At 36.9% G+C, this 115,343-nt stretch carries 76 protein-coding genes, 1 tRNA gene and 3 pseudogenes (2 of these 80 running past the window's edge); 40 read left to right on the top strand and 40 right to left on the bottom strand.

The window, feature by feature from the left end; translation table 11 throughout:
• From ACFILZ_RS00885 to aroA, 4 genes and pseudogenes are all read right to left on the bottom strand, one after another.
• Positions 1-4,180 (bottom strand): annotated as a pseudogene (locus ACFILZ_RS00885) (GH36-type glycosyl hydrolase domain-containing protein); it reaches 4,390 nt to the left of the window's first position.
• A 225-nt stretch (positions 4,181-4,405) separates the two neighbouring features.
• A complete protein-coding gene (gene rpsA, locus ACFILZ_RS00880; protein ID WP_026500132.1) occupies positions 4,406-6,106 on the bottom strand; it encodes a 30S ribosomal protein S1 in 1,701 nt (566 codons plus the stop codon).
• A 134-nt stretch (positions 6,107-6,240) separates the two neighbouring features.
• Entirely contained in the window at positions 6,241-6,888 is a 648-nt protein-coding gene (gene cmk, locus ACFILZ_RS00875) for a (d)CMP kinase (protein ID WP_375610016.1), read from the bottom strand.
• The gene (gene aroA, locus ACFILZ_RS00870) at positions 6,885-8,213 is read right to left on the bottom strand and encodes a 3-phosphoshikimate 1-carboxyvinyltransferase (RefSeq protein ID WP_375606159.1); all 1,329 of its coding nucleotides are present in this window, start codon (positions 8,211-8,213) and stop codon (positions 6,885-6,887) included. Before aroA ends, cmk begins: the two co-directional genes overlap by 4 nt.
• A 187-nt stretch (positions 8,214-8,400) precedes the next feature.
• Here aroA and ACFILZ_RS00865 point away from each other — a divergent pair, with 187 nt between their 5' ends.
• A complete protein-coding gene (locus ACFILZ_RS00865) occupies positions 8,401-8,784 on the top strand; it encodes a TIGR02300 family protein (protein ID WP_375606158.1) in 384 nt (127 codons plus the stop codon).
• Positions 8,785-8,901: 117 nt separating this feature from the next.
• Positions 8,902-8,977, top strand: a tRNA-Ala gene (locus tag ACFILZ_RS00860).
• A 1,662-nt stretch (positions 8,978-10,639) separates the two neighbouring features.
• On the opposite strand, the gene ACFILZ_RS00855 is transcribed toward ACFILZ_RS00860, so the two are convergent.
• Both ACFILZ_RS00855 and ACFILZ_RS00850 read right to left on the bottom strand, forming a co-directional pair.
• Positions 10,640-11,227 (bottom strand): hypothetical protein, encoded by a 588-nt coding sequence (locus ACFILZ_RS00855; protein ID WP_375606157.1) that lies wholly within the window; start codon positions 11,225-11,227, stop codon positions 10,640-10,642.
• Between the two features lie 112 nt (positions 11,228-11,339).
• Positions 11,340-12,521 carry a DNA recombination protein RmuC gene (locus tag ACFILZ_RS00850; protein WP_375610015.1) on the bottom strand — a complete coding sequence of 394 codons (1,182 nt, stop codon included), beginning with the start codon at positions 12,519-12,521 and terminating at the stop codon, positions 11,340-11,342.
• Positions 12,522-12,611: 90 nt separating this feature from the next.
• Between ACFILZ_RS00850 and def the strand changes: the two genes are divergently transcribed.
• The 3 genes from def to truA are packed head-to-tail and all read left to right on the top strand — an operon-like array spanning position 12,612 to position 14,822.
• Positions 12,612-13,148: a peptide deformylase gene (gene def / locus ACFILZ_RS00845; RefSeq protein WP_375606155.1), complete on the top strand. Its 537-nt coding sequence runs from the start codon at positions 12,612-12,614 to the stop codon at positions 13,146-13,148.
• Positions 13,148-14,077, top strand: coding sequence for a methionyl-tRNA formyltransferase (fmt, locus tag ACFILZ_RS00840; protein WP_375606154.1), 930 nt, complete (start codon positions 13,148-13,150; stop codon positions 14,075-14,077). Before def ends, fmt begins: the two co-directional genes overlap by 1 nt.
• 1 nt (position 14,078) lies before the next feature.
• Positions 14,079-14,822 (top strand): tRNA pseudouridine(38-40) synthase TruA, encoded by a 744-nt coding sequence (gene truA, locus ACFILZ_RS00835; protein WP_375610014.1) that lies wholly within the window; start codon positions 14,079-14,081, stop codon positions 14,820-14,822.
• 32 nt (positions 14,823-14,854) lie between these two features.
• Here the strand turns inward: truA and ACFILZ_RS00830 are convergent, their stop codons facing one another.
• Entirely contained in the window at positions 14,855-15,718 is an 864-nt protein-coding gene (locus ACFILZ_RS00830; protein WP_375606152.1) for an LOG family protein, read from the bottom strand.
• Between the two features lie 106 nt (positions 15,719-15,824).
• Between ACFILZ_RS00830 and dapD the strand changes: the two genes are divergently transcribed.
• Positions 15,825-16,673 carry a 2,3,4,5-tetrahydropyridine-2,6-dicarboxylate N-succinyltransferase gene (gene dapD, locus ACFILZ_RS00825; protein WP_375610013.1) on the top strand — a complete coding sequence of 283 codons (849 nt, stop codon included), beginning with the start codon at positions 15,825-15,827 and terminating at the stop codon, positions 16,671-16,673.
• Positions 16,674-17,250: 577 nt separating this feature from the next.
• On the opposite strand, the gene lepA is transcribed toward dapD, so the two are convergent.
• Positions 17,251-19,056: a translation elongation factor 4 gene (gene lepA / locus ACFILZ_RS00820; RefSeq protein WP_375610054.1), complete on the bottom strand. Its 1,806-nt coding sequence runs from the start codon at positions 19,054-19,056 to the stop codon at positions 17,251-17,253.
• A gap of 447 nt (positions 19,057-19,503) precedes the next feature.
• Between lepA and ACFILZ_RS00815 the strand changes: the two are divergent.
• A pseudogene (locus ACFILZ_RS00815) lies at positions 19,504-19,647 on the top strand (integrase); the annotation flags it as partial.
• 1,014 nt (positions 19,648-20,661) lie between these two features.
• On the opposite strand, the gene ACFILZ_RS00810 reads toward ACFILZ_RS00815, so the two are convergent.
• The 4 genes from ACFILZ_RS00810 to dnaK all read right to left on the bottom strand — a co-directional run bounded on the left by ACFILZ_RS00810 (position 20,662) and on the right by dnaK (position 27,596).
• Positions 20,662-21,576, bottom strand: a complete 915-nt coding sequence (locus tag ACFILZ_RS00810; RefSeq protein WP_375606150.1) for a DMT family transporter — start codon at positions 21,574-21,576, stop codon at positions 20,662-20,664.
• 32 nt (positions 21,577-21,608) lie between these two features.
• Entirely contained in the window at positions 21,609-22,514 is a 906-nt protein-coding gene (argB, locus tag ACFILZ_RS00805; RefSeq protein ID WP_375606149.1) for an acetylglutamate kinase, read from the bottom strand.
• Between the two features lie 1,888 nt (positions 22,515-24,402).
• Positions 24,403-25,545, bottom strand: a complete 1,143-nt coding sequence (gene dnaJ / locus ACFILZ_RS00800) for a molecular chaperone DnaJ (RefSeq protein ID WP_375606148.1) — start codon at positions 25,543-25,545, stop codon at positions 24,403-24,405.
• 158 nt (positions 25,546-25,703) lie between these two features.
• On the bottom strand, positions 25,704-27,596 hold the full coding sequence (dnaK, locus tag ACFILZ_RS00795; protein WP_375610012.1) for a molecular chaperone DnaK: 1,893 nt from the start codon (positions 27,594-27,596) through the stop codon (positions 25,704-25,706).
• Between the two features lie 961 nt (positions 27,597-28,557).
• Here dnaK and ACFILZ_RS00790 point away from each other — a divergent pair.
• Positions 28,558-29,112 (top strand): copper chaperone PCu(A)C, encoded by a 555-nt coding sequence (locus ACFILZ_RS00790; RefSeq protein WP_375606146.1) that lies wholly within the window; start codon positions 28,558-28,560, stop codon positions 29,110-29,112.
• Positions 29,113-29,222: 110 nt separating this feature from the next.
• Here ACFILZ_RS00790 and lysM read toward each other — a convergent pair whose 3' ends face one another.
• Positions 29,223-29,678: a peptidoglycan-binding protein LysM gene (gene lysM, locus ACFILZ_RS00785; protein ID WP_375606145.1), complete on the bottom strand. Its 456-nt coding sequence runs from the start codon at positions 29,676-29,678 to the stop codon at positions 29,223-29,225.
• A gap of 386 nt (positions 29,679-30,064) precedes the next feature.
• Between lysM and ACFILZ_RS00780 the strand changes: the two genes are divergently transcribed.
• The 6 genes from ACFILZ_RS00780 (at position 30,065) to thpR (ending at position 35,109) form a co-directional block, all read left to right on the top strand.
• Complete coding sequence (locus ACFILZ_RS00780) at positions 30,065-30,787, top strand: response regulator transcription factor (protein ID WP_005774392.1); 723 nt, start codon at positions 30,065-30,067, stop codon at positions 30,785-30,787.
• 39 nt (positions 30,788-30,826) lie between these two features.
• Complete coding sequence (locus ACFILZ_RS00775; RefSeq protein ID WP_375606144.1) at positions 30,827-32,611, top strand: stimulus-sensing domain-containing protein; 1,785 nt, start codon at positions 30,827-30,829, stop codon at positions 32,609-32,611.
• 23 nt (positions 32,612-32,634) lie between these two features.
• Entirely contained in the window at positions 32,635-33,099 is a 465-nt protein-coding gene (locus ACFILZ_RS00770) for an HPr kinase/phosphatase C-terminal domain-containing protein (RefSeq protein WP_375606143.1), read from the top strand.
• 136 nt (positions 33,100-33,235) lie between these two features.
• Positions 33,236-33,634, top strand: a complete 399-nt coding sequence (locus ACFILZ_RS00765) for a PTS sugar transporter subunit IIA (RefSeq protein ID WP_375606142.1) — start codon at positions 33,236-33,238, stop codon at positions 33,632-33,634.
• A 17-nt stretch (positions 33,635-33,651) separates the two neighbouring features.
• The gene (locus ACFILZ_RS00760; RefSeq protein ID WP_012754483.1) at positions 33,652-33,945 is read left to right on the top strand and encodes an HPr family phosphocarrier protein; all 294 of its coding nucleotides are present in this window, start codon (positions 33,652-33,654) and stop codon (positions 33,943-33,945) included.
• Positions 33,946-34,569: 624 nt separating this feature from the next.
• Positions 34,570-35,109, top strand: coding sequence for an RNA 2',3'-cyclic phosphodiesterase (thpR, locus tag ACFILZ_RS00755; protein WP_375610011.1), 540 nt, complete (start codon positions 34,570-34,572; stop codon positions 35,107-35,109).
• A gap of 95 nt (positions 35,110-35,204) precedes the next feature.
• On the opposite strand, the gene grpE is transcribed toward thpR, so the two are convergent.
• Positions 35,205-35,867 (bottom strand): nucleotide exchange factor GrpE, encoded by a 663-nt coding sequence (gene grpE / locus ACFILZ_RS00750; protein ID WP_375606140.1) that lies wholly within the window; start codon positions 35,865-35,867, stop codon positions 35,205-35,207.
• Between the two features lie 124 nt (positions 35,868-35,991).
• Complete coding sequence (gene hrcA, locus ACFILZ_RS00745) at positions 35,992-37,062, bottom strand: heat-inducible transcriptional repressor HrcA (protein WP_375610010.1); 1,071 nt, start codon at positions 37,060-37,062, stop codon at positions 35,992-35,994.
• Positions 37,063-37,576: 514 nt separating this feature from the next.
• Here hrcA and rdgB point away from each other — a divergent pair.
• Positions 37,577-38,224: an RdgB/HAM1 family non-canonical purine NTP pyrophosphatase gene (rdgB, locus tag ACFILZ_RS00740; protein ID WP_375610009.1), complete on the top strand. Its 648-nt coding sequence runs from the start codon at positions 37,577-37,579 to the stop codon at positions 38,222-38,224.
• On the top strand, positions 38,221-39,420 hold the full coding sequence (gene hemW, locus ACFILZ_RS00735; protein WP_375607934.1) for a radical SAM family heme chaperone HemW: 1,200 nt from the start codon (positions 38,221-38,223) through the stop codon (positions 39,418-39,420). The genes rdgB and hemW overlap by 4 nt, the downstream gene beginning before the upstream one ends.
• A 1,857-nt stretch (positions 39,421-41,277) precedes the next feature.
• Here the strand turns inward: hemW and dapE are convergent.
• The 3 genes from dapE to ACFILZ_RS00720 form a co-directional block, all read right to left on the bottom strand.
• The gene (gene dapE / locus ACFILZ_RS00730; RefSeq protein WP_375606136.1) at positions 41,278-42,450 is read right to left on the bottom strand and encodes a succinyl-diaminopimelate desuccinylase; all 1,173 of its coding nucleotides are present in this window, start codon (positions 42,448-42,450) and stop codon (positions 41,278-41,280) included.
• Between the two features lie 225 nt (positions 42,451-42,675).
• Entirely contained in the window at positions 42,676-43,422 is a 747-nt protein-coding gene (locus ACFILZ_RS00725) for a M48 family metallopeptidase (protein WP_375610008.1), read from the bottom strand.
• 38 nt (positions 43,423-43,460) lie between these two features.
• Complete coding sequence (locus ACFILZ_RS00720; RefSeq protein WP_375608975.1) at positions 43,461-44,240, bottom strand: alpha/beta hydrolase; 780 nt, start codon at positions 44,238-44,240, stop codon at positions 43,461-43,463.
• A gap of 196 nt (positions 44,241-44,436) precedes the next feature.
• Here ACFILZ_RS00720 and infC point away from each other — a divergent pair, with 196 nt between their 5' ends.
• A complete protein-coding gene (gene infC / locus ACFILZ_RS00715) occupies positions 44,437-44,955 on the top strand; it encodes a translation initiation factor IF-3 (RefSeq protein ID WP_026500140.1) in 519 nt (172 codons plus the stop codon).
• A gap of 600 nt (positions 44,956-45,555) precedes the next feature.
• On the top strand, positions 45,556-47,322 hold the full coding sequence (locus tag ACFILZ_RS00710; protein ID WP_375606133.1) for an ABC transporter ATP-binding protein: 1,767 nt from the start codon (positions 45,556-45,558) through the stop codon (positions 47,320-47,322).
• A gap of 1,529 nt (positions 47,323-48,851) precedes the next feature.
• Here ACFILZ_RS00710 and ACFILZ_RS00705 read toward each other — a convergent pair.
• The 3 genes and pseudogenes from ACFILZ_RS00705 to ACFILZ_RS00695 all read right to left on the bottom strand — a co-directional run.
• Positions 48,852-49,118: pseudogene (locus ACFILZ_RS00705) on the bottom strand (Arm DNA-binding domain-containing protein); the annotation flags it as partial.
• Positions 49,119-49,547: 429 nt separating this feature from the next.
• The gene (locus ACFILZ_RS00700) at positions 49,548-54,206 is read right to left on the bottom strand and encodes a translocation/assembly module TamB domain-containing protein (protein ID WP_375610007.1); all 4,659 of its coding nucleotides are present in this window, start codon (positions 54,204-54,206) and stop codon (positions 49,548-49,550) included.
• Complete coding sequence (locus tag ACFILZ_RS00695; RefSeq protein ID WP_375606131.1) at positions 54,206-56,170, bottom strand: autotransporter assembly complex family protein; 1,965 nt, start codon at positions 56,168-56,170, stop codon at positions 54,206-54,208. The genes ACFILZ_RS00700 and ACFILZ_RS00695 overlap by 1 nt, the downstream gene beginning before the upstream one ends.
• A 408-nt stretch (positions 56,171-56,578) precedes the next feature.
• On the opposite strand from ACFILZ_RS00695, the gene ACFILZ_RS00690 reads away from it, so the two are divergent.
• A complete protein-coding gene (locus ACFILZ_RS00690) occupies positions 56,579-58,111 on the top strand; it encodes a YifB family Mg chelatase-like AAA ATPase (RefSeq protein WP_375610006.1) in 1,533 nt (510 codons plus the stop codon).
• Between the two features lie 11 nt (positions 58,112-58,122).
• On the opposite strand, the gene ACFILZ_RS00685 is transcribed toward ACFILZ_RS00690, so the two are convergent.
• Positions 58,123-59,028 carry a transporter substrate-binding domain-containing protein gene (locus ACFILZ_RS00685; protein WP_375610005.1) on the bottom strand — a complete coding sequence of 302 codons (906 nt, stop codon included), beginning with the start codon at positions 59,026-59,028 and terminating at the stop codon, positions 58,123-58,125.
• Between the two features lie 905 nt (positions 59,029-59,933).
• Between ACFILZ_RS00685 and gyrB the strand changes: the two genes are divergently transcribed.
• From gyrB to tsaE, 11 genes are all read left to right on the top strand, one after another.
• Positions 59,934-62,366 carry a DNA topoisomerase (ATP-hydrolyzing) subunit B gene (gyrB, locus tag ACFILZ_RS00680; protein WP_375610004.1) on the top strand — a complete coding sequence of 811 codons (2,433 nt, stop codon included), beginning with the start codon at positions 59,934-59,936 and terminating at the stop codon, positions 62,364-62,366.
• A 118-nt stretch (positions 62,367-62,484) separates the two neighbouring features.
• On the top strand, positions 62,485-63,267 hold the full coding sequence (gene ubiE, locus ACFILZ_RS00675; protein WP_375610003.1) for a bifunctional demethylmenaquinone methyltransferase/2-methoxy-6-polyprenyl-1,4-benzoquinol methylase UbiE: 783 nt from the start codon (positions 62,485-62,487) through the stop codon (positions 63,265-63,267).
• Between the two features lie 2 nt (positions 63,268-63,269).
• A complete protein-coding gene (gene ubiB / locus ACFILZ_RS00670; protein WP_375610002.1) occupies positions 63,270-64,856 on the top strand; it encodes a 2-polyprenylphenol 6-hydroxylase in 1,587 nt (528 codons plus the stop codon).
• Positions 64,857-64,925: 69 nt separating this feature from the next.
• On the top strand, positions 64,926-66,347 hold the full coding sequence (coaBC, locus tag ACFILZ_RS00665) for a bifunctional phosphopantothenoylcysteine decarboxylase/phosphopantothenate--cysteine ligase CoaBC (protein WP_375610001.1): 1,422 nt from the start codon (positions 64,926-64,928) through the stop codon (positions 66,345-66,347).
• Between the two features lie 1,878 nt (positions 66,348-68,225).
• Positions 68,226-68,945 (top strand): sulfate transporter family protein, encoded by a 720-nt coding sequence (locus tag ACFILZ_RS00660; RefSeq protein WP_375608984.1) that lies wholly within the window; start codon positions 68,226-68,228, stop codon positions 68,943-68,945.
• A 993-nt stretch (positions 68,946-69,938) separates the two neighbouring features.
• Entirely contained in the window at positions 69,939-70,859 is a 921-nt protein-coding gene (gene accD / locus ACFILZ_RS00655) for an acetyl-CoA carboxylase, carboxyltransferase subunit beta (protein WP_375606123.1), read from the top strand.
• Between the two features lie 4 nt (positions 70,860-70,863).
• Positions 70,864-72,183, top strand: coding sequence for a bifunctional folylpolyglutamate synthase/dihydrofolate synthase (locus ACFILZ_RS00650; RefSeq protein ID WP_375610000.1), 1,320 nt, complete (start codon positions 70,864-70,866; stop codon positions 72,181-72,183).
• A 44-nt stretch (positions 72,184-72,227) separates the two neighbouring features.
• Positions 72,228-73,226: a complex I NDUFA9 subunit family protein gene (locus tag ACFILZ_RS00645; protein ID WP_375609999.1), complete on the top strand. Its 999-nt coding sequence runs from the start codon at positions 72,228-72,230 to the stop codon at positions 73,224-73,226.
• A 713-nt stretch (positions 73,227-73,939) separates the two neighbouring features.
• A complete protein-coding gene (gene ahcY, locus ACFILZ_RS00640) occupies positions 73,940-75,337 on the top strand; it encodes an adenosylhomocysteinase (protein ID WP_375609998.1) in 1,398 nt (465 codons plus the stop codon).
• A 34-nt stretch (positions 75,338-75,371) separates the two neighbouring features.
• Positions 75,372-77,837 (top strand): ATP-binding protein, encoded by a 2,466-nt coding sequence (locus ACFILZ_RS00635; protein WP_375609997.1) that lies wholly within the window; start codon positions 75,372-75,374, stop codon positions 77,835-77,837.
• A gap of 51 nt (positions 77,838-77,888) precedes the next feature.
• A complete protein-coding gene (gene tsaE / locus ACFILZ_RS00630; RefSeq protein WP_375607922.1) occupies positions 77,889-78,359 on the top strand; it encodes a tRNA (adenosine(37)-N6)-threonylcarbamoyltransferase complex ATPase subunit type 1 TsaE in 471 nt (156 codons plus the stop codon).
• 669 nt (positions 78,360-79,028) lie between these two features.
• On the opposite strand, the gene trxA is transcribed toward tsaE, so the two are convergent.
• The 6 genes from trxA to ACFILZ_RS00600 all read right to left on the bottom strand — a co-directional run bounded on the left by trxA (position 79,029) and on the right by ACFILZ_RS00600 (position 91,358).
• A complete protein-coding gene (gene trxA, locus ACFILZ_RS00625) occupies positions 79,029-79,352 on the bottom strand; it encodes a thioredoxin (RefSeq protein ID WP_375606117.1) in 324 nt (107 codons plus the stop codon).
• Positions 79,353-79,529: 177 nt separating this feature from the next.
• Entirely contained in the window at positions 79,530-83,006 is a 3,477-nt protein-coding gene (addA, locus tag ACFILZ_RS00620; RefSeq protein WP_375609996.1) for a double-strand break repair helicase AddA, read from the bottom strand.
• Between the two features lie 2 nt (positions 83,007-83,008).
• Positions 83,009-86,128, bottom strand: a complete 3,120-nt coding sequence (gene addB, locus ACFILZ_RS00615; RefSeq protein WP_375609995.1) for a double-strand break repair protein AddB — start codon at positions 86,126-86,128, stop codon at positions 83,009-83,011.
• Positions 86,129-86,513: 385 nt separating this feature from the next.
• Positions 86,514-88,088, bottom strand: coding sequence for a peptide chain release factor 3 (locus tag ACFILZ_RS00610; protein ID WP_375607918.1), 1,575 nt, complete (start codon positions 88,086-88,088; stop codon positions 86,514-86,516).
• Positions 88,088-89,749, bottom strand: a complete 1,662-nt coding sequence (locus ACFILZ_RS00605) for a lysine--tRNA ligase (protein ID WP_375609994.1) — start codon at positions 89,747-89,749, stop codon at positions 88,088-88,090. Before ACFILZ_RS00605 ends, ACFILZ_RS00610 begins: the two co-directional genes overlap by 1 nt.
• Positions 89,750-90,122: 373 nt before the next feature.
• Complete coding sequence (locus ACFILZ_RS00600; protein WP_375609993.1) at positions 90,123-91,358, bottom strand: argininosuccinate synthase; 1,236 nt, start codon at positions 91,356-91,358, stop codon at positions 90,123-90,125.
• Between the two features lie 166 nt (positions 91,359-91,524).
• On the opposite strand from ACFILZ_RS00600, the gene ACFILZ_RS00595 reads away from it, so the two are divergent.
• Positions 91,525-92,166, top strand: a complete 642-nt coding sequence (locus tag ACFILZ_RS00595; protein WP_375606111.1) for a LysE family translocator — start codon at positions 91,525-91,527, stop codon at positions 92,164-92,166.
• Positions 92,167-92,958: 792 nt separating this feature from the next.
• Here ACFILZ_RS00595 and rlmN read toward each other — a convergent pair.
• From rlmN to lptC, 6 genes are all read right to left on the bottom strand, one after another.
• The gene (gene rlmN / locus ACFILZ_RS00590) at positions 92,959-94,185 is read right to left on the bottom strand and encodes a 23S rRNA (adenine(2503)-C(2))-methyltransferase RlmN (protein ID WP_375609992.1); all 1,227 of its coding nucleotides are present in this window, start codon (positions 94,183-94,185) and stop codon (positions 92,959-92,961) included.
• 42 nt (positions 94,186-94,227) lie between these two features.
• On the bottom strand, positions 94,228-94,731 hold the full coding sequence (locus ACFILZ_RS00585; protein WP_375610053.1) for an invasion associated locus B family protein: 504 nt from the start codon (positions 94,729-94,731) through the stop codon (positions 94,228-94,230).
• A gap of 1,886 nt (positions 94,732-96,617) precedes the next feature.
• Complete coding sequence (gene ptsN / locus ACFILZ_RS00580; RefSeq protein ID WP_375606109.1) at positions 96,618-97,082, bottom strand: PTS IIA-like nitrogen regulatory protein PtsN; 465 nt, start codon at positions 97,080-97,082, stop codon at positions 96,618-96,620.
• 910 nt (positions 97,083-97,992) lie between these two features.
• Entirely contained in the window at positions 97,993-98,787 is a 795-nt protein-coding gene (gene lptB / locus ACFILZ_RS00575; protein ID WP_012754448.1) for an LPS export ABC transporter ATP-binding protein, read from the bottom strand.
• A 6-nt stretch (positions 98,788-98,793) separates the two neighbouring features.
• Positions 98,794-99,393 (bottom strand): LptA/OstA family protein, encoded by a 600-nt coding sequence (locus tag ACFILZ_RS00570; protein WP_375606108.1) that lies wholly within the window; start codon positions 99,391-99,393, stop codon positions 98,794-98,796.
• Positions 99,394-99,469: 76 nt separating this feature from the next.
• Complete coding sequence (lptC, locus tag ACFILZ_RS00565) at positions 99,470-100,114, bottom strand: LPS export ABC transporter periplasmic protein LptC (RefSeq protein ID WP_375609991.1); 645 nt, start codon at positions 100,112-100,114, stop codon at positions 99,470-99,472.
• 186 nt (positions 100,115-100,300) lie between these two features.
• Here lptC and ihfB point away from each other — a divergent pair, with 186 nt between their 5' ends.
• The 7 genes from ihfB (at position 100,301) to ACFILZ_RS00530 (ending at position 106,231) form a co-directional block, all read left to right on the top strand.
• A complete protein-coding gene (ihfB, locus tag ACFILZ_RS00560) occupies positions 100,301-100,579 on the top strand; it encodes an integration host factor subunit beta (protein WP_273790186.1) in 279 nt (92 codons plus the stop codon).
• A 7-nt stretch (positions 100,580-100,586) separates the two neighbouring features.
• Positions 100,587-100,883, top strand: coding sequence for a lipopolysaccharide assembly protein LapA domain-containing protein (locus tag ACFILZ_RS00555; RefSeq protein ID WP_375606106.1), 297 nt, complete (start codon positions 100,587-100,589; stop codon positions 100,881-100,883).
• Between the two features lie 172 nt (positions 100,884-101,055).
• The gene (locus tag ACFILZ_RS00550) at positions 101,056-101,988 is read left to right on the top strand and encodes a class I SAM-dependent methyltransferase (protein ID WP_375609990.1); all 933 of its coding nucleotides are present in this window, start codon (positions 101,056-101,058) and stop codon (positions 101,986-101,988) included.
• Positions 101,989-101,990: 2 nt separating this feature from the next.
• On the top strand, positions 101,991-102,845 hold the full coding sequence (locus tag ACFILZ_RS00545; protein ID WP_375609989.1) for a TrmH family RNA methyltransferase: 855 nt from the start codon (positions 101,991-101,993) through the stop codon (positions 102,843-102,845).
• On the top strand, positions 102,835-103,338 hold the full coding sequence (lspA, locus tag ACFILZ_RS00540; RefSeq protein WP_375609988.1) for a signal peptidase II: 504 nt from the start codon (positions 102,835-102,837) through the stop codon (positions 103,336-103,338). Before ACFILZ_RS00545 ends, lspA begins: the two co-directional genes overlap by 11 nt.
• Before the next feature lie 1,125 nt (positions 103,339-104,463).
• A complete protein-coding gene (locus tag ACFILZ_RS00535) occupies positions 104,464-105,237 on the top strand; it encodes a Bax inhibitor-1/YccA family protein (RefSeq protein ID WP_375606102.1) in 774 nt (257 codons plus the stop codon).
• 115 nt (positions 105,238-105,352) lie between these two features.
• Entirely contained in the window at positions 105,353-106,231 is an 879-nt protein-coding gene (locus ACFILZ_RS00530; protein ID WP_375609987.1) for an endonuclease/exonuclease/phosphatase family protein, read from the top strand.
• Here ACFILZ_RS00530 and polA read toward each other — a convergent pair.
• The 6 genes from polA to ACFILZ_RS00500 form a co-directional block, all read right to left on the bottom strand.
• On the bottom strand, positions 106,228-109,134 hold the full coding sequence (gene polA, locus ACFILZ_RS00525; RefSeq protein ID WP_375609986.1) for a DNA polymerase I: 2,907 nt from the start codon (positions 109,132-109,134) through the stop codon (positions 106,228-106,230). The two genes, ACFILZ_RS00530 and polA, sit on opposite strands and share 4 nt — an antisense overlap.
• A 326-nt stretch (positions 109,135-109,460) precedes the next feature.
• On the bottom strand, positions 109,461-110,168 hold the full coding sequence (dnaQ, locus tag ACFILZ_RS00520) for a DNA polymerase III subunit epsilon (RefSeq protein ID WP_375609985.1): 708 nt from the start codon (positions 110,166-110,168) through the stop codon (positions 109,461-109,463).
• Between the two features lie 4 nt (positions 110,169-110,172).
• Positions 110,173-110,760 (bottom strand): dephospho-CoA kinase, encoded by a 588-nt coding sequence (gene coaE / locus ACFILZ_RS00515; protein WP_375606098.1) that lies wholly within the window; start codon positions 110,758-110,760, stop codon positions 110,173-110,175.
• Positions 110,757-111,629, bottom strand: coding sequence for a shikimate dehydrogenase (locus tag ACFILZ_RS00510; RefSeq protein ID WP_375609984.1), 873 nt, complete (start codon positions 111,627-111,629; stop codon positions 110,757-110,759). The genes coaE and ACFILZ_RS00510 overlap by 4 nt, the downstream gene beginning before the upstream one ends.
• Complete coding sequence (locus ACFILZ_RS00505) at positions 111,622-112,218, bottom strand: Maf family nucleotide pyrophosphatase (protein WP_375606096.1); 597 nt, start codon at positions 112,216-112,218, stop codon at positions 111,622-111,624. The genes ACFILZ_RS00510 and ACFILZ_RS00505 overlap by 8 nt, the downstream gene beginning before the upstream one ends.
• 12 nt (positions 112,219-112,230) lie before the next feature.
• The gene (locus tag ACFILZ_RS00500; protein WP_375606095.1) at positions 112,231-113,055 is read right to left on the bottom strand and encodes a pyruvate, water dikinase regulatory protein; all 825 of its coding nucleotides are present in this window, start codon (positions 113,053-113,055) and stop codon (positions 112,231-112,233) included.
• Positions 113,056-113,607: 552 nt separating this feature from the next.
• On the opposite strand from ACFILZ_RS00500, the gene rho reads away from it, so the two are divergent.
• Positions 113,608-114,873 carry a transcription termination factor Rho gene (gene rho / locus ACFILZ_RS00495; protein ID WP_015857121.1) on the top strand — a complete coding sequence of 422 codons (1,266 nt, stop codon included), beginning with the start codon at positions 113,608-113,610 and terminating at the stop codon, positions 114,871-114,873.
• 31 nt (positions 114,874-114,904) lie between these two features.
• A protein-coding gene (gene mnmE / locus ACFILZ_RS00490; RefSeq protein WP_375609983.1) for a tRNA uridine-5-carboxymethylaminomethyl(34) synthesis GTPase MnmE crosses the window boundary here: on the top strand, positions 114,905-115,343 show its 5' end (the start). 869 nt of this gene lie beyond the right edge of the window; 439 of the gene's 1,308 nt are visible here — the first part of the coding sequence; its start codon is at positions 114,905-114,907; its stop codon lies off the right edge, out of view.

Raw genomic sequence — 115,343 nt, 5'->3', positions numbered from 1 at the left:
TTCATTAAATGATCGCGAGCATTAAATGCGGCCTCTGAAATACCCCATGGCAATTCTCGTTTATGGGCATATTGTATTTGACATCGAATAATTAATCGATTTGTTTGATCTAGTAGAGATCCTAACGGTTCATGCATCACAAGAGAGGGCATAAGGTATTCAAACATGGAACCAGACCATGATAGGAGCGCACCTTTCCAACCTATCGGTACAAGGAGTCGACCAAGATGAAACCAATGTTTAAGTTTTATATCTCCCTTTGCGATAGCAAAAAAGCTTGCAAGACGTGCTTCTGAAGCAAGCAGATCATAACAATTTTCATCGAGTTTGTTTTCTTGCACACGATATCCAATGGATAAAAGGTGCCGTTTAGGCTGTTCTAAAAAGTCAAATTCCATCTCAAAGGCTATTTGCCGTGCTGCTATAGCCAACTGGTTTAGTTTTTTACATAATTTTTCAGTATCACAATTATCAGTAGCATCATGATGATGAGCGTTGCAGGTGTCGAGAAGGCATTTAGCCCAAGAGAGCGCACGAGCAGATTCTATCGTTTGAATTTTTTGATCAAATTCACCGACTAAGTGCACAATATCGTGAGCTGCCTGTGAAAGGTTCATAATGTGAGAAGAGATCGTATTTTCTTGTTCTATAAAAGTGAAGACAGAATCATGAAAACGAGTAATGTTTTCTTCGATTTTTTGGCGTAAAGATCGTAAACTGGGTTTATGATCTGGAATTTCTCTGACAGTTTCTTCAAGAATAGCAAGAACATCCGATAAGCCTTCTCGGTCACTTTGAAAAAAAATATGAGGTTTTTCAGCCCATTCACTTAAAGCAGAAGAGAGTGTTACCAAATGACCGGCAAGATTTCCTGAATCAACGGTTGATACATAAGTAGGTAAAAGAGGTCTGAGTGTATCCGTTTCATACCAATTATAGAGATGACCACGAAACTTTTCCATTTTTGCAAGAGAGCGTAATGTACATTCAATACGGGTGATGGTCTCTTCAACACCAATCCAACCAAAATCACGTGCTGCAATAATAGAAAGGAGATAAACCCCGATATTCGTAGGAGATGTACGTTGAGCTATAAGAGGTTCAGGATCTTCTTGAAAATTATCAGGAGGCAAATAGTTGTTTTGTGCATTGACAAAAGTTGCATAATAAAGCCATGTCCGCCGTGCAATAGAACGGAGTTTTTTTTCATCTTTTGAAGAAAGATAAAGGCTATCTTGAAAGGTTGAAGGTTGACTCACAATCCAAGCAATGAAGGGTGAAAAAAACCATGCTATCCCAAAAGGTAAAGCAACCAAGCTTGCAAAACTATCAGAAAAAAGGGGGAGTGCTATAGTAAGAATACCAATAAGCGATGCTGGTGCCATTGTAAAAACATAGAAACGCAAACTATTGGGTATTGATTTTGTTGCGGCAGAAGTTTTCCATTCAAGAAGATGCTGTTTTGAAATCGTCATACGATAGAGTGTACGAATAATCGCATCGGTCATAAAATACGCCGAATGCACAAGAAACGTCGTTTTAAGAAATATATCAGCGCTTGTAAGAGCAATTTTGTTCCAAATTAATTGAAAATGTCCACGCAAAGAATGATCTATATTGGATGAGACAAACGTTTTTAATACACATAGAATGGGTGAAATGAAGGAGCTAAACAACAAGAATAGTTGCCAGACGATTGCACTCTTTAATGGCAAAAGAGTCCAGCCTGAAAATGCTGCGATTAACCACATAAGTGGCATGAGAGAACGACGTAAATTATCCTGCATTTTCCAACGCGTTACAAAGCTTATTTGACGAGGAAAAAAAAGATAAGGTAAAAGTTGCCAATCACCGCGGATCCAGCGATGATACCGCATAACATCAATATTATAAGCTGTCGGATAATCTTCAATAATTTCTACGCTACTTACAAAAGCAGTACGAGCATATCCTCCTTCTAAGAGATCATGACTGAGAACAGTATTTTCTTTAATTTTGCCGTAAAGTGCTCGTTCAAATGCATCAATATTATAAAGCCCTTTACCGATAAAGGTGCCTTCTCCTAAAAGATCTTGATACGTATCAAAAACAGCAAAAACATAAGGATCAATACCACGGTTGGTAGAAAAAACGCGTTGGAGAATTGATGTTTTTTTTTCTGTTGTAAGAGAAGGAATAATGCGTGGTTGTAAAATGCTATAGCCCTTTACAACCTTTCCACTTTGTGGATCAAAAATGGGATGATTGAGTGGATGGTTAAGCTTTCCAACAAGTTGTGTGACGCTCTCTGGAGTAAGACGTGTATCACAATCCAGAGTCATAACAAAACGGCAATCCATAGGAAGACGTGGATTGGGAGGATAAAAGCTCGTGTTTTTATCGCCTCTTAAGAGTCGATTGAGTTCATGAAGTTTTCCTCGCTTTCGTTCCCATCCCATCCAACATTTTTCGCTTGTATTATAAAGGCGTCGGCGATGTAAAAGGAAAAAAAGCGGAAGTTCATCACGATGATAACGACTATTGAGTTTATCAATACTCTTTTGCGCATAGTGTAATAAATCAAGATCATCTTGCGTTTCTCTTAATGGAGCATCCACCCAATCTGTAATGAGTGCAAAATGAATGGCACCTTTAGGATTGGAAAGATAGTGCACTTCAAGATTGCGCACTTGTTCATCAATATCATCGCGTGATGTCATCAAAGTAGGTACAACAACCATTGTCCGCGCATGTTTTGGAATACCTTCTTTATATTCATAACCAATGAGTTGTTTTGATGGGACAAACCAAGAAACAACAGTGTTAAATAAAGCAAAAGCAGCATCGATAGCAGGAAAAAGCGCCAATACAGTAAAGCAAAAAGACATCCATTGTGTCATGCCAGACACTTGTAAAAAAACGTAAATTACAAGCAAAAGAGCAAGCGTTAGAAAAGAGACAGGAACGGCCATGACTCTCAATTTTGAGCAACAGGAAGCGCGTGTCCATTTTATGAGAAAGGGCGGAATATATCCACAAGCCTTTTCAAATATACCACAACCATCATCAACAAGGTACCACCCCACACAAGAATGATGAGGCATATCTTTAGAAGTGGAATTTGCCATTTCTACAACTTTATGTGCAACTTCCAGTTCACTAAGAGGTGAAAAGCGTGAAACTTTTTCAATGACTTGTCGATAAATATTGCGTGAGTGAGCATCAATTTCAGAAAAATCACTATTTTTACGCAAAATAGAATCAACACAACTCACTGTTTCAAACCATGCTGTCCAATCAACATCATCTATAGCTTTAAGAGCACTGATAATATTACCCATGGTCACACCATCTGCTGCTTGTCGGGTGTGTTCATCGGCTGTTGCAATCTCTAAGCTACTGCCTTGGCTTTCCAATTGTTTTTCAAGCCAAGTTAATGCTACGGTTGAATCAATAGATGCACTGCGCAAACGATAAAATAAATGCGCTGAAAAGGTTGGATCAATAGTAAGTGGTTGATACTGCGTAAAAATAGAATGGAGTTTTGGTTTATTTTCTACAAGAGAAATTTTATCAGCCACTTGACTAGCAAGATGACGCATACGCCGCGCTTTTTCAATACGGACTGAAAGACGACGGACATTTTCAATGAGCAGCATCTGCATCACAGAAGGAAGAGCCCACAATTCACCAATCGTGAGCGCACAAACTTCTTGAAATCCATTAATCATAGCAGTCAGTGTTTCTTGTGAAAAACTACTATCAGTATGCGCGATATAAAGCCAAGTTAAAATAAAAATTCGTGGCATTCCTGCTTTTTGTCTAGAAAGAGGAAGTTGCTTTATAAAGGACTTGGGGAGGTTACGGCGTAGCTGTTGTATGGTTTTATCAATGGCGTAATAATTATCAATGAGCCATTGAGCAGACGGTGCGATGGTCTCATCATTTTGGGCAGCAAAATCACTGGTATGAAAGGCATGAAGAATAAGTTTAGCACTTTCATTCAATCTCTTGCGAAAATCTTCTACTCCCTCATATTCAGGGAGTAAAACTTCTTTACCAGAAGCTATATCATGCCCTAAATTATAAAGATCTTCCTGTACTTTATAAATTGCACGAAGAGGAAAATCCGTATTAGTAAAATGATCTTTTCTCTCTGTTTGAGAAAAAAGTATTTTATGAAGGATATTATGCACGCCATGTCCCATTGTTATTTAATTACATCGTTTTTTATTTAAATTGTAAGCATTTTATCTGAATAGTGAACCGTTGATAGACAAAAAACAAACTTTTTGTTTTTATTTGCAAGCATTTGCAATTTTTGACGCAATAATTAAAAAATAAGTAGACAATTTCTTTAGAAAATAAAAAGGTCACTCTTAAAATGAGTGACCTTAATAACAACATCAACTTTAATGATTGATGATTAATCTTGTTCTTGTTTTTTCAAAGCTGCACCCAGAATATCACCAAGAGAAGCACCTGAATCTGTAGAACCATATTGTGCAACAGCTTCTTTTTCCTCTGCAATTTCTAAAGCTTTGATTGATACTGAAATTTTACGTGTTTTTTTATCAAATGCTGTGATGCGAGCATCAACCTTTTGCCCAATTGCGAAACGCTCAGGACGTTGCTCATCACGATCACGCGCAAGATCAGCACGCCGAATAGTTGTCTCAAGGTTGTGGTCAATCAATTTCACACCAATGTCATTGTCGTTAACAGCAATCACTTCGCATGTTACAACTGCACCTTTTCGCAATTCGCCAGAAGCAGCTGCTTCTCCAACTTTATCGCTGGAAAGCTGCTTAATTCCAAGAGAAATGCGCTCTTTTTCAATGTCAACATCAAGAACCACAGCTTTAACGATATCGCCTTTATTGTAAGTATCAATGACTTGTTCACCAGGACGGTTCCAATCAAGATCAGACAGATGAACCATACCGTCAACATCGCCTTCAAGCCCAATAAAGAGACCAAATTCTGTTTTATTTTTAACCTCTCCTTCAATTTGCGAATTGACAGGAAATTTATTGGCAAAAGCTTCCCATGGATTTTCAAATGTTTGTTTTAAGCCAAGAGAAATACGCCGTTTAGAAGGATCAATCTCAAGAACAACCACTTCTACTTCTTGTGATGTAGACAGAATTTTTCCAGGATGAACATTTTTCTTTGTCCAGCTCATTTCAGAAACATGGATCAGCCCTTCGATTCCTGGTTCAATTTCAACAAAACCACCGTAATCAGTAATGTTGGTAACAGCACCCGTAATTTTTTTACCAATCGGATACCGGACACTGATGCTTTCCCAAGGATCACTTTCAAGCTGTTTCATTCCAAGAGAAATACGGTGCGTATCTTGATTAATGCGAATAATCTGCACTTTAATCGTTTGGCCAATTGTGAGCACTTCAGATGGGTGATTAACACGCCGCCATGCCATATCTGTAACGTGCAAGAGACCATCAATCCCACCAAGATCAACAAAGGCACCATAATCTGTAATATTTTTCACCACACCTTCAACGATTTGGTTTTCTTCAAGATTTTGTACGATTTCTGAACGTTGCTCAGCGCGACTTTCTTCTAAAACAGTGCGGCGTGAGACCACAATATTGCCACGACGACGATCCATCTTCAAAATTTCAAAGGACTGTGAATTATGCATGAGAGGTGAAACATCACGAATGGGACGAATATCAACTTGGCTGCGAGGTAAGAAAGCAACGGCACCATCAAGATCGACTGTAAAACCACCTTTTACTTGGCTAAAGATCACTCCATCAACGCGCGCACCAGCATTGAATTTTTCCTCCAAACGGACCCAACTTTCTTCGCGCCTTGCTTTTTCACGCGATAAAACAGCTTCACCCATCGCATTTTCAATGCGTTCAATGTAAACCTCAACTTCATCGCCAACTTGCAAAGAGCCATCTTTTGCTTTAGCTCCAAATTCTTTGAGAGGAATACGTCCTTCGACTTTAAGACCAGCATCAATAATGGCCATGTCTTTTTCGATTGCAATAACACGACCTTTAACAACAGATCCTTCATTAAGATCATTAGTTTGAAAAGATTCTGTTAAAAGGGCTTCAAAATCCGCTGTTGTGGGATTGTATTGTGACATAAGAACTCCTAATATATACCTTGTATTATAAGGTATGAGCGCTAGGTTAGTGTTAACATAAGCAACTTCTTGCCTTTTTCCTTTTAAATACAGGAAAAAAAGTTAGCGCTAGGCCGGAAGTCACCTTGACGAATTTATCCAATTATATGCATTTTTATGATTGGATCAATAAAACTACATGCAATTTCAAATGTTGCTTCTATACTCAATTCTGACGTATCAAGCAAGTGGGCGTTTTTTGCTGGTTTTAGTGGGCTTTGTTTGCGCGTTATATCGCGACTGTCGCGCTGTTCAAGTTGAGCTAGGATTTCATGATAATTTGCTTGAACACCTTTTTTAAAAATCTCTTGGTAGCGGCGTTTGGCGCGTGTTTGAACATTGGCTAGAATATAAAACTTGATATCGGCATCAGGACAAACAATCGTTCCGATATCACGCCCATCAAGCACACAGCCGGGCAAAACTTTAGCAAAGTTGCGTTGTTTTTCGACAAGAATTTTGCGTACAGCAGGGTTAATTGCTATTTTTGAAGCCGCTTCACCAAGTTCATGAGAAGAAAGAAGAGAAGGATTTAAGGTATTAAAATCAAGTTCTTTAGCATAAATAATAGCATTACTTTCATCATGAAGAGATAAATTTTGTTGTAAAAGCGCATAAGCAACACCACGATAAGTGAGACCAGTATCGAGATGATGAAGATGATAATGTGCAGCAATTTTACGTGCTAAGGTTCCTTTGCCTGAGGCTGCAGGTCCATCAATAGCAATAACAAAAGGCTTCAAGCGATTCTCCCCCCAAGTTTTTTTATAAAAGGAATAAACTCTGGAAAGCTCGTAGCGATCATTCGTTTATCATCAATGGTAACAGGTTTTTCTGACACAAGCCCAAAAATGAGAAAACACATAGCAATTCGATGATCAAGATGTGTGGCAACATACCCACCCCCCAAACCTTTGGCAGAACCTTTTCCATAAACAACAAGAAAATCTTGACCTTCTTCACAGTCTACGCCATTAATTTTTAATCCTTGAGCAACAGCAGACAATCGATCTGATTCTTTTACACGCAATTCTTCAATGCCTAGCATAACTGTTTTGCCTTCTGCAAAGGCTGCTGCTACTGCCAAAGCAGGATATTCATCTATCATCGATGGAGCACGTTCTTTGGGCACCGTAACGCCTCTAAGGACCGATGATTTTATCCGTAGATCAGCAACATCCTCTCCACCTGTTTGACGTCGGTTCAAAAATTCAATTTGAGCACCCATTTCCCACAATGTTTCGATAAGTCCTATTCGAGAGTTATTTATCAAAACATTTTCAATGGTGATATCAGAGTCTTCTACAAGAAGGGCTGCGATAATTGGAAAAGCAGCAGAAGAAGGATCACCCGGAATATGAATCGTTTGTCCAGTAAGATGGGGTTGACCATTAAGATGAATCAAACGCGCACCTTCGTTATCTTTTTCTATTTCAAGTTGCGCACCGAATGCTTTTAACATTTTTTCCGTATGATCTCGTGTCAGAACTGGTTCAATAACAGTTGTAGTGCCGGCGGTGTTGAGTCCAGCAAGCAGGATTGCTGATTTAATTTGGGAGGAAGCTATTGGAACACGGTAACGTATCGGATTAGCCATTTTCGGACCATAAAGCGTTAAAGGAAGGTGATCGTCGCGCGTTGCCTCAATTTCAACCCCCATGAGACGCAGTGGATCAAGGATACGTCCCATTGGACGTTTAGAGAGAGAAGAATCACCAATAAAGGTTGTTTTCATATGATACGGACCAACCATTCCCATAACCAAACGAGCACCTGTTCCAGCGTTTCCAAAGTCTAAAGGTTTTTGTGCAGCTAAAAGGCAACCATTCCCTGTTCCTCGTATGATCCAGAAGTCTTCTTTTTTAATAATACAGGCACCCATAGCTTGCATAGCAGCAGCTGTATTGAGTACATCAGCGCTTTCAAGTAATCCATGAATATATGTCTCACCACTTGCTAATCCTCCCAATATAAGAGAGCGATGAGAGATTGATTTATCTCCTGGTATTTGAATTTTTCCAGAGAGACTACTCGATTTATAGGTGGTTATAGGGATTGCTTTTTGCATGGAAATTCTATTTAATTCTATCTAACTTTTATGAAATTGTGCATCCTTTAGCACATGCTTTAAAAGACGTCATGAAAAAATCACTGTGGAACAGTGTATTTATCTTTGACAAAGGTATTATTTTTCGATTAAGCACCATAAAATTTATCTTTTAATGGAATAATAGTTAATCAAAGAGGCACGGCTTATGGCAAAACAAGAACTCGGAACTAAACGTGTTGATCCAGAAACAGGAAAAAAATTTTACGATCTAAATCGCGATCCTATTGTGTCGCCCTATACAGGAATTTCTTATCCGCGTTCTTACTTTGAAGTTGCAGCAGCTGAAGCAAATAATGAAGAAGAAGTTGATACTGAAGAGCTTGATACAGCACTTGAAAAATCTGCTTTTATGCTTCTTGAAGATGATGATGTGGATTCTAAAGATGACGATCTTCCTGATTTAGAAGATAGTGATGTAGATCTTGGTGATGATGATGATGATACATTTTTGTCTCATGATGGTGACGATGAAGATGATGACGTTACTGATATTCTCGGAGGCGGTGTTTCTAATGATGATGATGCTTAAAAGAAGTAAAAGAGGACATCTTTTCCATTAAATGTAAATTCTTCTTGATCTTCAAGTTTGATCGTTCTAGAAAAGCTGGAATTGTATACTGTCCTTTTGGGACAATTTGTTTTTATAGGGGCTATAGCTCAGCTGGGAGAGCGCTTGCATGGCATGCAAGAGGTCAGCGGTTCGATCCCGCTTAGCTCCACCAAAAGGGCTAACTGTTCTATCAAGGGAATTAATTATAATAAAAGATGTGTGCATCAATTTAAAAGGTTTATGTGCTCTGTAACCATTGATCCAGTAGCGCGTTCCTTGCTTTAATGCTATCATTATGCGTTTCTAATCATTTGTTGGATTGTAAAGTTTTACTTTACATAACAATGGAAAGAGATCATTTTTTATGCTTTATATAGAAATAAAAAAGGGGCTATTTAACTGACACCTTATATTTTCAAAGGACAAAATTTGAATCCTTCTTCACCACAAAATCATAATCTGTTAATTATCGATATCCTTTTAAAAGGTAAGAAGTTCCTAAACAAAGATTTGGGAATAGAAGACTAAGATATATTTTCCAATTATTGCGAATCAGGATTTTTGTTGAATATTTTTAGTCTTATCAGATATCCTAGCAATTTAAAAAATTATCCTCTTGAGTAGCATTCACCAACTCAATACTGAAGCATGTTAAATCTTAAATAATGTATTGTTATCATTATAAATTATTTATATTATTAAGTGATAACTCTAAACAAAATAAACTTCTCTCACCATAAGCCATAACGCATTGAATCAATAGGATTCCTTCCTTACACATCACAAACGATGTTGGAGGTGTAGGAGTAAAGCAGTACCATCATTATACTTTTCAATCCCTAATGTTGCAAAAATTCTTATATTTGAGAATGTATGTTCATAAAAAACATTTTTAGTCTTTTCTTTCACAGTTCTTATCCACATGCCCATTGTGCTTGTTATGTACAAGCCAATGGTTTTATTGATTCAACCTCAAGAGATCTGAAACGATAAAACCCTACGCCATTCGAGATTCTTACTTTAATATAAATAACGATATATTATCTTTATAAATCAATATGCTTAAACCATTTAAGAAAAAGAATTAAAATGCTTCTCATAAATATTCTCAAATGCAAAAGCTATCACAACATTGGAGGCTGACTTGTTACTTCATAGGCGCTACAAATCTTTCTCTGAATACTCCCTACCCTGAGTATTCATTGTGTGTAAAGTTGCATATACCTTATCATCCTATAAACGGGAGTGTTTTTACAATACAATAAGATAACTTCTTTCAATTAAGATGGACTGGATGGACGAGTATGTTTTATTTCATACAATACTAAATACACTTAGTTCTTTTGAAGACTGTATTGCCCTCTTTATACAAAATAACGTTTTTTCGTTTAATGCATTTCTCGTTTTTTTATATCGAATATTTTACCCTTTTTATAATGCCCGAATTGCATTTGTTTTAATTGCTATTTTATACGCTTAGCAAAGAAAATATTCATGTAATAATCAGCCAGTAATACGCATAATGAAAATAAAAATGATATTATATTTTAAAATTTTCATAATCTCTGGTACTTAGCCCAATGCGAAATGCCAGCGCTAAATAGAAGATAATTTCCATTGTAAATTTTTTAAACAAAGGAGGTAAAAATGTCGAGAGTATCTTCAAACACATTGTGTATTGCAAAAGCTTTCTGTCGCTTGAGTTTATTCTAAAGAAACAATTTATTTCATTGAACGATCGGAAAAACGACACTATTTTATCATATCATAAGGGTTTTTTCTTTCGAATAATTTCACCACATCAATTCTCTGATTGAGATTTTCAAAATCCTCCCTAACGCCATCCACATCTCTTTAATTGCTGTTCATAGAGTTTCGATATTCTCGCCATGCGCTGTGCTGCCTGTGAAAGTGCAACAGTGACATGCCCGCCACTACGCGCATAAGCACCATGTCCCATATGATAATTTAAATAAAGGCTATATGCATCATCAAACCTCACGCCATTGCGTTGAACACTTTGGCGATGATACCAAGCAACAAAATCAGCAGCATCTGCGAAATTCGTACGCCATGCAAAAGACTTTCCTGTAGAGCGAAGATACATTGCCCATGTACTGTCAAGCGCTTGAGCATAACCATAAGCTGTCGACCGACGCTTCCATGGGATAAAACCAAGTAGTTTTTTGCGTGGAGGACGTGCATTATGACGAAAACTTGATTCCATATTAATGGTTGCAAGAATAATAGGCATAGGAATCCCATAGCGCATTTCTGCCTTTTGAGACGCCTTTCCCCAATTATCAAAAAAACCATTTTTTTGTGCTAAAATAGCGCAAGCATTGTTTGTGTGAGTGGGAGTGGTTGTTGCACAGCCCCCTAGCAGAAACACCAATGCCCCTAAAAACAAAAGGTGTCGCATATTCTCTATTCCTCTCGTTTAAGAAATAAAACAAGATAGAGATACTAAAAAATGATTACCAATCAATAAAGAGCGTGATCTAACTTGTGATATTTAAGAAAATTGTTTTGCGTTATTCCTCATCAACTAAACGCAATGTTTGTGACTGAGCGGATGTTGTCATTTTTGTTGGCTCAGAGTAATTTTCTTTTAATTCGAAAGTTTCAATGCGATTTGCCCGTTTCATAATTTTGGAAGATGATATTAAAATTCCCTCTATATCTTCACCTGCTTTGTAAAAGTGCTTCTGTAGGGCGCGAACACGCATATCCATTCGTCCAAAATCTTCCATCAGTTTTGCCACTTCCGATTGAATTAAATGCGCTTGTTCACGCATCCGCGCATCTTTCATAATGGTTTGTACAACCTGGACAGAGAGCATCAACAAAGATGGTGAAACAATAATCACATGGGCTCTATTGGCTTTTTGTACCAATGCCTCAAAGTCCTCATAAATTGTTGCAAAAATTGATTCCGATGGCACAAAAAGGAAAGCAGTGTCATGGGTTTCTCCAGGAATTAAATATTTCTGCGCAATATCACGGATATGGACTTCCATATCGGTACGAAATTGGCGTTCTGCCTCTTGACGCTCTTGCGTTGATGCGGCTTTACGCATAGCATTCCAAGCCTCTAGAGGGAATTTAGCATCAACAACAAGAGAAGGTGCTTTATTGGGCATATGAATAAGACAATCTGGGCGCTTTCCGTTGGAAAGAGCAGCCTGAAAAGCATAGGCATTTGCTGGTAAGGCATCAGCAATAATTGCTTCCATCCGCCCCTGACCAAAGGTACCACGTGTCTGCTTATTACTTAAAATGGATTGCAACTGAACAACTTGTCCCGTAAGCGATTGAATATTATTTTGTGCCGCATCAATCACTGCTAAACGTTCTTGCAAACGATTCAAATTTTCATAAGTGGATTTAGTCTGTACCTGAAGTGTTTGACCTAAGCTTGTTGTCATTCCATTGAGTTGCTCACTGAGCGATTTATTCAATTCAGCTTGCCGTTGACCAAAAATTTCCGCCATCGTTTGCATTCGCCCTTGCATTTCAGCTTGTGTTTTTAGCAAGGTAGCCATCTGCATTTGTGCTTCACGTGCGCGTTCAGCAATTTCATTTTCCAAAAATGCTTTTTTTCGATGAGAATGTATCAGCATAAAAAATGCCAAACAGACAAGTGTAAATAAAAGTAAAACGATTAATTTAGAAAAAAACTCACCAGTGAGTATAGAAAAAAACGAATCAAACATAAATTGTAATATAACGCTCTTATGGTAAAAAAATGCAAGAATCCGTTATTCAATATTGACCAATAACAAACCTTTGATTAATCTCTTCTTATGCCAATAAGATCTTTAGTTATTTTACCTGATCCGATTTTACGGGAAGAGTCCAAACCCGTTGAGCAGGTCGATTCAGCTCTCCAAAAACTTGCGGATGATATGTTGGAGACCATGTATCATTCTAAAGGTGTTGGTCTTGCTGCTATTCAAATTGGTATACCACTACGTATGTTGGTTATGGATGTCTCTGGAAATTCTGAAGATGAGCAGAAAAAACCGCTTGTTATTATCAACCCTGAGATTTTATGGCTTTCAGATGAGCGCAATATTTATAAAGAAGGTTGTCTTTCTATTCCTGACTATTTTGCGGAAGTTGAACGCCCTAAACGTCTGCGTGTTCGCTATCAGGACCGTGAAGGAAAACAGACAGAAATTGAAGCAGATGATCTCTTGGCGACTTGCTTACAGCATGAAATTGATCATTTAAATGGGCGTCTTTTTATTGATTACATTTCAAAGATCAAACGCGATATGGTGATACGAAAATTTAAAAAACGCGCAAAAGAAAAAAACACACAGGAAGCAGTTTTGTAATGGCATTACGGTTAAGTTTTATGGGAACACCAGATTTTTCTGTTCCCATTTTACATGCTTTATTGAATGCTGGTCATGATGTTGTCGCTGTTTATAGTCAACCCCCTCGTCCAGCAGGACGTCGGGGGCTTAAATTAATCCCCTCAGCTGTTCACACGGTAGCAAAAGAAAAATCTATTCCTATCTTTACGCCTCAAACACTTAAAACAGCCGAACAACAAGAAAAATTTGCAGCACTTTCTGTTGATGCTGCTATTGTCGTGGCTTATGGACTCCTGTTACCCAAAGCTATTCTCGAAGCACCGCGTTTTGGTTGTTTTAATGCCCACGCTTCACTCTTACCACGTTGGCGTGGTGCTGCACCTATTCAACGAGCAATTATGGCCGGTGATAAGGAAACAGGTATCATGATCATGAAAATGGATGAAGGACTTGATACAGGACCTATTGCTCTTTCTCGTTCTCTCCCTATTACTGATAGCGCCACCAGCGCTGAGCTTTCAAATAAACTTTCAAATATAGCCGCAGAACTTATGATAGAAGCTCTATCAACTCTTGAAAAAGGACAACTTAAACTGACCCCACAATCAGAGGAAGGCATCACCTATGCAGCCAAAATTAGGAAAGAAGAAACCCGCATTGATTGGACAAAACCTGCAGAGTTTATTCATAGGCATATTCGCGCGCTCTCTCCCTCTCCTAGTTGCTGGTGCAATATGAATATCGGTGGACGAGAAGAACGCGTAAAAATTATTGAAAGTCGCTTAACAACAGGAGCTTCTTTTGAAATTGGGAGGATAGAACCAAATTCTTTGATTATTCATTGTGGACAAGGACGGATAGAAATAACCTCTCTCCAAAGATCTGGCGGTAAAATTCTTGATAGCGCAACATTCTTGCGAGGCGCTCATATTTCTGCTGTTTTTTAATATGCCACGTTTTAAACTCACTCTTGAATACGATGGTTCAAATTATGCTGGTTGGCAGCGTCAAGTGGAGCTTCACACGATACAAGGAGCTCTTGAACAAGCGATTTTTTACTTCAGTGGACAACAATTGACCATAACAACAGCAGGACGAACGGATGCAGGGGTGCATGCCACGGGACAAGTTGCCCATGTTGATTTTGAAAAAAACTGGCCCCCCCATACTGTGCGTGACGCACTCAATGCTCTTTTACGTAAACAGGGAGAAGCGATTTCAATCCTAAACGTACAAAATGTCCCTGATGACTTTGATGCACGATTTTCCGCTGTAAAGCGCCATTATCTTTTTAAAATTCTCAATCGCCGCTCTCCACCAGCTCTAAATGCCAAACGCGTATGGTGGATACCAAAACCTCTTAATGCTGAAGCTATGCATGAAGCTGCGCAAAAGCTTGTTGGACAACATGATTTTACAACTTTCCGTTCAGCACATTGCCAAGCCAAAAGCCCTATTCGTACCCTTGAACGCCTTGATGTTCAAAGAGAAGGAGAGGAAATCTTCCTTTATGCACAAGCTCGTTCTTTTCTTCATCATCAAATCCGTTCATTCGCAGGAAGCCTCATGGAAGTGGGTATTGGACGTTGGACAACACAAGATCTTGAAGCAGCTCTTCACGCTAAAGATCGCAAACGCTGTGGTGTTGTTGCCCCCCCCTCAGGACTTTATTTAACCAAAGTAGAATATTAATGATCCTTCAAGCGTTAACGCCTCAAAAACTGTTAAGGCAGCATATAAAAAGAACGAATTTCTTCAAACGCTTCTGCTGCTGTATTGACAAATTTCACAAAATTAACATCACTGGGAGAGATCGTACCTTGTGCAGATAGATACTCAAAGTTGATAGCATTGCTCCAAAATTCTTTGCCAAACAATAAAATTGGTACCTGTTTCATACGCCCCGTCTGTACTAAAGTTAACGTCTCAAACAGTTCATCCAGAGTCCCAAATCCTCCAGGAAAAATGGCTAATGCTTTCGCTCGTAATAAAAAATGCATTTTTCGCATCCCTAAATAGTGAAAATTAAAACACAAATGCGGCGAAACATATGAATTAGGCTCTTGCTCATGCGGTAAAATAATATTCAAGCCAATTGTTGGAGCCCCAACATCACAAGCACCACGATTTCCCGCCTCCATGATCCCTGGTCCGCCCCCCGTAACAACCACAAATTCACGATATTCTGTCGTAGCAGAATAAAGTGAGCACAAACGCGCAAACTCTCTTGCTTCATCGTAATAATGTGACATAGCACGCAAATTTTTCTTTTGTGTTTCATTTTTTGCTGCCCACGCAGCTTGCCTAGGTTCAGGAATGCGCGCACCACCAAACAAAACAACTGTCGATTGAATATTATATTCTTTAAGAGTTATTTCCGGCTTTAAAAATTCAAGACCAATACGTTGTGAGCGCAGCTCTGGACGCATCATAAACTCTTGATCGATATAGGCTAAACGATAAGTAGACGAACGCACCTGTGCTGAATTAGAAACTTTATGTATTTGTTGTAGAGCATCCTTCGTATGGAGAAGTGGTGTCCAGTTTTCTTGCTCTGCTTTTCTTTTTTCTTTACAGCCTTTTTTCATGCACCTGTCCTACTTCCTCATCGTTTTATTGACTGAAAACATTTCTTCGCGTAAGTCATAGAGAATAAATCTTGAAGCTTTCAACTTGTTTAACGGAACTATGTTCATGATCAATCTCACACAACTTGAAATCATTATCGAAAAAGCATTTGATGATCGTGATTCTATTGATACTACCACAAAAGGTGAAATTCGTGAGAGTGTCGAACACGCATTGAATCTTCTCGATAAAGGTGCAATTCGCGTCGCAGAACGGCAAAAAAACGGACAATGGCATGTTCATCAATGGTTGAAAAAAGCTGTTTTGCTCTCTTTTCGGCTTAACCCTATGCAAATTATTGCCGGTGGTGTAAATGGAACACATTGGTGGGATAAAGTTCCTTCAAAATTCTCTGGTTGGCAAGAGGCAGATTTTAAAAGTGCTGATTTCCGTTCCGTTCCTGGAGCCATTGTACGTCATTCTGCTTACATTGCACCCAATGTTATATTGATGCCATCCTTTGTCAATCTCGGCGCCTTTATCGATGAAGGAACAATGGTTGATACATGGACCACCGTTGGTTCTTGTGCACAAATTGGTAAACATGTTCATCTTTCTGGCGGTGTTGGTATTGGAGGTGTTTTGGAACCCCTGCAAGCAAATCCAACAATCATTGAAGATCACTGCTTTATCGGTGCACGCTCTGAAATTGTTGAAGGCTGTATTATTCGTGAAGGCGCTGTTTTAGGAATGGGAGTCTTTATTGGAAAATCAACAAAGATTATTGATCGTACAACAGGTGAAATTTTTATTGGTGAAGTACCAGCCTATTCAGTGGTTGTACCGGGTTCTCTCCCTGGAAAACCTTTACCAAATGGTGAAGCAGGCCCAAACCTTTATTGTGCTGTTATTGTAAAACGCGTTGATCAAAAAACACGAGAAAAAACATCCATTAATGATCTTTTACGTTCTTAGACACAAGATTAATGCATAATAATATTTTCTCGTTTTTTAACTTGAATAATAACCTCGAATACAAGGATTCTCTCATTTCAAATCCTTTCATAGTGAATCAATCACTATCATTTCCTTGCTCGTCACAAATGCTGTTGGTGTGTGGGTAAGAAACACTTCAAGAAAAGAGTGAAATACCTTTAATGAATTCTCTCTATCGCCAAGAGCTATCATAATATTTTGAGCTGAAAAAGAGTATGATGGGTGCGCTTTGCACCTTTCTGACGCATAAAGATGTGGCGCCAAATGGGTTTCATGTAATTTACAATGAATTTCACATTATATTTTGTTGCAGCCCCCGTTGTGAAATGAAGTTTGATGTATTGAGAGATGTTTCTTTGAAACAAGTGCAACAAACGTGCAATACAACAAATGTATTTTGTTTAAAGCATTCTGTTTTACATGAGAAAGTGACACCATTCGCAATACACAAAAACATGAAGCACAGTGCGATTCTATTTAAAAGTGTTCTTTAAGCACCTGAACCAATCGACAAAAGCAAAAGCGCAACCAATGAGAGAAAATATTCCTTTTTCCATTATTTATTCATTTTGAGCGCTTGGATAAAGGCCGATTGTGGAATTTCTACTTTTCCAAATTGGCGCATCCGCTTTTTGCCTTCTTTTTGCTTTTCCAAAAGTTTGCGCTTACGCGTAACATCACCCCCATAACATTTCGCTGTTACATCTTTACGCAAAGCACGAATTGTTTCGCGCGCTATAACCTTACCACCAATAGCCGCTTGAACTGGAATCTGAAACATATGCTGAGGAATAAGATCTTTCAGTTTTTCACACATGGAACGCCCGCGCTTTTCTGCAATCGTGCGGTGCACAAGCATAGACAATGCATCTATAGACTCTCCATTTACCAAAATAGACATTTTAACTAAATCACCTTCTGCATAATCTGTCATTTGATAATCAAAAGAAGCATAACCCTTTGAAATCGATTTTAGCCGATCATAAAAATCAAAAACAACTTCATTCAGTGGTAAATCATACGTTACCATAGCACGAGTTCCAACATAGGACAAACCAACCTGTACCCCGCGCCGCTCTTGGCATAGTTCTAAAATTGACCCAAGATAATTATCAGGAGTCATGATTGTCGCCCGAATCCATGGTTCTTCTATGGAAGAAATTTTAACCACATCCGGCATATCTGCTGGATTGTGCAACTCTTTAACAGAACCATCATTCATATTCATGCGATAAACAACCGAAGGTGCTGTCGCAATTAAATCCAAATTAAACTCACGCTCTAACCGCTCTTGAATAATTTCAAGATGCAGAAGCCCCAAAAAGCCACAGCGAAAACCAAAACCCAAAGCCGCGGATGTTTCCATTTCAAAAGAAAAACTCGCATCATTTAAGCGTAATTTGCCCATGGCTGCACGCAAATCATCAAAATCGGCAGCATCAATTGGAAAAAGTCCACAAAAGACAACCGGTTGCGCCGGCTTAAAACCAGGCAAAGCATTTTCACAAGGACGACGCTCTTCAGTAATCGTATCCCCAACCCGTGTATCTGCTACCTCTTTGATAGAAGCAGTGATAAAACCAATCTCACCTGGTCCTAATTCATCAACTTGTACCATTTTAGGTGTAAAAACCCCAACGCGCTCAACTGGATATTTTGCTCCTGTACCCATCATACGAATGGTTTGGCCTTTTTTTAAAATACCATCTATCACCCGTACCAAAACAATGACACCAAGATATGCGTCATACCAGCTATCAACCAACATTGCTTTCAAGGGATTTGCAACATCGCCTGTATGTGGAGGTGGTAATTGTGCAACAATTGCCTCCAAAACATCAGGAACACCCAAACCTGTTTTTGCTGATATTTCTACTGCTTGAGATGTATCAATGCCTATCACATCTTCAATTTGTTCTTTAACTCGCTCAGGTTCTGCTGCTGGAAGATCAACTTTATTGAGAACAACAACCAACTCATGGGAATTATCAATGGCTTGATAAACATTTGCTAACGTCTGCGCCTCTACGCCTTGGCTTGCATCCACCACCAACAGAGAACCTTCACAAGCTGCCAGTGAACGCGAAACCTCATAAGCAAAATCCACATGACCTGGTGTATCCATAAGATTTAAAATATAGGTTTCACCATTCTTTGCCTTATAGTGTAAACGTACCGTTTGTGCTTTAATAGTAATTCCACGTTCACGCTCAATATCCATGGAATCGAGTACTTGTTCTTTCATCTCACGTGTTTCAAGCCCACCTGTTATTTGAATCAAACGATCAGCTAAAGTGGATTTGCCGTGATCAATATGCGCCACGATGGAAAAATTACGAATATAATTACGATCTATTGTCATATAAGGCGATTTAGCAAAGAATAATACAAAACGCAAAGACCAATTATGCTCCGGCTTCTATCAAAAGAATATAAACCTAAAAAGCTTCTCAAAACACAACTTTTCATAGACTAAAAAATGAGGCTTTTGTTTGCTAAATTAAATCCAAGGGTGCTAAAATGATCTTTTCACATCTTGTTTGATAACTCATATGCTGACATTATATAATAAGATATTAATTTATAAATATAATTTAGCATTATTTATATTGAATTAGAACCTTGAGTACCGTAAGATTCTCTCATTTCAAATCTGTATCTCTTGAATCAATTAAAATCACTTGCTTGCACATTACAAGCGGCATAAGTGTGTGGATAAAATTTATATAAGAAAGAACTAAAAATGGCTCTTATGAACCCGTTTTAATGCAAGAGCTGTCGGCAACACCCACGAGCTGGCAAATAGTGTGATGGTGCCGACTTACTTTTTCATAAGCGTAAAGATGGAGGTGCTCAATGGATTTACCGTTATACTATTATAGGCACCGTCGCGAAATGGGAGTTGAGAGCATTAAGAGATGTTTCTTTAAAACAAGCCCGTGAATATGCAACGCAATTATGGATGCGTATATCACTAAGGCTTGCAATAAAATTCGCAAGAAATGCTTTTTTATTTGTACGCAATAATCTGTTTTTTTCAGCAATCTTATAAAATAAAATGGATATTGAGAGAGATAATTTTCTTCTCAATGTTTAAAACTTTAGAAATAGGCTTTATTGAGTAAAGTTTTTATGCCCTTTTATATAACGCCTTTCTTCTTTCATTAAAGATAAAAAAACATCAAATCTCTTCTATTAATTTGTTAGTGCTTTGATTTGTAATGACTATTTATTGTTTTGCAATTTAAATGAAAACCCTGAATATCGCGAGCCTTTTTCATCTTAAGCTTGCTTATAGTAAATTAGTCAAATTTTTTACACATTACAAACAGAAGTGGACAAACAGGACTGGTGTGTGGATAAAGCCGTTTAAGGAATGAGTAAAATACCTCTTAATAAACTCTTTCAAGTACCAAAACTTGTCGTAATGGGAATTGATAAAGAAAATAATGCTATTAACTTTAACTTTTTATTTTAAGTAAAAATGGTGATATTTCATGGCCTTTATACATTTCACATGGACCATCAATGGGTACAACATCCATTGAAAAAATATGTCTTTTAAAAAAGTGCGTTAATGTACACCATTATGGGGGCTGCTTTGAGCGTTTCTATTTTGCATGGGAGTTAAAGAACAAAAGGAATAACGTGCGACAGTGCATAGTTTTCATTATTCAAAAATATTACCGTAGATGTTTTTGAAAGTTGTTAAAGCCGAATTTAAAAATGATCGTAAAGATGCGTATTAATTTTCACTTTTACAACTTAATGCTTAGCTCAATGAAGTTTGTTTTTCCTTTTCAGAGGTTAGAAAACAGATAGAAGCATACTCTTGCTCCAATTTGGCATGCAAAAGCTGGAATAATTTATAGAATTCTTAATCATCTTAATATTAAAAAAACTTTAAAAATGAAAACTCTACAAGCAAAAATCTCGTGCAATAAAATCATAATAAAAAAATGTATAGCTAATCAATTTTTTTAATTGCTTTATTTTTTTTACGCCATTGTGAAGGTTGTAATTCAGCCACAATGATCCCAATAAGAATAAGCAAACCGCCCAATAAAGCTAAGGGAGATAAACGTTCTCCAGCCAAACGCCCAACAATACCAGCCCATACCGGTTCACCTGCGTAAATGAGTGTCGCACGCGTAGGGGAAATAGACTTTTGTGCCCAATTCATAGCTAATTGAATGATGGCACTCATTAATGCCAATCCTATACCAATATTAAACCACACCCACGAAAATTCAGGAATGCTTTCACCCATCAAAGGCATACAAGCAAATGAAAAAAAACCACTAAAAAATAACTGAATAATGGTTACACGCCGACTATCAACCTTGTTCGCAAAAATTCCGATGAGTATGACTTCTCCAGCAATCGCTAATGCACCTAACAAAGTCAAAATTTCACCTTTTGAAAAATCAAAACTTCCAGGCTTTTGTCCTGAAATGAATACAAGCCCAATAAAAGCGAAAACAATACCAATCCAACATGCTAAACGGGGAGGTTTTTTAAACACAATCCATTGCAAGATTGGAACCATCGGTACATAAAGCGCTGTGATAAAAGCCGACTGACTACTAATAATCGTTTGAAGTCCAGCAGCTTGAAAAGCATACCCCAAAAACATGGCTAAACCAATCGCCATCCCAGCAAAAACTTCATAAACAGTTATCCTTTTTATAGAGCGCCAAAAAATTGCCCCACATATAAGAGATGCAACAATAAAACGAAATCCAACAAAAAATAGAGGACCGCTATAGCGTACCGCAATGTGAATGACTAAAAATGTAATGCCCCACAATATTGTCGCAGCAAATAGTGCCAATTCTGGTTTACTTAATAAAGGATATTTAAACTGTTTTATACTTTTCATGAAAAGCCTTCTCCTTCAATTTTCCGCACAATTTATGAAACAATAAGCGTTCCAATTCCCTGTTCGGTAAACAGTTCTAGTAAAACAGGATGAGGGGTTTTACCGTTTAAAATGACAACACCTTCCACACCATTTTGAAGGGCTTTTATACAAGTCTCTACTTTTGGGATCATGCCTCCTGAAATTGTTCCATTTTTGATAAGTTTCTCAGCTTCAGAAACTGTCAATTCTTTTAAAAGTTTACCCTGTTTATCCAAAACACCAGGAACATCAGTGAGAAATAAAAGGCGTTTAGCCTCTAATGCACCAGCAATAGCTCCAGCAAAAATATCAGCATTAATATTGTAAGTTTTACCATCGCGTCCTGGAGCCACAGGAGCAAGAACTGGTATCATTTCAGAACACGCTAAGAGATCTAGCAATGTGCGATCAACTTCAATAGGCTCACCAACAAACCCCAAATCTAAAACACGTTCAATATGAGAATCAGGATCAATGACAGTTTTATAAGCCTTTTCGGCAAAAACCATATTGCCATCCTTGCCGCATAATCCTATTGCCCATTCACCCTCAGCGTTGATGAGAGCAACAATTTCTTTGTTTATGGATCCCGCTAAAACCATTTCAACAACTTCAACAATCCGTTCATCGGTTACCCGTAAACCGTTTTCAAATCGTGATTCAATCCCCATTTTCATTAAAATTTTAGCAATTTGAGGTCCACCACCATGAACAACAATAGGATTAATCCCTGATTGCTTTAATAGAGCAATATCACGCGCAAATGCTCTTCCCAAAGCGGGATCACCCATAGCATGGCCGCCATATTTTACCACGACCGTTTCATTTTCATATTTTTGCATATAAGGTAAAGCAGACGATAAAAATGCTGCTTGTTTTTCCAAAACATCTACATCATCGTTTTTAGCATCATCCATCAATAGAGCCTCCTCATCACTTTTTACCATCTCTTAATGAAACTTAGGAAAAGTGAAAACAATAAAACCAAGCTTTACTCTATCCATCCCCCTGAAAATCGTCAATTTTCTTTTAATTTACGAAGATGAAACACAAAAAATATCCTTTAAAAATTGACCGTAAAAAATTAAACAAAATAGGTGTCAAAAAACGTCATTACTTTATGATCTTATGTATAAAATTGAAAAGCAAAATTTTGAAAATTTTTTAAGCGACGCCCTATATTCAATTCATTAATTTATACCTATGGATACTTAACAATGAATAGAAATATATACAACCATTGATTTTATAAGATAAAAGCAAAATTTTCTTATCATAATAAAATTAACCTATCGCCAAGATAAGAAACCACTCAACCGCTTTAGTAACCTATCTCAATTTTTCTTTAATGAAATTGTCAAACGAAGTTCGACCGGAGACTATAACTTTGGTTTTTAAAATTTGACTTTTTTCAATCATTAAACATGAGAAAATGTCAATTAAATATCCCTTTATGAAGAATTATAATACGTTGATTTATAATAATAATTTTATATATTTATAGCGTAAAACCCTAAATGAGAAGTCTGAATATAAGAATATTTTGTCATTTTAACTCTCACATTTCAAATCAATAAAAACCGTTGGCTTGTACGTTACAAATGAACTTGGTATTATAAATACTATAGAAAGCTTAAAATACCTCTTATTAATGCTCTCAATAGCAAAAGATGCAGCAATGTTTGAAACGAGGAATGATAGTGTCAACTTACGCATACATGAGCGTAAAAAGAGTGGTGTACAATGAAGTTTTATACCCTTTCAAGCACCATCGCATGCAATCGGGGTACATCCATTAGGAAATGTTGCTTCAAAATAAGCGTATAGATTTGTAACACAATGATCTTCTGTATGGGCGTAAGAGATTTACCTCTATTAAAGATCGCGAAAACAAAAGCGTGAGGGACTATGTATTCCATTATTAAATACTACTTTGAATATTTCTGAAAGGCGCAAAGCTAAGTGAAAAAGAGGTGGCAAAGCTTGAATTTTCTACTTTTATGCTTTTATATTCTCCTCAACTTTAGCTATATCCTCGTTGCAAAAATTACTTAAACAGATATATACAATACTCTTGTTTCACTCCGACATAAAAAAAGTTGCAACAGTAAAGAACATACTGAACTGCCTTAATATTTATCCATTTATCTCAAACATAGTGCTCTATGAGATCTGAATTGATTTACAGATAACAGCAAAAGTAAGCGCTTTATTAAAATACAAAACCAAATCCACAATCTAAAAAGACATGATTACTGCTAAAAGCTGAGATAAGGCATGTAAAAGTTATTTTGAATAAGGATAACCCGTATTTTAAGGAAAGCAGTGGTTTAAGGCTATGAAAATGCCAGAAATAAAATCGGTTATAAGAAGTTGATACTTTATTTGAAAAGATGAATTGCCTAACAGCTTATTTAGCGTTTCTTGGCAAGCTGCTAACTATTTTATAGTTTTATTTATAGAGCCTTTAAAAAGAAATTTTGAGTGAAAAAATAAATACAAAAAATACTGAATTCATAAAGACAGCCATCATGACACCGGCAATATTTATTATCAATCACTCAATTGCGTTCTTATATGGATAAGCCCTTTTTAAAATGTCATAGACATTCAAAAATAAGACTTATCCATAAAACTCATGAAATATAAAAACTATCAGCAGCAGGAGTTTATCCTAAATTAGCTGTCTCTCTCTTTTCTTTTTAAAGAAAAAAATGCTTTTCAAAGATAATGAGACAATAGAACACTTAATGAAAATAACTTTCCCACAGTTCTCTCTAATTATTCTGAGAACATTCACATATTTTAACCAGAAATATTTTCAAAAAATTCTTTCATCCGTGAAAAAAAACCATGTGATTGCGGTGAATTTTCATGATTTGAGAGCTTTTCAAATTTTTGCAACAATTCACGTTGTTCTTGCGTTAATTTCTGCGGTGTCTCAATCGTGATATGGATGTAAAGATCACCCCTTGCTTGCTGACGGCGCAACATGGGCATACCTTTGCCTCTAAGGCGGAATTGACGTCCATTTTGTGTTCCTTCTGGGATCTTAACACGTGCTTTAACACCATCAAGGTCGGAAACTTCAAACTCTCCTCCTAAAGCAGCTGTTACCATTGAAATAGGAACGCGACAGTGAAGATCTGCTCCTTCTCGCTGAAAAAACTCATGCGGTTTAATGGAAAGAAAAATATAAAGATCACCATTGGGGCCACCACGAATACCAGCATCACCCTCACCAGAAAGGCGAATACGCGTTCCATCTTCAATACCAGCTGGAACATTTACGCTCAATGAACGTTTTTTCTCTATACGCCGTGTCCCCTGACATTTGGGGCACGGATCGGTAATAGTTTCACCCCGTCCATGACATGTAGGACATGTCCGCTCAATAGAAAAGAAACCTTGCGCAGCACGCACACGTCCAGATCCATGGCATGTTCCACAAACTTGTGGCTTAGAGCCCTTTCTCGCTCCTGATCCTTCACAAACATCACACGTAACGGAACTGGGAATATTAATTTCTGCAGTTTTTCCTGAAAATGCCTCTTCTAAAGTCACTTCCATATTATAACTCAAATCTGCACCACGTTCGCGACTATCACCACGCTTACGGTGGGTCCCTCCCATAATCTCACCAAAAAAGTCTTCGAAAATATCCGCAAATCCACCACCAGCAGCAAAACCACTAAAGGGATTTGCTCCCCCTTGACCACCACTATTTTCAAAGGCCGCATGGCCAAATCGATCATAAGCAGCACGCTTCTGGGGATCTTTAAGAACTTCATAGGCTTCGCCAATTTCTTTGAATTTTCGCTCTGCCTCTTTATCCCCCGCATTGCGATCAGGATGATATTGCATTGCCAACTTACGAAAAGCAGATTTCAACTTTTTATCATCACATTCGCGAGTCACGCCAAGAATTTCATAATAGTCAACCTTCATCATGTATTCCTGATAATTTTTCTGTCATCCAACTTTATGGATAATATTGCTTTTAATTTATATTTTTAGCAACAAAGTTGCAACTTATCTCAAATAATAAAGCCCAGCCTTATATTTCAAAGGCCGGGTTTATAAATTAATCAACACATACGCTGACACTATTTCTTCTTATCATTAACTTCTTCAAAATCAGCATCGACAACATCATCATTCTTTGTTTCTGTTTCAGTATCCGCGCTCGCTGCTTGTGAAGCTTCATACATAGCCTGTCCAAGTTTCATACTGACTTCTGCTAATTTTTGCATCTTTGTTGCTATCTCTTCCGTATCACTGCCTTCAAGCGCAGATTTCAAATCAGAGATTGCTGTTTCAATCTGTCCCTTTTCTTCAGCTGATACTTTATCGCCATATTCATTGAGCGACTTTTCAGTTGAATGAATAAGAGCCTCCGCTTGATTTCTAGCTTCAACACCTTCACGGCGTTTTTTATCCTCAGCCGCGTGCTCTTCTGCATCCTTTACCATTTTTTCAATATCAGCATCACTTAAACCACCTGATGCCTGAATACGAATTTGATGCTCTTTCCCTGTTCCCTTATCCTTGGCCGAAACATTAACAATACCATTCGCATCGATATCAAAAGTAACTTCAATTTGAGGTATACCACGTGGTGCTGGAGGAATACCAACAAGATCAAATTGAGCCAATAACTTATTATCACTTGCCATTTCCCGTTCACCTTGGAAAACACGAATCGTTACAGCACTCTGGTTATCATCAGCTGTCGAAAAAACTTGCGATTTTTTCGTCGGGATAGTGGTATTGCGCTCAATAAGGCGTGTGAAAACCCCACCCAAGGTTTCAATACCCAAAGATAAAGGTGTTACATCTAGCAGCAATACGTCTTTGACATCGCCTTGCAATACACCTCCTTGGATGGCAGCGCCCATTGCAACCACTTCATCAGGGTTAACGCCTTTGTGTGGATCCTTACCAAAGAAGTTCTGCACAACTTGCTGAATCTTAGGCATACGTGTCATACCACCCACTAAAACAACTTCGTCAATCTCACCAGCCTTTAATCCAGCATCTTTCAACGCAGCTTTACAAGGTTCGATGGTACGCTGGACTAAATCGTCAACGAGAGATTCAAATTTTGCCCGAGTCAATTTCATTGTTAAGTGCTTGGGACCTGATTGATCTGCCGTGATAAATGGTAAATTAACTTCTGTTTGCTGTGACGAAGAAAGCTCAATCTTTGCTTTTTCTGCTGCTTCTTTTAAGCGCTGTAAAGCCAGTTTATCATTTTTCAGATCAATTCCTTGCTCTTTTTTGAATTCATCGGCAAAATAACCGACCAAGCGCATGTCAAAGTCTTCACCCCCTAAAAATGTATCCCCATTGGTTGACTTAACCTCAAAAACGCCATCTCCAATTTCAAGGACTGAAATATCAAATGTACCACCACCAAGGTCGTAAACAGCAATTGTTTTTCCGTCCTTTTTGTCCAAACCATAAGCTAAAGCAGCAGCAGTTGGCTCATTAATAATCCGTAAAACTTCAAGTCCAGCAATTTTACCTGCATCTTTCGTGGCTTGACGTTGCGCATCATTAAAATAAGCAGGAACCGTAATAACGGCTTGTTCAACTTTTTCACCAAGATAAGATTCTGCTGTTTCCTTCATCTTTTGCAAAATCATAGCTGAAATTTGTGACGGAGAATATTTCTTTCCCGCCTCTTCAACCCATGCATCACCATTGTCACCTTTAACAATTTTATAAGGAACAAGCGCTTTATCTTTTTCAACCATAGGGTCATCAAAACGGCGCCCTATCAAACGTTTAACTGCAAAAACTGTCCCTTCAGGATTTGTCACCGCCTGCCGTTTAGCAGGTTGCCCAACAAGCCGCTCCCCCCCATCAGTAAAGGCAACAACGGAAGGTGTTGTTCGCGCTCCTTCTGAGTTTTCAATAACTTTTGCATTTTTGCCATCCATAACAGCCACACAAGAGTTCGTTGTCCCCAAATCAATACCAATTACTTTTGCCATATTATAATCTCCATTCAGCAAGCTACCTCAACCTTCATAAAGCATCTTTTTAAGATAGCTCCTCATAACACCTAAAGCCCGTATATTGCTTCAAGCAACATAAATAATAATAAACTGCAAGTCGCAACAAGCCTTGCTGCCTCGTATATAAGAACAGGCTTTTATTGCTACAAGAGAATAATGAGAGAAACATCTCCAAAATAAAAAAATTATTTTAAAATAGGCACTCTAATGACCCATAAATACCATATTTATGAGAGACTTGAGAGCATAATATATTTTTCTTGCAATTCTCAAAAAATATATCTTTCTATAAAAATTAAAAAATAAAAGAATGATTGCACTCTCGCTCTTGATCTTCTCATCATTGATAAAATCGTACTCACGTAAAAGCTTTTTAAAAGGCGAATAATTTATATCACAAATATTATAGATTTTTCTTGGACTAAAATAGTCATCATATCTAATGCTCATATCAGTAAAGGTATTATCTATCAATCTCCTTTCAAAAATTCTCCCTCTAACGGTCTCATTGTTTGCGGCTATTTGAAATCTGTGCTTTAAATTCACCTAAAGCGTTTTTTCTTAACTGTATAATTTTGAACTTTGAAAATATATAAAAATACCTCTGTATAAACGCTTTAAAATGCCAAAAGCTGTCATAATATTAAAAATTGGTAAAGTGGTTAATGATTGTTCTGTATTATATCTTCATTAAGTAAAATAGTAGTGCATCATAGATTTTATACCATTTGCAAATACTATTTATGAGATGAACACGGAAGCGTTAAGAGGTGTGTTGTCATTGTAAATCTTACTGTCTTCTTTTAAATTTCAAGAATTCTATGATTTTTATATTCAAATCAATTTCATTTTAGTATTTCTTTCTTTTATTTTAAATAAAAGCTCTGCTAAAATAAAAAATATTCAAAGTGTGAATCTTATGAAGGAGGGTAAATCAATGATGACATCTATTATTAAGAAAATAACAAATCTCATCTTTAAGAATATAATACATACACAATATCCATATAAAAAGGTTATCATAAATATCGTGTGTACTCTTCTCTTTGCTGGTATAATCCTGCCAGCAGGTGCTCAGCAATATAAACTTGGCGACATAGAAATTCTCAATCCTTGGACACGCGAAACACCTAGAGGTATAAGAGTTGGTAGCGGTTATCTCTACATTATTAATCACAGTAATACCCCAGACCGTTTGGTTTCTATTTCCACAAACGGAGTAAAAACAACAGAGATACACTCTATGGCTGTCGTTAACGATATTATGAAAATGGAAAAAATGCACAATGGCATTGAAATTCCGGGAAATGGCGAAATCACGCTTAAGCCTGGCGGTGATCATATTATGTTCATGGGGCTTTCACAACCATTTAAGTTAGGTGATAAAATTAGCGCAAAATTAACATTTGAGAAAGCAGGAACCATTGATGTTGATTTCTCTGTAAACGCTATGAAAGTACCATCACCTTCTAAATCCTCTCCTGTTCACTAAGCTCCTTTTATTATAAATACACACTTTATAAAATGAAGAAGTGTGAAATTTTTTACGCTTCTTTATTTTTTGTTTAATGCCATCAGTAAAAAATTATCCCCTTTGATGAATTAACTATGGTCAATTTCAGGAATACGTAAAACTTGACCAGGATAAATTTTATCGGGAGATTTTAGCATTGGCTTATTGGCTTCAAAAATAAATGTGTTTTTATTACCTTGCCCTTTTCCATAAACCTCTTCAGCAATTTTCCAAAGATTATCACCAGATTTAACCTCATAAAAGCGAGAAGTTTTTCTAGGCGTTGTATCTATAACCTTTAATTGATCAACATCTACAGAAGAGATACCTTGTGAATTGCCAACAACCAGCAGTGCTTTTTCAAGTGTTTCCCTATCTGGAACTTCACCGCTTAAAATAGCTTTACCGTCTTCAACTTGAATATTGACTTTTTCTGTACCGAGTTGAAAATGATCAAATGCTCTCTTAAAATCCTTTTCTTTTGGTTCATGATCCCCAATACCTAACTTTTCCCCTACAGTTTTAATAAAATTAAAAAATCCCATTACGACCTCATTTCGTGTAGCAGAAACAAATTTTTGTGCATATATTGCCACATTCTTTTCTTTGCTCTTAAAACACATAGGCAGATTTTCTAAACTTCAATAATCAAAACTACATCTGTTCAATTATGAGACAAATACAATAATAAACTTTGTAATAAACCTTGATAAAAAAAGCCTTTATGAAAATTTTCTCTCAAATGAAGGGATCTTAATAGACGTAGAAACATTATAAATTATGAAAGCAAAACAAGATTTTACAGTAATGACAAAAGGTTTTTTACTTTGCTACAATTTGTATCATATTTGTTTTGCAAAAAAAATATGAACTCCCATATAAATAAGTGTGGGTAATTTGCTACCACAGCAATAGAAAGGTCTAAGAAACCATGAAAGATACACCAACAATCACGCAAACGATCGTACTTGTTGATGATGATCGCAATATTTTGACATCTTTATCTTTTGCGCTTGAGACAGAAGGATATCGGGTTGAAAGCTATACAGATGGAGCATCTGCACTCAAGGGTCTCACACTTCACCCTCCACACTTAGCTATTTTTGATATTAAAATGCCCCGAATGGATGGGATGGAACTTTTGCGCCGTTTGCGTCAAAAATCTGATCTTCCAGTTATTTTTCTTACCTCTAAAGATGATGAAATTGATGAATTATTTGGTCTCAAAATGGGAGCTGATGATTTTATTACTAAACCTTTCTCCCAACGTCTTCTTATTGAACGAGTGAAAGCTATTTTACGCCGTTCTAATGCACGTAACCAACCGCTTTCTACAGGAACTTCTTCCACCTCTTCTCTCAAACGTGGAGATCTTGTGATGGATCAAGAACGCCACACCTGTACATGGAAAGATAAACCTGTTATTTTAACCGTTACGGAATTTTTGATTCTGCAAACCTTAGCACAAAGACCAGGAGTTGTAAAAAGTCGTGATGCTTTAATGGATGCTGCTTATAGTGATCAAGTCTACGTAGATGATCGCACCATTGATAGTCACATTAAACGTCTGCGTAAAAAGTTTAAACAAGTGGATGATGATTTTGCAATGATTGAAACACTTTATGGTGTAGGTTATCGTTTCCACGAGGTATAAAACTACTTTGTCGCAAAAATTTGAATGGCAATCAAATCGATGACAGACAATTCTCAACTGGAAACTTTACAAAAAACAACCGTTAATGGTACCTCCTCAACGCCATTTCTTATGTTCGCTGGTTTGCATCTTCGAACACAACGTCTCTTTAGACAATTGCTTTTTTCCAGCCTCACACGTCGCATTGTTATATTAAACATTGCTGCCCTTGCCGTTTTAGTTACAGGCATTTTATACCTTAACCAATTTCGCGATGGTTTAATTGAAGCAAAAATCAAAAGTTTATGTACCCAAGGAAAAATTATTGCTGGGGCTATTGCTGCTTCTGCAACAGTAGATACAAATTCTATCCTCATTGACCCTCAAAAACTCTTAGAGTTACAGACTGGTGAAAGCGTTACACCCGCTCCTCAATCAACCGATTCTTGGGATTTTCCTATTAACCCTGAGCAAGTTGCCCCTCTTTTACGGCGTCTTATTACACCTAAAACGACAAGAGCACGTATCTATGATCGTGATGCTACTCTCCTTCTTGATTCGCGCGTTCTTTATTCTAGTGGAGAAGTTTTTAGTTATGATTTACCCCCACTTAAAACAGAACAAAACATGTGGGATCGCCTTACTTCATGGTATTCAAGCGTATTTTATGGCAAAGGTATTGCTCTTGACAGAGAACAAACAAAAACCAGTGGTATTGCTTATCCAGAAGTGTACCGCGCATTAAACGGATCTCTTGCTACGGCTAAAAGACGCAACAGACAAGGGCAATTAATTGTTTCTGTTGCCGTTCCTGTTCAACGCTATCGCGCAGTGGTTGGTGCTCTTCTTCTTTCAACCACTGGTTCCGATATTGATAACATTGTAAAAGGCGAAAGACTGGTTATCTTTAAAGTTTTTGCCGTTGTAGGTAGCGTACTTTTGGTTCTTTCTCTCTTTTTGGCCCATACGATTGCCCATCCATTAAGTAAATTATCTGCCTCGGCTAATCGAGTGCGTAATGGCAATAATCAGCGTGTGGAAATTCCTGATTTTTCAATGCGTGAAGATGAAATTGGTCACCTTTCAACTTCTATTCGTGATATGACCAATGCCCTTTATATGCGTATTGAAGCCATTGAACGTTTTGCTGCTGATGTAAGTCACGAATTAAAAAATCCTCTCACCTCCCTACGCAGTGCTGTTGAAACGCTCCCTCTGGCTAAAAATGAAGAAGCACAAGAGAAATTGCTTGAAATTATTCAACATGATGTGCGCCGCCTTGATCGGTTGATTACAGATATTTCTGATGCATCGCGGCTCGATGCAGAGCTTGCACGAGAAACTGCAGAGATCGTTGATATGACACCGCTTTTGGAAAGTCTTGTTCATGCTGTTCAGGAAGTGTATCGTAATACGCAAACTATTGATATAAGCCTTAATATTGTCCCACGTCCTCATGGAAAAGCCTATCTTGTATTGGGACACGAACTCCGTTTAGGACAAGTGATTTCAAATCTTCTTGAAAATGCGCGTTCTTTTATTCCTCGGAATCGTGGCAAAATTTGCATTACTATGAAAAGTCATGCTTCAACCCTTATTTTAACCATTGAAGATAATGGCCCAGGTATTCGTTCAGAAAATATTGAACGCATTTTTGAACGTTTTTACACAGATCGACCAAATGAAGATGCTTTTGGACAAAACTCTGGACTTGGCCTTTCTATTAGTCGGCAAATCATCGAAGCTCATAATGGGACAATTACAGCCGAAAATATTATTGATCCTACACTTGGGAAGTGTAAAACTGGTGCACGTTTTACTATTATGCTTCCGCTTGCTAAATAAATCTTTTATCCAAAGTAAAAGACATGAAAACAAAATGTGAAATACTCCACGCAAATTGCCTGCAACTAGGCGGCAAGGGGCTGTTAATTATAGGTCCATCTGGATCAGGAAAATCAACCATCACCCTTTCTTTGCTTGACCGCGCTGAGTGGTCAAAACGTGAAGCGAAGCTTATCAGTGATGATTATACAATGTTGCGTGCGGAAAATGGAAAGCTTCACGGATACACTCCTGATAATTTAGAGGGCGGCATCGAGATTCGTGGCGTTGGTCTTTATATGATAGAATTTGAAAAGCACACAACTATCGATTGTGTTATTTTTCTCGGTCCGAAGTATGAACGTTTTTCCACAAATAAAACTTTTCAATTTGAAAATTTGCACATTCCTCTTTTAAAACTTCCCTCTCTTCGTGAAGCCGATTGTACAGCCATTTGTCAAGCTATTGAAGCATTTTTGTTTAGAAGAATATGGCAAAAATCTGTCTAATTTTTTTCTAAAGATAAAAAAATCACAATTTTTGCCTTTTTTTTGCAAATTTTTCTTGGCAGCAAGATAAAGCCTTGTACAATGTCTTTCCCACCAACTATGGTCGGGTCTTATTAGTTAACAGGAGTTTGCGTAAATGATTGGACTCGTGCTTGTAACGCACGGTGAGCTGGCTGTCGAATTTTTACATGCCGTGGAACATGTTGTTGGAGTACAAGAAAAGTTCGCAACAATATGCGTTTATCCCGATGACGATATAGATCAGCGCCGAGGTGATATTATAGCCGCAGTAACCGATACAGATACGGATCATGGCGTCATCATATTAACAGATGTGTTCGGTGGAACACCATCAAATATAGCTATTCCTGCTATTGAAAAAGGACGCGTTGAAATGATTGCGGGTGTTAATTTGCCCATGCTTATTAAACTGATTTCTATTCGCAAATGTCCTGATATTTCATTATCAGACGCGTTAAGAATAGCACAAGAAGCAGGGCGTAAATATATTAATGTACCAAGTATAATTTTATAGCGGATAATAAAATACCAATGTTTTCCAAAGATACCCTCCCATGTATAAGTCGTCATTTCAATATCTGTAATAAACGTGGGTTGCATGCACGTGCCTCTGCAAAATTTGTACAAACTGTTGACAATTTTAATGTTACTGTTGAAGTTGAAAAGGACGGAAAAATTGTTGGCGGATCATCAATTATGGGACTTATGATGCTAGCGGCTTCATCCGGTTGCAACCTTACCATTCGTGTTTCAGGACCAGAAGCAACAGATGCTCTTAATGCTCTTGAAAAGCTCATCAATAACAACTTTGGAGAGGAAAACTAGTGCTTTTTCATCATAAACAAGGATGATAATTCTTAGAAAATAGGAACTTTCCATCATTATTTTGAATTTTAATTTCTCTTCCCGCTTTTATACCAATATTCATATCCATTATAGATTGGTATAATTATCATAAATGTAAAAGCTTATAGTTATTTTGTTATGCAATAATTTTTTCCTTTTCCTAACATTATTTGGCCCATTTGAATAGTTTTGCGTATTATGGCTATTCCCCAACTTAATCATATAATTAGACCTTTACAGAAAAGAGAACTCTTCACCTTTGTATTAGAATATGCTTTATTTTAGGCTAAAGATAAATGTCAAAATAATTTCGCACATCAAAAATCTATCAACTTTCTTATTTTCTGCTCACTTTGTAGCTTTTATAATACACAAGTAATCTTCCATTGCACATCATTGTGATACAGATCATGAAAATGCAATTCTTATCAATGTCATAACCATTTTCTTAAAACGAATAAGCTTTGTAAGCTCATAATTATAGTAAGAATTCTTTAGACATTCTTTTTCTATACTATTGCCTTGTTTTCTGTGGTACGTGCCCCGCCCTTATTATCTATATTGCGCTTGGGATAACATCTTTCATTATAAGGAGATAATATCATGGATCGTCTATTTAGTGCTCTTCAGATTCCTCAACAAACAACAAAAGCCCTCATATCATTGCAAAATGGCTTACCAAAAGCGCAATGGATCAATCCGCAAAATTTTCATGTAACCTTATCTTTTTTTGGCGAAGTTGAAAGCTCCCTAGAAGATGAAATTATGCATACCTTTAACACTATAGAACTTCCTTCTTTTACGCTACAGATAAAGGGTTTTGAAGTTTTTAGTTCAGAAAATGCTCCCCATTCTCTTGTGGTTCGCATTGAACCTTGTGAAAAGCTTACTCTTTTACATGAAAAGATGCAATATATCCGGAATAAATTAGAGTTAAAGCCTGATGAAAGACTATTTATTCCGCATATCACTCTTGCACGAATATTTGATATTAATCTTAAAGATCTTTCTTCTTATCTATCTTCTCGAGATGATTTTTCGCTCCCTCCTTTTGAGGTTGATCATTTTGTTTTATTGTTATCGGCCTCTCCCTTAAATAAGACTCCCTATATTGTAAAAGGAAGTTGGGCGCTTCAAAGATAAAAGGGTGTTATAAACACCCTTTAAAAAAAGACTTCATATATATGTAATTGCAGGGAATACTGCATTTTATGTTGGAGATTTATTATTGATGTGTTTTAAGCCGAATCAGCTTCAACAGAAGCTTCTTTTGCTCCTCCTTTAGCTACACCCACTATAGCTGGACGTAGCACCCTTTCCCCGATAATATAACCTGCCTGAACCACTTGTTGAACAGTATTATCTGGAACATCAGCATTGGGAATTTCAAACATCGCTTGATGAAAGTGAGGATCAAATTTTTGCCCCTCTGGATGAATTTTTTGCACCCCATGACGTTCTAATGCTGCCATCATGGCACGTTCAGTCATTTCAACGCCTTCTGCTAATGATTTCAAACCAGCATCACTCTCCCGTGCACCTTCTGGAATCGCTTCCAAAGCACGATTGAGATTGTCAGAAACCGATAACATATCCCTTGCAAAATTAGCAATGGAATAAGCCTTTGCATCCGCCACATCTCGCATAGTACGGCGTCGAAGATTTTCCATATCTGCAACAAGACGTAAAAGTTGATCTTTCAATTCTTTATTTTCATCCTGCAAAGACGCTAAAAGATCACTAACCTCATTGCTTTCTGTTTCAACGACTTCGTGTTCCTCTGTTTTATGTGTTTTTAAAAATTCATCGGCTGCCTGTTTAAGTGTATTACGATCAGCTGGATTTTTTAAATCACAATTTTCAAATGAAGCGTCAGTAAATTTGTTTTTTTCATCAGACATAAAAATTTTATTCCTTCATAAGATTCGTTATTCTCGATATCGAAATTCTACAGACAAAAATCAAGGGGTATCGATGTATATAATACAATGAGCTTTTATAGTACAAATACTTACTTGCACCGTTTTAACGCAATAACTGTGACACAAGTTGAGCTGTATAATCAACCATGGGCACGATCCTTGCATAATTAAGCCGTGTAGGACCAATAACACCTAAAGCACCAATGACTCTTTGTTGTGAATCACGATAAGGTGCTACAACTAAAGAAGAACCAGAAAGTGAAAATAACTTATTTTCTGAACCAATAAAAATTCTAACCCCAGAACCTTCATCCGTTAAATCGAGAAGCTGTGCCATACTCTCACGCGTTTCAAGATCATCAAACAAATGGCGCAACCGTTCTAAATCTTCTTCTGCTTTTACATCTTCAAGCAAATTGCTACGCCCGCGAACAATGAGGTGTATTTTATGATCAGCATCTTCTCCTCCCCAAAGAGCTAATCCCGTTTCAACAAGATGATGCGATAAATCATCAAGTGCAGCCCGTGTTTCTGCACATAAGCGGGCAATTTCCCCTTTAGCTTCACTTAGTGTGCGCCCTTGGATATGGGCATTGAGAAAATTCGTTGCTTCCGTCAATTGTGCATGAGTAACCCCTTCTGGTAAATGAACAATACGATTTTCAACTTCACCTTGTTGAGTCACCAAAACGGCAAGAGCGTTCTCCCTATCAAGGCGCACAAATTCAATATGTTTCAATGTTCCTTCTTGTTTCGTTGCTAAAACAAGCCCTGCCCCACGTGATAGATCTGAAAGAACTCGGCTTGCTTGAACAAGAAAATGTTCAACCGATTGTGCATGACCAGCCTCTTTGACTTGCATTTCAATATTTTCTCGCTCTTCGTTTGGCAAATCACCCGCTTCCATAAATGCATCAACAAAAAAGCGTAAACCTGATTGTGTTGGCATTCGACCCGCAGAAACATGTGGTGCATAAATCAAACCGAGATGTTCAAGATCACTCATCACGTTACGAATCGTTGCAGGTGATAATGTCTGTTGCAAAAGCCGCGAAAGATTACGTGACCCTACAGGTTCCCCATCATTAAGATAAGCTTCAACAATATGGCGAAAAATATCACGCGAACGCTCATCAAGATATTTTAGTTCATTATCAATAGTTTTGTGTTTCATCACAATTGTTTCACTATTTTTAAAATCCTCATCTCTTATATAAGTTTTGCCAAGGTTTGGTCAAATAGTCTAAAGTAGTATAAAAACATATTATCCTATTGAGCTGTAAAATGCTACCTTTCAGAGTGATGCTTGATAAATTACGCAGGAAATATTTTTTGTTAGAGTGTATGAGAAATATTTAAGATAAGAGTTGATCTGTAAAGTGGTCTGCTGTAGGGACTTGTCAAAAGAATCTAGATTGATTAAAAACCGCTGTAAGTAGAAAATTTTACCCTTTAGAGCAAGCAGAAAATTGGAAATTTACCATAAAAATGCTATCATAAAAAAGACATGTCTTTCTTATCTTTGCAATATTATCTTCGTACAAGATAAAAATTTTTATTGGAACAAAATATCATTAAACGTGTAAAATAATCATATCATGTAAAATCAAGCAGAATGTGTGTGTATGAGCATTTAAACCGGTTTTTAGCACAAAAATAATTCCCCTTTCATTTTTGGAGAAATCTATATGAGAAGCATAGCAGATAAAAAACTTGTCATTGCTACACATAACACCGGAAAATTGCATGAAATCACTACTTTAATTACGCCTTTCGGTTTAATAATACAATCGGCAAAAGAACTGGGCTTGCCAGAACCAAAAGAAACGGGAAAAACATTTGAAGAAAATGCTTATATTAAAGCTTTTTCAGCAGCAAAAAAAACAGGACTTCCTGCACTCTCTGATGATTCAGGCTTAGAGGTAGATGCATTGGAGGGCGCGCCAGGCGTTTATACCGCTGATTGGGCAATTCAAGCCGATGGTACACGTAATTTTCCAAAAGCTATGAAAAAAATAGAAAATGAACTCCAAAAAGTCGGAGCACGAGAAAAAAACCAACGGAAATGCCGTTTTATATCCGTCATTTGCATTGCATGGCCTGATGCTCATGCAGATTATTTCCGCGGATGCGTTGAAGGAACGTTCATTTGGCCTCCACGGGGAGACAAAGGCTTTGGTTTTGATCCTATTTTTTTACCCGATGGATATGAAAATACCTTTGGAGAAATGTCAACAGAGCAAAAACACAACTGGAAACGTAATGATCTTCCCCCTCTTTCGCATCGCGCACGTGCTTTCAAACTTTTGGCAGAAAACCTTTTAGCATTCTCATGAATGAACCTTTCGGCATTTACATTCATTGGCCCTTTTGTGCAGCTAAATGTCCTTATTGTGACTTTAATTCGCATGTTCGCATCCATGGTGTTGATCAACCACGTTTTGTCACCGCCTTTAAGCGCGAAATAGAAACGCAATACCACAAAATAGGCCCACGCCATATTACAAGTATTTTTATTGGTGGAGGAACCCCTTCTCTTATGGAGCCGCAAACTGTCGATGCCCTATTGCAAGCACTTGCAAAAAAATGGGTAGTCGATGATAAAGTTGAAATTACATTAGAAGCTAATCCATCCAGTGTGGAAGCAGAGCGCTTTCGTGGATACCGTACGGCAGGTGTTAATCGCTTATCTCTAGGAATACAAGCGCTCAATGATAAAGCATTGCGCAAACTTGGCCGACTCCATAATGTGGAACAAGCTCTTTGTGCCATTACTTTAGCGCGACAAATTTTTCCACGTTTATCCTTTGATCTCATTTATGCCCGCCCTGAACAAACTCTTGAAGAATGGAAATCTGAACTTGTACAAGCAATTGATTTAGCAGCAGACCATCTTTCTCTTTATCAATTGACAATCGAAGAAGGAACTGCCTTTAAACGGCTTCATGATGCAGGAAGACTTATCCTTCCCCCATCAGAGCTAGCAGCAGATCTGTACCATCTTACTCAAGAAATAACCGCACTGCATGGACTTCCTGCCTATGAAATCTCAAACCATGCAATGCCCGGTGCCGAATCAGCACACAATCTTCTTTATTGGCGTTATCACCAATATGCAGGCTTTGGTCCAGGAGCACATGGACGTTTCATTGAGCACGCACCGAATCATTCCTCTTTCTGTTCAAAAACATCATTATCACACCTTAAAAACCGTGAACGTTATGTCACAATAAATGAAAAACATCCCGAACAGTGGCTTAATTTGGTAGAAACAACAGGACATGGCTGTATTGAAACGGAACATTTAACCACTGAACAACAGGCAAATGAAATGCTCCTTATGGGATTACGCCTTTGCGAAGGCTTAGAACTTATACGCTATGAAACCTTAAGCCCTAAACGTATCCCAATGGAAAAACTGATCGATTTACAACACCAAGAATTGATAGAAATGGTGGATAACCAACGCTTAAAAGCAACAACCAAAGGACGTATTGTTCTTGATCATATCATCAGCCAACTCGCAAACTAAAGTTTTTATAACAACATACTTATTTTAATCATAATTATCATTTTTCATAGCAAAAGCGAGACTAAAATATTGTAAGATTCCCTTATTTTAAATCTGTTTATAGTCAATTAATTACAACCATTCGCTTACACCTTAAAAATAGGGAATGTGGATAAAAATTATAAAAAAGAGGCAATACCTTTTATGAACACTCTCAAATGAAAGCTATCGCAATATTTTGAGCTGGAAAGTGTATAGTGGTCTAGCTTTTTTCATAAGCGCAAAGATGATGCAATACTATAGACTTTATACACTTCACGGAAAATTCTATATTACATATTCATAAGAACCATTGTAGCATGAATATGATAAAAACTAAGAGATATTTCTTTAAAACAAGCACATGAATATATAACACGATGATTTTTGTTCTTTATGAGATCGTGGCACTATTAAAGAACCAAAGACATAAGCATGAAACAATCTCTATTATTTACTCTAGATCCTTTTGAAAACTGTAAAATCGCATGAAAAAGGATAGTAAAAAGGTACATTTATTTTTACCTTTATGCTTTTATATCCTCCCTCAATGAGACTCTATGTCTGCTTGTGAAGAAGCAAAGCCGAGCACCAGCACATAACTTTGCCAGCTCGTGGGTGTTGCGACGGCCCTTGGCACTTGAGACGGTTCATAAGAGACATTTGTATTCCTTTATTCTATAGTTTTTACCCACACACTCATCCCCGCTTGTTATGTGCAAGCAAATGATTTCTCTTGATTTAAGATAAACAGGTTTGAAATGAGAGAATCCTCGAATATTAGGGCTCTTATCCAACATGCAAAACAATGAATTATTCTTATAAATCAATGTGATGTATCTTAAGAGATTACAAAAACAGATATACATGCAACATTTTATCTCACCCTGACATATAAAAACTGTTGTAACAAAGAAAATTGTGAACCAATATTTGAAACATGCCGTTGTGTGCTGGGTATTGATTTATAAGGTAACAGCAAAATCACGAATTTTATTAAACATACAATGCTATAAAATCACAAATATACTAAATATAAATCGGCATTGCTTCGTTGGCGAGCAAAATGGTATTCGTTGCATATCACCTTACTTGTATGTGTACATGCTTATGGCTATCTATACACGTCCTTTAAGGTTATTTTATAACTAATTGAAAATAATAATATAGGACAATCCTTGGCTAAAAAAGTCAATGTGATGCTACAGAAGAATTTCTATATATCTTTATCATCAAAAATATTAAAGCTGATTGGATAAGCTTACTTTCTATCTCATAATGATTTTTTCTACAATAAAGGTTCTTTGGAGTAACAAAGAGTATGGCAAAATATATGGATAAAATAAACTTGAAGCGTATTTCTATAGGCTTTATTTTAAAAGAAGTTCATTGAAACAAGGAAAGCATTTTATGAACATGCAGAAATCATATTAATACATGTGGTATGAATGAATGCATTTACGTTGTACGAACTTTTTACAATAGCAGCATGTTTTTGTGTGTCTTTATGGCTCCAATCTGTCATCACACACAATGATGATATAATATTCATTGTTTTCCATATATGATTGCGTGTGACTTCCTTTCTACACTTTAAAGAACGAATATTTTCAATCCAATATGGTCTAAACAGTTCTGCTTCTTCAAACAGGTCTCTTTTGGCTTTTCAATTACGTAATTCACTTAACTAAAGACTCTACAGGCAAGAATCCCAACTTAAGAATATTCATCACTTACTCTAAGACTACTTAATATATTAAGTTTTACGAGTCTCGTATCACCACACCTTATCTTATGGCACAACAAGACAAAGGTATTTTTGAACCAACAATTATTTCTTTATGCAAAAAAATCAACAATAAAACGCTCATAAATAGCAGTGAGCGTTTCCACAGCTTCAAGAGATACACACTCATCTACCATATGCATCGTTTGCCCTGGTAAGCCAAACTCAACCACTGGGCAATAGTCCTTAATAAATCGCGCATCTGAAGTACCACCAGAAGTAGAACATTCTGGTATACTCCCTGTTACACATTTAATCGCATTGGATACAGTTTGAATGAGTTTATCATTTTTAGTCAAAAAAACATCCCCTAAACTTGGAATCCATTCAAGCTGATAAGAGGGATATTGATCACTATTGTTTTTTGCTTGCACCAAAGCAAGGCGCTTTTCAATTTCCTCCATCAGTGTTTCTTTTGTCCAAAGATCATTGTAGCGTATATTAAAACGAACCGTTGTCTGCGCTGGAATAACATTGACTGCTAAGTTACCGGTATCGATGGTTGTTAGTTCTAAATTACTCGGTTGAAAATTCTCTGTCCCTTTATCTAAAGCTGTTTGTGTCAATACTTGAATCAGCTTACTTGCCAAAGGCAAGGGATTGGCAGCCCGTTCTGGAAAAGCAACATGGCCTTGGCGACCTTTCACGATAATGATACCAGAAATCGATCCGCGACGACCAATTTTGATAATATCACCAACAGTCTTTACACTTGTTGGTTCTCCCACAAGAGCCGCAGTCCATTTTTCGCCTTTTTTTTCTGCCCATTTGAGAAGTTTTACCGTACCATTAACGGCAGGTCCTTCTTCATCACCTGTAATTAAAAGGCTTACCCTTCCTTTAATGGACTGTTTCTCAAGAACTCGCGCTAGAGCCGCAATAAAACAAGCGATACCACCCTTCATATCAACAGCACCCCGCCCATATAATTTCCCCTGATCTATAACAGCTTCAAAAGGTGGATAAGTCCAATCTTCCAATGCGCCTGGCGGTACGACATCCGTATGACCCGCAAACATAAGATGGGGTCCTTCACTTCCCATTTTTGCATAAAGATTTTCAACATTATCTGTATTTTTATCCGTAAAAATAGGGCGATCGACGTGAAATCCCATTTTTTTCAAAAATTGTTCCAAAGTTGATAAAGCCCCTGCTTCATGAGGTGTAACAGAAGGACAACGAATAAGTGCCTGTAATAGCTGAAGTGGATCTGTAAGAACAGACATAAGGTCCCTTCCCATTTTTTATAAGTCATCGGAACTTAGAGTTATTACGCTGAATTACAAAAAAGATAAAGCAAAAACATTGAAGACACTCAGCAAACCAAGCAGGGGAGAACAATCGTGCTGAGAGCTTCAATGGCTTCCTCATTATGATGCATGAGCAAGCACACACTCAACAAAACACTCAACAAAAAGTTCCGTTAAATATTGCCTTCATTTGAAAGTTTTTTACGCCTCTAATTTATATGAATCAAAATTAATTGCATGCAGTCTAGGAGCATTTTCTTTCAACCAAGCTCGATATGTTTTACTATCAGGACATAGCTCTTCACAAAGAGCCCAAAATCTTGGTCCGTGATTCATTTCAACAAGATGAGCAACTTCATGGGCAACAACATACTCAACAACTTCTTTTGGTGCCATAATAAGGCGCCAAGAAAAAGAAAGACGCTTATCGATTGAACAAGAGCCCCAACGACTTCTCGTATCTTTATAACAAATGGATTTGACTTTACGTTCTACCTGATGAGCATAAAGTGCCACCAAAGGCGTTATAATAAGCGCCGCTTGTTTTTTTAAAACGTCAGCAATGCGTCTTGGAAGATATTCTAATTGACCATAAACAATAATTTCAGGCCCTTGCTCCGCATCTGCTGTAACAATTTCTGTTACTCCACGTCCCTTTCTATGCTTTATGGTATGAGAAACGCCCAATAAAGGTATTGTCGCCCCCTCTTTGAGATAAGCATTTTCAGGAGAGACTTGTACACGAGCAAGACGTGCCTCAATCCAAGACCGATGTTTTTCAATAAAATTTTCAACCGCATAGAGATTTATCGCTGGTGGTGTTGTTACACAAATCTCATGATTTCTGGCATCGATACGTAAAGTAAGACGGCGCGCATACTTATTTTCCCGCACCCGTACAGGTACAGAGCGATCAGAAAAAATAAAATGCTGTTTAGAAATGCTCATATATTTTTATCTTCATCATTAATAAATAAATATACCCTTTATTTTGCATTAATCTGATTAATAAAAGATCTCAATACTGTTTCAAGGCAATCTAAATCTTGTGGACGAGAAAAGCGATGATCTGCATCACGAACGAGTGTCAATGTTACATCATGGAGAGGTAAATGATCAAGTAAAGTCAATGTATGCTGATAGGGAATATCTTCATCTTCCATCCCTTGTAGAATATGGACAGGACACCCAACATCAATGCATCCTTTCATAACACAATTTTCGCGTCCATCTTCAATCAATGTTTTTGTAAAGGGCATTGGCTCTGTATCATCAACTGCAGGTCGTTCAATATAGCCTTTTTCTTCCAAAACCTTCCATTCTTCTGGGCCTAATTTTGGTTCCACCAATGTTTGTGTAAAATCAGGCGCTGGAGCAATCAATATCATGCCAGCAAGCTTCTTATTTTTCTGTGCTAGCATCATAGCAAGCCTTAGCGCAATCCACCCACCCATAGAGGAACCAATCAAAATTTGTGGACCCTCACAATAGGTTTCAAAAATCGCTAAACTTTCCTTAACCCAACGCGAAATTGTTCCTTGAAAAAAATCACCTTCAGATTCTCCATGTCCAGAATAATCAAAACGTAAACAAGACAAATCATTCTTCTGAGCAAACTGATCAACTAACGTTGCCTTACTTCCCAACATATCGGATTGATAGCCAGGAAGCCAAACCAAACCTGGAGATTGGCGCCCCTTGCGATAGCGTACCGCAAGTGCGGTGTTCTCAAACGAAAAAAACTGACAAGGAATATTTTGATCCATGATTCTTTATCCTCCATAAAACAATTTCTTTAAATTAAGAGAAAAACTTTTATAATCTAAATCATTCCAAAAAGTAATAAATCAAATAATGAAAAAGATACGAATTATTGTTGTTTTTAGGTGCATAATTGTATATTAAATTAACTGTAGTTGAATCAAAATTTAAGGAGCATAAACCATTCGTAAACCGTTTAAAATGACACCTACCCAAAAAGACGGACCACGTTCAAATCAGGATATTCGGGTACCTCATGTTCAGCTTATCAATGATGAGGGACAACATCAGGGAGTTGTTGCGATACAAGAAGCTCTTGCTATGGCTGCAGATGCGGGACTTGATTTGGTTGAAATTGTACCAAATGCGGAGCCACCTGTATGTAAAATCATCGATTTGGGAAAATTAAAATATCAAACCCAAAAAAAAGCTGCTGAAACACGTAAAAAGCAAAAAGTCATCGAAATCAAAGAGATTAAGATGCGCCCAAATGTTGATGTCCATGATTATGGAGTCAAACTCAAGGCTGTTCATCGCTTTATTGATCATGGTGATAAAGTAAAGATTACTTTGCGTTTTCGTGGTCGTGAGATGGCTCACCAAGATCTTGGATTAAAGCTTCTTCAGCGTGTGAAAGAAGATACAAGTGAAATTGCCAAAATCGAATTGGAGCCAAAGCTTGAAGGCAGACAAATGATGATGGTGATAGCACCTAAATAGTTTTGCATTGGAATAATATTCGCATGCAACTCATCAAAATGATGTGTATAGTGTTATTTAGAAGCACCACATAGAGTTTTTGTGGTGCTTTTAAGGTTTTATAAATGTGTATAAATCCTTTTAACAGTTTAACAGTGCTTGATTGATTTATAAAAAGAATTCGTTATTTTGCATATTAAATGAAAAAGCTCAAACATCGTAAGGTCTTATTATTTCAAGTTCTTTCTATATGAATCCGACAAAATAATTCTGCTTGCACATCACAAACAGAGATAATGCATACATAAAATTATTAAAAAAAGCAGAAATGCCTTTTGTGAACCATTTGAAGTGCCAAAGGCTATTACAATATGGAAATTAGTAAATAATAATGATGAGACTCGCCCGTACTTTTTATTTAACTAAAGATAGTAATAAACAACAAATTTTCGTTATACTTTTCACAGAAACCTTGCACTATATTCTTCACTCTCACCGTCGTGAAATTGATGGATGAACCTTGAAAGAAAAGGCTATTTTTGTACAAAAGATTTATGGATTTTTTTAATCTAAGAGTGCTTCAATCTTGCATAAAACAACAAGAAAATATAGAAGCACTTTATGGACAAAAAACAAATTTCCTCTTTTGATAAACATCTTATTATCCGTCTTTTGCGAGAAAATTTTCATAAACATGCGCGTTGGTACAGTGCAGCTATTTTCTCAATGATCATCATTTCTGGTACAACTGCAACTAGTGCATGGATGATGCGTGATGTTGTTAATCAGATTATTGATGCGCAAAATTTTCCTATGATCGTTTTGATTTCTAGCATCATTGCTTTTATCTTTATTCTCAAAGGAGTTGCAACTTTTTCCCAAACTTATTTTCTAAACAAAGCAGGCAATAGTATCATTGCTGAACAACAACGCAAAATTTTTGCCCGACTTATGGAACAAGGAGTCTCTTTTTATCATAATAACACTTCATCTGATCTTCTTGTTCGCGTAACCCACAATGCTACAGCTGTACGTAATATCATTGATACTATTATCACAACTTTTGTACGTGATTTGCTTTCCGTTAGTGGTTTGTTGCTTGTCATGTTTATTCAAAACTTTATATTAGTTGCCATTACTTTAATCGTAGGACCACTAGCTTTTTTAGGCGTTCGCATGGCTTTAAAACGCGTTCGCCGCCTTATGGAAAAAGAGCTCCTTTCACTTGGTGAAATTATAAAAATCGTACAGGAAACTGCTGTTGGTATTCGAGTCATTAAGGCTTTTTCACTAGAAGAAGTCATGAAGAAAAGAATGGACAAAGCCATTTGTGATGTTGAAAAACAAACAAATAATATTGCAACACTCGAAGCTATTACCAATCCGATTATGGAAACGCTCACAGGTGTTGCCATTGCTGGTATTATCTGTTTTTCCGGTTACCTTGCAACCCAACGCGCAGGTGTTCAAGGTGAATTTATGTCCTTTATTGTTGCTTTACTTTTAGCTTATGAACCCGCAAAAAGACTAGCAAATGTACGTGTTAAAATTGAATCTGGATTGGTCAATATCCGTACGATGTTTGAAATACTCGACCATCCTCTTACAGTTATAGAACATAAAGAAGCTAAAGATCTGAATAAAACGCAAGGAGCTATTCGCTTCGAACACGTTTCTTTTGCATACACTGAGAACAAAATGGTATTGAAAGACATAAACCTAGAAATAGAAGCTGGAAAAATGACAGCATTGGTGGGACCATCAGGTTCGGGAAAGTCTACCTTTATTAACCTTATTATGCGACTCTATGATCCCACAAAAGGACGCATATTAATTAATGATCAAGACATCCGCTACACAACATTTCGCTCTCTGAGAAACCTGATGGCCTATGTAGGACAGGATACTTTTCTCTTTCAAGGAACTGTTAAATATAATATCGGACTTGGAAAAGAAGGGGCTAGTGATGACGAAATTATCGAAGCAGCAAAAGCAGCAAATGCTCATGACTTTATTATGCGTTTGCCAAATGGTTATGATACACAGATAGGTGATAATGGCTGTAATCTTTCAGGGGGGCAAAAACAACGACTTTCTATCGCTAGAGCAATGATTCACGATAGTGAAATTCTGATTCTTGATGAAGCAACGAGTGCGCTCGATTCACACACCGAAGCGCAAATTAATGAAGCTATTCATCACCTTACCAAAGGACGCACAACGATTATCATTGCTCATCGCCTTTCAACAATTGCCCGTGCTCATAAAATTGTGGTCATACAAAATGGACAACTAATTGAACAAGGTACTCAAAAAGAATTGCTCGCAAAAGAACATGGGTTTTATAAAAAACTTCATAATATCCAGTTCAAAAAACATACCCCCTAATTTCTAGATCCTTAAATAAGATTTGAAATAAAAAATGGATAGAAGGTAATGCTTCATTTATAAAAAAAGACTTGTTATCAAGAAAAAGCATTACTTCAATCAAGAATTGGCAAAGAATTTATGGTTTATTGAAAATAAACTTCTTGGATTTAAATGAAACCTTTACTCGCTATTTTGTTGAATGCAATTGACTTTAACCACGAAACTTCAAAAACCCCTTCCCTTCCTCAAATAAGTGTTGAAACATTCATAAGTGTTGTGAATCCCTGAAAAAGAGAGCATCAAGGTTTGAAAAAATTGTTACGGAGGAGGAATCTGGATTAATACAACCTTTATCCGTGTTTATCCCTGCACTGATAATTTTTTTCTCTACACATTTTAAAGGACAAAGATTCTACCCAATCTGATCTGTAACAATCTAGATTTTTATTGAGTTCATTCCGCTTGATAACAACTTATGTGATTCACTTATACAAGGCTTACCCTAAAATATTTACCACGTGTTTTCAGAATACTGTGTCAAAATTACATATCTTATATCACCTCACCTCAAATGTCGGTCTTTTATAGTACAATAGAATAAGCTAACAATTATAAATTGTGTTGTAAATTATAAATACACTCCGTGTAAGAAAAACATTGAAAAATAAGAGAGGTTTTATTACAAAATTTCTTTACTGTTGTAGCTTGCTTTAAAGCAAGCTTTGCTGTTTTTTCTACATCTAGAAACTAAAATGATATTCCTCTAATACCTTAACTGCTTGAAGAGTTTACAAATGCACAACGTTAATGCTTATATAAGGCTATGATTCAATATGCAAAAAAACAGATGAAAAGCAAAATGACATTCCTCTTTCTTTTAATCGCTAAAATAGAAAAATACGACATATAACTCTGATAAATATTTTTACAAAAATACCTGTCAACATACATCTTAACACTTATTTATAATCATAATTTATTATTTTACATCTCAAATAAAAAATACGATGTAATTTGCTTATTGCAAATCTTCTTTATATTGAGGATGAATCAATCCAAAGCACTTGTTGTGCGCCATAAGAGACATTAGCGTGTTTATAAAAACTCTTAAGATCAGCAATAAAAATACCTCTATGCTTTCAAGTGCAAAGGTTATCGTCAACATGACAAGCTAAAAAATAGATAATAATGCCGGCTTATATCTTTAATAAATACTTATACCTTTATTAATAACGGTAGTATGGATTTTATACCATTCATAAGAGGTATTTTATACCATTTCACAAGCAATCTTATGAAATAGGCTCAAGTGCACACTGAGAAATTTTTCTTTAAAACAAGCACGTGAACTTGCAACACAATAATGTTATATTTTGGAGTATTCTGTTTGGAGGGCTATTTGTTATAAGAAAAGTGATCTCATTCAAAAATACAATAAACAAAAATCTAAAATAATAGGTAATTTTTATTATTAAAAAGTATTGCTTTAAATGCGTTTGACAATAAAATCAATATCTTATGAATTCTCCGCTTGCCTCACGCTTTTATTTATCACGTTCTTTAATGGAATCATGTCCTTCACGTAAAAACAGAATGCCATTGTGTTGCAAATTCACCTGCTTGTTTTAAAGAAACCTCTCTCAAAGTCTTTCCCAAACCCATTTCGCGATAACATCCGTGAATTGTATAATGATAAATCCATTAAGCTCCCCATCTTTACACTTATGGAGTAACAAGCCGGCACCATTTACACTATTTTCCAGCCCCTAATGTTGCGACAGCTCTTAGCTCTCGAGATGATTCATAAGAGGCATTTTTAGTCATTTCTTAATAGTTTTATCCACACAGGATTCCCAGCTTGTAGCATGCAAGCCGAATGATTTTGATTGATTCAACGCGAGAGAAATTCGTATGATATGCATAGTTCTAATTCAAGTTGAATAACGATAAATTATCTTTATAAATCAATATATTGCACACACTACATTCTTTAGGCAACAGCACCACATGGGCTTGAAAATAAGATAAGGTATTTCTCTGAAATAAATATATAGCAGCAAAATAACATACTATCTTTCGTGAAGATTTTGTCCCTTTAGAGAATAAATCGAATATTTCAGATAGTTCTCTTCACGCCTCAACAAAAAGCTTCTTCTTTTATAGTATTTCTAGTCTATGTCTTCTTCCTCAGATTTAGAAATGAGAGACAAAAAACGAAGAAATTATTTTTTTAAATTCAATCTTTAATAATCTCTTTCATAAAAGAGACCTATACTAGAATTTTGTTCATTTCCTATGGCACCTTTAGCTTTGAGATGACGCGAAATATCTAAATTAATTGTCCCTTTCGTTGTTCCATCAGACCCTGCTTCAAAGCCCAAATAAATATTATTGTGTATGTAGCGTCCAATACGTAAGCCTGTATTACCCTTCTCATTAACGATAACATCAAGATCATCAAGTCCAATTTTAGTTCGTAAAGTATTCAACAAAGATGTATTAGAACCACCTGCAAGATCAGCCGCTGCCGCTGCAAGTTGAGCAATCTGAAATGGTGATAATTCATTAAGAGAGCGATTAAAAATCAAACGCGCCAAAATCTCATCCTGAGGCAAATTTGGTTGTGATGAAAAATTAATATCAAGATTATCAACCGTCCCACTTACAGTTACAGTGACGCGAATATCACCACTGTTATTGTTGGTTACAAAATAAACCGTAGGATTAAGATTACCACTAAAACTCGCTTGTCCTTGATCGAAATTAAGACGTTGCGACAGGATATCAAAACGTCCACGAATCATTCTAAATTCACCAACTGGATGCACATCATTCAATGGACCTGCTAGATTAATGCGTCCTCCCAGTTCAGCATCTAAGCCTTTTCCGCGTACAAAAAATTGATTGCGTGCAGTAATACGCATATTTGATAGCACGACAGATGAAGATTCTTGTGTAACTATACGGCTTTTGCTTTTGTTCGTGTTCTTAACATCAGCACGTTCAAGTGTTGTTTGAATCGATTTAGTTAAATTCTTATTTCTAACATCAAGAAACTTGGCACTTTTAAAATGATCAGGAACAAAAACTTCAGCTTTTTCAACGATGATATCACCACCAAGAACAAGATCATTTAAAAAATGACCTGTCATTGTCATCTCACCTGATAATGTTGCCAGAATCATAGAACCATCATTATAATTGGCATTATCAAGATGAAATATCAAATCTGTCTCTAGACCATTAGAAATACGACCTGAAGCAGAAATTCCTCCCCCCTCAAACGAAGAAGCTGAAGCTTTTTCTATAAGGATATGATCACCTTTCAATTTGCCTTCAATTGTTATATTATTCAATCCTACATTTGTTTGTGAATCAAAAAAGCTACCGTCGCCTATAGAAATATTTCCTATCAATTGTGGCTTTGATAATGCCCCATTAAGAGCTGTATCAATTCTTGCTGTACCCGTTATATGTGCACCACGCTTGGCTAATAAGAGATTAACAAAATCAAGAGGCATTATCCCTTTAACGTTTAATTTTGCCTCTGAACCATTAAGAGATACAGGCCCATGGATGGAAAGATCTAATCCTTTATCTCCAGTAGCTATCATATTTTCAATATGAAATGTCGATTTTTTATAAGAACCACGAGCATTTATATTGATTGACATCGGTCCTTTAGGCGTCATAGCGGTTAAATTTTGACTAGAAAGCTCAAAATGAGCAGATGGATCCTTCATTCTTCCACCAATATCAACTTTACCTATCACTGTCCCATCAAGTGCTTGTCCTGCAATAAAACCATTCGCCAAACGCGCAGATAAATTTTGCAAATTAATATGAAAATCAAGCGCATTTTTCTCTAGAGATATATGCCCCTGAGCTTGTGCTTGTACTCCTTCTCCTGTTAAATTTGCATTCAAAGTAAGATTTTGATCTACAGTGTTTCCCGTAGCAGAAAGAGAAAAAGGCATAATTTTTTTATCTTGAAAAGCAACGGTTGTCAGTCCCTCACCTTTTATATCGTAATTTATATCAGGTTTTTTTAAATGACCACGAATCATAACCTGCCCTGTTACACTCCCTGCTGCTCCAAGATCGGATTTCCACAAATTGACTAAAGTAGCAGGAAGGGCATTCATTGTAAGTTGTAAATTCAGGGTATCTTGAATATTCCCTGCTAAGATGATGTTGCCCCCATTTATTGCAATTCCTAATTCATTGATTGTCATTCCATCTTTATCAAAAGCAATTATGGATGGCTTCAGCAATGTTGCATGAAAAGTATGTTGTTTTAAGTCCACAGTTTCAATTTGCACTTCTCGTTTTATACTTTCTGGAAGTTCCTCAACCATTAAACGACCAGAAAGCCGTGCATTGAGAGTATCATGCAACATCGCCTGAACAGTAAAAACCGTTTGTCCATTATTCCTATCAGCGTGAGCATTTAAACGATTGACCATTACCAAAGGTGTTTGAATATGTTCTGCATTGAGAACTCCTTCAAACTGAGTCATGCCAAAAGGATCGAATATATCAGCATCTATTGCCAATTTTTTTATTTTATTCTTGGAAAAATTCAAATGGTTAACATGCGCCTTCACATTGGTTTTTTGTCTGCCATTTTGTTCATCAAAAATAAAATCTCCTTTTACTTTTCCACTACCATCCTGCAAAAATAACGCTGAAAGTACGGAAATATCATCGGCATCAATATGCAGCGCTCCTTTCAAAAAACCTCCAAGTTGTTGAGAAAGACCACCGGTTATTTTTGCATTTCCCCCTCTAATATCGATATTTTCAAGTTTTCGAATTTTATGAGAATCTTCAAAAGAGGCCGATAAATGCAAAGGTTTCTTAGCAAAAGTTCCTTCACCTTTTACAACTCCTGTTAAAGAAGTAATCGGTGCTGTATTATCCATAAGTGCCTCTATGTTAAACGTTGTGTTTTGAAGTTTCTTCCCCACAAAGAGTGCTTCAGCCACATGAGCACGTGTATTTAGTTTTATATGGCTATTGCTCCCTCTCGCCGTACTTTGAATTGTAAGTGCACCACTTATCTTTGGGTCTAATTTGGACAAATCAGATATTTGAGCAGATAAGTCCATTTTAGCGCTTTCATCTGAAAAATAACCATTAGCCTTTATGTTTGTATATTGATTTTTCAAATTCCAATGACGTAAAATGAAGCCCTTTGTATTTCGAGCAACTCCACCTGAAAGACTAGTATTTCCTTTGAATAAACGATCAAAAGACTGCATGCCTATTTTCATATCGTCAGCCATTCCTGATAATTGGAGATCAAAAATGCCACTCAATAAACTGATCGTTCCTTTGGCTTTAATATCTGCATTACCAGAAAGTGATTGTTTACTGAACACTTCCAAAGGAGTTAATGTTTGAGCTTTTAAACCGAGATCGCCTTTAAAAACAAAATTCTCCATTGTCCCTTTTAACCAAGAAGAAAAACCCTGAGCCGTAACACTCAGATCATGAATCAAAATTGGTTTGTTCGAAACAATATCCGTATCTAAATGCACATGAACCGCTTGGCTTAAATTTTCTACTAACGCTCCCTTAATCTTTTTAACCCCTTGAAGCGTCCCTTTAACCTGAACACCAACATGACGAGAAGCTGCATTATCAAGATTTTCGCTTACTCCTCCCATATCAAAAATTGCATCGCGAATATAAATATTTTTATTGCTTAAATGATTTACAACCAACCGCCCATTCCAAGATTGTTGCCCTTCGCGACCATAGTCAATGTTCAAAGCAAGAGTATTCGCAGGTTTTGGCACTTCTGATATAGGTAAATGAATAGACTCCTTTTCGTTATCAAGAGCCATTTTGCCATCAACAAAAAGCCGTCGCAAGAATCCATCGGCGGTTATTTCAGCATTGGCTATAACATTCATTGCTTTGTTCTGAATAACCATCTGATCAAGGTGTGTCACACCTTCTTTTGTTCTTCTTGCCTTTGCTTTTAATGTTATATCAGATTCGAAGAGACTACGATATTGAACAGGTATTAAAGGGCTCAGTGTTCCCTCTAATTTCGTAGAAAAACTCTGTCCTTCTGGAACACTTGCAAGAATAACATTACCATCTAAAATAGAATGATGATCGGACTCTAAAGAAAGTTTGATAACCAAATCATCAAAAGTACCATCACCTTTCATGACGAGATTTAATGCCGGACGTTGTTCAATGTTAAAAATATTCGCCAAAATACCATTTTGTGGTTCGTTAGCAGAAATATCAATTTGAGCTGTACGATTACTATCAGATATCTTGGTGAGAACAGAAAAAGAACCCGGTGCATCTAAACGATGAGCTGCTATATCGACATCAAAATTACCACTAGCCAAGGTGAAATTGCCTTTTAAGGATATATCAGCAGAAAAACCAAAAAGATTCTGTTCAAATGTCACATGTTGGGCTGTAAGTGTATTGATAGAAAGAGCAAGCGGCAATTTTGGTAAAGAGAACTTACCTGTCTCAAGGGAAGAAACAAAAGAAGAATTGCCTTGCGGTTTGCGTAAAAATGTAACCTGTTCTGCCGAAAGCTGGTTAATATCCATCCGCCCTCTCAGCAACGCTAGACGATTCCAATCCATTTTAGCATTGGTAATTTTAAGCCAAACCCCTTTTTTATCACTGACAGTAATAGTATCAATTGATGTTTGAGAAGACAGTGTCCCTTGCATATTGTGTAAACGAACTTGACGATTAGGCGCTGAAAGCTTTCGTTCAATTAAAGAAACAAACCATGAGCGATCATCTGTTTTCATTTCGCTAGAGGGAAGAATGTCTCCTCTTTGCGCAAAAACAAAACCACCCACCCCAAAAAACAAAAATACAAAGAAGAAAGCTGATAAACGTACACCTTTTTTCATTAAAATGCTTGCCCTATACCCACATAAAAACCAATGCGAGGGTCACCCTTCTCTCTCTTTAAAGGAAAGGCTAAATCAACGCGTAAAGGACCAAGACCCGTCATATAACGACCTCCTATACCGGCTCCCCATTTAATTTTTTGAGAAAAATCAAAATTCGCCTTTTCCCCGACTAAACCTCCATCAAGAAAACTGACAAACCCTATTTTATCATTTAAAGAAACACGCAATTCTGCTGACCCCTCAATAAGCGCCCGTCCACCAACAACCCCATCATTTTCTGTTTTGATACCAATATTACGGTAAGCATAACCACGAACAGAGCCTCCACCACCAGCAAAAAAAAGCGTATTTGCGGGTACTTGTGCTGTATCATTCCCAAGAATTGTACCAAGCTTTGCCCGCGCAGCAACAACAAAACGATCCCCTTCATCCAACGCCCAATAAGAGCGACCTTCTGCTGTTACTTTTGCAACAAAGTTGCTAAAACGCATCTCATAAAAAGGCTCAATGAAAACTTCACCATATAAACCTTTTGTTGCATTAAACTTATTATTACGACTATCGTAAATCAAGCCGCTAGGGAAACCGATTGTTGTAAAATTACGGCTCCCAAAATAGACATCACGTGAATAACCATTTGAAACTTCTACAGCAGCCTGTCCCGATAGATTACCATTAAAAATATGCGTAATACCTAATTTTCCTTTGATGGCTTTTGTCGTATAATTTTCTAAAACATCTTGTTGTATTTTTAATTCTGACCTGAAATCTGTATCTGGCGTGAGTACACCGGGCTTTACAAATGTGCCTCCGAAAAGATAATCAAAATTTTTAAAATTATATGATTGCTTTTTATTGCTACCAACACCAGTTATTTTTGTTTCAATTTTAAGAGTCTCTGCATGACCAAAAAGATTGTTATGCATCCAATAAGTCTCAAAACCGGCACCGTCTAAAGTTGAATAGCTACCGCCTACACCAAAACGACGCGGTTTATGTTCTTGTACAACAAGTGCAAGCGGTAAACGTCCATCTAGATTAATAGTATCAGCCTCACGTATATTGATAGCACGAAAAACACCAAGGCGCGCAAGACGTTCATTTCCCTTAGCTAACGCATCGGAATCGTATATCTGCCCTGGTTTCAATCCGGTCATCCACGCGATATAAGCTGAATCTACACGTGGTTTCTTACTTATATTACGCACACTTAAAGGACCATAATAAGCCTTTTGTCCAGGAGCAACAACAATCCGTCCTTCAACACGCAACGCAGCATGGTCAGCCACGACCTCACTCTTCATAATTTTAGCTTTAGCATAACCTTGTTGCCGCCATCCTTCTATCGCCCATTTTTCTGCTTTCAAAATGGTTTCAGATTTAGCAATAGCCCCAACTTTATAGCCCAATTCTTCAATTGTGGGCATTTTATGCGCTTTACGTTTTTCAAACGGAGCTACTTTATCAATATTTGCAATACTAAAAACATATTGTGGACCAGCATTAATTGTAATAACAATATTGGACCGTGCTGGAAGTTGAGTTACCGGACTTAAATCAGCGACTTCTAAGCCATTAATTTTAATACTAATAATACCACCATAGCGTCCATCAGCATAAAGAGCAGAAAGAATTGCTCGATAATCTGAACGCGCCTTGGCGAGCAAACCAGAAGAACTGGCGGATGCTTTCTCTTTATCAGCAACAAGAGAAGAAACAGATTTAACTATTTTTATACCTTCTAATGGTGCACCTGGCGGTGCAACAACATCAACTTTATAAAATTTCTCTGTACTTTTAGCATAATGTGAAGAAGAATTTGTTTTCTTTTGACCAAAAAGAGGGATGCCGAAAAAATCAAATGCAGCAAGTGGCTGTGGAAAAGAAAAAGTAAAACACAAGCCTATAAATACACAGCGCATAGTCCCTGATTTTAACAAAATTCTTGTCTGGTATACCATAAAATCAGATACCTTATAATACACTTTGCATCTACTACGCTTTAAATAATATAAAAATAAGAAAGGTAAATATAATTACTTTGCACATTTTACACGTTTTATCACATCAAATAACACTCTGCGATACATAACGTTATCCTCCCCTTATATTTTCATAAAATTCTGCACTGTTGTATAACACGAACAGCCTCATTCTTTTTTTCTTAACATATTTATTTAGCTTATTATAAATGTTTTATTGCGTCCCATATCATCATGGTTAAATTTGTACAAATGACTTTCCATGGGAATGCTAAAAAACTGCCCACGTATATAGTTCTCTCTATAAAAAAAGCTATAGAGATGCTTCTTGATTTTTATAAATAGATATGATTGTCTCTACCAAGTCTAAAGGGGGAAAATAAATAAATGATCGCACGTATTACAACTGTTGCTTTTCGCGGTCTAGAAGCAGTCCCTGTCGATGTACAGGTTATGATTTCATCCGGTAAAATAGGAATGGCTATTGTTGGATTAGCTGATAAGGCAGTTGCAGAAAGCCGTGAACGTGTACAAGCAGCCCTCCACGCTTGTGGACTTTCTATGCCTACTAAACGAATTACGATTAATCTTGCACCAGCTGATTTACCTAAAGAGGGATCACATTATGATTTGCCAATTGCCGTAGGCTTAATGCTTGCTATGGGAATCCTCCCTCCTGAAGTAGCACAAGACTATGTCATTTTAGGAGAATTATCATTAGATGGTTCACTTACCGCTGTTCATGGTGTGTTACCAGCCGCCATGACAGCTTTATCACTTGATAAAGGACTGATTTGTCCTTTTCAATGTGGACCTGAGGCAGCATGGGCAAATGCAGAAATAAATATTCTTGCCCCAGAGACTCTGCTCACTATAGTCAACCATTTCAAAGGAACCCAAATTCAAAAACGTCCACAACCGCGCCAATATACTATCGAAACTGAGCTTCCAGATCTTTGCGAAATCAAAGGACAAAAAACAGCCAAACGTGCCTTAGAAGTTTGTGCTGCTGGACGCCATAACCTTTTGTTTGTAGGTCCCCCTGGTGCTGGAAAATCTATGCTAGCGCAACGCTTACCTTCCATTTTGCCACCTCTTGATAGCCGTGAGCTTTTAGATGTCTCTCTGATTGCTTCTATTACAGGAGAAACGGTTCATAATACCATTTCACTTCATTGCCCCTTTCGTTCCCCACATCATTCTGCGTCCATGGCCGCAATGATTGGTGGAGGGCTTAAAGGACGACCGGGAGAGGTCTCCCTTGCTCATAATGGTGTGTTATTCCTTGATGAATTGCCTGAATTTTCTCCACAGGTTCTTGATTCTCTTCGTCAACCTTTAGAAAGTGGGGAGTCAGTTATCGCCCGCGCTAATCACCATATTAGCTATCCTGCTCGATTCCAACTTATTGCCGCAATGAATCCTTGCCGTTGTGGTATGGCAGGCGAAAAAGACCATGTTTGCCCTAAAGGGATACGCTGTCAAATCGATTATCAGTCCCGTATTTCTGGTCCTCTGCTTGACCGAATTGATTTACGGATTGATGTCCCTGCTTTGACAGCTATGGACCTTATGCAACCAGAACAATCAGAAAAAAGCTGCGACGTTGCCAAACGCGTCGTACGGTGCCGTACCATTCAAGCTAAACGTTTTTCAACAATGGGGTTTGATCATATTCGTACCAATGGCGATTGCCCTGCCAAAATTATAGAACAGATTGCCATTCCTGATAAAAGTGCGACCATACTCTTACGAGATGTGAGTGAAAAAATGCACCTCTCTGCACGCGCTTATCATCGCATTCTCAAAGTTGCACGCACAATTGCTGATCTTGACGGATCAGATACTCTTTCACGTTATCATCTCGCAGAAGCTATTTCCTATCGACTAGGCGCAGAAAGATTAACAGCCCTTAACTAAAAAACTACTCATCAATAAAAACTTATTGGAAAATAACGCAAATAAAGTTCTGTAAGTTTACCATCCTCTTCTAAAGATTTCAGCGCATAATTGAGTATATCAACCAATTTTTCATTCTTTTTTGCAACAGCAAGCTGCATTCCTTGCCCCAATAACTGTGGCGCCATATATGCCCCCCCAATAAAATGACAGCAATTCGCGGTTTTTGAATCGTTTAGCCATAAAGATAAAGCAAATCCATCATCAAAAATAAGATCAATTTTACGCTCCTGTAACGCTTTATAGAGCTCCGCCCTGCCTTTAAATTCTTGTCCTTTGGCTTCAGGAAAATAGTGATGAAAGAGCTTTTCGTGAACACTTTTAGATAAAACACCACTGGTTAAATGTACCAATTGATCATTTATTAGCTCATCGAGATTTAAACGTCGAGTAGCAACAAATCGCGCTGGAAAACGCAAATATGGCTTTGTAAAAACAAGATCTTGCTGGGTTTTATTTGTTTCTTTTAAACCTGCAATAATAACTTCTGCACCACCATTGTTAACATGTTCTACAAGCTCTTTCCAAGGAACAACTTCTACTTCACAAAACTTCTCTAATTCTAATTTTGAGCAAATAGCACGCAATAAATCGATATTATAACCTGCAAGATGCCCCGTTTGATCAAGAAAATTAAAAGGAGGAAAATCAAAAGTTGTTACAAAACGCAAACGAAAGATATCCGTTGTATCAGGTTGTACCAAATGTTCATGCGAATCAAAAAAAGAAGGCAGCCTTTCAGCTTCTGCGTAAGAGGAAAATAGAACCCCCCCTGCTACAAATAAAATACGAATAAAAATATTGTATGGATTATTGAATAAAAGATACCGTAAACGCAATTGAAGATGTTTTACATATATAGATTTTTTTATTTTCAAAATCTCTCCCCCATTTTCAAAACTAAGATGCAACTCTCCTTAATTATTATCTAACGCACTTCACCAAAATATCTGGCGTTTAATAAATAAAATTCTTGCTATTTTTTAAAACTGTTAAAAAATTTAATAGTTTTCATATATTTTTTTTGAAACCATTGAAAATACTTCTTAAAAAATTGCGTGAATAAGCCGCACAATAGCGTTTTATTTTGAATAAGAAAAGTAACCTCCATGGACAGGAATAATACAAACAAATATACACAATATTCTCACCTCAATTTAACATACAAAAAGTTAAAAAACTTAGAGAACGCGTAATATTAACTTCATTAAGATTGGAGATTGATTTATAGGTAAGAAAGTAAAAGTCTCGTTAGTGTAACATAAAGATGCACAACTAATTTTGAAATATTATGCATATGCAAAAATAAACAATAATACTACTCTTTACATAATTTTAAAATTTACGTTTAAAGTTTACGTAAAGCATAATTGGCCTCGTCCTCAAATTTTAAAGGAAAAGGATTCGTACCAACGTTGTTCTGTAAACAGTCAGCTTCTCTCGATAAATTACGCTTTTAATTTCTTTAGTCTTCTCATTGTGATTCACTTAACTAAAGGCGTTCAAGCCCTGCCCTGAATATTCACCACGCACTGTAAAAATACTTAAATATACCAAAGAGGTGCTTACTTGTCTTATATTATCACCCTAAATGACGGTATTTTACTGTATAATTGTGTCATATCATTTCATCATTCTTTCCATTATATATCGACAGATATTGAATCTAGATCTGATATACGGTAAATGTTTAATGTGGTTATTCCATAAATAACTTATCAGAACATTGAGCTTTAAAAAAGCGGATAAAATATTGAAATTGAACACAGGAATGGACTAACTTATGAGTGATGAAATAACCTCACCGGCACAAAGCCATGACTATGATGCGGCTTCTATCAAAGTTCTCAAAGGTCTTGATGCTGTACGCAAACGTCCTGGGATGTATATCGGTGACACTGATGATGGATCGGGGTTACATCATATGGTTTATGAAGTTGTAGACAATGCTATCGATGAGGCTTTAGCCGGTCATGCAACTCTTGTAAACGTCACACTCCATGCTGATGGTTCTTGTTCTGTTCGTGATAATGGACGTGGAATTCCGACAGATATCCATCCAACAGAAGGTATTTCTGCAGCTGAAGTTATTATGACACAGCTTCATGCCGGCGGAAAGTTTGATCAAAACTCTTATAAAGTTTCAGGCGGATTACACGGTGTTGGCGTCTCTGTTGTGAATGCACTCTCTGTTTGGCTTAAATTGCAAATCAAACGCAATGGTAAAATTCATGAAATATCATTTACCCACGGGGTAGCTGATGCTCCATTAAAAGTTGTTGGCGATTGCGATCAAGAAAGTGGAACAGAAATTAGATTTTTACCAAGCTCTGAAACCTTTACTATGGTTGAGTTTGATTTTGAAACTTTAGAGCGTCGTTTACGGGAATTAGCCTTTCTAAATTCTGGGGTTTATATTCTTCTTGTTGACGAGCGTCATGCTGATATTAAATCCGTTGAATTGCATTATGAAGGTGGATTAATAGAGTTTGTGAAATATATTGATCAATCAAAAAAAGCGCTGCTTGATACTCCTATTTATATTACAAGTGAAAAGGATGGTATGAGCGTTGATGTTGCCCTATGGTGGAATGATTCCTATCATGAGAAGGTCTTGTGTTTTACCAATAATATCCCTCAGCGTGACGGTGGAACTCATTTGATAGGTTTCAGAAGTGCCCTTACACGCCAAATTAATGGCTATGCTGAATCTTCAGGTATTGCTAAAAAAGAAAAAGTGAACTTAACCGGTGATGACTGCCGTGAAGGATTAACAGCTATTCTTTCTGTCAAAGTTCCTGATCCAAAATTTTCTTCACAAACAAAGGATAAGTTAGTCTCTTCTGAAGTGCGCCCTATTGTTGAAAGTTTGGTCAATGAAGGTCTTTCAATATGGCTGGAAGAACATCCTCATGAAGCAAAACTTCTCATTAGTAAAGTGGTAGAAGCTGCAACAGCACGTGAAGCAGCACGCAAAGCACGTGAACTCACAAGACGAAAAGGGGCGCTTGATATCACTTCTCTACCAGGAAAGCTTGCCGATTGCCAAGAACGAGATCCCGCAAAATCAGAAATCTTTATTGTCGAGGGGGATTCGGCTGGCGGTTCAGCAAAAAGTGGGCGCTCACGTCAAAATCAAGCAATTTTACCCCTTCGTGGTAAAATCCTCAATGTTGAACGAGCACGTTTCGACCGCATGCTCTCATCTGATATGATTGGAACACTTATTACAGCTCTTGGAACGTCTATCGGTAAGGATGAATTTTCACCCGATAAATTACGTTATCATAAGATTATTATCATGACAGATGCGGACGTTGATGGAGCCCATATTCGTACGCTGCTGCTCACTTTCTTTTTTAGACAAATGCCCGAGTTGATTGAACGTGGACATCTTTATATTGCTCAGCCTCCTCTTTATAAAGTATCGCGTGGAAAATCTTCCCAATATATTAAAAATGAAGCAGCGTTTGAAGAATTCTTGATCGATACTGGATTAGAAGAAACAACGCTTGAGCTTTCAACGGGAGAAGTTCGTGCAGGAGCTGATTTATATCAACTCGCTAAAGATGCTCGTATATTACGTCAACTTTTAAATGGTCTTCATACCCGTTATGACCGCATCATTGTTGAGCAAGCAGCAATTGTTGGTGCTTTTAATCTCGAAGCTCTTGCAACACAAGAAAAAGCGCAAAAAATAGCAGATACTGTAGCACACCGCCTTAATCTGATTGCTGATGATATGGAACAAGGTTGGAGTGGACAATATACAGCAGATGGAAGCTTATGTTTTGAGCGTATTTTACGTGGTGTTAAAGATGTTGTTACGCTTGATGTGGGACTTATAAATTCAACTGACGCACGCCAAATTGATCGCATTTCCCAAAATTTTATCGACATATATCATCCTCCTGTTCTTTTACGTCGCAAAGATAAAACAGAGCGTATTTTTGGTCCTATGAGCCTTTTAGAGAGCATTTTTACAAACGGTAAAAAAGGTGTTACTCTTCAACGTTATAAAGGTCTTGGGGAAATGAATGCTGAACAACTTTGGGAAACAACGCTTGATCCCAATGCACGTTCTCTTTTACAAGTAAAAATTAATGATGCAACCGATGCAGATTCACTCTTTTCTCGTCTCATGGGTGATGAAGTTGAACCTAGACGTATTTTTATTCAAGACAATGCCTTAAGCGTTGCCAATCTTGATATCTAAAGATACTCTTCTGTTTTTGGCTGTGTAAACGTCGTAGTTTTATACGTTGTTTTTTCGTAGTTGAACATTCCCTCTCTATTTCATTTACGATAAAAGAAAAATAAGGTAGATCATATACATGGCAATTGAAACAGAACGTGTAGGAACCAAGGGTGGCATGGAGCACTCTTTTGGTTTTACAAGAGTAGATGAAACACAAAAACAATCCATGGTGGATGGTGTGTTTCATTCTGTCGCTGAAAATTATGACAAGATGAATGATATCCTATCATTGGGACTACATCGTGTGTGGAAAAATTCCATGATTGCATGGCTTTCCCCACCAGCACTTTCCCATTGGAAAGTTCTTGATGTTGCTGGCGGTACAGGTGATATTGCTTTTCGTATTCTTAATGCTTCACGCCAAAAAGCCCATGCTACAGTGCTTGATATTAATGGCTCAATGCTCAGCGTTGGTAAAAAACGCGCACAAAAAAATGGTCTTGCCCCTCTAATTGATTTTGTTGAAGCCAATGCAGAAAATCTACCTTTTGAAGATCAAAGCTTTGACGCTTACACGATTGCTTTTGGAATTCGCAATGTTCCTCATATTGATCAAGCCCTTAGAGAAGCTTTTCGTGTCTTAAAGCCCGGTGGACGTTTCTTATGTTTAGAATTTTCAAATGTCGAGATGCCTCTGTTGGATAAAATTTATGATCTTTGGTCTTTCCATGCTATCCCTAAGCTGGGTCAATTTATCGCAAATGATGGCGATGCTTATCGTTATTTGGTTGAATCTATCCGCAAATTTCCTAAGCAAGATGATTTTGCCCATATGATCAAGCATGCGGGGTTTTCGCGGGTATCGTACCGCAATCTCACCGGTGCGATTGCAGCGCTGCATTCAGGTTGGAAAATTTAAAAATGGTGCAAATTTCCCCTTACTTTCAATTGATGCGTGCAGGATGGGTTTTAACACGTGAAGGTGTTTTAAGTGCTCTCCCTCATGATGATCTTCAAGGATTTCCAGCGCTATGTCATCGTATAGCGCGTGCATTAGCACGACGCAAAACAAAAAAGAAACAACGATCTGAAAATATTTCATATGCCATTAATAAGCTTGGACCCTCTTACATAAAACTTGGTCAATTTCTTGCCACAAGACCTGATATTGTTGGGCGTGATATTGCGGAAGATTTGTCACAGCTACAAGATCGCGTCCAAACATTTTCTTGCACTGCCGCTATTGCTCAAATTGAAAGTTCTCTTGGTCGCTCTATTGATGATTTATTCGTAAATTTTTATCCCCCCATTGCCGCCGCGTCTATTGCTCAAGTTCATCCAGCTGAATATAGTGATGAAACTGGCCATAAGAAAAAATGTGCTGTAAAAGTTATTCGTCCCAATATCAGAGCACGTTTTTCTAAAGATCTTAGAGGATTCTATCTCATTGCTCATTTACAAGAGCGCTATATCCCTGCCTCTCGAAGGCTTCGTCCTGTTTGTGTGGTGGATACTTTAGCACAAACAACACGACTTGAAATGGATTTACGCTTAGAAGCAGCAGCTATATCTGAAATGGCTGAAAATATTCAACATGATACAGGCTTTCGGGTTCCACGTATTGACTGGGAACGGACAGGACGTAATGTTCTTACAATGGAATGGATTGATGGTATAAGAATATCCGAAACTTCCAAACTCAAAGAAGCAGGTTTTGATTTGAAGGCGCTTGCTATTACGCTTATTCAATCTTTTCTTCGTCATACACTGCGTGATGGTTTTTTTCACGCCGATATGCATCCTGGTAATTTATTTGTAGATGAAAAAGGATGTATTGTTGCTGTTGATCTAGGCATTACAGGAAGGCTTGGCAAAAAAGAAAAGCATTTCCTTGCTGAAATTCTTTACGGCTTTATTACCCGCGATTACCATCGAGTTGCACGTGCCCATTTTGAGGCCGGCTATGTTCCTTCACACCATAATATCGAAAGCTTTGCGCAAGCCAACCGCGCTATTGGCGAACCAATTCACGGACAATCAGCACAAAGCATTTCCATGGCTAAATTGCTCACTTTATTATTTGAAGTCACTGAATTATTTGACATGCAAACGCGACCTGAACTTTTATTGCTGCAAAAAACAATGGTTGTCGTGGAAGGTGTTGCCCGTACATTAGACCCCACTTTTAATATGTGGAAAGCTTCTGAACCCGTTGTCAAAGAATGGATTAGTAAAAATTTAGGACCCGTAGGCGTTGCAAAAGACTTTAGTGAAGGAGCACAAGCTCTCCTTTCGCTGGCACGCAAAACACCACAATTGGTTCAAAATTTCCAACGAATAGAAGAAGATTTCAATCAAATGAGAAAAACAGGTTTTAATCTTTCTCCTGCTACCCTCAAACAACTTGCTGTGGAACAAAGTCACAGAAACCGTTATGGTCGTTATAGTCTTTTCATCATTGCACTTTGTTGCGCTTGTCTTACTTTTTACTTTTTTCATCTTTTCTAATCTCCTTAATATGCTAAAAATATCAACAATGAAATCATTGAAATCATTTTTATTTCTTGGAGGTATTTTATGGCCAGTATTACTATTCGTAACCTGTCTCTTGAAACCAAAGAAGCTTTGCGCATACGCGCCGCGCAAAATGGTATTTCTATGGAAGAAGAAGCCCGCCGTCTTTTAAGCAATCCCCCTACTCACACCACACTCCCCTCTCATGACAGTGCTGTTGAAGTGCAATCATTGAAATCAAAATCTCTCCTTCTTATTATTGGTGGAAGTATTGCATCCTATAAAGCCCTTGATTTGATTCGCCGTTTACAAGAACGTGGAGCACATTTAAAAGTTGTGATGACAAAAGCAGCGCAAAAATTTATTACGCCTTTAGCCGCTGAAGCTTTAAGCGGTGGTACTGTATATACTGATTTATTTTCACGTGAAGAAGAATATGATATCGGACATATCCGATTAGCACGTGATGCTGACCTGATTATTTTAGCTCCTGCTACAGCCAACCGCATTGCAAAAATAGTCAATGGCATAGGAGATGATCTGGCTGATTGTGTCCTTTTAGCAGCACGCTGTCCACTCTTGATTGCACCCGCCATGAATCCAGCCATGTGGGTGCATCCAGCAACTATTCGTAATGTTGCACAATTGCACGCAGATGGCGTTCATATCATCGGACCAGAAATCGGAAAGATGGCTGAACGTGACGAGATTGGATATGGACGTATGAGCGAACCTTTAACTATTGTCGCTGCTATAGAGAATCTTTTGAATGTGCATGAAAAACCTCTCTTTGGCCGCCATTTCATCGTTACCTCTGGCCCTACCCATGAACCAATTGATCCAGTACGTTATCTTGCTAATCGGTCCTCAGGTAAACAAGGTCATGCCATTGCAACCGCTCTTGCACATTTGGGTGCAAAAGTAACACTTATTTGTGGACCTGTTCATCTTGCAGACCCACAAGAAGTAAAAACAATTCATGTTGAAACAGCACAACAGATGTTAAAAGCCGTTCAAACCGCATTGCCTGCTGATGGTGCCATCTTTGTTGCCGCTGTTTGTGACTGGCGTAGTCAAACCCAATCTTTACACAAAATTAAAAAGGATGCTCATAAAACACCACCATCCCTTCAAATGGTTGAAAATCCTGACATTTTAGCAACGATTGGACACGCTCCAAAACGCCCCTCATTGGTCATTGGTTTTGCTGCTGAAACATGCGATATTATTGCTAATGCGCAAAAGAAATGCGTTGAAAAAGGAGCTGATTTCATTCTTGCTAATGATATTTCTCTTCAAGTAGATGGTACAAGTGTCATGGGTTCTGATACAAATCAAGTTTATCTTGTGAGTAGAGAAAAAGTTGAACAATGGCCTCATATGAGTAAACAACACGTAGCGCAAAAATTAGCAAACGTGATTGTATCGTTTTTTGCCCCCCAAACATCTACTCCTCATGAGAAAAATATATCCCTTTGCAAATAAGAACTCTTCAAACGCGTTGATATTAAAACACCTTATAAAATAGAACTGATAATAGGTGTCTATCCATCTCAATTAGTATATAATATTTTTGATTTATAATGATAACCTAGCATTGTTCATATTAAATTAGAATCCCAGACATCGTAAGATTCTCTCATTTCCAATTTCTCTCATATTGAATCAATAAAAATCATTTTCTTGCACGTTTTAAACAAGGATAACTGTATGAATACAAAACGTTTAAGAAAGAACTAAAAGCGCTTATAATGGACCGTCTCAAGAACCAAGAGCTTGTCTCGGACAACACTAAGGATGATGGCACCAACGTACTCTTTTTATTAAGAGTATAGTGATGCCCTATAAGTTTTATATTATTCACGAGAGCTTTACCCATAGACCATTCACAAGCGCTGTTGCGAAATGGGTGTGACAAGCGTTAAAAAATGTTTTTTTTAAAAATCACATCTCACTCTAGCCTTCATAAAAGTAGGATCTATTGCACTACTGTCTCCCCAGCTTATAAAAAAACAAGCTATCATTCACTTTGCCTACCATTAATTTTGAGAAAGCTCTTGCACTGGATAAAATTTATAAAAAGCATTTTCTCTCTTCAATGTTTTTATCCCCATATTGGTCCTATTTATGATATACGAATAAATGATTTTGATTGTTTCATGATGAGAACAGCTCATGAGAAAATATGGCAACTTTATTTGAAACTCTTATTCACTATGAAAATGATGTATAAATTAATATATTATAATATCTCAACGCAATTTTAAGCATACCTCACACTGACGCTCATAAAGAGTGTAGACAAAATTCATTGTACCACTGTCTATAAGTTTATGAAACTGACGCTTTTATTATTTTCCTCAGTGATCGGTCTTTAAGATTAAATGTCTGTCTCCTCTCTCCAGCATACCAAGACCACAAAGACTAGAATTTTATCCATGATATCCTCACATTGTGACGATTCATGAGAAGCATTTTTATTCTTTTATCGAAAGCTTTGTACCCATACATTGGTCTCGCCTATAATGTGCACGTAAATAATTTTTTGATGTTGAATAGAGACTTTGAAATTAAAGAATATTTCTATATTTTGGATTCTTATTCAAGTTGAAAATGATCAATTCTCTTCATAAATTAATGGTGTTATTATCTAAAAATTATTTGATACAGTGCACCACTTGTATGAAAAGTGCTTCAATGAATTCTTACTTCATTGCACTTATGGCTTTTAAAATTCAAAATCTCATCATTTTTAAGCATCAGTGACATCTCCCTTTCTTTGCTTCTTCTCAAAAAACTGCTCTTCCATGGGATCGGACGGTCAATCGCCTAAGCTTATTTTTTCCACTTCTATCATATTAATCATTCTGTTGCCCAAAATTAGAATATCTACGGAGCTACTACGTTACCCCTATTCCATTGAACTCAATATTTTTTGAAAGCGAGAGGCAAAAGCATGCTGCCAAATAGTAGAAAAGTACAGAATTTTAGGAATTGTGTAAAACAATTAAGCACTTAAATAAACTAAGTTAGATAAATCTACTGAATAAATAGAAGTAAATAACTTTCCTCTCCAAAGTTCTTATTCCTTAATTTTTTACATATATCATATAAACGCAATAATCTACACTATGTACAAAAATAATAAAAACTTCTTCTACAACAGCTGCTTTTTAAATTCTTCTTTGTTTTAAAAATCAAAATTTCTATTTATTCAAACTTTATTTTAAATAAAGGAGCCTTATCCGTTTTTTATAATGTTTTTGAAAAAAATCTTGTAATTCAAAGAAAGAAAAAATTACACTGTACATACTTTAAATATATTTCTTGTTTTTTTTGCTTCTTTCCTTAGTTTATTAATCTATGATTTTTACTGCTGCTTATCGTGCTTTACAACGTCTTCTGACCTCGCAATATCGTATTATGATACTGAAAGCATTGGGGGTTACTTTTTTCATTCTCACCATTTTATGGTTATGTGTGCACCAACTTTTTGTGTCTTACTTTTGGCCCTGGATTGCTCAATTTCTTCCTGGACTCCCTAGTTGGGCGGGATGGATTGGTTTTAGCATGCTTATCATTTTTAATCTTGGTTTGGCTCTTTTGTTAGCTTTTTTGATTGCACCAATCACCGCTATGATTGGTGGTTTTTTCATTGATTCTGCTGCTGAAATCATTGAAAAAGAGGATTACCCAAATGAGCCTATTGGACAAGCTTTGCCGTTTCAGCGTTCTCTTATCATTTCCTTTAAATTTGTTATTTTAAGCCTTCTTGGTAATGGAATTGCTTTTATTTTATTCTTCATACCAGGTATTAATTTAATTGCTTTTTATCTTATTAATGGTTATTTGCTCGGTCATGAATATTTCTTGTTTGCTGCTTATCGTTTTCGAACAGAGCAAGATGCACGTACTTTTTTACATACTCATTACACAACGGTTTTTGGTGCAGGATTATTAATAGCGCTTTTTGTTTCGATTCCAATTCTTAATTTAGCAACACCGCTTTTTGCAGCCGCCTTTATGACATATTTACACAAAATGCTTTCCCAAAAGACCATGGCACGCATTACACAAAAATAGTTTCCTTGACTTTAAGGTTAATAAAACTTGCCAGCCAAAGAAAGCATAATATAAAATTTTATGTTTTCTCTTTTATTAAAGCAATATATTGATTTATAATGATAATTTATTGTTCCACAATATGAGTGAAAAACCTAAATATCATGAGGGTTTCTCATTTTAATCCTATTCATATTGGATCAATTGAAATCGTTTGTTTATGTATCATAAATGAAGGTGGTATGCGGATAAAAGTACTTTCAAAAAGGCGTGAAATATCTTTATATGAATCCTCTCAATGCAAACATTATCGTCGCATTGAAAACTGAAAAAGAGTATGATGGTGCCGCTTTGTACCTTATATTTCAGTAAAAATGGAGAGCATAATGTATTTTATACCCTTCATAGAGAAATGATTATTATACTCTTCATGGGTACCGTCATAAGAGAGTTTTGGGAATATTGAGACTGTTAAATCTAGCAACGCGTGAATACATAACAAGAACAATATTTTGTTTTTGACGTTCTATTTTATGTGAAAAGCGTGCACTTTGAAAGACCATTCTGAAAAAATATTGCTCTGGTGTTGGCGTTTCGCTAACATAACATTATCATAGTCATTATCTTTAATGAATGAGTGTGGCTTATATTATAAGGTTTCTTGATTTAAAAATTGTTGATATTAATGATTAACTGGATGTTCATTTTCATTAAAAGAAAATAAGGCGTTTGTTAATGAGCGCAAGGAGTGAGTTTTAATACAAAAATCAAAGAATAAAAACATGTCAGTTCTTAAAACTTCTGAGAAGTTTGTTATAGGAAATACTCTTCATGCATATGATTGTTGTAAAATTGGAAAAATTAAAAAACAGTAGAGTGAGAGCTATACGTATACTGATAAAAGTATTAAATAGACTCGTTTGGTCAGCCGGCAAAGCAAATGTGACTGCTTAAATTCTATATTCTTTCAAATCATGCAAAAGGTGTATAATATTTTAAAGGAAGGTTATAAAGATGAACTGGATTACAAATTATGTTCGCCCTAAAATTAATTCTATATTGGGACGCCGTGAAATTCCAGAAAATCTATGGATTAAAGATCCTACCAGTGGTGAAATGATCTTCCATAAAGATTTGGAAGCCAATCAATTTGTGGCTCCTAATTCTGGCTATCATATGCGTATCAGTGCCAAAAATCGTCTCATGCATTTTTTTGATGATGGTATTTATACAGCTCTTGAAAATCCAAAAGTTGTGACAGACCCTTTAAAGTTTCGCGACGAAAAACGCTATATTGATCGGTTAAAAGAGTACCGTTCTAAACTCGGTGTTGAGGACAACATTTTGAGTGCACGCGGTACGATTGAGGGTTTGCCAATTATTGCAACCGTTCAAGATTTCGCCTTTATGGGGGGATCACTCGGTATGGCCTCAGGAGAAGCTATTATCAAAGCTTTTGATACTGCCATTGCCGAAAGATGCCCTTTGGTTCTTTTTACTGCTTCTGGTGGTGCACGCATGCAAGAAGGAACACTCTCATTGATGCAAATGCCCCGTACAACAGTAGCGATTGAAATGTTGAAAGAAGCAAAACTTCCCTATATTGTTGTGCTGACTAATCCAACCACCGGTGGTGTTACTGCTTCTTACGCCATGCTTGGTGATATTCACATTGCCGAACCTGGCGCTATGATTGGTTTTGCTGGTCCACGTGTGATTCAACAAACGATACGTGAAACCCTACCAGAAGGGTTTCAAAGTAGTGAATATCTGCTTGAACATGGTATGATTGATATGGTTGTATCGCGTTTAGAAATGAAAACAACAATTGCGCGTATTTTACGCTTGATGATGAAACGCCCTGCTGTTTTTAACCCTTCCGATCCATCCCCAACAGACTCTCAAACATCGCTTTCTAGGACAAAAGCAGCTTAAGTTTATGCAACAAAGTCAAATACAAAGGGTGGTGGATGATTTACTAAAAAATTATCCGAAAAAATTTGATCTTTCTTTAGAGCGTATTGTTCACCTTTTAGAGCGTCTTGGTAATCCACATTTAAAACTTCCACCTGTTATTCACATCGCTGGAACAAATGGCAAAGGATCTGCCTCCGCAATTTGTCGTGCTCTTTTGGAAAGTGAAGGATACTGCGTTCATGTTTATAGCTCACCTCATCTCGTCAACTGGAATGAACGCTGCCGGTTAGGTCAAAAAGGAGGTGGTCAACTTGTTACAGAAAACCAATTGGCTGAGACAATCCGTGAAATTATAAAAGTAAATCGTCAAGAGCCGATTACTATTTTTGAAATTTTTACAGCCGCTGCCTTTATGCTGTTTAGTATACATCCAGCTGATGTTGTTATTTTAGAAGTTGGATTGGGAGGACGTTTTGATGCTACCAATGTCGTTAACAAAACAGCTGTATCGCTTATTATGCCCATTGATTATGATCATGAGAATTTTCTTGGAAACACAATTGCTCAAATCGCTTTTCAAAAAGGGGGGATTATAAAACCAAACGTTCCAGTGGTCATCGGAAAGCAGAATTATGAAGAAACTCTTGCTACTTTAATACCCCTTGCCGATAAAAATAAAGCATCTTATGCTCTCTTTGATCAAGATTATCAAAGCTATAAAGAACATGGACGTATGGTTTTTCAAAACCATCAAGGTCTCATGGACCTTCCTCTTCCTAACCTTATTGGAGACCACCAAATTGCTAATGCTGGTGCATCTCTTGAAGCAGTTTATCAAGCGGGTTTTCAACTTTCAGAACAAACCATAAATGACGCTTTGAAAAATATTTATTGGCCCGCACGAATGCAGCGTCTTACCCAAGGACTTTTGGTTGATCAACTATCTCCTGATATTGATTTATGGTTAGATGGTGGTCACAATCCTGCTGCAGGAAAAGTTATTGCGGCAGAACTTACACAATGGAGAAAAAAAACAGATCGTCCCATTATTATGATTTCTGGCATGCTTAATACCAAAGATGCTGTCGGTTATTTTCGTCCTTTAGCAAACCTTGTCGATAAAGTATATACGATACCGCTTATTAACAATGACGCCAGTCTCTCTCCAATAAACTTAGCTGAATCAGCCCAAAAAGCAGGAATCTTTGCTACTCCACAAGCACATCTACAAGATGCTTTGCATAAAATTAAAATGGAATATAAAGAGGCTATTGTCCTTATTAGTGGTTCTCTTTATCTTGCGGGTGATATTTTGCGTGACAATAAAACACCACCGTGCTAGATAATTAGCTATTTTTAAAGCTTTGAAAGATAGACCTTTTAATCATGCAACTTGATTGTGCACTTTATCAACATCCTAAACTCATTACTGTTTTTGGCGGATCCGGTTTTGTAGGACGACATGTCGTTGAAACTTTGACTAAGCGGGGATATCGCGTTCGCATCGCTGTTCGTTGTCCACAAAAAGCTTATTACATGCTACAAATAGGAGAAGTAGGACAAACCCAAATGCTTAAAACAGATATCAAGCATCGTGCCTCTGTTGCACGCGCATTGCTTGGAGCTGATGCAGCAATATTTTTACCCGGTAGCTTAAAACAAGCAAATCAATCGAATTTTAAAAGCACACAAATTGATGGTGCTTACAATGTTGCTGAATTAACAGTAGAAGCTGGTATTCCTCTCATCTATATGTCGACTCTTGTGGCTAGCGAAAACACTGCATGTCTTTATGCACGTGTTAAGTTTATGGGTGAACAAATCATTCATAACAAGAATCCTCAGGCAATTATTATACGTCCATCCATTATCTTTGGACCAGAAGATTGTTTCTTTAATACCTTAGCAGATTTGTCACGTTTTTTACCAATTATGCCTCTTTTTGGAGGTGGGAAAAGCAAATTGCAACCCGTATATGTTGGTGACGTTGCTGAGTTTATCGCACGTGCTTTAGATGGACAGGTAGCTTGGGGAAAAAAATATGATCTTGGTGGTCCCCAGATTATCACCCTCCAAAATGCTCTTGAAAATATACTTAAAATCATTCGTCGTAAAAAAACAATCCTATCTATGCCTCTTTCTGTCGGTCTATTGATTGGAGGAGTTTTAGGAACGATTGGTAAGTTGCCTCTTGTGCCAACGCTCGTAACAGCCAATCAAATACGCTTTTTGCAAATGGATAACATTGTTTCTAAAGAAGCTATAGAGAATGGATATACTCTAGAAGGAGTAGGAATTACTCCTAGAGCAATGACTGCATTCTTGCCAAGTTATCTCTGGCGATTTCGTCCACATGGTCAATTTTCCCAAAACCTACTCGTCTAGAATAAATTCTTCTAAAACTGAGTTAATTATTTGATTTATAATTCATAGCGCGTTGTTAGCGGTTTTAAAATCAGAGTGTTCAATAGAGTGATGTTTTTGCATTTTTAATGCTCCATTTAGTATCACAAAACATGTTTCCTCGCACATCTATAGTATTTTGATAAAAACTGTTGGAAACAGGAGAAAAGCACTTCTTATAAACTGTCTTTATCCAAGAGCAGGTGCAACATTGGAATCCTAAAGAACCGATCCTGAACTGCCTATCCATAAACATGATAATCTATGGCTTTGCATTTATATTATTTTGCCAAAAAGCTTAATAATGAGATTAAAGTAATTCTTCCTTTTTCAAAAACCGCATAAGTGAGTAGAATACGAGTATACTACTTTCGATATTATCCCATAAAAATCGATATAAAAACTGTAAAGCAATGCACCATTTTTATTATTTAAAAGGTATTCCCTCTGGAAACTTTTAAAAGCTTTAAAGTTACGTGAAAAGGATAGAATTTTGTTTATATAATAAAACTTATCATGAAGATCTCCTACTCTGTCAGTAACATCACTACTCAGATCCATAAATGCATATTTGTTGCACAAATTTATGGAGATTTTAAAAGAGCTTTTTCACATAAAGAAGTCCTCTTCTTGTCTTGCATTTTTTTTTAATTTCTCCTACCGTCTTGGAAAAAATTATTTTAAAGGAATGAAGAATGGCAGCTCAAGATTTTGTTGTCAAAGATATTGCACTTGCCGCTTATGGTCGTAAAGAACTTGATATTGCTGAAACTGAAATGCCTGGTTTGATGGCTTGTCGTAAGGAGTTTTCTTCCAGCCAACCTTTGCGCGGAGCGCGTATTTCTGGCTCATTGCATATGACAATTCAAACAGCTGTTTTAATTGAAACATTAAAAGCAATTGGCGCCAATATACGGTGGAGCTCTAGCAATATTTTTTCTACGCAAGACCATGCAGCAGCAGCTATCGCCGCAACTGGCATTCCTGTATTTGCCGTTAAGGGTGAAACATTGGAAGAATATTGGACTTATATAGATGCAATCTTCCAATGGCCAGATGGTAATCCTTCCAATCTTATTTTAGATGATGGAGCTGACGCCACAAACTATATTTTAATGGGAAGTCGTGCAGAACAAAATAAAGATATTTTATCACATCCCAAAACAGAAGAAGAAGAAATTTTTTTCAAACAAATACAAAAGCGTATGGATGCAACGCCAGGTTTTTTTACACAACAGCGCGCAGCAATTAAAGGTGTAAGCGAAGAAACCACAACAGGTGTAAACCGTCTTTATCAGTTACAAAAAGAAGGACTTCTACCTTTTCCTGCTATTAATGTTAATGATAGCGTCACTAAATCAAAGTTTGATAATAAATATGGATGTAAAGAATCATTGGTCGATGGTATTCGACGTGGAACAGATGTGATGATCGCTGGTAAAACTGCCATTGTCTGTGGTTATGGTGATGTAGGAAAAGGTTCAGCAGCATCTCTTTCTGGTGCTGGGGCTCGTGTTAAAGTAACAGAAATTGATCCTATCTGCGCTCTTCAAGCCGCTATGGATGGCTATGAAGTTGTTAATTTGGATGATGCTGCTTCCAGTGCTGATATTATCATCACGACAACAGGCAATAAAGATGTTGTTCGTTTAGATCATATGCGACAAGTAAAGGATATGTGTATTCTTGGAAATATTGGTCATTTTGATAACGAAATCCAAGTCGCTGCCCTTAGAAATTTGCCATGGACGAATATTAAACCACAAGTTGATATGATCACCTTTCCCGATGGAAAACGCATCATTTTGCTCTCTGAAGGACGATTGTTAAACCTCGGCAATGCGACGGGGCATCCTTCTTTTGTCATGTCAGCTTCGTTTACCAATCAAGTTTTAGCGCAAATTGAACTTTTTACCCGTACAGAACACTATACAAATGAAGTCACTGTTTTGCCTAAACATCTTGATGAAAAGGTTGCACGTCTACATCTGGATCGGTTAGGAATAAAATTAAGTGTTTTATCAGAAGAACAAGCCGCTTATATTGGAGTCTCACCACAAGGACCTTATAAACCAAACCATTACCGTTACTAATACGTTTCCTTGGGTTAAAAAAGGGAAAGATGTCGTGCTCAGCTTTGGTGACTATAACCCCAAAGAAAAAACTCAAAAAGAGATCCGAATCTATACGTATATACTTTGCCTTTTTTTCTTTTTTTCTCCAACATGCGCTTTTTCTCAGTCATTGGAAGGTTATTTACCATTTTTCTTCACTTTGCCGAATGGTCCATGGCTGCTTTTAGCGCTGTGTGGAGGAATTTCTTGTGCTTCACTTCTCTCATGTATAGCTGTTACCGTGCGTGCAAAAAAAACTGCACAGAAGCCTTTGAAGATAATTCAGGCAAATTTTTCTGAAAAACTTAAATATTATGAATGGCTTCTGGAAGAAACCGAGCAATTCCTTCTTATTTGGGAAAATCCAACAACCTTACCCCATGTTGTTGGTGATCTTTCCACATTGCAAAAAATAGGAATCGATCAGAAAGATTTTCAGCGTTTTGAGCTCTGGGTTGAAGAAAATTCTCTGCGAGAACTTGATTATGCATTGACTCAACTCCGTTGTAAATGTCACCCTTTTGATCTTTCTATCACCACCACAAACAATGTACTGCTACAAGTTACAGGAGTCATCGCAGGAACAGTCGCCATTGCTCGTTTTCAAGATATCTCAAAACAACAGAGTGAAAATGCTCGTTTACAGAAAGATATCGCCCGCCTTCTTACTGAACTGAGAATGCAGCGTAATCTTCTTGATCTTATTCAAGAGCCCGTATGGATAAAAGATTGTGAAGGAAAAGTTTGTTTTATCAATCGCGCCTTTAGAGAAATGACAGACTTTCGTGAAGACAGTGATGACGTGGGGGATCTTTTCAATGAAAATACACAACGCAAAACAGATGAAACAGAAACAATTTTTCAAGAACATGTTCATACGGTTATTGGTGGAGAACGGCACCGTTTTCATCTCACACGTATTACAACAGCTGAAGGGATGGCAGCTTTTGCACGTGATGACAGCGCCTATGAAAATCTTGCTCATGAATTAAGATATGTTCTTCAAAGTCATTGTGAAACACTTGACCAAATTTCAACAGCTGTAGCCATTTTTGATACAAACCAAAAATTAAAATTCTGTAATCACGCTTTCAAAATTTTATGGCCGTTGGAGAGTTCTTTTTTAGAAAGTGAACCAAGCCATACATTGTTTCTTGAACGTTTACGTGAAAAGGGGCTCATTGCTGAACACCCTGATTGGCGCGCATGGAAAGAAGAACTTTTAAAAGCCTATTGGCAAACAGAATCGAACCAACAAATTTGGAATCTTCCAGATGGGCGTACGGTGCGTGTTGTCTCGAACCCTCATCCACAAGGAGGTGTCACTTGGCTTTACGAAAACCTTACCGAAAAAATTGATCTTGAGCGCCGTTATAATACACTTATTAAAATACAAGGTGAAACACTTGATAAACTTTCTGAAGGTGTGGTCGTTTTTGGTACTGATGGACGCCTTCGCTTATCGAATCCTGCCTTGTCGAAATTGTGGTCTCTTCCTTATAATTTACTGGTAGAAGGAACCCATATTACACAGTTACAAAGCCATTGTTCAGCCTTAACCTTGGGGCAAGAATGGGATCAATTTACCAAGTTCATTACCGGTTTTGCTGAAAAACGTGAAACATTTTCAGGTCGTATAGATCTTAAAAATGATATGATTATTGACTATACTCTGGTCCCTCTTCCTAATGGACAAACGATGCTTACTTTTGTGAATGTTACGGACACTGTCCATGTTGCGCGTGCTCTTCAAGAAAAAAATGAAGCATTAGAAAGTGCTGATCGTTTGCGTAATAAATTTGTCCAACATGTTTCTTATGAATTACGCACACCTCTCACCAATATTATTGGATTTTCCGATATTTTACGTGATCAAATTTTCGGTTCTATCAATGAACGTCAACAAGAATATCTTGAACACATTCATTCAGAATCAGGAACTCTTTTAAATATTGTTAACGATATTCTTGATCTTGCTACCCTTGATGCAGGCATTATGGAGTTGGACATAAAATCGGTTAACATTGCCGATGCTATGATACAAGCAGTAGCACGTGTAGAAGATCGCCTTAATGGACGTCATATTACGCTTTTACAACAAATTTCTCCTTCCTTAAATTCTATTTCTGCTGATGAAAAGCGCTTGCATCAAATTTTTGTGAATGTCCTGAGTAATGCTATTAATTTTGCAACGGAGGCGAGTACTATTGAATTTTGCGTTGATGAACAAGATGATAACATTGTCTTTAGCGTTCACAATCAGGGCTCTGACATCCCAGAAGATGTCCTTGATCGTATTTTTAAACGTTTTTCTTCCCATTCACACCATGGTGGGCGTGCGGGAGCGGGTCTTGGCCTTTCCCTTGTAAAAAGTTTCGTTGAACTACACGGTGGACATGTTGAAATTCTTACCGGTTCTGGAAAAGGAACAACAGTTAAATGTTTTTTCCCACTCTCCAAAGGAGATACGATTTTTTAATTTTAACCTTTATGATAACAAAAATTTTTCATCCATTTCATGGAACTTTTAATGAATTTTAGTTTTTTTCTTGAAAATGAAGAGGCAACAAAGCTTTTTTCACAAAATTTAGCTCTTTCTTTAAAGCCAGGAGATCTTGTAACGCTGCAAGGAGATCTTGGAACTGGAAAGTCAACCATTGCACGTACAATCATTCAAACACTTGCGAACGATAACACTATGGATGTTCCAAGCCCTACTTTTACTCTTGTGCAAAGCTATCAACTTCCAAAGTTTGAAATTATTCATGCTGATCTTTATCGCCTTTCTATGGCAGAAGAAATTGATGAATTAGGGCTTCATGAAGCTCGTGAGAAAAATATTTTACTTGTTGAATGGCCAGAAAGAAATACAGCTCTTTTAGAGCTTGCCACTTTTGCACTCACCTTACATTATAAAGAACATGGGCGTCATGTAACAGTTAAATCAGCGCAACATTCCATTGAATGTTTGCAACAGTCTTTCGCAATTCGTACATTTTAAAAAAAACATGGACATCATCATTTTTAATTTGATAATACCTCAGTACTACCTATGAAATTTGAGATGATGGACAACATAAAGAAGGCTTCAATGGAGGCACCAACCATGGAAGATGAAGTGAAATGCTGCCTCTTTCATATAACAATGACATAAATTGCAAAGAACAGTCGTTAATTTATAGGAATTCATCAATTTATTTTAGAGAATCTGATACCTACAATTTTGATTTTAGAGAATAGTATAAGAGAATTTTAAATTGAAGTGGTAACCCTTTAGAAGAGCATTATATAACCTGTAGTGAATTGCTTGTTTCTTTCTGCTTAAAAATTGTGAGCTTCAAAAAAGTAATTTGCAAAGTTTTTTCTTAAAATCTCCTTTTATGTGTTGAAAGCACTATCTATCTCAATAGTCTTATCTAAGAAGAAAATATCATTCACTTAAATATTCGTTGGCACGCATATAAACAAGGAATTGCCTACATTGTTCATACAGGACAATTTTTTGATAAAAAATGATCTATTGAATTACGTATAACAGTGTGGATTCTTAAAATCATTTAAATTTTTGATTTAATTGAATTGCTATTACAATGTATTACAGAAAAGGAATGTAAAAAAAATCAAAAGGAGAGACTAAAATTTCTCTCCTTTATCGTTACTGTGTATGGCATTAACTAAGGCCATTTTTTATCCACTCAGAAAGACGTCCTTTAGAGGTAGCGCCAACCATATTCGATGAAATATTTCCATTTTTAAACATTAGTAATGTAGGGATAGAACGTACTCCGTATTGGGTAGCCAGTTCCGGATTTTCATCAATATTTACCTTAGCAATTTTAACTTGATTTTGCATTTCTATTGAAATTTCATCCAAAATTGGAGCAATCACTTTGCAAGGGCCACACCATTCTGCCCAAAAATCAACCACAACAGGGGTGGAAGAGGTTAGAACTTCACTTTCGAAATTGTCCTTATCAACTTTTATACACGTCATTGATTTATCCTTTATATTCACTTTTTATAGATTGGTATAATAACAATTCATATCAAGTTATTGCAAAGATAAATTATTAAAGGACTTTTTTACATCAGAGATTGTGCGTTGTGTTTGTTTGAGCGATTTTATGAAAGTAAATAAAGTGTAAAAATGCTTTGCAAGGAAAAGACTAACTTATAAGGCAACTTCACTAAGAAATGCCTCAAGTTTTTCTGGAGAAAGTTTGAAAATTTTGGCTTCTTTACTATAGATAAGCAGAGCTTGTATATCTTTATCGGGATGAATAGCTTGCAATAATTTTCGATAAAGAGCCATTTGCAACCAATGATGGGAAGCAATAGCGGCTTCATTTTCTGGTGGGGTTCCCGTTTTAAAATCGGCAAAGATAATGCTGTTTTGCGTGATGTAGAGACGGTCAATTTGACCAGAGATTACTTGTTCTTTTCCACGAATTTTTACAATGCCCATTAAGGAAACCTCAGCACGTGAATGCTCAGAAAAAAGGGGTTTGAGATAAACATGATCTAATATTTTCCAAATATGGCAAAGAGCATCTTCTCTTTGGCTCTCATGCCAATGAGAGGCTTTGATATTGAGATAGTTTTGAGCATAATCTCGACGTTTTTGTGGGGGACAATCGGGTAAATATTGTAACAATCGGTGAATGAGATTACCGTATTCAATGAAAAAAGCTCTGTTTGTGTTCGTTTCTCCTAAAACAGGTGAAATAGTAAATTGTTTTGGACTTGAGGAAGGTTCTGTATCAGCTTCAATAGAAAGGCTCGCTACTGAGGGTTTTAACGGTTTTGGGAGAATTGGTTCTGCTGGTACTTTATGAGAGAAAAAAGCAGGCAAAGGCGGTAAAGTTTGGCACTCAGAACGAGAGGCTTCCTGATTTATTGAGGCAGAAGAAGAATCTGTGATACAATAACGCCAAGCTGCAATATCTTCTGCAGGACCCTTAATGGGAACTGCATGCGGTTTGAGAGCTTTCTTTACCAATTGTAGCCACGTATGAGGATTATTGCGTTCACCGCTATACCCGCAAACAAACAATCGATCTTCAGCACGCGTCATTCCTACATAGAGAAGGCGCCTATACTCCTCTTCAGCACGCTCTTTTAAACGCAAAATTGCTTGTTTAGAGGGCATTGTATCGAATTCTGCATTAGGGCACCAGATAAAAGCTTGTTGATCACTCAAATGTGCATTGTTCAAGGGAACTTCAAGCAAGTGAGGTGAATGCTGAGGATGCCAGATTGCACTACCAGGATCAACCAGAAATACAACGGAAGCTTCCAGTCCTTTTGCAGCATGAACAGTCATGATGCGAATTTCTTCATGATTTTGGTCAAACTCACGTTTAATTTCTGGTTCACTGACACTTAATGTTTCCAAAAAAGCTTGTAATCCTGGTAACCCCGTTTTTTGAATCGCGAGTGTGTAGTCCATAAAAGCATCAAGCACATCATTGGCTTCCGAGCCTAAGCGCGCTAAAATTTTTTGTCTTCCCTTATCATTATTCAGAATATGGCTATAGAATTCGAAGACTGGTATTTTATCCACTAAAGTACGATATTGACTCAAGCTTTCAAAAGCATCTTTAAAAGGAATATGCGACGATGCCTGTTCACAAAGGCTTTTCCAAAGAGAGCCTGTACGGTGAGCGGCAAGTTGATAAAGTTCCTCTTCGCTAAGCGCAAAGAGTGGACTTTTTAAAACACAAGCAAGAGACAAATCGTCTTGTGGTTGCAAAACAAAACGTCCGAGTGCCATTAAATCACGCACGCTCATATGTTTTATAAGCTGTAAACGGTCTGCACCAGCGACAGGTATATTGCGTTGTTTAAGGGCACGAGAAAGCGCTAGGGCAAATTGATCACGCTTACGAACCAAAACCATAATATCACTAGCACGCAATAACCGCCCTTTTGCTGGAAGCATTTCTCCTTTTTGTAACCAGCCTGCAATACTTTCAGCAACTTTTTCTGCCAAACGTACTGCTGGTGTATCTAAATGATCAACAGTTACATGCCAATCATCAGGAAATTCGTCTTTTTCTTTAGAAATAGCATCCCATAAAATAACTTCACCTGGACTGTGAGTACGGATAGCTTCGTGTATGGTTTTTGTATTTTCTGCCGAAAGCCCTTTATAATTTTCTGGTGTTTCAAAAACAAGATCAACGCTTTTAAGAACATCTGCTGTAGAGCGAAAAGAGTAATGCAGTTGTATTTTTTCGAATTTCTGCTTTGCTTGTTGTGCTTTTTTTTGAATAATTTTCCCATTTGCAGCAAAATTTTCTGGTGCAGCGCCCTGAAAGGAATAAATAGACTGTTTTTCATCTCCAACAGCAAAAAGAGTACGTATATTGTCACGTTGACTATGACCTGTAAAAAATTCTTGCGCTAAAAATTGAATAATTTTCCATTGATCAGGGTTCGTATCTTGTGCTTCATCAAGCAAAATATGATCAAGACCCTTATCAAGTTTATAGTGCACCCATTGGCTTGCACCTTCACGTTGCAATAAATGGAGTGTGCGCTCAATGAGATCATCAAAGTTTAAAAAACCATTGGTTTTTTTTAAATTTGCATAAATTTTGAGATAAAGGGCACAAAGCTGAAAAGCCGCCATATTGAGGGTCGCAACTTTTGCGCATTGATATTTCTCTAAAAGAATAGAAAGCTCGCTTTGTTTATCTTCAAGCATTTGTTGAATAAAAGGCCAAATTTCGTCTGATTTTTTACGAGATAAATTTGAGAAATTCCGTGGCTCACCTTTTGTTGTAAAATAAATATCAGAAATACTATTGAGAATATTTGTCTCATCACGTACCTCTTCTAATTGGGAAAGTTTTGCCACCATATCCTTGAAGCTTTGACTTCCATTGGTTTCACAATGGTTAAGAGCATAAAGAGGAAGACGAGCAGTCTGTTGAATTTTTTCTAGTAATTGCTGATTTGTATCATCAGGTGCTAAATCAAACAGCGACCGCAATTTTTCTTCTCCATTTTCAGACAGAAGAGAAGACAAAAAATCAGACAGTTTATGTTGCTTTTCAGCTGCTTCATACAGCAATTGGTTAAAAGTATGTTCACTGATAACCTTAAGCAGCTGTTTTAGAGCGGGTTGTACATCATGATGCTTCAAAAGTTGGCAGCGAGCTTCTTGTAGTAATTTCTTGCGGTTGACATCATCTATGAGTTCGAAATGTCCAGCAATATTGGCTTCTAGCATAAATTGATGCAAGAGAGATTCGCAAAATGCGTGAATAGTCTGTATTTTCAAACCACCAGGTGTTTCTAAAGCACGAGCAAAGAGTTGGCGCGCATAGGTTATTTTTGTTGCACTGATAGGTTTGTTTTCAAACTTCGATAAGATTTCTTTAAGCTGCGCATCATCGAGTTCATTCCAGCTGGAGAGTGTGCGAAAAATTCGTGATTGCATAACAGCGGCGGCGGCTCTCGTGTAAGTAAGGCATAAAATACGTGCTGGAGGCGTACCGTTTAAAAGCAAACGGATAACACGTTCGGTTAGAACATGGGTTTTTCCAGATCCTGCATTTGCAGAAACCCACACGTTTTTTTGGGGATGTGTTGCTGTTGCTTGTGCATCAAGAGCGGCTTCAGGAATAGAAAAAAACGTCATGATTACTCTTCTTTATGAAAACCACTTGACCATTCCCATAAGCGTGCCAGATGATCATAGTCACTTTCATATTGTTTTAACATAGGGACTGCGTGTGAAAGATAGCCTTGTTGTGGATTTTGATAATAAGTTATGAGTGCGATAAGATTTTCCCATGCATTGTCAGCAAGATCAACAGCACTTAGATGAGTTTTTCCGTCTTTTTTCTTTAAAAGAATTGATTGGGGTTTAATTTCACCTTTTTTGTTAAGAGGAATGTAAAATAAATTTGAGGGGGTAAAATCTTGAAAATCTGAGAAGCCCCCTTGTATGAGTAAAGCTGTTTCTAAAGCCAATTGCGGAAATAATAATTCACGAACTTTTTTTGATGAAGGAGGGGTTCCGGTTTTGAAATCTAGAATTTCAACCGTTTTATCTGGCAAAACATCAAGACGATCAGCACGTCCTGAAAGGGTTACCCCTGTTGTTCCTATAGGGATTTTTTGTGATACCACTTCCGAATATCGCTCTCGCAGTCCTAAACTTTGTTCCCATTGAATAAAGCGTGGAGCAAGATTTTCAAAACTATCCCACCAAATTACTTCAATATCCGGTGGAAAATTGAATTTATCAAACTCTTTACGTCCAATAGCAAGCAACACATCTAATGCATTTGCAGCATTTAGATTTTTTATTTGTGTGCAAAAATCTGCAAGAATAGCGTGATAAAGTGTTCCACGTTCAGGAGCGCTAGAATTATGAATAAGGGCTTTAAGTGGTTTGAGCCTTAAGATTTTTTTAGCATAAATGGCATAAGGGTCATACCGTAATATTTCTATTTCAGTAACTGAAAAATGACGTGGACGCATATCAAGAGGTGGTACAGGGCAGGGACGCTTCACCTCAGAAATCATGTTTGTATGATCAAGCATCTTTGCCCAATGAAGGAGTATTTCACCTCGTGCACGGATTTGTTTCCAAACTTGTTGTCCTACGACGGTTTCTAAGCGTTGTAGCCAACGTGAAGGAATGGAAGGCGTATGATTAACGCGCAATGCGCGACTCATCACCACTTTATCCATTCCCATCGCCCATTGAAAATCATGCGCGGAAAGACCAATATGCTGCTCTGGTGGCTCCAGAGTTAACATCATTTTCATCGGTCGCGATAAAAAAGCATCATTTCGGGTTGATATCGGCCATGACCCTTCATTAAGACCGCCGATGACCACTGTATCAACCGTTTGCAAACGCGATTCCAAAGTACCCCAGATGAATAAACGTGGATGTCCTCCAGGAGAAGGTGTAACGGAACGCATTGCGATCAATGCAGAAAACATAGCAGGCCATTCGCAAAGATGAAATGTTAATCCTGATTGATCACTGACCAATTCACGCAAAAAAGTTGATAAGGCTTGTCCTGCTTCGTGTTGATAAAGATGTGCAAGAGAGTTATCCTCATCGCGACCAAAATTTTCAAAAACTTCAACAGTTGCTATCGCAGCTTCGTTGATGGTGCACTCTTTCTCTTGTTTCATAAGAGATGTTAAAGGTTCAACAGCTGTCCTCAAAAGATGACAAAGGAAACGTGCTTCTTCACATTTCTGCTGATCAAGAGCGTTGATTTCAGAACTATTATGAAAAGATGTTTCAATCCATTTTTCAAGAAATTGATCACATTCGCAAAGATTGATGCGCCCTGTATTCCCTCGAAGAACAAAAAGTTCAAAATTTTCTGCCATTTCCCGTAAACGATGACGGTTTTGTTGGAGTGTTGTAAGGGGATGTTTAAGAAGAGAAAGAAAAGCAATGGGATCATCAGGTTGCAATACATTTTCTAAGATAAGCCGCAAAAGCGTTACAGGCAATGTTTGGGCAAGTGGTATTCCCCCTGAATCATTTGCTTCAATTCCAAATCGTTGTAATTCCGCAGTAACACGGCGTGCTAAATTACGGTCATTTGTAATAAGAGCTGCGGTTTTTTGGGGTTCTTCAATAGCTTTGCGTAAAGCAACAGCAATAGCGAGAGCTTCTTCACGTTCATTGATAGCTTCAATAAATGACCAGTCTGCACAAAGAGCCTCATAATCATCACGGACAATTTGTATCCATTTATCTGTCGTAGAAGCAGGTCGCAATGCTTCCGATAAAAGAGCCATTCGTCTTTTCTTTGTGCTACTTTGTTGGCCAATTTCGCAAACATGGCGACGTTGACACCCCATGAGAGAAAGAAGTTTTTTTAAATGATATTGAGGATGGCTAAAAATATTTTCTGCAGGATCAAAAAAATCGCAAGCTGTTTTTTCTTTATTGCTTGTGCTTAATGCATTCCATTGTTCTTCATCCATATAAAAATCAAGGCCAGGAAGAACAACAGCCCCTTTGGGCAGAGAAGCTATAACCTTTAAAAGATGAGAAACTGCGGGCATAGAACCTGACACACCAGCTGCAATGATCGGTTTATCAGGCTTCATACGTCGTAAATTCTCTGCATGCATTGTGAGTGCTTGATTACGCCATTCAGCGGGATTACTTCGTTGTTTTTCTGTCAAGATTTGTGGCCAATTTTGCGTAACAATAGTCAGAAAATCGAGCGTTATCTGCCACCATTCAGCGACCATGTCAGGGGCAATATCTTTAAGTTTCGACCAATCTGCTCCTTCTGTTTCAATTTCGTCCATCAAGTGTGCTAAATCTTGAGCAAGCCAAATTGCATCAGCACTATGAGCTGGAATAAGCACATCTTCTGTACCAAACATGGCACGCAGATGCGCAGGTAAATTTTCACGCCATGGACGAATAAGGCGCGCTAAAAGCAGTAGGCGTTCACTTTCTCCAATAGGCGGATTTAAAGCGCTAGTATGATTTTCAACAAAAAGGAAACTGTCTTCATCGACATCTCCTAGAGCACGAATAGTTGGTAAAAAGGTTGAGTGTGTATTACTTCTTTCAACAAAAGCTAAACGCAAAGCGCGCGCAGCACGACGTGTCGGAACATAAATAAGGCTATCAGCAAGAGCAGTTTGAATGTCTCCATTGGGAGCAAAATTATCAATAAGGGTACCAGAGAGCAGTGCATCAACAAAGTGAGGCAAAAAAGCCGTTCCAGAAGATATAGAAAAGACACGTGGCTTATAAGTCATATGATCTCATATTGGGAATAACAAATTTCATCTTATTGATTATTTGCTTTATTTTGACTGTATACAATTTTCATACAAGAAAAAACTGAAAAGCTCTATTTATACAGGAGATTTTTAACTGACATTCAAAATACTTAAATATATGACCTTGTCTTAAGCTATTGTGAAAAAATATATCAAAATTTTAAAAGACGTTACAATTACAAATATATTATAACTTATTGAATATTATAAATAAATTTACTTCTCTCTTTATATAATACAACCTGAAAGTGTTCTTTACATACTCCTTTTGTTTTCAGAAAAAATAACAATATTCAGATCCCTAACTCGATATGAAAAATCATTATCAACCAAATTGTTACATAAAAAATTCTTCTTTACATTAAGAGCTTACTTGATAATCTTTAAAAGTAGAAAATTTTATCTTAGGAGCTCTTTCTGCTTCATAATTTAATGAAAAATGGTTCTCCGCTAAAAAAACTGGATCACCTTCTAAATCATACGCAAGAGCAGAGCGATGATTGTTGAGAAACTTTTGCAACTCATCTTTGCTCTGCGCTGAAATCCAACGGCATAAATTAAAGCGTGCAGACTCAAAATTCACTGGCAAAGAATATTCTATTTTTAATCGCTCTTTTAAAACATCAATTTGCAAAGCACCAATAACACCAATGAGAGAAGGCGACCCATCATCAGGAATAAACAATTGCACAACCCCTTCTTCAGCCATTTGTTGCAAAGCTTCTCTGAGCTTTTTTGCTTTCATTGGATCACCCAAACAAACACGACGCAAAATCTCTGGTGCAAAATTGGGTACTCCCTTAAAAAGAATATCTTCTCCTTCAGTCAAAGTATCACCAATACGCAATGTTCCATGATTAGGAATCCCTACGATATCACCGGCATAGGCTTGATCAGCAATTTGGCGCGAACGCGCAAAGAAAAATTGTGGAGCCGAAAGTGTCATCGGTTTTCCTGTTCTGACCAATTTTGTCTTCATACCACGTTCAAGTGTTCCCGAACATACCCGAAAAAATGCAATACGATCACGATGATTAGGATCCATATTCGCTTGAATTTTAAAAACAAATCCCGTCATTTTAGGTTCAGTTGCTATGATATTGCGCTGATCTGCACTTTGATCACGGGGACTTTGACCAAAATCAATAAGCGCATTGATCAAATCACGAACACCAAAATTTCGTAAAGCTGAACCAAAATAAACCGGTGTCATATGACCTTCACGGAAAGCTTGAAGATCAAAATTCTTGCAAACACTTTGAGCGAGTTCTACTCCTTCAAGAAAAGTGGAACGTTGATATTGGGGAAGTAAATGGACAACTTCACTGGGATTTGAAACGATCCGCTGGGTTATCTCATCATCTTTTTGGCGAAAACGGTTATGATGAAGATCAAAAGTCCCAACAAAATCTTTACCCGTCCCAATGGGCCATGTTATGGGGGCGGTATCAAGAGCAAGCTTTTCTTCAATTTCATCTAAAAGCTCTATAGGATCACGCGCCTCACGATCCATTTTATTGATAAAAGTAACAATAGGAATATCCCGCATCCGACACACTTCAAAAAGTTTTAGTGTTCTAGGCTCAATCCCGCGGGCCCCATCCAATACCATGATAGCACTATCAACAGCTGTAAGCGTGCGATAAGTATCGTCTGCAAAATCTTCATGGCCTGGGGTATCTAGGAGATTAAAAATATGATTTTCATATTCAAATGTCATCACAGAAGTCACAACGGAAATACCACGATCACGCTCAATATTCATCCAGTCAGAACGAGTTTGAATACGATCTTTTTTGGCTTTTACTTCTCCTGCAAGTTGAATAGCACCACCAAACAATAAAAGCTTTTCCGTCAATGTTGTTTTCCCAGCATCTGGGTGAGCAATAATTGCAAATGTACGGCGCCGCTTTACTTCCTGTACTCTTCGTTCCATTATTCCTCCATAGGTCGTGCAAGTGCTTCAGCAATCAGTGCACGCATTTCATTAATCCCATAAAGCGCTATAAATGATCCCCATCGTGGACCTCTCTCTTGTCCTAAAAGGACCTCATACAACATTTGAAAAAAAACATTGGAAACGCCAGGCCCACCTTCAGGGCTTTTTTTGCTATGATCTTGATAGCGTTCCGTTAACCGCGCAACATCAAGAAGTGTATTTTGTAGTGTGTTGCCATCAACAGTTTCAGGCAAATTGGCTAATTTTGCATCAATTTGTGCTAATGTTGCTCGTTCGCTGTCATCTGGTATACGAAATTTTTTGTTTGGTTTAACAAAAACATCAAAATATTTAATGGCAAATTTCACCAATTGATCAAGTTCTGGACAAGTTTGCGCATTTGCTCCCTTAGCGTAACGAGAAATAAAACCCCAAAGAACCCCTGCATTCTCTGCATTTGAAGCACTTACCAAATTTAAAAGCATCGCAAAAGGTACAGGTAAATCAACCTGCGGTGGACAACCATTATGAATATGCCATACAGGATTATTGAGCCGTTCTTGCCAACTTTGACGACCATAGGCAGAAAGATGCGCATAATATTCATCCACAGCTTTGGGAATAACATCAAAATAAAGCCGTTTTGCTGTCTTGGGCTTTGAAAACATATAAAGCCCTAAGCTCTCTGTTGGAGCATATGTAAGCCATTCATCAATGGTTAAGCCATTTCCCTTGGATTTGGAAATTTTTTGCCCTTTATCATCTAAAAAGAGTTCATAGTTAAATCCCTCTGGAGGCTTTCCACCCAGTACTTTACAAATTTTAGAAGAAAGATTTGTGGAATCGATAAGATCTTTTCCTGCCATTTCATAATCAATGCCAAGCGCAGCCCAACGCATAGCCCAATCGACCTTCCACTGACACTTAACTTTACCCCCTGTAACCTCTGTTTCTATGGTTTCTCCTGTTTCAGGTTCAATATAAGTAACTGTCCCTTTTTCAACATTACGCGCAATCATTGGTACTTGTAATACTTTTCCAGAAAAAGGAGAAATCGGTAAAAAGAGTGAATAGGTCGCCTGTCGCTCTTCACCTAATGTTGGTAAAATAATTGCCATCACCTTGTCATAACAAGCAAGAATTCTTAAAAGTGTTTCATCAAAACGACCAGAATTGTAATAATCCGTAGCACTTGCAAATTCATAATCAAAACCAAAACGATCAAGGAAAGCCCGTAAACGTGCGTTATTGGCCGCTCCAAAAGAAGGATAATCATCTCCAAAAGGATCAGGTACACGGCTCAATGGTTGACCAAGATAATGTTCCATCCTCTCGCGATCAGGCACATTCTCAGGAACCTTGCGCAAACCATCCATATCATCAGAAAAACAAAGTAATTTTGTTTTTACTTTATTCTCTGTGAGAATATGAAATGCATGACGCACCATGGTTGTACGTGCAACTTCCCCAAAAGTTCCAATATGCGGTAAACCAGAAGGTCCATAACCGGTCTCAAATATTACACTGTCTGGGTAACCCGTCTTTTCATACCGTTTGATAATCTTACGTGCTTCTTCAAATGGCCAAGTTCTCGATTGAGCAGCCGCATCCTTTAATTCAGGCGTAAGGCTAAGGGCATCACACTGATTACGCATCATTATTTATCCTAAAAATTATAATCTTCCAAAATAGGGTGTATGGTTCTTGAATTTATTCGTCAATAATAGCAAGCAAAAAGATGTAAATTTCTTTATACTCTTAAGTCACAATACAAAAACCACCCTCACTGTAAACATATTTTGTTCTGATAAAAATCAAAAACATTCAATATTATAAAGCAAAATTGACTTGTTTTGATTATCGAAGCCTTCATTGCTATTATTATCATGGGTTTTGCTTATTATATTTATTAGCGCAGAAGATAAGCTTCTAGTATTGAACGAAAGAACGGTAAAAACCAACAAAAAAATGCTTAAACTAGGCATTTCATACAAAAGCACTAATCCACATTACACTTGTCACTGTAACTTTCTATTTCTTTTCTTTATCATCTTGATGATGCCTTGCTAATGTACGCAAACGTAGAGCATTTAATTTAATAAAACCAGTCGCATCTCTTTGATCATAAACACCTTGATCATCCTCGAAAGTTACCAACTCACTGGAATAAAGTGATTTTTTACTTTGGCGCCCTTCAACAATCACATTCCCCTTATAAAGCTTTAACGTGACTTCACCTTCAACATGTTCTTGAGATAAATCAATCGCTGCCTGCAACATCTTACGTTCCGGCGAAAACCAAAATCCATAATAAATGAGTTCTGCATAACGTGGCATCAATTCATCTTTTAAATGAGCTGCGCCACGATCTAGTGTTAAAGATTCTATAGCTCTGTGAGCCGTTAAAAGAATGGTCCCCCCTGGTGTTTCATAAATACCCCGCGATTTCATACCTACAAAGCGATTTTCTACCAGATCCAACCGACCAATACCATTATCCCGCCCATAATGATTTAATTCTGCAAGTAAAGTTGCAGGAGATAAATTTTTTCCATTGATTGAAACAGCATCACCTTTTTTAAAGCCAAGAGTGATTCTGGTTGCTTCATCTGGAGCATCTTCCACCGAAAGAGTACGCATATGGACATATTCAGGAGCAGGAAGTGCTGGATTTTCTAAAATCTTTCCTTCTGATGAAGAATGTAATAAATTTGCATCCACTGAAAAAGGAGCTTCGCCTTGCTTATCTTTTTCTACAGGAATTTGATGCATACGCGCAAATTCAAACAGATCTGTCCGACTCTTAAAATCCCAATCACGCCACGGAGCAATAATCTTTATATTAGGATTAAGTGCATAAGCAGAAAGTTCAAAGCGTACCTGATCATTGCCTTTGCCCGTTGCTCCATGAGCAATGGCATCTGCCCCTGTTTCCTTAGCAATTTCAATAAGACGTTTTGAAATAAGTGGACGTGCAATTGATGTTCCTAAAAGATAAGTCCCTTCATAAACGGTATTGGCTCGAAACATCGGAAAAACAAAATCACGCACAAATTCTTCACGCAAATCTTCAATGTAGATTTCTTTAACACCTAGCATTTCAGCTTTACGACGAGCAAGCTCTAATTCTTCCCCCTGCCCCAAATCTGCTGTAAAAGTCACAACTTCAACGCCTAGCGTACTTTGTAACCATTTGAGAATAATTGACGTATCCAATCCCCCCGAATAAGCCAAAACAACTTTTCTAATACTTTTCCACTTTTTCATTCTAAAGCTCTATACGAATTGTTCTTTTTTTCTAAAAAATTAAAACGACACAAGAAATATAAAAATAAATTCTCTTTAAACAACATTAAAAAGACTCAAAAAGCATAAATAAAGACGCCTCAAAGTATAAATAATGAACATTACTTAAAAATAAGAGGAGATTGACGTGTCATTTCTACCGGAGTGGTCTATTGTTGTACAATTTGCTTTAGCATCGTTGATTTTAGCACTTATTCCAGGACCTGATATGATGCTTTCTGTAGGACGAACCATTACACAAAGCAAAAAAGCTGGAATTATGTGCGCCTTGGGAAGTGCAACAGGATTTGCCATTCAGGTTACAGCTGTAGCACTTGGTTTATCAGCGCTTATTTTTGCTGCGCCACACGCTTTTGTTTTTCTGAAAATTGTTGGCGCCTTTTATCTTTTATGGTTTGCCTTTCAAGCATTAAGGAGAAACCCGACACTTTCCTTTGAACCAACATCTTCTAAACCTCAAAGCTCTAAACGTAACTATCTTGCTGGTATTGGAATTAATCTTCTCAATCCTAAAGTCATACTCTTTAACGCAACATTCTTACCACAATTTATCAATGCAAATGATCCTATGGCAACACAAAAGCTGCTCTTTTTAGGACTCTCTTATATTCCTATTTCTTTCCCCATTACAATTTCAGTCGTTTTTACAGCGCATAAACTTACCAAAATCCTTAAACAGAACCCTCTTTATCTTCGCTTTCTCGATTGGCTTATTGCAGGTACTTTTACCAGCTTTGCCCTCCATCTCCTTGTGGTTACAAAACATTGATTTATAAGTGTAATGTATCGCTTTTAATTTAAATAAAAAAACAAATATTATAAGATTTTTTCATTTCAAACCTGTTTATTTTGAATAAAACAATACCTTTCCTTTGTACATCACAAGAGAAGCTGGAGTTTTTATATGGATAAAAACTATCTAAGAAAAGAATAAAAACACCTCTTATAAACCATCTCAAGTACTAAAAGCTGTTACAACATTGGGAGCTAAAAAATAGAATGGTAGTACCAATTTACACCTTTATTAAACATAAAGGTGTAGGAGTACAATACATTTCACAGAAGCTTTTTGTTATACTCCTCACAAGCATTATCGTGATATGAAGAGTGCACTAAGAGATACTTAAAAAACATATCAATGGATAACTCAATGGTATTTATATGTTAGATCCTCTGTTTTGCTTGTGATGCGTGATCTTATTTAAGAAGAATAATAAACAAAAGCATGAGGCACTGCACAATCTCCACTTTTTAAAAGGTATTACCGTAGATGCTTTTAAAAGACACAAAACCTAATTAATGAGTATGATAATAAGGTAGAAGTTAGTTACAATCCTTAAGACTTCATATTCCCTCTAAATTAGGCTTCCTTCTTATTTCAGAGATTATGCAAACAGACTATAGACAATCTCTTACCCCATTTAGCATATAAACGCTGAAACTGTTCGTCTAGCACTTATCCAATCTTAATCTCTGTCTCACATATGCTATCGCACGAGGTTTGGATATTAAATTACAAACAAAAAAGTATAGGCCTCGATATCGCTGAAAATTGCGTTACCTAATGACCAGCAGCATTTTCAAGTCGCAAACGTTCAGATTTCCGTAAGCGCTCTGAAGCCGATTTAAGCTGTCCACATGCAGCTAAAATATCGCGTCCACGCGGTATCCGAATAGGAGAAGCATAACCCGCTTGATTAACGACATCAGCAAAACGCTCGATTTGATCCCAATCAGAACACTGATAGTTACTCCCTGGCCACGGATTAAAAGGAATTAAATTGATCTTAGCAGGAATCCCTTTCAATAGCTGAATCAATCGCTTTGCATCATCTAAACTATCATTGATATCTTTTAGCATAACATATTCAAATGTGATTCGCTTTGCATTAGAAAGACCAGGATAATTACGGCAAGCATCCATTAGTAAAGAAAGCGGATATTTTTTATTAATGGGAACAAGCATATCCCTTAATGTATCGTGTACTGCGTGGAGTGAAATCGCCAACATAACACCAATTTCTTCTCCGGTTCGGATAATTCCAGGAACAACCCCACTAGTTGAAAGCGTAATTCGACGTTTTGATAAAGAAAGTCCATCGCCATCAGAAGCAATCAATAAAGCTTTTTTAACAGCTTCAAAATTATAAAGAGGTTCTCCCATTCCCATCATAACAATATTGGTAATTTTGCGCCCTTCAATGGGAACAATTGCCCCATCAGGAGTATTCTTATCAGGAAAATCACCCAAACAATCACGCGCAACCAATAACTGTGCCAAAATTTCTTCTGCAGTCAGATTGCGAACAAGCATCTGTGTTCCTGTATGGCAAAAGGAGCAGGTTAACGTACACCCTACTTGCGATGAAAGACATAAAGTACCACGCCCTTCTTCAGGAATATAAACCGTTTCAATTTCAACAGGCCTTCCAGCTCCACGTGCAGGAAAACGTAAGAGCCATTTACGCGTACCATCTTTTGATATTTGTTCTCCAACAATTTCTGGGCGCGCAATGGAGAAATGACACTTAAGTGTTTCTTGCATTGCTTTAGAAATATTCAGCATTTCATCAAAATTTGAAACACCACGTACATAAAGCCAATGCCAAAGCTGGCGTACACGCATACGCGTTTGACGCTCTGGTACACCAACGATCTTTAAAGCTTGCATCATTTCGTCTTGCGACAAACCAATTAAAGAGAGCTTAGAACTCTCCTTCACGACCACATTATCTGTTTTTCGTGCAAAACATGAACCAACTGGTCTAAGGTCATAGGAAATGGCCATTGCTTTCTAATTCACATCACTATTTTAGAAGTTATCGAAACCTTAATGGCACTTTTGAGTTGCATTTAATGCAGCAGTGACCCCTTTTAAGGAATAAGTATAAGTGGTATGCGTTCCTCGTTTTGATATCGCTTTCACTGTCATATTGCTTCCAGCACGCATAGCAGAAACAAGCTGCTTTTCTAGCTCTGATGACGCCAACCAAGCTGAGGAATCTTTAGTGAAAAAATCAAAATCCTTACCTCCAATGGTCACCGTCACTCTCGACCCTTCTTGAAGGGTATAACCAGCCATAAACTGCGGTTCAAACGAAATAGGTGAATGAGAACGCTTGGTAACCAAGAAAAAGTTATCACCATGATTAACTGTCGTTGGAAGAGCCTTCAAAGGTACCGATAACACATAGCAAATCGTATTTTTGGGCGATTTATAAGAATAGGCTCCCCACGCTTCAAATTGATTTAAACGGCTTGGCGTTTGTGCATATGCCACTCCTGCTGTAACAAGAACCATTACAGATGCAGCAATAACAGTCTTTTCAAACATCTTCATTTAGCTCACTTCTTTAGTCTCTAACAAGATTTTCTTCATTGGAAAAATTCAACAAAAACTCCTCGATATTCATGTGTTATTGTCCTAATTCCTTCAATAAGCGAAATATTTTCAAACTAATCAAAATAGATTTCTACGTTTCATTATGACCTTTTAATCGTTACCAAAAAATAAACTTCTTATTCAATAACCACATTAAAAAATAACATCTTCATTTTACGCTACTTATTTCGTTTTTGTATAAAAAACGATTTCTTTAAGCTATAGAACCTCAAAACGAGATGAAAACATACCATCACACTATTAAGAAATAAACCATACTCTTTATATCACAAGCAATCTGATGCAAAATTTTGAAAATACACCCCGGACTCCCCGCAAAAAAGCTTAATCGCCTTACGAATATCACTTCTCGACTTTATGCATTCAATACATTTATGTTCGCAAAATACTCCACCTTTTACTCATTATAGTGCATTCATATTTCGTATTCAACATCGTCCCGATAACACTTTTTCTCAACCTTCAAAAGACCTTGTAAAAATAATAAAATATTATCAAGATATTAATAATAAAACATAAAGAATTTAGATTCTATCTCAATAATCACATACAACTTTGTTTCTTTTGATCTTATTTTCCTATATATTTCATCTCCAATTATTAATTTCTAAAATGATTTTAGTAGCTTATAATAGCTTAATCGTATTATTTTAATGTATCAGACGATATTTTTCTTTCTGTTATAAAAAACTTCTTAAGAATTCTTTTGGAAAGTCTCCTTATCTTATTTCTAAGTAATTTATAAAAAGAAATATAAAACTTTTTTCTATAGCAGTTCTAACATTACCATTTTTTAAACAATATTTTAATCAATTAAAGACACTTAAATAAATCTTCCTATGCATAAAAACTCTTTCACCCAACCTAAAGGTATAATTTTCATTCTTACCGTACAAAATTGTTCTTTAGCATGAGCTCTATACAACAGCAGACATCTAAATCATATCTATAAAATAGTTGATCTCTCCACTTGTGAAGAAGAAAGATGGCACCATAACACTATTTTCCAGCTCCCAATGTTTTGCTGCAACCCTCAATACTTGAGACGATTCATAAGAAGCATCTTTACCCCTTTCTTGTACAGTTTTTATCCACACGCTAATTCCGTTTACAACGTGCAAGGAAATGGTTTTGATTGATTCAACATAAACAAGTTTGGAATGAGAGAATTTTACAATATTCGGATCTCTCATCTAACATGCGAAATAGTGAATTATATTTAAAATCAATATCTTGCTATACTGAAGATACAATATATTTCTTATTTCTTCTTGAGCATTAAAATATTATCCCTAAACACTCAAACTCAACTTACAAAAAAATTCAATGCACAAATAAACTTTTCTGTTGATTTCTTTCCCGCTTTCAAAGGACGAAGATTCTTAATCCAATTTGGACTGAAAAAGTTTGGATTCTTGTCGAGCGGTCTCCTCTTTTCTTCCCACTCATGTGATTCACTTAACTAAAGGCTCTACAGACAAGTCCTGCTTAAAAATATTTACCACGCACTCTAAAAGCACTTAATATATTAAGAAGACTTACAGAATTTATCTCACTATATCTCAAATGACAGTGTTTTTACATTATAACAGGATAAAAGAATCCACGAATATAATAATTAGATGCTTTAATATACGAGAACAAGAAAGGAAAAGCCCTTCGTTTTTGTTGGTTGCTCTTTAAAAAGAAGGTTCACTTAGAAGTAATTTTCTTAAATCTCATGACACAACCTTTTGTTATTAATCTTAAGATGCAAATTATATTCTTTCCTACGCTCTGTAGTGCATACCTCGCAATTTATACGCTCATAATACCTTTTAAGCTGCATTTGATTCTGAAGTCTGAATCAATAAAGCATAAAGCGCATTGGCATTATGCGTACTGCGCAACTTTTGTACAACATCAGTGTGACGCAAAACACGTGCGATCTGTGATAAAGCTTTTAAGTGATCTGCACCAGCATTTTCAGGTGCTAAAAGGAGAAAAACGAGATCTATAGGTTCGTCGTCAAGAGCTTCAAAATCAACAGGACTTTCAAGACGTGCAAATATACCAATGATCCGATTAATATCAGGTAATTTTCCATGAGGAATCGCAATACCTCCACCTAAACCCGTTGAACCAAGCTTCTCGCGTTGTAAAACAACATCAAAAATCACATGCTCACTAAGACCTGTTAGCTTGGAAGCTTTTTCGGCTAAAATTTGCAGAACCTGTTTTTTCGAATTAGCATTAAGAGCCGGAATGATCGCTTCCGGTGCTATTAACTCACTCAAATTCATACTTTAATTTTCCTCTTACACGCTAAAATGCTCATCAATAAACCTATAAACGCTATAGATACTTAATGTTCTTTCACTTTTCGCAACATCGCATGTGTTTTTACTTTTCAATTTATAATGGGTGATAGCTCAATACATCTCATATCACTTCTAAAACAACAATAAATAGTATTCGGATCATCATTAACGGCATGAGAAACCAAAGAAATGAAATTGTTCATAAAGTTAATTTCCTTACGACTCTAAAAAAGGCCATTATTCATAAATTTATTAAACTTGTCATAAGAGTTGATGTATAATCCGCCATCAGAGTTTTTCTTTCTTTAAAAATGAGCCCTTAAATTAAGATGAAAAGCATACTGAGCAAAATGGATCTTTACTTTGAAAATTACTGTATAGCTTGAACATCGACTTATAACAAGAATATAAAGATTTTTAGAAATTTAATGATTATTTTAAAAGATTTATAGATTTAGCCTGATATCTGTAGCCAACCTCCTATTTTCAAATAGGCGATATAAACCAATAAAATACGACAACTCCTATTGAATAACCGCAATATATAACCGGTGCTCCCATCAAAATACCTAAAACAGCATCACCGATATATTATTTGATTCGACAGAGAAAAATATGATAAATATCTTTTACCTTTCAATAACACACGCATTTATTGAGAGCTTCATTTATCACTCATTATCACGTTAATCTAGTGATATCTTTTCTATGATATAATTATGAGTAAGCTAAACTTATAAAACAACAAACTAACCTCTAATGATGAAGCCTTTTTCACCACTCAATAACAACATTAAGGTTATAGTCATAAAAGAAGTTTTGGCATAAATAAGGAAATTTTCAGTAATAATGTTTGGTTAAACTTAAATGAAAACTCGTGAAAGCTGTAAAATCAAAGAGAAAACTGATTTCCCAAATAAATTCTGCGTACATCAACGTTGTTGATAATATCGTTAGGACAACCGTGAACTAACACCCGCCCTGTATGAATAATATAAGCGCGATCGACAAGCCCTAATGTCTCACGCACATTATGATCCGTTATTAAAACACCAATGCCACGCCTCGTTAAATGACGAATAAGTTGTTGAATATCGAAAATAGCGATAGGATCAATTCCTGCAAATGGTTCATCAAGTAACATAAAATGGGGACGAGAAGCTAAAGCGCGCGCAATTTCAAGTCGCCGACGTTCACCTCCAGATAACGAAAGCGCAGACATTTTACGTAAATGATCAATTTTAAATTCATGTAAAAGGCTATCTAACTCTTCACGTTGTTTAAGGCGATCTTTTTCAACGACCTCTAAAACAGCTTTAATGTTATTTTCTACTGAAAGACCACGAAAAATAGACGCTTCCTGTGGAAGATATCCAATACCTAGACGCGCACGTCGGTACATCGGAAGATGCGTAATATCAAATCCATCAATTTTAATCGAGCCTCCATCAGATTTTATGAGCCCTGTCACCATATAAAAACAAGTTGTTTTACCTGCCCCATTGGGTCCTAAAATGCCAACGGCTTCTCCCGTACGAATGCCAAAAGAAACACCATTAACTGTTCGTCTTCCTCGATAAACTTTAATCAAATTACTGGCAATCAAGGTCCCTTTTAAGGGATTTTTTGAAGCTTCACTTTCAAGATTATACCTATCAGTCTGTTTTTTTCTTTTGATTCCAAACATGAAATCTTAATGGCCATTCTTTTGATTTTGTTTTAAAATAATAGAAACACGACCTTTTTTCTTAGGCGTCTCACAACCTTCTAAAAAAGCCTTTCCGCTTTCCATATTTGCCGTTAGTTTGCACCCCGTTGCCACATTATCACCATCAGTTAACACAACATGATTCCCTGTCAAACTCATCATTTTTGACTTTCCATCAAAAACGCCTTTATCACCCGTAGCAACTTGCGTAGCAATTTTTATATAAACTTTTCCTAAAGCTTCCATTTTTTGTATACTCGACGAACCAAATAAAGAAACAGATGATGCCTTTGTATCTTCCTTGTTTTTATCAATTTCTTTATATGCTTTATCGTAGTAAACAACTAATTCTGCCGTTCTTAAAAGACGTTCACCTTGCACCACTGAAACATCACCCTTAAAAAGTGCTATCCCTTCTTTATCACGTATTTCCAAAGAATCTGCATGAAGTTCTACCGGTTCTTTGTCGTTTGATAGACTTATTCCAAAATGAGTCCCTTCAGCATATCCTAAAACTGCTCCTTCTCCTAACATTCCCATGCTAAAAGCTAACATCACACCTATCCATCTTTTGTACGATTTCATTATTTCAATTCTTCTGTTTGTATATACACATACTTCTCTTTATAAATATCTTTTAAAGATTTGTATTGATATTCCGTCATTGCTTTTGAAGCACTAAATGCACATCACCATGGAAATATATGTTTTTTCCTTTTTCTCGAATTTGTAAGGCGTTTGCAGCAAGATGCAAACCGGCCTGCTGAATATTAACACGTTGATCTGTTTTTAACTGTCCCTCGGATAAGTTAATACTAGCTGACATAAATTGTACCATCATCCCATCGTTCGTTGTAATGGTGAATGGCTTATTCAACTGTAAAAAACCATTAATGTTATCGTAAACCCCCCCTTGTGCGACGAGAAAAACCTGTCGTTGTTGGCCCATAAATGCTCTAGCTGTAATGTTTTGCAACCCAATCATTCCAGCGTGTGTATGGTCTTGAAATGCCTTTTCTGCTTTAAGCCAATAAGGTTCATGAGCACGCGTATACCCTTCTAATTTTGGATTAAGCATCGTCAAATTCATCACGCCACTTTCTCCATTATTCAAAGGCATAGAATCAGAAGTAACGGGAACCAAGAAAAACGTAAACCAGCAAAAAACCAGCGCTGAAATCAACGCTAAGAGAGGTAAAAAAAATTTTAATATGCTAATGCGACGCGAATGACGGGATGCTTTTTTTAAAACATCTCCAAAAGATGATTGCGTTGAAAAGGCTTTATAATGATTGTGTACGGACATACTCTCCTGATCTCTTAAATACTCCGCATTTTTAATCTGTATACCCTTTATAGAAGGTATTTTCAAATTTTGTTTCTTGCAATTTGTTTTTTCTTGATTTTATTTTGCTTTTATCCGTTTATATATTGTAATATTATGCATGGAGTGCACAATTACGAAATTTTTTTGTGTGAAAGTGAGGCTATTGTGGTAAAATCAGAGCTTGTGCAAATTATTGCTCGTCATAACCCGCATCTTTTTCAACGGGATGTGGAGAATATTGTGAACGCTATTTTTGAGGAAATTGCAACAGCACTTGCAAATGGCAATCGCGTTGAACTTCGTGGATTTGGAGCTTTTTCTGTAAAAAGCCGTTCAGCCCGTAATGGACGTAATCCACGAACAGGTGAAGCCGTTTCTGTTGAAGAAAAGTGGATTCCTTTTTTTAAAACTGGCAAGGATTTACGCGACCGTCTTAATCAGTGAGAAACTTATGATAATTAAACGTATTCTTCTAACAAGTATCAGTGTGATTCTCGCAGCGGTTTTGATTGTTTTTATCGTGGCTAATCGTCAAATGGTTCCGTTAACCCTTGATCCTTTTCGAGCAAATCCTGAAAGTTTTACTTATCATGCTCCCCTCTTTATATGGCTCTTTATTTTCTTTGGTTTTGGTATTTTATTAGGAAATCTGATCAGTTGGTTTTCCTATCACAAATACAAAAAAGCTCTCAAAAAAAGTAAAGCCGAGATTGAAAAATTGAAAACATCTATCACAAATCTGGTGTAATGGTATTTAAATGAAATCTTTTCTCTCTGTATTCTATATTCAGTACAGAGTTAAAAGTGCTCTTTTTCTTTTTTTATACATGTTTTAATTGACTTTAGCTTTTTTGCACTTTTACGAAACATTTAAGAGCTTTATAATATATTTTTATACCTCATATACCGTGATACAAAACATGCCCCCACAATGCTTTCAATCCTCCCATAATAATAGATATCCGCAGGAAAAGCTGCCCCTTATTTTAGAAACGGGTATAAGCGAAAACTATGCTCTCATTGATTCTGGTCATGGACAAAAATTAGAACGTTATGGAGCTTACCGCATTATTCGACCAGAAGGTCAAGCACTATGGAAACCCGCTTTATCACAGAAACAATGGGCTGATGTGGACGCTATTTTCACGGGAAATCGTGATGAAGAAGGGGTTGGTCGTTGGCATTTTCCTAAAAAGCCACTTAATGAGACATGGCCACTTTCTTGGAATGGACTATCTTTTCTAGGCCGTTTTACTTCTTTTCGTCATGTGGGGGTTTTTCCTGAACAAGATGCCCATTGGCGCTCTATAGAAGAACAAATTGTTAAAGCCGCACGTCCTATAAAATTGTTGAATCTTTTTGGCTATACAGGTGTTGCCTCTTTGATTGGAGCACGAGCGGGTGCGAACGTTACCCATGTTGATGCTTCTAAAAAAGCCATTGCGTGGGCAAAAGCTAATCAGGAAAGAGCAGGATTACCAGATCATTCTATTCGCTGGATTTGTGATGATGCTGTGAAATTTGTCGAGCGTGAACTGCGTCGTAAGAAAAGCTATGATATGATTCTCCTTGATCCCCCTGCTTATGGGCGTGGACCCCATGGTGAAGTTTGGCAACTGTTTGATCATTTACCAGATATGATCACAAATTGTCGTAAACTTCTCTCTGATAAACCGCTTTCTGTTGTGCTTACAGCTTATTCTATTCGTGCTTCCTTCTTTGCACTTCATGCTTTAATGCGTGATGCATTTGTAAATCTTGGTGGTACGGTCGAATCAGGAGAACTTATTTTGCGTGAAGAAGTTGCAGGACGCGCTCTTTCTACTTCCCTTTTTAGCCGTTGGATTGCTTGAATATGTGTAGACCCAAAACTGGTAGAGTGAAAGAAATTACCTCTCTTAGCAACCCCATTATAAAAGATCTTAAAGCGCTCAGCCAAAAGAAAAATCGTAATAAAGAAGGTCTTTTCATGGCAGAGGGATTGAAATTGGTCATTGATGCTCTCGATCTCGGCTGGACAATACAGACGCTTATTTTTTCTAAAAACAAAATCGGTAATGCTGCTATCGAAAATATTGCTGCACGCGTTGTAGCCAATGGTGGTTTTGTGATTAAAGCTTCACAAAAAGTTATGGAATCACTTACCCGACGCGATAATCCGCAAACAGTTATTGGTATTTTTAAACAAAAATGGCAACCTCTTGAAATGATAACTGAACAGACTAAAGATGTTTATATCGCGCTTGATCGTGTGCGTGATCCTGGAAATCTTGGTACCATTATCCGAACTGCCGATGCCGTAGGTGCTAAAGGTGTTATTTTAATTGGCGAAACAACAGACCCTTTCTCGCCTGAAACAGTTCGTGCAACTATGGGATCAATTTTCTCTATACCGCTTTATCGTTTTGATGAAAGCGCCTTTTTAAACTGGTCTGCTCACTTTAAAGGCATGATCGTTGGCACGCATCTTAAAGGATCTCTGGATTATCGGACACTTGATTTCAAAAATGGTCCTGTTATCCTTTTAATGGGAAATGAAAAACAGGGATTATCAGATATTCTTACAAGGCGGTGTAATAAACTCGCGCGTATTCCACAAAGTGGACGTGCTGATTCGCTTAATCTAGCAGTAGCAACAGCTGTTATGCTTTATGAAATCCGTCGCCCTTATTTAATACTGGAACCATGTGAGGAAAAACATGATTCGTAAATCACTCCCTTTTCTTCTCTTGGGCTTGGCTTTTACAGTAGTACTTGATCAAGCTGTCAAATACTGGGTTATGCACAATATGCCTTTAGGAACAGAAATTTCGCTTATTCCTTTTCTTTCCCTTTATCATGTGCGCAATTCTGGCATTGCATTTTCATTTTTTTCTTCCTTTTCTCACTGGGGAATCATCGCCATCACGATCATTGTGATTATCTTTCTTCTATGGTTATGGAAAAATACTGAATATAATAAGTCTTTAATGCGCTTTGGTCTTATCCTTATTATTGGAGGAGCAATCGGCAATCTTATTGATCGTATTCGCTTTCATCATGTCACTGATTATATCCTTTTTCATATTGATGATATCTTTCATTTTGCTATTTTCAACCTTGCAGATAGTTTTATCACTCTTGGTGTTATTGCCATCCTTATTGAAGAATTGCGTACTTGGATGAAGGCAAAACGTCATTCCAACAGCACATCTTCTCATTGATATGTTCAGCGCCTTAAAAACCAGAGGTTATTAATCATCACAAGTCTGATTACAAATTGATTTCTCTTGATCAACTCTTCTTGCTAATAATTTCATGTGTTTCTTTTCATGGAATTATAAGACCTTACTTTCACTTGATCTTTATATACTTGATCCGTGTAAAAGGAATGAACTCAAATAGAAACCAATAATTTTTTATTCATATGTCCTATATCCCATTCTGAGAGGAAATATTTTACAGCATTTAAATTCTGTTCATTTGCTTAAAACAATTACTTTTCATATGTTTTTTAGTTTTTACAGGCGTCATTTTTACAGTGTTTTTCTTAAGCGCTTCGTGTAAAAACACCCCTCTTTTATTTATATTGCTTAATAAGCAACATCTTTTAACTATTTTCAATGTTTTATTTATAATACAACATATTGATATATAATGATAGTTTACCATTTTGTATATTGAATGAGAACCCTAAATTTCTTTTATTTCGAACTTTCGCATGTTGAATTAATTAAAACCATGTCTTTTACACACCAATCTTGCTTGTGTGGAGCAAGCAAATAAATAACCTTGATTGATTTAATATAAGAAAATTTGTCATCAGAGAATCTTACGATATTCGGAGAAGAATTTAGCATACAAAACGATAATTTATTATTATATATCAGTTTTTATATAAAAAGATTCAATTCAATAGGTCTTCTAACCGTATAGAGCAGATGCAATATTGTAAGTTGAAAAACAGTGCGACGACATTTGCCTCTCTCTTCATCAAAGCAAAGACCGTTGATACCTTACAGAGAATTATATTACACAATTTCTATGAACAGTAAAAAAATTTTAAGTATAGTCTTTTTATCTTGCAAAAATATGGCAAAAAATGGAAATATTATTTCATCAAAATAAACTATTTCCTTACCAATTTGTAAGGTTCCTTCTTCAGATAAATCTCTTGTAATTTTTAAATAAATCTCCATAATAAGAGCAGATGTGCTGGAATTCCGCCAGTGATTCTTAGGGTTTTTGTGTTAGCCAATTTAGGACTTATACGAAGTGTTTATCTGTAATGACAGAGGTACTTTTAAACCCCAATATCTGACGGAACATATGCTAAAGGATTTTATATTATGGCTAATTTTAAAAATTTACGTTCGGCGCCTGCTTCTCATGCCGATGCATCAATTGATCTGGGATTGCGCGACTATATGTTGGGTGTCTACAATACAATGGCCATTGGTTTGCTTATTACAGCTGCTGCCGCTTATGCAATTGTATCATTAGCAACGACAACAGATATGAGTCAAGCAGCAGCTCAAATCAATAGCAGTGTTTATTTAACATCTTTTGGAGTAACATTTTATACATCACCATTCTCTTATATCGTTATGTTTGCACCACTCATAGCGGTCTTATTCCTCAGTTTTAAAATTAATACACTGAGCACAAATGCTGCTCGTAGCCTCTTTTTTGGTTATGCTGCTCTGGTTGGTCTTTCACTATCTTCAATCGTTTTGCGTTATACGACAGAAAGTATTGTACAAACCTTTGTTATTTCCGCTGCAACTTTTGGAGCTCTTTCACTTTATGGATACACAACAAAGCGTGATCTTACAGCAATCGGTTCATTCTTATTTATGGGATTGATTGGTTTGTTACTTTCTATGATTGTAAACATTTTTCTTGGGTCAAGTGCTTTGCAATTTGCTATCTCCGTTATTGGTGTTTTTATCTTTGCTGGTTTAACAGCTTACGATACTCAAAACATTAAGTTGATGTATTACGAAGGAGATGAAGGTGATACAAGAGGACGTAAAGTTATTATGGGTGCATTGAATCTTTATCTTGATTTCATCAATATGTTTGTCTTCTTGCTACAATTTCTTGGTTCAAACCGTGATTGATTTTAAAAGATCATCGCTTAATGAAAGAACCTTGTTTCAAAAAGAAACAAGGTTCTTTTGTTTTTAGTGTAAGTTTTTACCCTTTGCCTCTTAGAGATTATATTCTTTTCGCAAAATGACAAAAATACCTTACAAGCAAAAGTTTCCTTGGTTTACCGGTTTTATCCAACAAAAGCTCCATAATTCCCTTTTAAAGGCAATCTATAGCCGCTCTCATCATCAACCAAACATCATCAAGCCAAATGATAATTATGATCTAACCGTTGCTTCCTATAATGTGCATAAATGTGTAGGTATTGATAAAATTTTTAATCCTACACGTATTGTACGTGTTATTAATGAATTACAAGTTGATATCCTTGCTCTTCAAGAAGCAGATAAACGTTTTGGAGAGCGCGTTGGCTTGATTAATCTTCAGCTATTAAAAGCTGAAACTGGCTTGATTCCTGTGCCTCTCAATACCATGTCACCTCATGGTCATGGTTGGCATGGGAACGCTCTTTTTTTGCGAAAGGGATATGTACGTGAAACTTTACAAGTCACTCTTCCTGGTATTGAACCACGTGGGGCTGTAATTGTAGAATTGGAAATGCAAGCAGGCCCTATTCGTATTATTGCGGCTCATTTTGGCTTATTACGTTATTCTCGTAAACAACAAACAAAAATGCTCCTTGCAATTTTGCAAAAACGCTCCCTTATGCCTACACTCCTCATTGGAGATTTTAATGAATGGCGGATAGGAAAAGGCTCATCTTTGAATCATTTTTCTCCCTATTTTGATAACACACTTGAAGTTGTGCCAAGCTTTCCTTCGCGTTTTCCTCTTTTAGCCCTTGATCGCGTTTTTGCTTTTCCCCACCAATTGGTAACAAATATTGAAAATCATCATTCACCACTTGCACGTATTGCCTCAGATCATTTGCCTATAAAAGCCTACCTTAATCTTGCCAACGCCATGAACGTTCTTGAACATAAAATAAATAAAAAAAGTTAATGTGCCTCATCCCAATTTTGAGCTGTCATGACTTTTACTTCAAGGGGTACAGATAAAGATAAAACCGGCATTGTAGCATTTTCCATAACATTTTTAACAACGTCCATGGTTTTTTTACTCTCTTCTTTTGGTACTTCAAAAATCAGTTCATCATGTACTTGCAGCAACATTTTTGCTGACAGATTTTCTCCTTTTAAAACATCTTCCATCTGTATCATAGCGCGGCGAATAATATCTGCAGCAGAGCCTTGAATCGGGGCATTAATCGCTGCCCGTTCATTAAGGGAACGAATTTTTACGTTCTTTGCTTTTATTTCTGGATAATGGATACGACGTCCAAAAATTGTTTCTACATAACCATTTTCACGTGCAAAGTTTTTTGTCTTTTCCATATAATCTTTAATTCCTGGAAACCTTTCAAAATACAATTGAATATAACGACCCGCTTCTTGGCGTGAAATTCCTAATTGATTGGCTAAGCCAAAAGCTGAAATACCATAAATGATACCAAAATTAATCGCTTTTGCACGCCGTCGTATATCTGAATGCATTCCCTCTATTGCAACGCCAAACATTTGTGACGCCGTTATAGCGTGAATATCGTGTCCTTTAGCAAAAGCTTCTTTTAATGCTTTTATATCCGCAATATGTGCAAGAATGCGTAATTCAATCTGACTATAATCAGCAGAAAGCAACACGTGCCCTTTGGGAGCAATAAAAGCTGTTCGAATTTTACGTCCTTCAGCAGTTCGTACTGGAATATTTTGCAAATTTGGCTCTGATGATGACAATCGCCCTGTTGATGTTATTGCCAAAGAATAATTCGTATGAACACGCCCTGTTTTTGGTAAAATATAAGAAGGCAAAGCATCGGCATAGGTAGATTTTAGCTTTGCAAGTTGACGCCACTCAATAATTTTACGCGGTAATAGATGACCTTCAGCAGACAACTCTTCTAAGGTCTGTGCAGAAGTTGACCATTGTCCGCCCTTGGTTTTAGCGCCTCCAGGTAATCCCATTTTGCCAAAAAGGATATCCCCCAATTGCTTTGGTGAAGCAAGGTTAAACTTTTCACCAGCTTGTTTGTAAATTTCCTCTTCTAGAATCAAAGTAGCTTGCGCCAATTCTCCTGAAAGGCGCAATAAAATCTGCCTATCAACAAGAATCCCACGTTCTTCCATTCTTGCAAGAACTTCTATGAGTGGTCGATCAAGGCGATCATAAATTTTTGTCATCTTCTGAGCAACAAGTTGCGGTTTCAAAACTTGCCAAAGGCGTAGCGTTATATCGGCATCTTCCGCCGCATAAAGGGTAGCTTGTTTTAAATCTACTTGTGCAAAAGAAGTAATTTTTTTTCCTTTATGCGTTAAATCCTTATAGGCAATTGGTTTATGTCCAAGCCAACGTTCAGACAAATCATCCATATTATGGGTTAAAGTTCCAGCATCAAAAGCATATGACAAAAGCATAGTGTCATCAAAAGAACGTATAACAATGTCGTATTGCTTCATCACCAACCAATCATATTTTATATTCTGACCAATTTTTAACACCGCTGAATCTTCTAATAGCGGTTTTAAAAGTGCCAAAGCTTTTTGGGTCTCAATCTGCGAGGCAATACGCCCATCCCTTAAAAGGTCCTCTTTTTCCTCAAAATGTTCAAGTGGTATATAGGCTGCTTTTCCTGGTTGTAATGCCAGTGAAAAACCAACAAGCTTTGCTTGCATCGGATCAAGAGAGGTTGTTTCAGTATCAAAAGCAAAAAAGCCCTGTTCTTGTGCTTGCCATAACCATTCTTTTAAAGTTTCCTCCTCAAGAATCGTTGTGTAAGTATCTCTTGTAATTTTTTGAGACAGTGCTTGATCTTTACGTTTTTGTGCAAAAACTTGTGGAGAATTTTCAGAAAAATTATGAAAAGATGCACGTTCAGTATTTTTTATATCTAAATCATGTCCATAGCTTAGTTTTTCCCATTCAACATCTATATCAAGTGCATCAATAACAGCTGCATCGCATGTTGTTGCCTCTGCTATGCGACGCGTTAATGTTGAAAACTCCATCGCTTTCAAAAAAGCAATTAAACGCGGACCATTTTGTGGCTCCAAAATAAAATCATCTAAATCACTGTCTATAGGGACATCTGTTTTAAGCCTAACAAGCTCACGAGACATTTTAACTTGTTCTCTATAAGCTTGAATGTTTTCACGCCGTTTTGTTTGTTTAATTTCTGTTACGCGTTGCAATAAAAGATCAAGAGAACCAAATTCATTTAACAACTGGGCTGCAGTTTTGGGACCAATGCCTGGAATACCCGGTATATTATCCGTTGAATCTCCGATCAAAGCTTGTAAATCAATCATTTTTTCAGGTTCAACACCCCATTTTTCTATAACTTCTGAAATACCTATATGCTTGTCTTTCATTCCATCATACAAGGACACATGTGTATTTACGAGTTGCATAAGATCCTTATCAGAAGAGATAATGGTTGTCTTTGCCCCAACCTTCGTTGCCAATTTTGCATAAGTAGCAATTAAATCATCCGCTTCAAAACCTTCCTTTTCAATACAAGGCAAATTAAAAGCTTTTGTTGCTTGGCGTATCAGAGAAAATTGAGGAATTAGATCTTCAGGAGGTTCAGCGCGATTCGCTTTATATTGAGGATAAATTTGTTTCCGAAAAGTATCAGATGAATAATCAAAAATAACAGCAAAATGTGTTGGAACAATACCCATAGCTGTATTACGAGCATCACAAAGTAATTTCCATAACATATTACAAAAACCAGCTACCGCTCCTACAGGGAGTCCATCCTTTTTACGTTTTAAAGGTGGCAAAGCATAGTAAGCACGAAAAATGTAGCCTGATCCGTCAACCAACAAAAGATGATCTGTTGCTTTCATGACAATTTTATTTCTCCATTTCAGCTAAAAAACAAATTACCTGTATATATTTTTTTCATTTTTATTTTATTTTTTTACTTTGCCTCTAAAAAGCCATTTTTTCTTTCCATAAGACATGAAGTCGTTGCACTTATATTAAGTACCTAGAGCTTTTCTTTGCTGTTACAGGATTAATAGCTTTCATTTTGCTCCTCCTATGATAGCTGAGGTACAATGTAACGACAAGGTCGTTGTGGTGTTCCCCTCCCCACAACGACCGTTTTTTTTGGTATCCATATTTTATATTTTTAACCTTAAATAGCTTGTTTAGAGAAAAGATAAGAATATTATTCATAAACTTTGAAGTTATTCCACAGAGCTTTTTCACCCATTTTATTGATAAAATCAGCATGCAATCTTTTTTCTTGCGCACTCAATCTTGAAGGTAAAGCCTGTGGGCGAAATTTAACTGTATAAGGCATATCTTTGTCACTTTGAATATGTTCATCAACACTCTTTCTGTTATCAAAACCCAATATGCCCTGCTTTCCACCAATCAATTCAATATAAACATCGGCCAAAATCTCTGCATCAAGTAAAGCACCATGAAGAACACGATGGCTGTTATCAATTCCAAAACGTTTGCATAAAATATCAAGAGAATTAGGACCCATAGGGAATTTACGCCGTGCCATAGCCAATGTATCAAGAATATTATCAACACTGATGAGCGGCTTATTGACGCGTTTTAATTCTGCATTAATAAAACCAATATCAAAACTCGCATTATGCGCAATCATTGTCGCGCCATTAATAAATTCCAAAAATTCATCAACAATATCACTAAAACTTTTCTCGTTTTTTAGGCGTTCATTGGTTAATCCGTGAATTGCTACAACTTCATCAGGAATAATAACGCCTTCAGGGTTTAAATAAACATGAAATTGGCGCCCTGTAAGATAACGATCAACCATTTCTACACAACCAATTTCGATTATGCGATCTTTCTCTTTATCTAAACCTGTTGTTTCTGTATCAAAAATAATTTCACGCATGATTTTAATTCTTTAGCAATTTTTTTATCACATCAAAAACCTGTTGACGGGTATTTTCTAAATCTTTCCCTGTATCAATAATAAAATCAGCACGTTCTCGTTTTTTTTCATCTGGCATTTGTTGGGCATTTATAAAGGCAAATTTTTTCTCATTCATACCTTGGCGAATCATTACACGTTCTTTTTGTATTTCTGGTGGAGCAGAAACAACAATAACGCTATCTACACGATTTTCACCATTTGTTTCAAACAGAAGTGGAATATCAAGAATAACTAATTTTTCCCCTTGTTTGCGCGCTGTATCAATAAATTCTTTTTCTTTTTCTTGCACCAAAGGATGAATTATTTTTTCTAATGTTTGTAATTTCTCCTTATCATCAATCAAAATTTCAGAAAGTTTCAAACGGTTAACTTCATCGTTTTCAACAACACTAGGAAAAATACGCTCTATGAGTGACAAAACTGGCTCACTTTTATAGAGTTGTTGTACCGCCTCATCAGCACTAAAAATAGAAATACCCGCTTGTCTGAAAAAATCAGCAACTGTTGATTTTCCCATAGCTATTGATCCAGTTAATCCTATAATTTTCATTCTCTTTCTTCACTCATATCCTCTAAAATGGCTGCCCTTAACGCTTTTGTTACCTGTGGTTTTATTCCAAACCACCGTTCAAATCCTATAACAGCCTGATGTAGAAGCATCCCAAGCCCATCAACCGTTTTGAGATCACAAGCCTTTGCCTGTTGTAAAAAAGGAGTTATCAATGGTGTATAAACAATATCTGTTACTAATGCCGTTGTTTTTGCTTTATGAAAATCGCAAAAAAAAGAATCACTTTTTTCTTCCGGATTTTTTATGCCAATAGAGGTTGTATTAACAATTAAATCAGCTTGATGAAGTATTTCATGGATTTTATGCCAATCGTAAACTTTAATGATCTTTCCAAAATGCTGAGCTAAATTATCAGCGCGTTGTTTTGTACGGTTAATTAAATAAATTTGTTCAAATCCGCGTTTTTTTAAAGCATATAGGATAGCGCGTGCAGCGCCCCCAGCCCCAAAAACAAGAGCTGTTTCCCCTCCCCAATCAGATGCAAAATCATCAAGATTAGCACTAAAACCATAGGCATCACTATTTGTGGCACAAAGTTTATCTCCTTCATACCAAAGTGTATTAGCAGCACCTATCATTGTTGCTCTCTCGTCTTTATAATCTGCTAAACGAAAGGCTTCCTGTTTATGAGGCAAAGTAACATTTCCTCCACAAAAGCCCATTTTTTGTAAAGAAACAATAAAATGACTAAATTCTTCGGATGTTACTTCCTGTGCAAGGTATTCTCCTTGTAAACTATATTGTTTAAGCCAAAAATTGTGAATTCTTGGCGATTTTGAATGATGAATTGGAGAACCAACAACAAAAGCACGCGGATAATTTGTCTTTTTTATTATTAAGTTAACCATCAATAATTCCTAAGTGGCGCAATTTTATGAGTAGAGGCAGCAAAGGTAAACCAACAATGGTAAAAAAATCTCCTTCAATTTTTTCAAAGAGATGAATCCCTTCTCCTTCAATTTGATATACTCCTACGCTGTTTAGAACATCTTTTCCTACGCGTGCTAAATAACGTTCAATAAATTCTAACGAGAGTAAACGTACAGACATATGTGCACTAAAAGCTTCAACCCAAATTTTTTGACCATTTTTAAATAAAGCTACCGCACTATGAAGAGAATGGGTTTTTCCTGATAACTCACATAAACGTTGATGTGCTTCCTTAATATTTCTTGCTTTATGAAAAACTTTACCTTCCAAATCAAGAACTTGATCACAACCAATAACGAAAGCATCAGGAAAACGATCTGAAACATTTTTTGCTTTTGCACTTGCAAGAAAACAGCTAAGTTCTTTAGGTGTTTTTTCTTTTGTTGTTTTTTCTACTTCTCTCTCATCAAAAGAAGCGCCTTCAATTAAAAAATTTAAACCTGCCTTTTTCAACAACTGTGCACGATAAAAACTAAGAGATGCTAATATTAACGTATCTGCGTCCATGAGGATTTTCTCTCACTTTCCTTCACGAAATCGTGATAAAAGTTCAAATATTGCAGCAGCAGTTTCTTCAATAGAGCGCCTCGTGACATCAATAATAGGCCAACCAAAACGTTCGCAAATGCGTTTTGCATGGATTAATTCTTCAGCTATGCTGATACGATTAGTATAATTATCAAGAGCAAAACCTTCTCCTAAATCTCTATTTTGACGAATATGTGAGATTCTTTCAGCTGAAGCAATTAAACCAATAATTAAAGAATTTTTTACCTCTAAAAGAGATTCTGGCAAATCAATTCCTGGAATAAGAGGAACATTAGCCGTTTTGATTCCACGATTTGCTAAATAGATGCTTGTTGGCGTTTTAGAGGTTCTTGAAATTCCTACAAGAATTACATCCGCTTCAGATAAGCTACTGGAAGACTGTCCATCATCATGCTCTATTGTAAAATCCAGTGCCTCAATACGACGAAAATAATCTGCATTAAGATCATGTTGTGCACTAACACGTAAATGAGTTGGCATTCCAAGGTAAGACTGAAAAGCATTTAGAACAGGATACAATATATCAATACAGGGAACTTCTATTTTTTTGCATTTTTTTTGAAGGAGTAGTTTAAGTTCTTCATCAATCATTGTGTAAAGAACAATACCTGGCTCTTGTTGTATTTCATCAAGAACTTTTTGTAACTGTATTTTATTACGAATCATAGGATAGATATGCTCTGTTGCCTGACACATTGCATATTGGGATGCTACAGCTCTTCCAACAGAAATTAATGTCTCCCCCGTTGCATCAGAAAGCATGTGTAAATGAAAGAATTTTTTTTCTTTTGTCACAAAAATTTTAACTCCTTGTTAAGACATGTGTATATATCCTCACCGTTTTTTATAAAACTAAAATTTATGAAAAATTCTCCTTTTTTATGCACAAATTAAATGCTTGTGATAATTTTATCCCTCTTATAAAAAAGAGGGGATAATATCTTTAAGATAGTGTTATTTTTATTCTTTTTTCAGTTCCTTTTGTGGATAAAATTGAGGATAAATAATAATCCACACTAAACACAGTTATAAATAAGAATAATTCTTTCTTTAATATAAATTTATTAATATAAATTTCTGTAAAAAATACTTTTGAATAACATTTCATTGATGCTATAATTTTAACTCATATTTTTGTTATTAAAATAATTAAATACTATTTGGATTTTATATTTTTTCAAGTTTTTCATATAATTACTTAATATTACAGGAACAAATTTCATATAAATGGTACTTGCAGATTAAAAAAATTGAGTGTAGGATATTTTTTCTTAAAGAATATTTCACTCATAAATTTCCATAAATTATTTAGAACAATCTTCTCCTTAATTACAAAGAGCATATTTCATGCAAAAAATGAAACTACAAGAACTTAAAAGCAAAAATCCCGTTGAGCTTGTTTCTTTTGCTGAAACATTAGAAGTTGAAAATGCCTCCCTTATGCGCAAACAAGAACTAATGTTTGCTATCTTGAAAAAACTTGCTCTACAAGACGTTGAAATTATAGGAGAAGGTGTTGTCGAAGTTTTACAAGATGGATTTGGATTCTTGCGCTCTGCTGATGCTAATTATCTTCCTGGACCTGATGATATCTATCTTTCACCTGCACAAATACAGTCGTTTTCTTTAAAAACAGGCGATACAATTGAAGGCCCCATACGTAGTCCAAAAGAGGGAGAACGTTATTTTGCTCTCCTTAAAATTAATACAATTAATTTTGAAAAACCTGAAAAGATCCGTTATAAAATTCACTTTGATAATCTTACTCCCCTCTATTCAAATGAACGTTTTCAAATGGAAATACAAGATCCTACAGAGAAAGATATGTCATCACGTGTGATTGATTTGATATCTCCATTGGGAAAAGGACAGAGGGGACTAATTGTTGCACCACCACGGACGGGAAAAACAGTTTTACTTCAAAATATTGCTCATTCTATTACCACTAATCATCCTGAATGTTATCTCATTGTTCTTTTAATTGATGAACGACCAGAAGAGGTTACTGATATGCAGCGTTCAGTAAAAGGAGAAGTGGTTTCTTCTACTTTTGATGAACCTGCAATACGTCACGTACAAGTGGCAGAAATGGTCATTGAAAAAGCCAAACGTCTCGTTGAATATGGGCGTGATGTTGTTATTCTCCTCGATTCTATTACACGTCTTGGGCGTGCATATAATACAGTTGTTCCTTCTTCGGGTAAAGTTTTAACAGGTGGTGTGGATGCAAATGCCCTACAGCGTCCAAAACGTTTTTTTGGTGCAGCACGTAATATTGAAGAAGGCGGATCTTTAACCATTATTGCAACGGCTTTGATTGATACAGGAAGTCGTATGGATGAGGTTATTTTTGAAGAATTCAAAGGAACAGGTAATTCGGAAATTGTTCTTGATCGTAAAGTTGCTGATAAACGTATTTTCCCTGCTATGGATATTTTAAAGTCAGGAACGCGTAAGGAAGAACTTCTGGTAGAACGACAAGATTTACACAAAATTTTTGTTCTTCGTCGTATTTTAGCATCTATGAATGTAACTGATGCAATTGAATTTTTGATTGATAAATTAAAGCAAACGAAAAATAATAGTGAATTTTTTGATTCAATGAATACGTAGAGTCATTAAAGTTTTTATTAGGATAAAACCTGTGGATACAATCTTTGCTGTTTCGAGTGGATTGTTACCTTCAGGGGTTGCAGTCATTCGGCTTTCTGGTCCTCATGTTGTGGATATAGTTAAAACGCTTTGTGGTCGTTTACCTAAAGCACGTTTTATGCATTATGGAAATCTTACTGCTCGTGATGGTGGTTTTTTAGATTCTGGTTTAACTGTTTTTTTTCCTGCTCCTCATAGTTTTACGGGGGAGGATTGTGCGGAATTCCATTTACATGGAGGAAAAGCAGTCGTTAATCGTTTTCTCGATGAATTGTCAACATTTTCTGGATGCCGTATTGCAGAGGCAGGTGAATTTTCACGTCGCGCTTTTATGGAAGGAAAATTAGATCTTGTTCAAGCAGAAGGTCTTGCTGATTTAATAGAAGCAGAAACGGAAAGCCAACGGCGTTTAGCTGTTATGGGTACAAGTG

Source organism: Bartonella sp. AP40SXNS (assembly GCF_042195825.1).
Lineage (GTDB): Bacteria > Pseudomonadota > Alphaproteobacteria > Rhizobiales > Rhizobiaceae > Bartonella.
Note: the sequence above shows the minus strand (reverse complement) of the source record. Positions and strands in the feature narration are given on the sequence as shown.

What these genes read in the sequence shown, in the direction of transcription:
- coaBC (WP_375610001.1), top strand. Translation starts at nt 64,926, where the DNA reads ATGGCCAGTATTACTATTCGTAACCTGTCTCTTGAAACCAAAGAAGCT.
- lptB (WP_012754448.1), bottom strand. Translation starts at nt 98,787, where the DNA reads ATGTTTGGAATCAAAAGAAAAAAACAGACTGATAGGTATAATCTTGAA.
- ACFILZ_RS00550 (WP_375609990.1), top strand. Translation starts at nt 101,056, where the DNA reads ATGCCCCCACAATGCTTTCAATCCTCCCATAATAATAGATATCCGCAG.
- ACFILZ_RS00710 (WP_375606133.1), top strand. Translation starts at nt 45,556, where the DNA reads ATGGACAAAAAACAAATTTCCTCTTTTGATAAACATCTTATTATCCGT.
- grpE (WP_375606140.1), bottom strand. Translation starts at nt 35,867, where the DNA reads ATGTCTGATGAAAAAAACAAATTTACTGACGCTTCATTTGAAAATTGT.
- dapD (WP_375610013.1), top strand. Translation starts at nt 15,825, where the DNA reads ATGATCAATCTCACACAACTTGAAATCATTATCGAAAAAGCATTTGAT.
- ACFILZ_RS00760 (WP_012754483.1), top strand. Translation starts at nt 33,652, where the DNA reads ATGTTTTCCAAAGATACCCTCCCATGTATAAGTCGTCATTTCAATATC.
- ACFILZ_RS00530 (WP_375609987.1), top strand. Translation starts at nt 105,353, where the DNA reads ATGACAAAAATACCTTACAAGCAAAAGTTTCCTTGGTTTACCGGTTTT.
- dapE (WP_375606136.1), bottom strand. Translation starts at nt 42,450, where the DNA reads ATGTCTGTTCTTACAGATCCACTTCAGCTATTACAGGCACTTATTCGT.
- ACFILZ_RS00650 (WP_375610000.1), top strand. Translation starts at nt 70,864, where the DNA reads ATGCAACAAAGTCAAATACAAAGGGTGGTGGATGATTTACTAAAAAAT.
- truA (WP_375610014.1), top strand. Translation starts at nt 14,079, where the DNA reads ATGCCACGTTTTAAACTCACTCTTGAATACGATGGTTCAAATTATGCT.
- ACFILZ_RS00535 (WP_375606102.1), top strand. Translation starts at nt 104,464, where the DNA reads ATGGCTAATTTTAAAAATTTACGTTCGGCGCCTGCTTCTCATGCCGAT.
- ACFILZ_RS00770 (WP_375606143.1), top strand. Translation starts at nt 32,635, where the DNA reads ATGAAAACAAAATGTGAAATACTCCACGCAAATTGCCTGCAACTAGGC.
- rdgB (WP_375610009.1), top strand. Translation starts at nt 37,577, where the DNA reads ATGAGAAGCATAGCAGATAAAAAACTTGTCATTGCTACACATAACACC.
- dnaJ (WP_375606148.1), bottom strand. Translation starts at nt 25,545, where the DNA reads ATGAAGGTTGACTATTATGAAATTCTTGGCGTGACTCGCGAATGTGAT.
- rlmN (WP_375609992.1), bottom strand. Translation starts at nt 94,185, where the DNA reads ATGGCCATTTCCTATGACCTTAGACCAGTTGGTTCATGTTTTGCACGA.
- ACFILZ_RS00555 (WP_375606106.1), top strand. Translation starts at nt 100,587, where the DNA reads ATGATAATTAAACGTATTCTTCTAACAAGTATCAGTGTGATTCTCGCA.
- ACFILZ_RS00545 (WP_375609989.1), top strand. Translation starts at nt 101,991, where the DNA reads ATGTGTAGACCCAAAACTGGTAGAGTGAAAGAAATTACCTCTCTTAGC.
- ACFILZ_RS00810 (WP_375606150.1), bottom strand. Translation starts at nt 21,576, where the DNA reads ATGAAAAGTATAAAACAGTTTAAATATCCTTTATTAAGTAAACCAGAA.
- ACFILZ_RS00775 (WP_375606144.1), top strand. Translation starts at nt 30,827, where the DNA reads ATGACAGACAATTCTCAACTGGAAACTTTACAAAAAACAACCGTTAAT.
- ACFILZ_RS00660 (WP_375608984.1), top strand. Translation starts at nt 68,226, where the DNA reads ATGATTTTTACTGCTGCTTATCGTGCTTTACAACGTCTTCTGACCTCG.
- ahcY (WP_375609998.1), top strand. Translation starts at nt 73,940, where the DNA reads ATGGCAGCTCAAGATTTTGTTGTCAAAGATATTGCACTTGCCGCTTAT.
- rpsA (WP_026500132.1), bottom strand. Translation starts at nt 6,106, where the DNA reads ATGTCACAATACAATCCCACAACAGCGGATTTTGAAGCCCTTTTAACA.
- dnaQ (WP_375609985.1), bottom strand. Translation starts at nt 110,168, where the DNA reads ATGCGTGAAATTATTTTTGATACAGAAACAACAGGTTTAGATAAAGAG.
- lysM (WP_375606145.1), bottom strand. Translation starts at nt 29,678, where the DNA reads ATGGGATTTTTTAATTTTATTAAAACTGTAGGGGAAAAGTTAGGTATT.
- ACFILZ_RS00570 (WP_375606108.1), bottom strand. Translation starts at nt 99,393, where the DNA reads ATGAAATCGTACAAAAGATGGATAGGTGTGATGTTAGCTTTTAGCATG.
- tsaE (WP_375607922.1), top strand. Translation starts at nt 77,889, where the DNA reads ATGAATTTTAGTTTTTTTCTTGAAAATGAAGAGGCAACAAAGCTTTTT.
- thpR (WP_375610011.1), top strand. Translation starts at nt 34,570, where the DNA reads ATGGATCGTCTATTTAGTGCTCTTCAGATTCCTCAACAAACAACAAAA.
- ACFILZ_RS00790 (WP_375606146.1), top strand. Translation starts at nt 28,558, where the DNA reads ATGATGACATCTATTATTAAGAAAATAACAAATCTCATCTTTAAGAAT.
- trxA (WP_375606117.1), bottom strand. Translation starts at nt 79,352, where the DNA reads ATGACGTGTATAAAAGTTGATAAGGACAATTTCGAAAGTGAAGTTCTA.
- infC (WP_026500140.1), top strand. Translation starts at nt 44,437, where the DNA reads ATGACACCTACCCAAAAAGACGGACCACGTTCAAATCAGGATATTCGG.
- ACFILZ_RS00585 (WP_375610053.1), bottom strand. Translation starts at nt 94,731, where the DNA reads ATGTTTGAAAAGACTGTTATTGCTGCATCTGTAATGGTTCTTGTTACA.
- fmt (WP_375606154.1), top strand. Translation starts at nt 13,148, where the DNA reads ATGGCATTACGGTTAAGTTTTATGGGAACACCAGATTTTTCTGTTCCC.
- ptsN (WP_375606109.1), bottom strand. Translation starts at nt 97,082, where the DNA reads ATGAATTTGAGTGAGTTAATAGCACCGGAAGCGATCATTCCGGCTCTT.
- dnaK (WP_375610012.1), bottom strand. Translation starts at nt 27,596, where the DNA reads ATGGCAAAAGTAATTGGTATTGATTTGGGGACAACGAACTCTTGTGTG.
- ACFILZ_RS00700 (WP_375610007.1), bottom strand. Translation starts at nt 54,206, where the DNA reads ATGAAAAAAGGTGTACGTTTATCAGCTTTCTTCTTTGTATTTTTGTTT.
- lptC (WP_375609991.1), bottom strand. Translation starts at nt 100,114, where the DNA reads ATGTCCGTACACAATCATTATAAAGCCTTTTCAACGCAATCATCTTTT.
- ACFILZ_RS00725 (WP_375610008.1), bottom strand. Translation starts at nt 43,422, where the DNA reads ATGAGCATTTCTAAACAGCATTTTATTTTTTCTGATCGCTCTGTACCT.
- hrcA (WP_375610010.1), bottom strand. Translation starts at nt 37,062, where the DNA reads ATGAAACACAAAACTATTGATAATGAACTAAAATATCTTGATGAGCGT.
- addA (WP_375609996.1), bottom strand. Translation starts at nt 83,006, where the DNA reads ATGACGTTTTTTTCTATTCCTGAAGCCGCTCTTGATGCACAAGCAACA.
- ubiE (WP_375610003.1), top strand. Translation starts at nt 62,485, where the DNA reads ATGGCAATTGAAACAGAACGTGTAGGAACCAAGGGTGGCATGGAGCAC.
- ACFILZ_RS00505 (WP_375606096.1), bottom strand. Translation starts at nt 112,218, where the DNA reads ATGGACGCAGATACGTTAATATTAGCATCTCTTAGTTTTTATCGTGCA.
- ACFILZ_RS00865 (WP_375606158.1), top strand. Translation starts at nt 8,401, where the DNA reads ATGGCAAAACAAGAACTCGGAACTAAACGTGTTGATCCAGAAACAGGA.
- lspA (WP_375609988.1), top strand. Translation starts at nt 102,835, where the DNA reads ATGATTCGTAAATCACTCCCTTTTCTTCTCTTGGGCTTGGCTTTTACA.
- rho (WP_015857121.1), top strand. Translation starts at nt 113,608, where the DNA reads ATGCAAAAAATGAAACTACAAGAACTTAAAAGCAAAAATCCCGTTGAG.
- ACFILZ_RS00850 (WP_375610015.1), bottom strand. Translation starts at nt 12,521, where the DNA reads ATGTTTGATTCGTTTTTTTCTATACTCACTGGTGAGTTTTTTTCTAAA.
- gyrB (WP_375610004.1), top strand. Translation starts at nt 59,934, where the DNA reads ATGAGTGATGAAATAACCTCACCGGCACAAAGCCATGACTATGATGCG.
- addB (WP_375609995.1), bottom strand. Translation starts at nt 86,128, where the DNA reads ATGACTTATAAGCCACGTGTCTTTTCTATATCTTCTGGAACGGCTTTT.
- lepA (WP_375610054.1), bottom strand. Translation starts at nt 19,056, where the DNA reads ATGACAATAGATCGTAATTATATTCGTAATTTTTCCATCGTGGCGCAT.
- ACFILZ_RS00780 (WP_005774392.1), top strand. Translation starts at nt 30,065, where the DNA reads ATGAAAGATACACCAACAATCACGCAAACGATCGTACTTGTTGATGAT.
- accD (WP_375606123.1), top strand. Translation starts at nt 69,939, where the DNA reads ATGAACTGGATTACAAATTATGTTCGCCCTAAAATTAATTCTATATTG.
- ACFILZ_RS00855 (WP_375606157.1), bottom strand. Translation starts at nt 11,227, where the DNA reads ATGCGACACCTTTTGTTTTTAGGGGCATTGGTGTTTCTGCTAGGGGGC.
- ACFILZ_RS00765 (WP_375606142.1), top strand. Translation starts at nt 33,236, where the DNA reads ATGATTGGACTCGTGCTTGTAACGCACGGTGAGCTGGCTGTCGAATTT.
- def (WP_375606155.1), top strand. Translation starts at nt 12,612, where the DNA reads ATGCCAATAAGATCTTTAGTTATTTTACCTGATCCGATTTTACGGGAA.
- coaE (WP_375606098.1), bottom strand. Translation starts at nt 110,760, where the DNA reads ATGAAAATTATAGGATTAACTGGATCAATAGCTATGGGAAAATCAACA.
- ACFILZ_RS00605 (WP_375609994.1), bottom strand. Translation starts at nt 89,749, where the DNA reads ATGATGCGTAATCAGTGTGATGCCCTTAGCCTTACGCCTGAATTAAAG.
- ACFILZ_RS00510 (WP_375609984.1), bottom strand. Translation starts at nt 111,629, where the DNA reads ATGGTTAACTTAATAATAAAAAAGACAAATTATCCGCGTGCTTTTGTT.
- ACFILZ_RS00610 (WP_375607918.1), bottom strand. Translation starts at nt 88,088, where the DNA reads ATGGAACGAAGAGTACAGGAAGTAAAGCGGCGCCGTACATTTGCAATT.
- argB (WP_375606149.1), bottom strand. Translation starts at nt 22,514, where the DNA reads ATGGATGATGCTAAAAACGATGATGTAGATGTTTTGGAAAAACAAGCA.
- ACFILZ_RS00645 (WP_375609999.1), top strand. Translation starts at nt 72,228, where the DNA reads ATGCAACTTGATTGTGCACTTTATCAACATCCTAAACTCATTACTGTT.
- ACFILZ_RS00695 (WP_375606131.1), bottom strand. Translation starts at nt 56,170, where the DNA reads ATGGTATACCAGACAAGAATTTTGTTAAAATCAGGGACTATGCGCTGT.
- ACFILZ_RS00830 (WP_375606152.1), bottom strand. Translation starts at nt 15,718, where the DNA reads ATGAAAAAAGGCTGTAAAGAAAAAAGAAAAGCAGAGCAAGAAAACTGG.
- aroA (WP_375606159.1), bottom strand. Translation starts at nt 8,213, where the DNA reads ATGCAAAAAGCAATCCCTATAACCACCTATAAATCGAGTAGTCTCTCT.
- ACFILZ_RS00720 (WP_375608975.1), bottom strand. Translation starts at nt 44,240, where the DNA reads ATGGATCAAAATATTCCTTGTCAGTTTTTTTCGTTTGAGAACACCGCA.
- ubiB (WP_375610002.1), top strand. Translation starts at nt 63,270, where the DNA reads ATGGTGCAAATTTCCCCTTACTTTCAATTGATGCGTGCAGGATGGGTT.
- ACFILZ_RS00690 (WP_375610006.1), top strand. Translation starts at nt 56,579, where the DNA reads ATGATCGCACGTATTACAACTGTTGCTTTTCGCGGTCTAGAAGCAGTC.
- polA (WP_375609986.1), bottom strand. Translation starts at nt 109,134, where the DNA reads ATGAAAGCAACAGATCATCTTTTGTTGGTTGACGGATCAGGCTACATT.
- ACFILZ_RS00600 (WP_375609993.1), bottom strand. Translation starts at nt 91,358, where the DNA reads ATGAAAAAGTGGAAAAGTATTAGAAAAGTTGTTTTGGCTTATTCGGGG.
- hemW (WP_375607934.1), top strand. Translation starts at nt 38,221, where the DNA reads ATGAATGAACCTTTCGGCATTTACATTCATTGGCCCTTTTGTGCAGCT.